Origin of the sequence: Amycolatopsis sp. NPDC051758 (assembly GCF_044453095.1) — a bacterium.
Lineage (GTDB): Bacteria > Actinomycetota > Actinomycetes > Mycobacteriales > Pseudonocardiaceae > Amycolatopsis.
Genome location: NZ_JBITCJ010000008.1, coordinates 55,814 through 171,156 on the forward strand (window position 1 = coordinate 55,814; position 115,343 = coordinate 171,156).

Annotated in this window: 91 protein-coding genes and 4 pseudogenes (2 of these 95 running past the window's edge); 47 read left to right on the forward strand and 48 right to left on the reverse strand. The window is 68.1% G+C overall.

Annotation, left to right across the window (positions count from 1 at the left end; translation table 11 throughout):
* The 4 genes from ACIA5G_RS33320 to ACIA5G_RS33335 all read left to right on the forward strand — a co-directional run.
* Positions 1-310, forward strand: partial view of a TetR/AcrR family transcriptional regulator gene (locus ACIA5G_RS33320; RefSeq protein WP_395930461.1) — the 3' portion only. 296 nt of this gene lie to the left of the window's left edge; only the last 310 of its 606 coding nucleotides appear in the window; its start codon lies off the left edge, out of view; it ends in the stop codon at positions 308-310.
* Between the two features lie 123 nt (positions 311-433).
* Positions 434-826, forward strand: coding sequence for an ester cyclase (locus ACIA5G_RS33325; RefSeq protein WP_395930463.1), 393 nt, complete (start codon positions 434-436; stop codon positions 824-826).
* Complete coding sequence (locus tag ACIA5G_RS33330) at positions 819-1,937, forward strand: Gfo/Idh/MocA family protein (protein WP_395930465.1); 1,119 nt, start codon at positions 819-821, stop codon at positions 1,935-1,937. The genes ACIA5G_RS33325 and ACIA5G_RS33330 overlap by 8 nt, the downstream gene beginning before the upstream one ends.
* A 116-nt stretch (positions 1,938-2,053) precedes the next feature.
* Positions 2,054-2,209, forward strand: a complete 156-nt coding sequence (locus tag ACIA5G_RS33335) for a hypothetical protein (RefSeq protein ID WP_395930467.1) — start codon at positions 2,054-2,056, stop codon at positions 2,207-2,209.
* Positions 2,210-2,661: 452 nt separating this feature from the next.
* Here the strand turns inward: ACIA5G_RS33335 and ACIA5G_RS33340 are convergent, their stop codons facing one another.
* The gene (locus ACIA5G_RS33340) at positions 2,662-2,994 is read right to left on the reverse strand and encodes a MerR family transcriptional regulator (RefSeq protein ID WP_395930469.1); all 333 of its coding nucleotides are present in this window, start codon (positions 2,992-2,994) and stop codon (positions 2,662-2,664) included.
* A 1,075-nt stretch (positions 2,995-4,069) separates the two neighbouring features.
* Between ACIA5G_RS33340 and ACIA5G_RS33345 the strand changes: the two genes are divergently transcribed.
* Positions 4,070-4,345: a hypothetical protein gene (locus ACIA5G_RS33345; protein WP_395931366.1), complete on the forward strand. Its 276-nt coding sequence runs from the start codon at positions 4,070-4,072 to the stop codon at positions 4,343-4,345.
* A gap of 417 nt (positions 4,346-4,762) precedes the next feature.
* Here the strand turns inward: ACIA5G_RS33345 and ACIA5G_RS33350 are convergent, their stop codons facing one another.
* From ACIA5G_RS33350 to ACIA5G_RS33375, 6 genes are all read right to left on the reverse strand, one after another.
* Positions 4,763-5,080, reverse strand: coding sequence for a transcriptional regulator (locus ACIA5G_RS33350; protein ID WP_328617018.1), 318 nt, complete (start codon positions 5,078-5,080; stop codon positions 4,763-4,765).
* Positions 5,077-5,568 (reverse strand): hypothetical protein, encoded by a 492-nt coding sequence (locus ACIA5G_RS33355; RefSeq protein ID WP_395930471.1) that lies wholly within the window; start codon positions 5,566-5,568, stop codon positions 5,077-5,079. The genes ACIA5G_RS33350 and ACIA5G_RS33355 overlap by 4 nt, the downstream gene beginning before the upstream one ends.
* 15 nt (positions 5,569-5,583) lie before the next feature.
* Positions 5,584-6,015: a hypothetical protein gene (locus tag ACIA5G_RS33360; RefSeq protein ID WP_395930473.1), complete on the reverse strand. Its 432-nt coding sequence runs from the start codon at positions 6,013-6,015 to the stop codon at positions 5,584-5,586.
* Positions 6,015-6,572, reverse strand: a complete 558-nt coding sequence (locus tag ACIA5G_RS33365) for an SDR family oxidoreductase (RefSeq protein WP_395930475.1) — start codon at positions 6,570-6,572, stop codon at positions 6,015-6,017. The genes ACIA5G_RS33360 and ACIA5G_RS33365 overlap by 1 nt, the downstream gene beginning before the upstream one ends.
* A gap of 19 nt (positions 6,573-6,591) precedes the next feature.
* On the reverse strand, positions 6,592-7,050 hold the full coding sequence (locus ACIA5G_RS33370; protein WP_395930477.1) for a hypothetical protein: 459 nt from the start codon (positions 7,048-7,050) through the stop codon (positions 6,592-6,594).
* A gap of 237 nt (positions 7,051-7,287) precedes the next feature.
* A complete protein-coding gene (locus ACIA5G_RS33375) occupies positions 7,288-10,029 on the reverse strand; it encodes an AAA family ATPase (protein ID WP_395930479.1) in 2,742 nt (913 codons plus the stop codon).
* Between the two features lie 138 nt (positions 10,030-10,167).
* Between ACIA5G_RS33375 and ACIA5G_RS33380 the strand changes: the two genes are divergently transcribed.
* The 5 genes and pseudogenes from ACIA5G_RS33380 (at position 10,168) to ACIA5G_RS33400 (ending at position 13,737) form a co-directional block, all read left to right on the forward strand.
* Entirely contained in the window at positions 10,168-10,734 is a 567-nt protein-coding gene (locus tag ACIA5G_RS33380) for a VOC family protein (protein ID WP_395930481.1), read from the forward strand.
* Positions 10,735-10,805: 71 nt separating this feature from the next.
* Positions 10,806-11,207: pseudogene (locus ACIA5G_RS33385) on the forward strand (FAD-dependent oxidoreductase); the annotation flags it as partial.
* On the forward strand, positions 11,182-12,174 hold the full coding sequence (locus ACIA5G_RS33390) for an FAD-dependent oxidoreductase (RefSeq protein ID WP_395930483.1): 993 nt from the start codon (positions 11,182-11,184) through the stop codon (positions 12,172-12,174). The pseudogene ACIA5G_RS33385 and the gene ACIA5G_RS33390, both read left to right, overlap by 26 nt.
* The gene (locus ACIA5G_RS33395; RefSeq protein WP_395931336.1) at positions 12,174-13,190 is read left to right on the forward strand and encodes an alcohol dehydrogenase catalytic domain-containing protein; all 1,017 of its coding nucleotides are present in this window, start codon (positions 12,174-12,176) and stop codon (positions 13,188-13,190) included. Before ACIA5G_RS33390 ends, ACIA5G_RS33395 begins: the two co-directional genes overlap by 1 nt.
* 355 nt (positions 13,191-13,545) lie before the next feature.
* On the forward strand, positions 13,546-13,737 hold the full coding sequence (locus tag ACIA5G_RS33400; RefSeq protein WP_395930485.1) for a hypothetical protein: 192 nt from the start codon (positions 13,546-13,548) through the stop codon (positions 13,735-13,737).
* 208 nt (positions 13,738-13,945) lie between these two features.
* Here ACIA5G_RS33400 and amaP read toward each other — a convergent pair whose 3' ends face one another.
* The 12 genes from amaP to ACIA5G_RS33460 all read right to left on the reverse strand — a co-directional run bounded on the left by amaP (position 13,946) and on the right by ACIA5G_RS33460 (position 30,760).
* A complete protein-coding gene (gene amaP, locus ACIA5G_RS33405) occupies positions 13,946-14,518 on the reverse strand; it encodes an alkaline shock response membrane anchor protein AmaP (RefSeq protein WP_395930487.1) in 573 nt (190 codons plus the stop codon).
* Positions 14,515-15,045, reverse strand: coding sequence for a DUF6286 domain-containing protein (locus tag ACIA5G_RS33410; RefSeq protein WP_395930489.1), 531 nt, complete (start codon positions 15,043-15,045; stop codon positions 14,515-14,517). Before ACIA5G_RS33410 ends, amaP begins: the two co-directional genes overlap by 4 nt.
* Positions 15,042-15,422 carry an Asp23/Gls24 family envelope stress response protein gene (locus ACIA5G_RS33415; protein ID WP_395930491.1) on the reverse strand — a complete coding sequence of 127 codons (381 nt, stop codon included), beginning with the start codon at positions 15,420-15,422 and terminating at the stop codon, positions 15,042-15,044. The genes ACIA5G_RS33410 and ACIA5G_RS33415 overlap by 4 nt, the downstream gene beginning before the upstream one ends.
* 2 nt (positions 15,423-15,424) lie before the next feature.
* Positions 15,425-15,601, reverse strand: a complete 177-nt coding sequence (locus ACIA5G_RS33420) for a hypothetical protein (protein ID WP_247051229.1) — start codon at positions 15,599-15,601, stop codon at positions 15,425-15,427.
* Positions 15,598-15,918: a hypothetical protein gene (locus ACIA5G_RS33425; RefSeq protein WP_395930493.1), complete on the reverse strand. Its 321-nt coding sequence runs from the start codon at positions 15,916-15,918 to the stop codon at positions 15,598-15,600. The genes ACIA5G_RS33420 and ACIA5G_RS33425 overlap by 4 nt, the downstream gene beginning before the upstream one ends.
* A complete protein-coding gene (locus tag ACIA5G_RS33430; RefSeq protein ID WP_395930495.1) occupies positions 15,915-16,388 on the reverse strand; it encodes an Asp23/Gls24 family envelope stress response protein in 474 nt (157 codons plus the stop codon). The genes ACIA5G_RS33425 and ACIA5G_RS33430 overlap by 4 nt, the downstream gene beginning before the upstream one ends.
* Before the next feature lie 1,543 nt (positions 16,389-17,931).
* On the reverse strand, positions 17,932-18,591 hold the full coding sequence (locus ACIA5G_RS33435; protein ID WP_395930497.1) for a hypothetical protein: 660 nt from the start codon (positions 18,589-18,591) through the stop codon (positions 17,932-17,934).
* Between the two features lie 521 nt (positions 18,592-19,112).
* Complete coding sequence (locus ACIA5G_RS33440) at positions 19,113-19,409, reverse strand: Imm53 family immunity protein (protein WP_395930499.1); 297 nt, start codon at positions 19,407-19,409, stop codon at positions 19,113-19,115.
* 79 nt (positions 19,410-19,488) lie between these two features.
* A complete protein-coding gene (locus ACIA5G_RS33445; protein ID WP_395930501.1) occupies positions 19,489-19,776 on the reverse strand; it encodes a hypothetical protein in 288 nt (95 codons plus the stop codon).
* Between the two features lie 100 nt (positions 19,777-19,876).
* Complete coding sequence (locus ACIA5G_RS33450) at positions 19,877-20,623, reverse strand: barstar family protein (protein ID WP_395930503.1); 747 nt, start codon at positions 20,621-20,623, stop codon at positions 19,877-19,879.
* A gap of 57 nt (positions 20,624-20,680) precedes the next feature.
* Entirely contained in the window at positions 20,681-27,424 is a 6,744-nt protein-coding gene (locus ACIA5G_RS33455; protein WP_395930506.1) for a polymorphic toxin-type HINT domain-containing protein, read from the reverse strand.
* Between the two features lie 45 nt (positions 27,425-27,469).
* A complete protein-coding gene (locus tag ACIA5G_RS33460) occupies positions 27,470-30,760 on the reverse strand; it encodes a LamG-like jellyroll fold domain-containing protein (RefSeq protein WP_395930508.1) in 3,291 nt (1,096 codons plus the stop codon).
* Positions 30,761-31,287: 527 nt separating this feature from the next.
* Between ACIA5G_RS33460 and ACIA5G_RS33465 the strand changes: the two genes are divergently transcribed.
* The 4 genes and pseudogenes from ACIA5G_RS33465 (at position 31,288) to ACIA5G_RS33480 (ending at position 32,580) form a co-directional block, all read left to right on the forward strand.
* Positions 31,288-31,449 carry a hypothetical protein gene (locus tag ACIA5G_RS33465; RefSeq protein ID WP_395930510.1) on the forward strand — a complete coding sequence of 54 codons (162 nt, stop codon included), beginning with the start codon at positions 31,288-31,290 and terminating at the stop codon, positions 31,447-31,449.
* Between the two features lie 41 nt (positions 31,450-31,490).
* Positions 31,491-31,631 (forward strand): hypothetical protein, encoded by a 141-nt coding sequence (locus ACIA5G_RS33470; protein WP_395930512.1) that lies wholly within the window; start codon positions 31,491-31,493, stop codon positions 31,629-31,631.
* Between the two features lie 262 nt (positions 31,632-31,893).
* A pseudogene (locus tag ACIA5G_RS33475) lies at positions 31,894-32,142 on the forward strand (recombinase family protein); the annotation flags it as partial.
* Between the two features lie 15 nt (positions 32,143-32,157).
* The gene (locus tag ACIA5G_RS33480; RefSeq protein ID WP_395931368.1) at positions 32,158-32,580 is read left to right on the forward strand and encodes a hypothetical protein; all 423 of its coding nucleotides are present in this window, start codon (positions 32,158-32,160) and stop codon (positions 32,578-32,580) included.
* Between the two features lie 254 nt (positions 32,581-32,834).
* Here the strand turns inward: ACIA5G_RS33480 and ACIA5G_RS33485 are convergent, their stop codons facing one another.
* Positions 32,835-35,993 (reverse strand): CHAT domain-containing protein, encoded by a 3,159-nt coding sequence (locus ACIA5G_RS33485; RefSeq protein ID WP_395930514.1) that lies wholly within the window; start codon positions 35,991-35,993, stop codon positions 32,835-32,837.
* A gap of 69 nt (positions 35,994-36,062) precedes the next feature.
* Between ACIA5G_RS33485 and ACIA5G_RS33490 the strand changes: the two genes are divergently transcribed.
* Positions 36,063-36,638 carry a hypothetical protein gene (locus tag ACIA5G_RS33490; protein ID WP_395930516.1) on the forward strand — a complete coding sequence of 192 codons (576 nt, stop codon included), beginning with the start codon at positions 36,063-36,065 and terminating at the stop codon, positions 36,636-36,638.
* Between the two features lie 157 nt (positions 36,639-36,795).
* The gene (locus tag ACIA5G_RS33495) at positions 36,796-37,431 is read left to right on the forward strand and encodes a hypothetical protein (protein ID WP_395930518.1); all 636 of its coding nucleotides are present in this window, start codon (positions 36,796-36,798) and stop codon (positions 37,429-37,431) included.
* Positions 37,432-37,748: 317 nt separating this feature from the next.
* Here the strand turns inward: ACIA5G_RS33495 and ACIA5G_RS33500 are convergent, their stop codons facing one another.
* The 4 genes from ACIA5G_RS33500 to ACIA5G_RS33515 all read right to left on the reverse strand — a co-directional run bounded on the left by ACIA5G_RS33500 (position 37,749) and on the right by ACIA5G_RS33515 (position 42,632).
* Positions 37,749-38,033: an FxLYD domain-containing protein gene (locus ACIA5G_RS33500; protein WP_395930520.1), complete on the reverse strand. Its 285-nt coding sequence runs from the start codon at positions 38,031-38,033 to the stop codon at positions 37,749-37,751.
* The gene (locus tag ACIA5G_RS33505; protein ID WP_395930522.1) at positions 38,030-40,357 is read right to left on the reverse strand and encodes an ATP-binding protein; all 2,328 of its coding nucleotides are present in this window, start codon (positions 40,355-40,357) and stop codon (positions 38,030-38,032) included. The genes ACIA5G_RS33500 and ACIA5G_RS33505 overlap by 4 nt, the downstream gene beginning before the upstream one ends.
* 177 nt (positions 40,358-40,534) lie before the next feature.
* The gene (locus ACIA5G_RS33510; RefSeq protein ID WP_395930524.1) at positions 40,535-42,253 is read right to left on the reverse strand and encodes a CATRA conflict system CASPASE/TPR repeat-associated protein; all 1,719 of its coding nucleotides are present in this window, start codon (positions 42,251-42,253) and stop codon (positions 40,535-40,537) included.
* On the reverse strand, positions 42,237-42,632 hold the full coding sequence (locus tag ACIA5G_RS33515; RefSeq protein ID WP_395930526.1) for a CATRA system-associated protein: 396 nt from the start codon (positions 42,630-42,632) through the stop codon (positions 42,237-42,239). Before ACIA5G_RS33515 ends, ACIA5G_RS33510 begins: the two co-directional genes overlap by 17 nt.
* A gap of 213 nt (positions 42,633-42,845) precedes the next feature.
* Between ACIA5G_RS33515 and ACIA5G_RS33520 the strand changes: the two genes are divergently transcribed.
* From ACIA5G_RS33520 to ACIA5G_RS33530, 3 genes are read left to right on the forward strand one after another with little or no spacing between them, the layout of a single operon-like run.
* Positions 42,846-44,144 carry a hypothetical protein gene (locus ACIA5G_RS33520; RefSeq protein ID WP_395930528.1) on the forward strand — a complete coding sequence of 433 codons (1,299 nt, stop codon included), beginning with the start codon at positions 42,846-42,848 and terminating at the stop codon, positions 44,142-44,144.
* A complete protein-coding gene (locus tag ACIA5G_RS33525; protein ID WP_395930530.1) occupies positions 44,141-44,980 on the forward strand; it encodes a hypothetical protein in 840 nt (279 codons plus the stop codon). Before ACIA5G_RS33520 ends, ACIA5G_RS33525 begins: the two co-directional genes overlap by 4 nt.
* Positions 44,913-48,155 carry a CHAT domain-containing protein gene (locus tag ACIA5G_RS33530; RefSeq protein ID WP_395930532.1) on the forward strand — a complete coding sequence of 1,081 codons (3,243 nt, stop codon included), beginning with the start codon at positions 44,913-44,915 and terminating at the stop codon, positions 48,153-48,155. Before ACIA5G_RS33525 ends, ACIA5G_RS33530 begins: the two co-directional genes overlap by 68 nt.
* Positions 48,156-48,197: 42 nt before the next feature.
* On the opposite strand, the gene ACIA5G_RS33535 is transcribed toward ACIA5G_RS33530, so the two are convergent.
* Positions 48,198-50,480, reverse strand: coding sequence for a CHAT domain-containing protein (locus ACIA5G_RS33535; protein WP_395930534.1), 2,283 nt, complete (start codon positions 50,478-50,480; stop codon positions 48,198-48,200).
* Between the two features lie 158 nt (positions 50,481-50,638).
* On the reverse strand, positions 50,639-51,148 hold the full coding sequence (locus ACIA5G_RS33540) for a hypothetical protein (RefSeq protein WP_395930536.1): 510 nt from the start codon (positions 51,146-51,148) through the stop codon (positions 50,639-50,641).
* Positions 51,149-51,327: 179 nt separating this feature from the next.
* Here ACIA5G_RS33540 and ACIA5G_RS33545 point away from each other — a divergent pair, with 179 nt between their 5' ends.
* Positions 51,328-54,372, forward strand: coding sequence for a CHAT domain-containing protein (locus ACIA5G_RS33545; RefSeq protein ID WP_395930538.1), 3,045 nt, complete (start codon positions 51,328-51,330; stop codon positions 54,370-54,372).
* Positions 54,362-56,638 (forward strand): CHAT domain-containing protein, encoded by a 2,277-nt coding sequence (locus ACIA5G_RS33550; protein ID WP_395930540.1) that lies wholly within the window; start codon positions 54,362-54,364, stop codon positions 56,636-56,638. Before ACIA5G_RS33545 ends, ACIA5G_RS33550 begins: the two co-directional genes overlap by 11 nt.
* Before the next feature lie 30 nt (positions 56,639-56,668).
* On the opposite strand, the gene ACIA5G_RS33555 is transcribed toward ACIA5G_RS33550, so the two are convergent.
* Together ACIA5G_RS33555 and ACIA5G_RS33560 are read right to left on the reverse strand one after the other, a co-directional pair.
* Positions 56,669-57,307 carry a CHAT domain-containing protein gene (locus ACIA5G_RS33555; RefSeq protein ID WP_395930542.1) on the reverse strand — a complete coding sequence of 213 codons (639 nt, stop codon included), beginning with the start codon at positions 57,305-57,307 and terminating at the stop codon, positions 56,669-56,671.
* Positions 57,308-57,315: 8 nt separating this feature from the next.
* Positions 57,316-60,567, reverse strand: coding sequence for a hypothetical protein (locus ACIA5G_RS33560; RefSeq protein ID WP_395930544.1), 3,252 nt, complete (start codon positions 60,565-60,567; stop codon positions 57,316-57,318).
* 706 nt (positions 60,568-61,273) lie between these two features.
* Here ACIA5G_RS33560 and ACIA5G_RS33565 point away from each other — a divergent pair.
* Positions 61,274-61,759, forward strand: coding sequence for a transposase (locus ACIA5G_RS33565; protein ID WP_395930546.1), 486 nt, complete (start codon positions 61,274-61,276; stop codon positions 61,757-61,759).
* Positions 61,760-61,915: 156 nt separating this feature from the next.
* Complete coding sequence (locus ACIA5G_RS33570; protein WP_395930549.1) at positions 61,916-65,038, forward strand: CHAT domain-containing protein; 3,123 nt, start codon at positions 61,916-61,918, stop codon at positions 65,036-65,038.
* 20 nt (positions 65,039-65,058) lie between these two features.
* Here the strand turns inward: ACIA5G_RS33570 and ACIA5G_RS33575 are convergent, their stop codons facing one another.
* The gene (locus ACIA5G_RS33575) at positions 65,059-65,190 is read right to left on the reverse strand and encodes a hypothetical protein (protein WP_395930551.1); all 132 of its coding nucleotides are present in this window, start codon (positions 65,188-65,190) and stop codon (positions 65,059-65,061) included.
* 318 nt (positions 65,191-65,508) lie between these two features.
* Here ACIA5G_RS33575 and ACIA5G_RS33580 point away from each other — a divergent pair.
* From ACIA5G_RS33580 to ACIA5G_RS33590, 3 genes and pseudogenes are all read left to right on the forward strand, one after another.
* A pseudogene (locus tag ACIA5G_RS33580) lies at positions 65,509-66,712 on the forward strand (IS110 family transposase).
* 214 nt (positions 66,713-66,926) lie between these two features.
* A complete protein-coding gene (locus ACIA5G_RS33585; protein WP_395930553.1) occupies positions 66,927-67,187 on the forward strand; it encodes a hypothetical protein in 261 nt (86 codons plus the stop codon).
* Positions 67,188-67,370: 183 nt separating this feature from the next.
* A complete protein-coding gene (locus ACIA5G_RS33590) occupies positions 67,371-67,511 on the forward strand; it encodes a hypothetical protein (protein ID WP_395930555.1) in 141 nt (46 codons plus the stop codon).
* 52 nt (positions 67,512-67,563) lie between these two features.
* Here the strand turns inward: ACIA5G_RS33590 and ACIA5G_RS33595 are convergent, their stop codons facing one another.
* Positions 67,564-67,746, reverse strand: coding sequence for a hypothetical protein (locus tag ACIA5G_RS33595; protein WP_395930557.1), 183 nt, complete (start codon positions 67,744-67,746; stop codon positions 67,564-67,566).
* 249 nt (positions 67,747-67,995) lie between these two features.
* Here ACIA5G_RS33595 and ACIA5G_RS33600 point away from each other — a divergent pair, with 249 nt between their 5' ends.
* Positions 67,996-68,796: a hypothetical protein gene (locus tag ACIA5G_RS33600; RefSeq protein ID WP_395930559.1), complete on the forward strand. Its 801-nt coding sequence runs from the start codon at positions 67,996-67,998 to the stop codon at positions 68,794-68,796.
* Between the two features lie 111 nt (positions 68,797-68,907).
* A pseudogene (locus ACIA5G_RS33605) lies at positions 68,908-69,147 on the forward strand (IS701 family transposase); the annotation flags it as partial.
* Positions 69,148-69,431: 284 nt separating this feature from the next.
* On the opposite strand, the gene ACIA5G_RS33610 reads toward ACIA5G_RS33605, so the two are convergent.
* From ACIA5G_RS33610 to ACIA5G_RS33625, 4 genes are all read right to left on the reverse strand, one after another.
* Entirely contained in the window at positions 69,432-69,731 is a 300-nt protein-coding gene (locus ACIA5G_RS33610; protein WP_395930561.1) for a transposase, read from the reverse strand.
* On the reverse strand, positions 69,715-70,914 hold the full coding sequence (locus ACIA5G_RS33615; protein WP_395931338.1) for an IS30 family transposase: 1,200 nt from the start codon (positions 70,912-70,914) through the stop codon (positions 69,715-69,717). The genes ACIA5G_RS33610 and ACIA5G_RS33615 overlap by 17 nt, the downstream gene beginning before the upstream one ends.
* A gap of 89 nt (positions 70,915-71,003) precedes the next feature.
* Positions 71,004-71,798: an IS3 family transposase gene (locus ACIA5G_RS33620; RefSeq protein ID WP_395930563.1), complete on the reverse strand. Its 795-nt coding sequence runs from the start codon at positions 71,796-71,798 to the stop codon at positions 71,004-71,006.
* Positions 71,795-72,085, reverse strand: coding sequence for a transposase (locus ACIA5G_RS33625; RefSeq protein ID WP_395930565.1), 291 nt, complete (start codon positions 72,083-72,085; stop codon positions 71,795-71,797). The genes ACIA5G_RS33620 and ACIA5G_RS33625 overlap by 4 nt, the downstream gene beginning before the upstream one ends.
* 129 nt (positions 72,086-72,214) lie before the next feature.
* Between ACIA5G_RS33625 and ACIA5G_RS33630 the strand changes: the two genes are divergently transcribed.
* A complete protein-coding gene (locus ACIA5G_RS33630) occupies positions 72,215-73,363 on the forward strand; it encodes a hypothetical protein (protein WP_395930567.1) in 1,149 nt (382 codons plus the stop codon).
* Positions 73,364-73,503: 140 nt separating this feature from the next.
* Here ACIA5G_RS33630 and ACIA5G_RS33635 read toward each other — a convergent pair whose 3' ends face one another.
* Complete coding sequence (locus ACIA5G_RS33635) at positions 73,504-73,989, reverse strand: hypothetical protein (protein WP_395930569.1); 486 nt, start codon at positions 73,987-73,989, stop codon at positions 73,504-73,506.
* Positions 73,990-74,487: 498 nt separating this feature from the next.
* On the opposite strand from ACIA5G_RS33635, the gene ACIA5G_RS33640 reads away from it, so the two are divergent.
* On the forward strand, positions 74,488-75,996 hold the full coding sequence (locus ACIA5G_RS33640) for a molybdopterin-dependent oxidoreductase (RefSeq protein WP_395930571.1): 1,509 nt from the start codon (positions 74,488-74,490) through the stop codon (positions 75,994-75,996).
* 27 nt (positions 75,997-76,023) lie between these two features.
* The gene (locus ACIA5G_RS33645) at positions 76,024-76,962 is read left to right on the forward strand and encodes a hypothetical protein (RefSeq protein WP_395930573.1); all 939 of its coding nucleotides are present in this window, start codon (positions 76,024-76,026) and stop codon (positions 76,960-76,962) included.
* Positions 76,963-77,029: 67 nt separating this feature from the next.
* Here ACIA5G_RS33645 and ACIA5G_RS33650 read toward each other — a convergent pair whose 3' ends face one another.
* Entirely contained in the window at positions 77,030-80,071 is a 3,042-nt protein-coding gene (locus ACIA5G_RS33650) for a hypothetical protein (RefSeq protein ID WP_395930575.1), read from the reverse strand.
* Between the two features lie 117 nt (positions 80,072-80,188).
* Between ACIA5G_RS33650 and ACIA5G_RS33655 the strand changes: the two genes are divergently transcribed.
* On the forward strand, positions 80,189-81,250 hold the full coding sequence (locus ACIA5G_RS33655) for a hypothetical protein (RefSeq protein ID WP_395930578.1): 1,062 nt from the start codon (positions 80,189-80,191) through the stop codon (positions 81,248-81,250).
* A gap of 145 nt (positions 81,251-81,395) precedes the next feature.
* Here the strand turns inward: ACIA5G_RS33655 and ACIA5G_RS33660 are convergent, their stop codons facing one another.
* Complete coding sequence (locus tag ACIA5G_RS33660) at positions 81,396-82,637, reverse strand: nucleotidyl transferase AbiEii/AbiGii toxin family protein (RefSeq protein ID WP_395930580.1); 1,242 nt, start codon at positions 82,635-82,637, stop codon at positions 81,396-81,398.
* Between the two features lie 440 nt (positions 82,638-83,077).
* Between ACIA5G_RS33660 and ACIA5G_RS33665 the strand changes: the two genes are divergently transcribed.
* Entirely contained in the window at positions 83,078-85,108 is a 2,031-nt protein-coding gene (locus ACIA5G_RS33665) for a recombinase family protein (RefSeq protein WP_395930582.1), read from the forward strand.
* A gap of 152 nt (positions 85,109-85,260) precedes the next feature.
* Here ACIA5G_RS33665 and ACIA5G_RS33670 read toward each other — a convergent pair whose 3' ends face one another.
* Entirely contained in the window at positions 85,261-88,731 is a 3,471-nt protein-coding gene (locus tag ACIA5G_RS33670) for a hypothetical protein (RefSeq protein ID WP_395930584.1), read from the reverse strand.
* 627 nt (positions 88,732-89,358) lie between these two features.
* On the opposite strand from ACIA5G_RS33670, the gene ACIA5G_RS33675 reads away from it, so the two are divergent.
* On the forward strand, positions 89,359-89,937 hold the full coding sequence (locus ACIA5G_RS33675; protein WP_395930586.1) for a TetR family transcriptional regulator: 579 nt from the start codon (positions 89,359-89,361) through the stop codon (positions 89,935-89,937).
* Positions 89,938-89,945: 8 nt separating this feature from the next.
* Here the strand turns inward: ACIA5G_RS33675 and ACIA5G_RS33680 are convergent, their stop codons facing one another.
* Together ACIA5G_RS33680 and ACIA5G_RS33685 are read right to left on the reverse strand one after the other, a co-directional pair.
* Positions 89,946-90,278 carry a hypothetical protein gene (locus tag ACIA5G_RS33680; protein ID WP_395930588.1) on the reverse strand — a complete coding sequence of 111 codons (333 nt, stop codon included), beginning with the start codon at positions 90,276-90,278 and terminating at the stop codon, positions 89,946-89,948.
* A 218-nt stretch (positions 90,279-90,496) separates the two neighbouring features.
* Positions 90,497-91,954 (reverse strand): hypothetical protein, encoded by a 1,458-nt coding sequence (locus ACIA5G_RS33685; RefSeq protein WP_395930590.1) that lies wholly within the window; start codon positions 91,952-91,954, stop codon positions 90,497-90,499.
* 899 nt (positions 91,955-92,853) lie between these two features.
* On the opposite strand from ACIA5G_RS33685, the gene ACIA5G_RS33690 reads away from it, so the two are divergent.
* Both ACIA5G_RS33690 and ACIA5G_RS33695 read left to right on the forward strand, forming a co-directional pair.
* Positions 92,854-93,510: a toll/interleukin-1 receptor domain-containing protein gene (locus ACIA5G_RS33690; RefSeq protein ID WP_395930592.1), complete on the forward strand. Its 657-nt coding sequence runs from the start codon at positions 92,854-92,856 to the stop codon at positions 93,508-93,510.
* 77 nt (positions 93,511-93,587) lie between these two features.
* Positions 93,588-95,786, forward strand: a complete 2,199-nt coding sequence (locus ACIA5G_RS33695; protein WP_395930594.1) for an ATP-binding protein — start codon at positions 93,588-93,590, stop codon at positions 95,784-95,786.
* 708 nt (positions 95,787-96,494) lie between these two features.
* On the opposite strand, the gene ACIA5G_RS33700 is transcribed toward ACIA5G_RS33695, so the two are convergent.
* A complete protein-coding gene (locus tag ACIA5G_RS33700; RefSeq protein WP_395930596.1) occupies positions 96,495-99,047 on the reverse strand; it encodes a tetratricopeptide repeat protein in 2,553 nt (850 codons plus the stop codon).
* Positions 99,048-99,950: 903 nt separating this feature from the next.
* Here ACIA5G_RS33700 and ACIA5G_RS33705 point away from each other — a divergent pair.
* The 4 genes from ACIA5G_RS33705 (at position 99,951) to ACIA5G_RS33720 (ending at position 102,415) form a co-directional block, all read left to right on the forward strand.
* Complete coding sequence (locus ACIA5G_RS33705) at positions 99,951-100,190, forward strand: hypothetical protein (protein WP_395930598.1); 240 nt, start codon at positions 99,951-99,953, stop codon at positions 100,188-100,190.
* Positions 100,191-100,455: 265 nt separating this feature from the next.
* Positions 100,456-100,800 (forward strand): hypothetical protein, encoded by a 345-nt coding sequence (locus tag ACIA5G_RS33710; protein WP_395930600.1) that lies wholly within the window; start codon positions 100,456-100,458, stop codon positions 100,798-100,800.
* A gap of 81 nt (positions 100,801-100,881) precedes the next feature.
* Positions 100,882-101,562 carry a phosphatase PAP2 family protein gene (locus ACIA5G_RS33715; protein WP_395931340.1) on the forward strand — a complete coding sequence of 227 codons (681 nt, stop codon included), beginning with the start codon at positions 100,882-100,884 and terminating at the stop codon, positions 101,560-101,562.
* Positions 101,563-101,668: 106 nt separating this feature from the next.
* Complete coding sequence (locus ACIA5G_RS33720; RefSeq protein WP_395930602.1) at positions 101,669-102,415, forward strand: ABC transporter permease; 747 nt, start codon at positions 101,669-101,671, stop codon at positions 102,413-102,415.
* 32 nt (positions 102,416-102,447) lie between these two features.
* Here the strand turns inward: ACIA5G_RS33720 and ACIA5G_RS33725 are convergent, their stop codons facing one another.
* Positions 102,448-102,903, reverse strand: coding sequence for a DUF1707 domain-containing protein (locus tag ACIA5G_RS33725; protein WP_395930604.1), 456 nt, complete (start codon positions 102,901-102,903; stop codon positions 102,448-102,450).
* Between the two features lie 151 nt (positions 102,904-103,054).
* On the opposite strand from ACIA5G_RS33725, the gene ACIA5G_RS33730 reads away from it, so the two are divergent.
* The 5 genes from ACIA5G_RS33730 to ACIA5G_RS33750 all read left to right on the forward strand — a co-directional run bounded on the left by ACIA5G_RS33730 (position 103,055) and on the right by ACIA5G_RS33750 (position 108,456).
* Complete coding sequence (locus ACIA5G_RS33730) at positions 103,055-103,750, forward strand: response regulator transcription factor (RefSeq protein ID WP_395930606.1); 696 nt, start codon at positions 103,055-103,057, stop codon at positions 103,748-103,750.
* Complete coding sequence (locus ACIA5G_RS33735) at positions 103,747-105,132, forward strand: ATP-binding protein (protein WP_395930608.1); 1,386 nt, start codon at positions 103,747-103,749, stop codon at positions 105,130-105,132. The genes ACIA5G_RS33730 and ACIA5G_RS33735 overlap by 4 nt, the downstream gene beginning before the upstream one ends.
* Positions 105,133-105,188: 56 nt before the next feature.
* Positions 105,189-105,857, forward strand: coding sequence for a DUF998 domain-containing protein (locus ACIA5G_RS33740; RefSeq protein WP_395930610.1), 669 nt, complete (start codon positions 105,189-105,191; stop codon positions 105,855-105,857).
* The gene (locus ACIA5G_RS33745; RefSeq protein WP_395930612.1) at positions 105,854-107,845 is read left to right on the forward strand and encodes a glycosyltransferase family 4 protein; all 1,992 of its coding nucleotides are present in this window, start codon (positions 105,854-105,856) and stop codon (positions 107,843-107,845) included. The genes ACIA5G_RS33740 and ACIA5G_RS33745 overlap by 4 nt, the downstream gene beginning before the upstream one ends.
* A gap of 65 nt (positions 107,846-107,910) precedes the next feature.
* Positions 107,911-108,456 carry a hypothetical protein gene (locus tag ACIA5G_RS33750; RefSeq protein WP_395930614.1) on the forward strand — a complete coding sequence of 182 codons (546 nt, stop codon included), beginning with the start codon at positions 107,911-107,913 and terminating at the stop codon, positions 108,454-108,456.
* Between the two features lie 30 nt (positions 108,457-108,486).
* On the opposite strand, the gene ACIA5G_RS33755 is transcribed toward ACIA5G_RS33750, so the two are convergent.
* The 3 genes from ACIA5G_RS33755 to ACIA5G_RS33765 all read right to left on the reverse strand — a co-directional run bounded on the left by ACIA5G_RS33755 (position 108,487) and on the right by ACIA5G_RS33765 (position 110,641).
* On the reverse strand, positions 108,487-109,317 hold the full coding sequence (locus tag ACIA5G_RS33755) for an undecaprenyl-diphosphate phosphatase (RefSeq protein WP_395931342.1): 831 nt from the start codon (positions 109,315-109,317) through the stop codon (positions 108,487-108,489).
* A gap of 105 nt (positions 109,318-109,422) precedes the next feature.
* On the reverse strand, positions 109,423-109,845 hold the full coding sequence (locus tag ACIA5G_RS33760) for a DUF1707 domain-containing protein (RefSeq protein ID WP_395930616.1): 423 nt from the start codon (positions 109,843-109,845) through the stop codon (positions 109,423-109,425).
* Between the two features lie 103 nt (positions 109,846-109,948).
* On the reverse strand, positions 109,949-110,641 hold the full coding sequence (locus tag ACIA5G_RS33765; protein ID WP_395930618.1) for a response regulator transcription factor: 693 nt from the start codon (positions 110,639-110,641) through the stop codon (positions 109,949-109,951).
* Positions 110,642-110,777: 136 nt separating this feature from the next.
* On the opposite strand from ACIA5G_RS33765, the gene ACIA5G_RS33770 reads away from it, so the two are divergent.
* Positions 110,778-112,073 (forward strand): sensor histidine kinase, encoded by a 1,296-nt coding sequence (locus tag ACIA5G_RS33770; protein ID WP_395930620.1) that lies wholly within the window; start codon positions 110,778-110,780, stop codon positions 112,071-112,073.
* Here the strand turns inward: ACIA5G_RS33770 and ACIA5G_RS33775 are convergent.
* From ACIA5G_RS33775 to ACIA5G_RS33785, 3 genes are all read right to left on the reverse strand, one after another.
* Positions 112,024-113,115: a phosphodiester glycosidase family protein gene (locus ACIA5G_RS33775; RefSeq protein ID WP_395930622.1), complete on the reverse strand. Its 1,092-nt coding sequence runs from the start codon at positions 113,113-113,115 to the stop codon at positions 112,024-112,026. The genes ACIA5G_RS33770 and ACIA5G_RS33775 overlap by 50 nt on opposite strands.
* Positions 113,116-113,261: 146 nt before the next feature.
* On the reverse strand, positions 113,262-113,888 hold the full coding sequence (locus tag ACIA5G_RS33780; RefSeq protein ID WP_395930624.1) for a DedA family protein: 627 nt from the start codon (positions 113,886-113,888) through the stop codon (positions 113,262-113,264).
* Positions 113,889-113,975: 87 nt separating this feature from the next.
* Positions 113,976-114,566: a hypothetical protein gene (locus ACIA5G_RS33785; protein WP_395930626.1), complete on the reverse strand. Its 591-nt coding sequence runs from the start codon at positions 114,564-114,566 to the stop codon at positions 113,976-113,978.
* A gap of 232 nt (positions 114,567-114,798) precedes the next feature.
* Here ACIA5G_RS33785 and efeU point away from each other — a divergent pair, with 232 nt between their 5' ends.
* A protein-coding gene (efeU, locus tag ACIA5G_RS33790; protein WP_395930628.1) for an iron uptake transporter permease EfeU crosses the window boundary here: on the forward strand, positions 114,799-115,343 show its 5' portion. 301 nt of this gene lie beyond the right edge of the window; 545 of the gene's 846 nt are visible here — the first part of the coding sequence; the start codon lies at positions 114,799-114,801; its stop codon lies off the right edge, out of view.

The following is a 115,343-nucleotide window of genomic DNA, read 5'->3' on the forward strand; positions in this document are numbered from 1 at the left end:
CCGCACCACGACCCCTCCCGACGGCCCCTCCGGATGCCTGACCGTGCAGGGTGCGCTGGCGTCGAGCGACGAGAGTCGGGCCGTCCACGACCTGCTTGTCGACTGGCGCAACGACGCGGGGGTCCACCTCGAGGAGCGCTTCCGGCGCGCCGTCGACGAGGGTGATCTTCCGCGCGACGCCGACCCTCGGCGTCTTGCTCAGTTCATCATGACGATGGGTTTCGGCATCGCCGTGCAGGCCGCCAACGGCCTCGGTCCTGCCGAGCTCGACGAGATCGTCGATACGGCATTGCTCGGCTGGCCAGCGTAGCGGCTACGCCCTTCGCTAGCCCCGGTGAGACCTCCTCCTGCATGAGGGCCGTGACGATGCAGCCAGACTTCGGTACCGTTCGGAACAGAAGTTCCGAACAGCTCTGTGCCGAAGAAGGGGATCATGTCCGACACCGACCTGCGCGAGTTCTACCTGCGCTACATCGGGGCGCTCAACGCCCACGAGATCCACCGCATGGATGAGTTCATCAACAACGAGACCACCCTGAACGGCGAGCCGGGCACCCGGGACCAGGTCATCGCCGTGCTGAACGGTGACATCGACGCGGTCCCCGACTTCCATTGGGAGCCCCGGGAGATCGCGGTCGATGGTGATCGCATGGCCGCCCGGCTGACCAACACGGGCACGCCCGCCAAGGAGTGGCTCGGCGTGGCTCCCACCGGCGCCTCGTTCGAGATCGTCGAGTACGCCATCTATCAGGTTCGTGCAGGGCGGTTCGTGCACATGACCGCCCTGCACGACGCCGAGACCCTGAAGCGGCAGCTCGGTGCCTGACCTCCGTAAGCCGATCGGCGTCGGCATCGTCGGCTTGAGCGCCACGGGAGGCTGGGCGGCCGGGGCTCATCTGCCCGCGCTGAGCGCCGTCGACGGGATCGAGCTTCGCGCGCTGGCGGCGAGCTCCGAAGCCTCGGCCCAGGCCGCGGGAGCGGCGTATGGCGTACCCGCGTACACCTCGGTCGAGCAGCTCGCCGGCGACGAGAACGTCGACCTCGTTGTTGTCGCCGTCAAAGTGCCTCAGCATCGCGAACTCGTGTTGCCCGTGCTGAAGGCCGGAGTGCCGGTGCTCTCCGAGTGGCCGCTCGCCGTCGACTTGCACGAGGCCGGGGAGATGGAGCGTGCCGCCGGGACGACGCGCACCTTCGTCGGTCTTCAGGGACGCTCCTCGCCCATCTTCCGCTGGCTGGCCGGCCTCGTGTCCGAAGGATTCGTGGGGGAAGTGCTCTCCGCCACCGTCGTGGCGTCTTCGACCGAATGGGGCACGCCGGTGTCTCAGAACATGGTCTACACACTCGACCGCAAGCTCGGGGCCACGATGCTGACCATCCCGTTCGGACACGCGATCGACCTGGTGTCGATGGTCGTCGGCGAGCTTCGGGAAGTGGTTGCCACGACCGCGACCCGGCGCCGCCAGGTTCCCCTCGGGCGCACCGGGCAGGTCGTTCCGATGACCGCCGAGGACCAGATCGCGATCTCGGGCACCGTGGCGGGCGGGGCGATCCTGTCCGCCCACCACCGGGGAGGCGCGGCATCGGGTGCAGGGTTCTCCCTGACCATCGACGGCACGGAGGGGAGACTCGAGATCACCGCCGCCGAGTTCCCGCACCTCGGTCCGGTCACCGTGCGTGGCACCCGAAGCGGCGGCCGGCCTGCGAAGCTCACGCTGCCCAGCGGCTACGACGACTATCCCGGCCTGGCCGGAACAGTGATCCACACGCTGGCGCACGCCTACGCCGCGATCCGGGACGACCTCATCCACGGAACGGCTGTCGCCCCGGACTTCACCCACGCCGTCAAGCGCCACCGACTCCTTGACGCGATCGTACGGTCCGCCGCCACAGGCCAACGACAAACCCTCCGCCCCGACGACCTTGTGCGCAGTAGTTGAGGGTGCATGACCTGGGAGTTACCCGGTGAGTCCGGGACTCGTCGGACACGAGGCCGACGATGGCGTTCACGTCCGCGCTCGCCACCCGCTTCGCCGCCGATCACCAGGGGGCCTGAATGGGGTACTCGCTCGCCAACGCGGTCCTGGCCATGACCACGCTGATGGTCGCCATCGCCCAGTACGACGCCGACACCCAGACCGGCAGCCAACACGGCCTCGGCAGTGGATCAGCATCACCATCGGGTTCAGCGACCCGTATGAACTACACGTAGAGGCAACAGGAAACGAGACACGTGACTGTCCAATACGGACCAGACGTCCTTCGTCGCTACGCCGTCCACTTGTCGCGACGCCGTGCCCAGGGACGCGCCAGGGGGTCAAACTATCTGGCCCTTCCAGCGATCTTCGGCACAAAGCGGATCGATCGGTGTCCGTCGCGGAAGCTTCCAATGGCGACGCTGAGTACCCCGCCGTCACGCATCATCGCCGAAGTGGATTCACGACCCTTCCCCCAGCTGAAGCGGCCGCGTGGACACCATCGCCAACAGATCTCGTCATCGTTGTCCGAGCCGGCTTGTCGGCAGGAACGGTGAAGTGCGGAGTCATCAGGTGTGATGGCAACCAGCAGGGCGCCCGTCGTCGGGCATCAGCATCATGGCCGCGAAGGGGCGTGGCGTTGGCTGCAAATCGGCACGCGGCGCCGGGGCCGCGTGCCGAGTCAGGTTCAGTCGCCGGCGGGGAGCACGGTGTTGCGGCGCTGTGCTTCGTGCAGCTGGTCTTCGAGAGAGATGATGCGGCAGGCGGCGTCGATGGCAGTACCCTGATCGACCAGTTCCCGCACCCGGGCGGCCAGGCGCAGCTGGTGCCGCGAGTACCGGCGATGCCCACCGGCGGACCGTTGCGGGGTGATCAGGCCGGCCTCGTCGAGGCTGCGCAGGAAACCTTGCGTGGTGCCGAGCATGTCGGCGGCCCGGCCCATCGTGTAGGCGGGGTACTGCTCATCGTCGAACTTGTCGGCCGCGCTGGGCGTGGCCGGGCCTTGTTGGTCAGGGATCATTCCACCTCCACGTCACAGAGGACCCCGGGTGCCACTGCGGCACCCGGGGTCCTCAAGGGTAGGGATTTTCACCATTGTCAACCGGCGCGACCGCCGGCGTCCTGCACCCGCGTCCAGCCGAAAGCCGGATTCCGCGGGGATCGCTTACTCGTGACCGAGCACCACCTCCGAACTCGATGGGACTGCGGCACCCGCGCGGCGCTACCTGGCCGCTGCGGGCGATCCAATGATGTTCCCGTTCCCTTCTTTCCTGTGTTTTCCACTTACCGGTTACTGCACCTGCTACTTCACTTGCTGCGCACGTCACTGCCGGAACCCTTCCACTGATCGGTCCCAGCATGCTGACGCCGCTGGTCACTGCCCGGAGCCCCGTTCACTGATCGGCCCCGGCCACCTGACATGTCCTGCACTGCACTTGCACAAACAACTACTGATAGTGCTGATCTTCACCTAGCGATACTGCAACTGCTGTGGATACTGCCGATCATCACGGGCACACATCCTCTGCCCGCGTCCTGCACTTCCACTCCGAGACCGGTACTGCTCGGTCGAACCTTCTTCACGACCCGGCCCTGGAGTACTGCTCCCGGTCACCAGCCGAAACCTTGTTCCGTGATCGGCTCCGTGCTGCCTGACCGGCTTGTCTCACCTCGCGGGTAGTTACGTCATCTCCCGCGCCTGCTTGACGTTGTCTCTCTCGGTACGAAGAGAACACTACACACGCCCGCCGTTGAATGTCTACTCCAGTCGGCATAGATTTTCTGACGGCAGTCGATCGGGTGACGAGGAGGGCGCACGGCCATGAGTGACGACATCAGGTCCTGGCGGCCGCCGCCGTCGCGGTCCGCCGGGAAGGAACCGCGGTCCCGATGGCCACCATCGCGGCGGACGCCGGGGTCGGCGTCGGAACCGTGTACCGCCACTACCCCTCGCGGGACGCGCTGCTCGGCGCGTTGACGCACCGGTCCTTCCAGCTGGTGCTCGAGACCGCCCGCCGGCCGCGGCCCTCGACGAACCACCGATCGAGAGGATCCGCTTCTTCCTCGAACGAACCATCGAGCACGGACCGGACCTCGTGCTCCCGATGCACGGTGGCCCGGCACCCGGCGACCAGGCCACCGTCGCCCTCCGGGACGAAGCCCACCGGACCCTGGCCTCGATCCTCGAACAAGGACGAGACGACGGCACGATCCGGGCCGACGTGACCAGAGCCGACATCGTCACGTTCGGCGCGCTGCTGGCACAAGGCCTCCCCCACGTCCCGGACTGGAAGTCCACCGCTCGCCGCCACGCCGACATCTACCTCACCGGCCTCCTCAATCGCACCGGCCAGCCAGATCCGGACAGCTGAACCATCGACGGTGGGCGCACTGACCGTCACGGCCGAGGTGGCACGATCGCATCGGTGGAACAAGCTGGTCCTCGGCCGGGGCGCTCAACGACCCCGCAGTGACATCCCGGCCAAGCAGCAACGGGAATCCACGCGTGGCCAAGGATGCTTGGCGGGCTCGAACGCAGTCCCCCGGTGCCGCTTTGGGCCGATCGCCCGCTGGAACGGCCCCACGGCCGCGGGGCAAGCCACGAGTGCAGTGACGATCCATCGCGCGCCGGCGGTCTGCCCGCGACGGTCACCCGGGGCGGATCACCGCCGAAGGTTCCGACGTTGTCGGCCACCCAGCGCAGGCCGGCGAGCTTCGAGCACAAAACATGCACATTTTCCTGAAGGCTGACAAAATCGGACATACGCGGTCAGCGGCGCCGGCAACCACTATCCGGACTGCGGACTGCGGGTCCGCTCCACGATCATCCGCAGTGCTTCGACGTGCCCGAGAAACCGCTGCCGGCCCTCGCCCGTAGCCTGCACCGAAGTCTTCGGCACCCGTCCGGCGTACGTCCGCTGCTGCTCGACGTATCCGTCCTTCTTCAGCGTGGCCAGCTGTTTGGACAGCGCGGAGTCCGACAGGGACACCGCGTCTCGCAGAAAAGCGAAATCGCACCACTGTGCCGCACACAGCACCGACATGATCGCCAGCCGCGTCGGATCCGACAGCAGGCGGTCCAGCCCGGACGGTGGTGGAGCTGTCATGGGTTCTGCCGCCGCTGGGCCACCGCGAGCAGCAGCTGTGACAGCGCGAACAGCCCGGTGAACGCGGCGCCGTAGAGCACCCCGCCGACAGTGTTGGGATACCCGGGCAGGCCGACGGCGTTGGCGAGGTCGTGGGTGACATCGCTGCCGTAGCGGGAGATCAGCCACGCGCCGATACCCGCGAGGAACGCCACGACGCCGAAGACCCACGGGACGAACGACTGACGGCGCTGCACCCCGCGCACCCTACCCAGCGGCGCCGGACCGTTCACGCGACTGGTCACGAACACCACGGCCAGCACCACCAGAACCAGAACGGCGACGAGTTTCGCGCCGCTGAGACTGATGACGTCGTTGAGTGCCATACCTCCGGCGGCCAGCACGAAGACCGCGGCGTAGACCCACCACGGCAGGCGTGCCGCCCGTCGGGTCCGGTCCTGGTGCACCCGAACCGCGGCCAGGGCCTCCGCTGCTTGCTGCTCGTCCATGACTACCTCCGTCGACTACTTGCCTACTTGGAAAGTACTCACTTCTTTCCGGATAGGCAAGTAGTCGACGGAGATCAGCTCAGCACCCAGCCGCGCTAGACGGCGCGGTTCGTTGGGCCGCCAGCACAAGGCGCCCGTGGACCTTGCGGTCGGCCAAGGCCTGGTAGGCGTCGCGCACGGCAGCGAGTGGATACGTTGCGGCGACGGCGGCCAGCGCCGCGGGACCGCCGGCATCGGTTGCTCCGGGCCTTGCGGGATGTTGATGTGTTCCTCACCGGTTCGCAGCGCGCACAAGATCACGCGGGCGACGTAGCCGGGATCGTGGGCCGACCGGACATCGGCCCTGTCGCGGAACATGCGCTCGCCGAACTCGGTCGCGGTGATGGAGGGCAGGACCAGCGAGACGGTGACGACGTTGACGATCCGCCCGGCGTGCTGACGGCGCATCACCGGTAGCACGGCCTGCGTCGCCGCGAGGACGCTGACAACGTTGAGCTGCAGCAGCCGACCGTCTCGACGAGGTCGACGTCTTCGAGTGGGCCGCTGAGGCTCGCGCCCGCGTTGTTGACCAAGCCGTCCACGCGGCCGTGCCGCGCCACGGTGGCGTCCACCAGCGCCCGCACCTGGGCGCCGTCGATGACGTCGTCGACGAGCAGCACCCGCCGGCCTTTCACCGCCGCGCCGCGGACGCGTGGTTCGTGAGCTTCGTGCCCCACGTAACCGGGCTTGCGCACGAACGCGAACGGCAGTCCGCCGGCCAGCGAAACCGCGCCGGCCAGCGGAATGCCACCAGTCTCGGCGCCGACGACGACGTCCGCTCCCAGCCGGTGGGCGAACCTCGCGCCCGGTTTCGCGAGGGAGTGCAGCAGCCGGGGATCTGCGTAGGCGTTCTCCACCGACAGCGGGTGCAGGGGCAGCCGCGTGGTCATGTCCCAGGACGAGATCCCGGGGCGGACCAGGCCCGGCACGGTGGCGAGCCGGGCGGCGAGGTCGTGAGTGCGCATCGGACGTCTCCCGGATGAGTCAGTGCACGTGCTTCGGGTAGCTGCGGGCTTCGACGGCCTTCACGGTCTTGCTCAGCGCACCACCCAGGACGCGCTTGCCGGCGACCGAGAGCAGCGCGCCGAGCACGTGCCCCTTGAAGTTCTTGCCGTCGCGGACGATGACGGCGTCGATCTCGGTGGTGCCGTCGGGGCGCAGCGTGAAGGTGTAGGTGTGGCCGGAGGCGCCACCCCAGAGGTTCGAGTCGGTGGTCTTCATCTCGACGCGGCGGGGATCGGACCAGTCGTAGTGGAGGCGTTCCCAGACCCCGCCCGAGCCTTCGGTGACGTCGGCGTAGGTGTCGCCGCGGTCGTGGACCTGCAGGTACTCGTCGGCGCTGTTGCCGAAGAGCTCCGCGCGGCCCGGGCCGAAGTCGGTCAGCGCGGCGAGGAACTGCTCGGGAGTCGCGGTGGTGGTGACGGTGAAGTGGATGGTGGACATGGTGTCCTCCGTTGAGGGGTTCTGTAGTGGCCGCTTCACCGTCGCTCCGCAGGGCACCTGTTCGCCCCCGGGGAAGTCCCTGGTGACTCCCCTGGCGTGGGCCCGGGCCTGCCCTTGAGCGCCGTGTCGGCTACCTCGACGGCCATTGCGGCGAGTGCGAGTCCTGCCGTCGCGGCGACTTCGTCAACTGGCCGCCGGTGCCGAACCGACGGTTGCCGCGCTGCGAACCGTGAGCAGTCAGTGCGCTTCCACCGTGTCGAAAGCAGTGTCGCGCAGCTGACGCCGCGAGCTGATCCCGAGCTTGCCGAAGACCTTGCGCAGGTGCCATTCGACGGTGCGCGGGCTGAGGAAGAGCCTCGTGCTGATTTCGGGGTTGGACAGGCCTTCGCGGGCCAGGCGCGCGATCTGGAACTCCTGGGCCGTCAGCTGCTCGGTGGTCCCGGCGGTGCGTTTGCGAGCCGTCTCCCCGGTGGCCAGCAGCTCGCGGCGCGCCCGATCCGCGAAGGCCTCGAGGCCCATCGCGGACGTCATGGCGTGAGCGGTGCGCAGGTGCTCACGGGCGTCGACACGACGTCCCTCGCGCCGGAGCCATTCGCCGAACAGCAGGTGACCGCGGGCCAGCTCCACCCGCAACGGCGTCCCGGTGAGCAGCGCGATCGACTCGGCGTAGCACTCGTCGGGAGTATCGCCGGCCAACGCACGGATGCGGGCTTCGAGCGCCCGTGTCCACGCCGTCGGGGTCGCCCGGGCGCGTTCGGACATCCGGTCCCGCGCGGCGGCGACGAGGTCGCCGTCCCCCGTTCGCGACGCCGCTTCCGCCAGTTCGGCGGTCGCCAGGGCCTGGTGGCCGACGGTGTCGTGCTCGAACACCCGGTAAGCCGCGTCACGGGCGACGTCGTGACGGCCGAGGCCGTTGCCGAGCACGGCGTTCGCGTAGTCGGCGAATCGCGCGACCCGGCCCTGCCCCCGCTCGGCCGCCTCCGCCGCCGCGGCCGCGATGACCGCGGTGGCGTCGGCTTCCCGGCCGCGCAGGGCGGCGAGGAGGATCGCGCTGTAGCCGACCGGCCGGCCGCTGGTGACGTCGGCGAGCAGGCGGTCTTCTTCGACGAGCGCCCGGCCCGCGGTCAGGTCGCCGGCCAGCAGCTCGTGGTTGGCGAGGAAATTGAGGGCGAACTGCAGCTGGACGAGCGCGCCGGTGTCGCGGGCCAGCCGGACCTGACGCTCGGCGAACGCGCGGCCGGCGGCGTAGTCCAGCACCTCGGTCGCCAGGGTTCCGCCGGCCCGGTTGCCCAGTAGCCACAGCACGCGCCCGGTGTGCTCACCTGCGGTGTCCAGCGTTCGGACGGCGTCGATCGCCTCGGTCATCAGCGGGGCCGCGGCTGCGTAACCGTCGGCGAGCCGGGTGGCGAGCGCGTCGAGGACGAGGTCGACGGCGGTCGGTGGCACCTGGGCCGCGGGCGCGGCACGCGCGCGCTTCGCGGCTTCGACGACACCGGATTCCGCCCACACGGCGGCGCCGAGCGCCTCTAGGTACGTCTCGCGGGCCTGGTCACCGTCGAGGCGCCCGGCCGCGCGCAAGAGCAGTTCCGCCGCCTCGCCGCCCCGCCGCTGGTCGAACGCGATCTGCCCGCGCAGCCGTCCGACCTCGGCGTCCCGCGCGGAATCCGGTGGCCCGGCCTCGGCCGCGCCCAGCAGGCCCAGCGCCGCCTCGAGCGCGCCCGCGCCACGTTTCGCCCGGGCCGCCGCGAGCTCGCGCCGGGCGCGCAACACCGGATCGGGGGTGAGCGTGGCCGCCTGTTCGAGCAATGCCGCGGCGGCGACGAGACCCCCACGCGCCTGGGCCCGGCCCGCCGAGCGCTCCAGCTCGGCCGCGACGTCCTCATCCGGGGCGATCGTCGCCTGCGCGCGGTGCCAGGCCCGCCGATCCGGGTCGACGCCGGCGTCGGTCACCTCCGCCAGCACCCGGTGCACCTCCTGCCGCTCCCGGGCGGACGCCGACCGATAGACCGCCGACCGCACCAGCGGGTGCCGGAAGCGGATCCGGGGCCCGAACTCGATCAGCCCGGTCGCCTCGGCGGCGGCGGCCGGGTCGGCGCCCAGGCCGAGCTCACCGGCCGCACGCCAGAGCAGCGTCGCGTCACCCAGCGGCTCCGCGGCCACGATCAGCAGCAACTGCCGGGTGTCTGCCGGCAGCGGGGCCAGCTGCTGCAGGAAGCACCGCTCGAGGCGGCCGGCCAGCGCGTCACCGTCCGGCCGGAGGAGTCCGTCGGCCTGCTCGGCGGCGGTCCACAACCGGGGCAGCTCGACCAGCGCGAGCGGGTTGCCATGGGTTTCGGCGATGATCCGGTCGCGGACCCGGACGTCCAGCGGACCCTTGAGCACCGAGTCCAGCAAAGCGCCGGCGGCCGCTTCGCCGAGGCCGCGGACGGTCAGCTCCGGCAGCCCGGCCAGGTCGAGCTGTTCCGCGGGTTCCCGCACCGCGACGACCAGGGCGATCGGCTCGGCCAGCAACCGCCGGGCGACGAACGCGAGGGTCTGCGCGGACACCCGGTCGAGCCACTGCGCGTCGTCGACCAGGCACACCAGGGGCCGGTCCTCGGCGACTTCGGCGAGCAGGGTCAGTACCGCCAGCCCGACCAGGAACCGGTCCGGCGGCTCCCCCGCGGTCACGCCGAACGCCGTGCCGAGCGCGGTCCGCTGAGGGGCCGGCAGGTGCTCGAGCCGGCCGAGGAAGGGCGCGCAAAGCTGGTGCAGACCGGCGTAAGGCAGTTCACGCTCGGCCTCGACGCCCGCCGTCCGCGCGACCCTGCAACCGGCCGCCCGCGCCGCGACGTGCTCCAGGAGCACGGACTTGCCGATTCCTGCCTCGCCCCGCAGCACCAGTACCCGGCTGTGCCCCGCCCGCGCCCCGGCGAGCGCGCCGTCGAGCGCGGCGAGCTCGTCGCCGCGGCCCACCAGCTCCGGATCCCGACGCGACATGACCCGGACCCTAGCGCGCTCCCCGGAGTCCCGGGCCCGCGACGGACCAGGGTGTCCGACGGGGGCGAACGGGCCGTCGGAAGACGACTGTGGTGACGAGCGGCGAACCCGCCGCCACGCAGGAGAGGAATTCCGATCATGGACATGAAGCTCGAGGTCGTGGTCCTGCCCGTCACCGACGTCGACCGGACCAAGCACTTCTACAAGACCCTCGGCTGGCGCGAAGACGCCGACATCGCCTTCGGCGCCTCGCGCGTCGTGCAGCTGACCCCGCCGGGGTCACCCACATCGGTCCACTTCGGCACCGGCATCACCGACGCCACCCCCGGCTCGGTCCGCGGCACCTACCTCGTCGTCGACGACATCGAGGCGGCCCGCGCGGAACTCGCCGGGCTCGGCGTCGACGTCAGCGAAGTCTTCCACCGCGACGACACCGGCGCGTTCGCCCCGGGCGCGCACCCCGACCGCGGCACGTACTCCTCGTTCGCGTCGTTCAGCGACCCGGACGGCAACACCTGGCTGCTGCAGGAGATCACCACCCGCTTCCCCGGACGCGTGACCGGCGTGGCGTACGACTCGACGCAGCAGCTCGAAACGGCGCTGCGCGAGGCCGCGGCCGCGCACGGCGAGCACGAGAAGGAAACCGGAAAATACGACGAAGAATGGCCGGTCTGGTATGCCCGGTACATGGCCGACCACGCCTGACCGACCCCCGACGGAGCGCGCGCGGGCCGGACACAGCCCGCGCTCCCCCGGCGTCTTCCCTGGAGGAAATGATGACCGAACGCGATTTCGACGCCATCGTCCTCGGCGGTGGCGCGCCCGGCGAACACACCGCGGCCGCGGTCGCCGCCGGCGGGCTCCGCGTCGCCGTTGTCGAGCGGGAATTGCTCGGCGGCGAATGCTCCTACTGGGCGTGCATCCCGTCCAAAACCCTGCTGCGGCCCGGCGAAGCGGTCGCCGCCGCCCGCGACGTCCCCGGCGCCCGCGAGGCGGTCACCGGCCGGACCGACGCCGCTGCGGCCCTCGCGTACCGCGACTTCATGGTCTCGTCCTACGACGACAAGGGCCAGCAGGCGTGGGCCGACGGCGCGGGCATCACGGTCCTGCGTGGCGAAGGCCGGCTCGCCGGGCCGCACACCGTCGCCGTCGGTGGGAAGGAGTACACCGCCGACCACGTCGTCGTCGCCACCGGCTCCGACCCCGTCATCCCGCCCGTGCCCGGCCTGCGCGAGCTGCCCGGGCTGTGGACCAACCAACCGCGAAGCCACCGGCGCCAACGAAATCCCGCGCCGGCTTCTCGTCCTCGGCGCCGGACCCACCGGCGTCGAGCTGTCCCAGGCGTTCACCCGGCTCGGCGCCGACGTCGCGCTCGTCGACGGCGCCGACCACGTGCTCCCCCGCGAACCCCGCGCACTCGGCGATGCCGTCGGAGAAGCCCTCCGCGCCGACGGCATCACACTGCACCTCGGGCAGCACGCGAACGCCGCGCGCCTGGACAACGACGAGTACGTCCTCGACCTCCCCGACGGCACCCAGCTGCGCGCCGACCGGCTCCTCGTCGCCACCGGACGGCGACCGCGGGTCGACGGCATCGGCCTGGAGACCGTCGGCGTCGAAGCGAGCCCGCACGGGATCCCGACCGACGAACGCATGGCCGCGGGCGACGGGCTATGGGCCGTCGGCGACGTCACCGGGCAGTGGAACCTGACGCACGTCGGCGAGTACCAGGGCCGCGTGGTGGCCGCCAACATCCTCGGCCGGCCCACGACCGTCAACTACGACGCCATCCCCCGGGTAATCTTCACCGACCCGCAGGCCGCGGCCGTCGGCGCCGCCGAAGACACCTTCACCGCAACCGTCCAGCTCTCCGGAGTGGCCCGCACGGCGACCTACACCCGCGCCTACGCCACCCGGCCCGGCTTCCTCACCGTCGTCTCCGACGGCGAACGGCTAACCGGCGCCTACGCCGTCGGCCCCGAAGCCGGCGAATGGCTCCAGCAGGCCACTCTCGCCATCCGCGCCCGCGTTCCGCTGGCCGTGCTGCTCGACGTCGTCCAGCCGTTCCCGACCTTTTCCGAAGCCTTCCTCCATGTCCTGCGCGAACTCGATCGCCAGGTCCACCACCCGTCAGGGGATCGATGATGTCCGCCTACCGTGCGTTCGAAGTGACCGGCACCCGCCAGTTCGCCCTGGTCGAACGCGAAATCCGCGACCCGCTGCCCGGCGAAGTGCGCCTGCGCGTCGAGGCCTGCGGCGTCTGCCACAGCGACACCCTCGCGGTCGAAGGCCTGCGCGCCGGCCCGTCGGTGCCCGTTGTGCCCGGCCACGAGATCGTCGGCGTGATCGACGCCGTCGGCCCCGGTGTGACCGCCTGGGCGGCCGGTGACCACGTCGGCGTCGGCTACCTCAACGGCCACTGCGGCCAGTGCGAGAACTGCCGCCGCGGCGACTTCGTCAACTGCACCGACCAGCCCTGGACCGGCACCACGACCGATGGCGGTTACGCCGAAGTCGCCTACGCCCGCGCCACCGGGCTGGTCCGCATCCCCGACGGCGCGCAGCCTCTCGAGGTCGCACCGCTGCTGTGCGCCGGGCTCACCGTCTACCGCGCCCTGCTCACCGCCGACGCCCGGCCCGGTTCGCTCGTCGCCGTCCAAGGCATCGGCGGCCTCGGCCACCTCGGCATCCAGTACGCCAAAACGCTCGGCTACCGCGTCGCGGCCATCGCCCGCGGCACCGGCAAAGCCGAACTGGCCGCCGAGCTCGGCGCCGACGAATACATCGACAGCACAGCGGCCGACCCCGGCCAGGCGCTCGCGCGGCTCGGCGGGGCAGCGGCGATCCTCGCAACCGCGTCGAGCGGCACGTCGATGTCCCCGCTGGTGGCCGGGCTCGGCACCCGCGGACAGCTCTTCGTCGTCGGGGCCGCACCCGACCCGATCGAGGTCCGGACACCGGAGCTGATCTTCGGCACACGCTCGGTCGTCGGCGCCCTCACCGGCAGTGCCATCGAGAACGAGGACAGCCTCCGGCTGGCCCACGACCGCGGAATCCGCAGCCACAACGAAATCATGCCGCTGCGGGAAGCACCCAAGGCATACGAACGGATGATGTCCGGCGACGCACGTTTCCGCGTCGTCCTCGACACCCGCGAATGACTCCATTCGATGTCCGCGATCCGGGCACCCACCTCGTGCCGCGCGGCGACGGAAACCTCTACCTCGGCGCCACCAACCGCCTCACCCGCTCCCCCGACCCATCGCGGCCGCGACGCTGGACGAAATCGGCGTGCTCATCGCCGACAGCGTCCGCGGGCTCGACCACCGGCTCACCGCCGCGGCAACCTCTCCCTGCACATCGAACCGAGCGCAACAATCGACCGCACCGCCCTCATCGGCGCCGGCACCCGCATCTGGCACGAAGCTCACGTCGCCGCGAACGCCACCATCGGGTCCCGGCCGCGTACTCGGCAAAGGCGCCTACGTCGGCCCAGGTGCCCAGATCGGAGCGAACGTGAAGATCGGCAACTACGCCTGTCTGTTCGGCGCGGTCGTCGTCGAAGACGGCGTGCTCATCAGCCCGCACGTCGTGCTCACCGACGACTCCACGCCACGGGCCACTCGGCCCGACGGCATCCGCCAGCAGCACAGCGACTGGATCTCAGACCCGAAGGGGGTGAGATGGATGGATACTTCCCACGGATGACGCGTGGGTGTCGCACCCTCTGGTGCATCGGGTGCCGGTTGTCGCCGGCGCGTTGTTCGGGTTCACCCTGCCGGCCTTGGCCGTGCCGGGGTCCGCGGACGCTTCCGAAGGTGCGCCGCCCGATCGGGCAGGTCTGCTCGACGGAGCCGGGCAAACCGTGCACCAGGTGCTCGAGCTGATACGGCGCTGTCCGTCGTGGGAAACAGCGTCAGCGGATGCGCGGGCCGGCGGACGTGGTGAAGCGGAACTCGATGGCGACCGGCACCTCATCAAGGTCCAGCGCCTGGCGGAGCCGGGGCAGGCCCTCGGTCTCCAGGCGTTCGCGGATTTCCGTGGGGTCGCCGTCCTGCTCCACCGAGACGACCAGCGCCAGCGTCGGGTCCTCGCGGGTCCCGGCCAGCGTGGCGCGGGCCTGGTGCACGCCCGGGTAGGTCCGGAGCTCCTCGGTGAACGGCGCCACCGCGGCGTCGGCGGCCAGTTCGGTCCGGCCGTGGTCCGGGTCGGTCTCGAAGCGCCACGTCTGGGTCCGTGGGCGACGCGCCAGCTGGGCGAGCAGCCAGCGCAGCACCAGCAGCCCGAGCACCACGGCCACCGCGGCGGCGACGTAGAGCACCCACGTAGGCGGCGTCGCCGTGCCCGGGACCAGCGGCGACCCCGGATCGACGACGGTCAGCCGGCGGAAGTGGGTAGCGACCGCGAACCCGCCCGCGGCCAGCAGCACCAGCCCGACCAGGCCCACCAGGACGCGGTTGAGCCGGGCGGGACGGTTCAGGTTCGTCATGACGCCTTCTTCCGGGATGCGCGGACCCGCACCGACACGGCCGGCCGGGTGGCCGGGCCGACCTGGTCGAGCCGGTGGCCGACCGCCTCGCGGACGGCGTCGGCGAGGCCGTCAGGCCGGGTCCGGGCGGTCTCGACCCGGACCTTCACCCGCCGGGTGCCGACCTTGACCGCGGCGCCGGACACGCCGTCGACGCCCGCCGCGGCGGCACGCAGCGTCGAGCGGTAACCGCCGCGGGCGGCACCCGCGTCGAAGGACCCGCTCAGCGGCAGCACGGTCAGGGCCCCCGGCAGGATCGCGCCGAGCACCAGGACCAGGCCGAGCAGCGCGACGACGCCTCCGGCCACGGCCGGCAGCACGTCCGTCCACCGCAGGTCGTGCAGCCGGGCCGCGACCGAGCCGGGGCTCACCCACGGACGCTCGCCGAGGATCAGCTGGACCGCCACGACGGCGACGAGCACGCACGCGGCCAACACCACCACCGCGGTCAGGACAGCCGGGACGCTCCGGCGGGAACGGCGTTTCATTCGACCCTCCGTTCGTGGCCCGCGGTGGTGTGCAGGGCGGTGACCGTGAGGTCGACCCGCGTCACCGTGAGCCCGGTCAGCGCCTCTACGCGCGCCACCAGGTGCTCGCGCGCTCGCTCGGTGGTGCGCGCAACCGAGGCGGGGTACACGATCGAGATCCGCACGTCGAGCGTCACGGTCTCGGCGCCGACCTGGGCGCTCACCTTCGCGGAATGGTCGAGGTCCTCGCCGCTCAGGCTGACGCCGAGGACCCGGCCGGCCGCGCCGCCGACGTCGTCGACCTCGAGCACGGCGCAGGCGGCCAGCCGTTCGACCGCCTGCGCCGAGATGGTCAGCACGCCGCGCTCGGCGACCGGCGCGGTCAGGGTGGTGGTCATGCTCAGCCCCGATCGCGGCCGGAGAGCTGCGACAGGTCGAGCTTGCCGTCGAGGTAACGACCGACCAGGAAGCCGATCGCCCCCAGCACGGCGACCGCGGCGAACGCCCCGAAGCCGCCGAACGCGACGGCCAGCCCCAGGACGAGGCCGGTGAGCAGGCCCAGCTGTGTGGACTTCACGACACCCTCTCCTTCTGTTGTTCGGCAACCTCTTGGCCGGCGGTAGCCGGTTCGGCCAGGTCCGCGATCACGACATGCACCGGCCGCCCGGCGACCGCGGCGGCGGCGCGCACGGCCGCGGCGACGTCCGCGGCCACCAGCGGGTAGCCCGTGGTGACCGCGATCGTGACGTCTTCGTCGCGGACGCGCACGCCCGCGATCCGCCGCGGCGGGTCGAGCGTGGCGATCTCGCCGAACCGCCCGCCGTGCAGCCCGGTCACGCCGGGCGCGATCCGCACCGCGGCCGCGATCCGGGCGGCGTCGGGTTCGGGGTTCACTGCACCCGGCCGGTTTCGGTGGTCTCGCCCTCGTCCTCGGACGGCAGGTGCAGGTCGCCGACGTTGATGTTGACCTCGACCACCTCGAGCCCGGTCATCTGCTCGACGGCGGTGATCACGTTGCGGCGCACCGAGCGCGACAGGTCCGCGATGGACACGCCGTACTCGACGACGATCTGCAGGTCGACGGCCGCCTGCTTCTCGCCGACCTCGACCGACACGCCCTGCCCGGCCGAAGCGGTCGCGCCCGGGATGCGTTCGCGGATCGCGGAGAACGCCCGCGCGGCGCCGCCGCCGAGGGCGTGCACGCCGGGAATCTCCCGCGTGGCCAGGCCGGCGATCTTCTGGACGACGACGTCGGCGATCGACGTGGCACCCTCGGTCGTCACCAGCGCGCCGTCGCCGCCCTTCTTGGCGGAGTCGGCCGGCGCCTGCTGGGCCGGCACCTTGGTGGCGGTGGCGTTCGTCATGACGTCTCCTTCGCACATCGGAATGCGTTGTTTGTCGGTGGAAGCCCCTTGATTGTTCTTCCACACAGGACAGACAACGCGGTGGGAAGATCGTCACGACCCGATCGTGTGACCCCCATCTCCCGTGTACGAGTGACGGCCGGAATCTGGGAGCGCTGCGAGAAGGCAGACTCACGTGAATGCGACGTCGTCAGCAAGCCGTCGACCGACAGCGGCCAGATCGAGGCGGTCATGCCGTCCGCGCACACGCCGCGCCAAGTGCGTCCAAACCGGTGCAGATGCACTGGATGGACAGGGCAAGGTCTTGAGCAAGCCACTCCCTGAGCCGCCTCACGCCCGCACCGCCACGTCGACCTGTTCGAGGTAGTCGCCTCGTCGGCGAGCCGGTCGCGGTCGGCGGCCTGGACCAGGCGACACGGCCCGGCATTTGCAAGCCCGAGGGGCCGCGACGACAGACAACGACACCCGCCGACACCACCGCCACCCGGCGACCGAGGAAGACAGCCTTGTCCGCCATCACTCGACACCATCCGGCATGGGCAGGTCGGGACTCTTAACCAGCGGGTTGCGCGGACAGTGCCGCTACGCAGATCAGCCGCCCGCCCCTTCCCGCCTGGCTTCTGTTGCCACCCGTTCGGCCTGATGCAGCGAATTGCAGGTTGTGCGGTTGCTGCGTTCCCGCCACGTGATTTTCGTCCAGGCGGCCGGCCGCTTTCCAGTGGCGGAGAACTCTGCGGCCGTAGTTGTGGGTATTGGCCACTCGGTCGAGTTCGGCACCGGTCGGGGTTCGGCCGTGTGCTCGTTCCCTCAGGTACGTTTGCGAGTCGCAGTCGCGGCGAACTCTCGGCCGTCGGCTGCTCGGTCTCGCTGCAGGCGTCCCGGCGATGGCGGAGCGCTAGGTTAAGAAGTTCTACCGCGAGGAGCAGCGCCAGGGGTGGGCTGGCGGCGACGATGACGCCGAGAATGGTCTGGTTGTCGGTCGAGCCGATGTTCGCGCACAGCGAGAGCGAGATCCCGAACCCGAACACCGTCCACGCGATACGGCGGCCCGAGTCTCGCCCGGCCGTCCACAAGGTGGTGTGGCGGAGCCAGTGGGTGGAAATGTTCTGCGTGTGCACCGACGGGACGTGCTGGCCGCCCCGTTCCCACAGGTAGTCGTAGCGACGCTTGGTTATCGGATCGCCCGTGCGATACCGCAACAACGGCCCGTCCGGGGTGGGTCGCTCCGCGCTCGTCGGCGTGCGAGACCAGCAGTCTCATCAACGTCGGTGACACCGGCTGGAACCGGCTCGTGCCGTCCTTCTCCCGCAGGTAGACGAGACACTGGGTCTCCTCCAAGTCTCGCCGCCGCAACCCCAACGCCCCCCACGCCGACACGCAGTCTCGGTATGCAGTCTCAACAGGGGCGTGTCGAGATACGGGTCGTCTCCCGTCTCGGCCGCCGCGGCGTTGACCTCGACCAGCTCGTGGTCAGCGAGCGCCCGCCGCGGTGAGGGAAGACGGCGAGGCTTCTCCACCTTCAGTGCCGGGTTCTCCGCCTCGGTCAGGATCCGATCGGCGACCGCGTGCCGGTAGAGGCAGCGGACCGCGACGATGAAGTTCTCCGCGGCGTTTCGCCCCCGCGTGAGTTTCGCCGCACCACCTCCTGCGCCCGGGACTCCTCGGCCAGTTGCTTGATCTCCGACGGCGACGGCTCATCCAGCCGCCTACTCCCCCACGCCGCCTCCAGACGACGCCAGTACGACGAATACGAGCGTGCCTTCGCCGCCGACACGGCCCGGGCAACCACCGGGATATAGTCGGCGAAGGTTGGTACCTGGGGTCGCTCCACCGGTTCGGTGAGCAAGTCGGCGGGAGCGATGCCCATCTTCGACAACAGCAGCCGCGCCGCGTCCAGTTCCATCTGGCTTCTGGTCATCGGAACCTCCGGACAGGGAGGCGTGATAGCCGAAATCATTTGATCCAGCGCGGTAAGCGGGTGCACGACGAGGACACCGTGCTCCGGGTCGGCAACTAGCAGGACGTCGTCGCCAGTGGAGACACCACACAGGCGGCGCAGCGCGATAGACAGCACCACCGTCCGGCGCGTGCCCAACCGGAACACTCCACCGGGATCGGGCTTCATCACCACCGACGTCGACACACCCGTCGCCGCCAGCCGCACCGACGCCGGCCAGCCCAACAACCTCAGCAGAGGCTGCACACAGACCCTGCCGGAGGCGTCGATACGAGCGATCGCGTATTCCAGACCGCACCGGGATCGATCAGGCGGCGGTGTCGGCAGCGGGAGAGAACCGCGATCGGAGCCAGCGGTGCGAGCAGGCCGTCCACGCTCGCTCGAGGGATTGCCGGAGCTACGGCAGCGCTCACGCTGACTACCCGGACGGGTGACACGAGGCTGGAACGCAAGATGCCGACCACCAAAACCGGCGATCGGCGTGCCGTGAGAGGATCGGTGAAAGTTCACCACTTTTGGTGTCCGAGGACTGAGCTGCCCCGTAACCCCACGCTCAGGTTCGCCACTGACCTCCAACTCTCGTAACGGCACCCGTCGCGAGCGCGCCATGAGCTCAATCGTCGGAGTGCGGCGAGGCGCCCGATGGCCGCGTCGAGCTCAGTCGCCCGCAACAGCGTGACCAGCGCCTCGTACGCCGGAGCGTTGACTTCGGTTCACCGGAACGCGGCGCATCGCATACCACTCGCCTGCTCGGTCCTGACCGTTCCTCACCCAAGAGACGACACGAACCCCCGGAACGCAGCGACCAACTCACGCAGCGACCGCACGTCACAGGACCCTTCGTAACTTTTCCCGTCAGCCGACGTCCAGAGCCAACGACCCGCTCCAAGGTCCACCTTCGACCTCGGCAGCACTCGGCCCTCCACACCGGTGCCCACGATGTCGACGAGCAGCCTCCAACCCGGATTGTCCAGCGTCTCGAGCCGGACGCCGAACTCGTGCTCCCAGTCGCCGTCGCATTGACTCGAGAACCACTCACTCAACCACAGGATCTCTTCTGTCATGCCTCGCTCGGCGGTTTCCCGTAGTACGCGCGAACCACTTTCCCCAACTTCCGCTGGATTCCACGCAAAGTCCGGAGCGTCACCACATCGTCAAGCCCGGTCGTCGTCGCCACTCGCACCCCGTACCCGCCAGATCACTGACGAAGACGATCTCCGCCGCGACCAGCACCCGAGCCCAGTCGACCGGGGCCAACGGACTCCCCGCCCTCAACGCGGCTCGCAGCCGTTCACACTGGTCGATCAGGTCATCGAGACCCGCGAACCCCATGCCGACCGCGAGCTCGTCACTACACCGGGCAGGACCACCCCACTCCAGCAGCGCGATCTCCTCCGAGGCGAGCAAGTCGCCCGGCCTCACGTCGACCATCTCACCGGAGACGTGGGCGGCGGTTCGGGACTCGAAGAACTCGACCGGGACAGTGCGGCGGGCAAACCGCCCCTGCTGTCCTCACCCATGTCGTCCGGAGTCATCGAACCTCGACGACCACGCCGAACTCACCCAAAACAGCCGTGATCGCGCTCACGAACTGCTTCCCCAGCGCCTCTTCGGAGGAGGAGAAGTCTTTCCACAAGAGCCTGGCCGGTCGCGTCCCTACCGGGCTCGAGCGGAGGCAGTCGGCGAGTGCGTCGAGATTCGAACCGAAGTAGCCCCCCGGGCCGTTGGCAGCTTCGCCCAAAGCACAGTAAAAGCCGGCCTTCGTCACAGTCGATGCACCGTCGAGGGTCATCACCTCCGCGTTCCCGTACCTGACAGCACCGTGACCGGTGGCGAACCACGAGTTCCGCACGACGTGCAGCCAAGCCTGGTGGTGGCCGGCCGGGCGTTGAAGCCACTCGCCCGTCCGCAGTGGCCGTCCCGACGCCCACCGCAGCCAAATCCCGGCTGCCTCCGGATACTCACACCGGTCGCCGAAGTGCCGGAACGAAACGCGGGGAACTTCGCCCCGCGCGTCCGCCGTACCGGAGTCACCGAAAGTCACCCCTCCGACGAGGTACTCACCTATCCTTTCGCGCTGTGTGTTCACTACCTCGAGGACCACGTCCTCCACCCGCCGCGGAGGTCTCTCACCGAGGCGCGCCCGTAAGAACGCGACTTCCGACGAGTCGTCGCCCGGAGAGACGAAGAAACCGTCCAGCTCTTCGGCCTCGACGAGCAGGTTGCCCCCGCTCCCGTCGACCAGGCGGTACAGCGCACCACTCTCAACGGACTCCACCTGGCTCCACCTTCCCCTTCCCGTCACCGCTGGACGCGCACGACCGCTGCCGACTCCTCAGTTCCAGCCCGAATCAGGGAAGTGTGGCGCGCTGAACCGTTGGATCTTGTCATAGTGGGTCGACGTCCAGCCGTACACCTTCGAGCCGTCGGAGAGCTCCTTCTCCAGGATCCGGTCGGTCTCGGGACGGCCGGGAACCCGGTATTCCTTGGCTCCGCCCCACCACGGGTACTCGCGTCCCGAGTAGGTGTCATGCGACGTCAGCTTTCCGGCTTTCACATCGTCGTAGGCAGAGGCGATCTTGTTGTTCATGCCCTTGGGCAGGGGGTCGGACAACTTGCCCTTCGGGCAATTGTCGTTGTGGACGAGCACCGGACGCTCTCCGGCCTCGACATAGAAGGTGTGGTCTGCGTCCACCGACAGGTTGTGGACCCGCGCCGGCCGAGTCAGCTCGCGGACCGCCGAAACCGTCACCGCGGTCCCGCCCGCCACCAGCAGGTCGTCGCCGGCCCGCAGGTCTTCCGCGTCCACCCAGCCACGCTGCGAAGGCACCCAGAACGGGTGACCATCGGTCGCCACGATCGGGGCCTGGCCCGCCACCGTGATGCGGACAAGGTGCTTCCACCCCTGCCCGATGATCGTCGCGACCACCTCGCGGGACGTAGTACGGCCCGTCGAAACGTCTGTGGCCAGCACCCGGTCGCCAAGCCGGATCTCTTCGATCGGACGACGGCTCCCGTCGGCCATCAGCACCAGCGTGCCCGGCGCGAAGCTGTTGCACCCCGTCACCTTCGACAGGCGCTCCTCGGCCTGCTCGACCCGCCGCAGATCCGCTGCCGCCTTGTCGCGGCGACGCATCCACGTCAGCGTGTCCTTGAACGCCGACACGATCTTGTCGACGATCTTGCCGCCCTTGAGCACCTTGCCCCATGGCAGCGACGTCAGGATTTCCCAGGCGCAGCCGGCCAGGTTGAAGTCCTTGATGCAGTTGTCGACGACGCCCTTCACGCCGATGATCTCCTGCAGGATGTCACCACCGACCTGGATCGCCACGTCGATCCAGCTGCGCTTGTCCGCCGCCGCCTTCTTGGCTTCCTCGTACTCGGCTTGACTGAGGCCCGCCTCCTTCAGTGCCTGCTGTTTGGCGTCACCCGCGCCCGCACCACCGCCGCCCGCCCAAGGCGGGTCGATCCATATCCGGTAGTAGAAGACCTGCACAACCCAATAAGTCACTGCCACCAGCATCACGACCGGCATGAACAGCCCGACGATGTAGAGCGCCCAGACGAACGTCGTCACCGAAGTTCGCTTGGCCACCGAGACGGTCTTCCAGTACAGCCCGTTCGGGTCCGAGTTCGTCACCGGCGAGTTGTTGCCGTAGGCGTACCCGTTGAGCTGCTGCGGGTCGGCGAAATCCAGCACCGGGTCGGCCGAAGCGAACCGGCCGGTGACCGGGTCGTACTCGCGGGCACCCAGGTGGGTCAGGCCGCTGTCGTCCTTCGTGCCGCCGACGAAACCCTTGTCGTCGGACCAGGACGCCGGCTGCTTCCCCCTCGGGTTGCCGAAGGGATCGGCCTGCCGCGTCTTCGCCTCCAAAGTGGACGCGTTGATCGTCATCGACGCCGTGCCCTGGTGATCACCCAGCAGCCACGACAAACCACCACCCGGGCCGGAAGTCCGCACCGCGACGTCGGAGCCACCGTGGTCGTAATACCGCCGTGCGGTCAACTCCCGGGTCGCGTTGCGCACGACCAGTTCCATGCCGTCGAGGTACAGCGTCGTGGTGCCGGATTCGCGCTTGATGAGCCGGCCGCCGTCGGCGTCGTAGACGAACGAGGTCTTGCGCCCGTCGTGCTCCTCGAGCTTCGCAAGACGCCCGCTCGCGTCCCACTCGAGGGTTTGCGACGAACCCGACACCTTCCGGCTCGTCGTGTTGCCCGTGGGGTCGTAGGCGAACTCGTCCTTCGCCGTGCCCGCCGGCCCGGTCTGGGTGACGGTCCGGAGCGTGTGCGGCTGGGCGCCGTCCGGGCCGCCGTAGGCGTAGGTCCGCGTGCTGTCCCCCGCCGCCGTGTGCTCGACGTCGGAGATGCGGTTGCCGCCCTTGTCGTAGGCGTACTCGCGCCAGTACGGTGCCGTCCCGCCCAGTCCGGCGACCGACGGCTGCTCGCCGCAGTTCCCGCTCTTCGGGGTGAACGCACCGGTCATCCGCTTGAGGTAGTCGTAGCCGAAGCACTGCACGTCCCCGACCGCGCCTGGCGGGGTGTCCGCCAGCCTCGTGATGTTGCCCGCCGGGTCGTAGCCGTAGCTGCGCTTGGCCAGGTACGCCCCGCTCTCGAGGTTGCGCTGGACGTCGACACCGGCCAGGCGCCGCGTGCCCTCCTCGTAGAACATCGAGGTGTAGACCTTCTTGCTGCCCGAGCCCAGCGTCAGCCGCAGCGTCTCCCCATACTTCGAGTACAGGTGCTCCGGAACGTAGGTATCGGCGCCCTGGGTTTCGGTGGGCAGCCCGAGGTCGTTGTAGTAGTAGCTGATCAGCTCGGGGTCGAGCCCGCCCGCGCCCGGCTGGGTGCGGGAGATCACCTGGCCGGTGTTCGCGTCGTAGGACGTGCTGAACGCGTAGCTGCCGGTCAGCTTGCCCTCGCCGTCGGGGATGACGACCTCGGTCTCGGTGGGCCGATTCGCCGCGTCGTAGGCGGTGACCTTCTTCGTATAGTCCTTGCCGCCGGCGTGCCGCGTAGCCGCGTCCACCGTCCCGCGCTTGACCTTGTCGTAGGACCAGGTGGCCACCTTGGCCTCGGGCGCCTCCGCGCCCGGCCGCTCGTACTGCGCCACCTGACGGCCGAGCTTGTCGTACTCGGTCCGGAGGCGGACCCCACGGGCGTCCGTCGACGTCTCGAGCTGGTCGAGTGCCGTGTAGGTGTAGTGCCGCTCGCCGGCATCCGGATCGTGGTCGACGGACTTGCGGCCGAGCAGGTCGTACTCGTAGGTCCACTTCGCGCCATCCGGCCCGACGACGTCGGTCATCAGGCCTCGCACGTCGAACCGGTACTTCGTCGAGTCGTAGTCCCCAGCTGCCTCACGGCTGTGGTATTGCCGCTTCTCGACAGCGTTGCCGTGGACGTCGCGGATGACCGTCGTGGTGGTCCCGCCCGCCGGCGGCACCGTCGTCACGCGGTCGGCCGCGTAGCCGAAGCTCGTCCGCCACTGCTCGACGTCGAGCTTGCGGAAGATCACCGCGGTCTCGCGCTGTTGCGCGTCGAACTCCGTGACCGTCTGGTTCGGCACGGCGTTGTCCAGCACGCCGAGCAGTGCCTCGCCCGCGGGCTGGTCGTTGTAGTACGAGCCGTTGACCTTGGCCTGCAGGCCGCGGGAGTCGTAGAACCAGTCGTTGACGATCCGGCCGCCGGCGACGGCGGGCAGCTGCGTCTGGCGTTCGCGGAGCATGCCGTCGTACAGCGTGTACGACGTCGTGTAGCCGCCGTTCTCGCGCAGCGAGCTCGTGGTGACGACGGTCGGCGCGTCGGTCCGGTAGCGGTAGCCGAACTTGCTGGTCGGGTCCTTCTTGTCCGCTTTGGACTGCCCGGGCGCCCAGGCACGGGCGAGCCGGCCGAGCGCGTCGTACTCCATGTCGGCGCGGCGGCCGCTGATGTCCACATCGGACGTCGTGAGCCCGTGCGCCGGGTCCATCGTGGTCACCGACTGGTAGCCCAGCGGGTCGGTCTTGGTGACCTTGCGGACGCCGAACTCCGGACCCGGCTCGTAGGCCGACGTGACTTCGTCGCCGGCGGAGTTGACCACCTTGACCGGCCGGCCGAGGTCGTCGTAGGTCGTCCCCTGCGTCAGCTGCCAGTCCGTGCCGGTCCAGCGCTCGGTCGCGGTCAGGTTGCCCTTGGTGGGCGCGGTACCCGCGGCGAGTCCGTCGTAGCTCTGACGCACCTTGCCGATCAGCTTGCCCGGGGTGTTCTCGTCGGCCGAGCACGGGAGCGCGACGGTACGCACGCCCGACGGGCGGTCCTGGATCCACGCGGTGTCGTTCGCCGCGAACTCGGTGCGCGCGCAGGTTTCGTCACCGGTGACCGCGAGGTCGCCGGAGTCGTCGACCTGGACGACGTTGCCGTGGCCGTCGAAGGAGTTCTTGACCTCGGTGCGCCGCCAGGTCCCGTCACCGAGCAGCGTGCGCCCGCGCGTGGTCTCGACGTTCGTCATGTACGACTTGTCGTCGCCCGCGGTCGCCGTCGGGCCGTGCAGCCACGGCACCTTGACCGACGATGAGACGAGCTTGCCGCCCTCGTAGGACTGGGACTCCAAGGTGAACCCGGCCAGTGCCTCGGCGTCGGTGACCTTGGCGCCTTCGGAGGGGGCAACCTGGACCGAGCGGGTTCCGCTCGGCAGCCGGTCGCCGTCCATGCCGCGCAGGAACCGTTCGACCGTCACCGTCTGCGTGGTGCCGGGTTCGCCAGTGGTCGTGCGGACCTCGCCGAACCCGCGCCACTGGGACCAGGTCCGGTGCTTCGGCTCGCTGAACTCGGCGTCGTCGAAGTGCCATGCGGCGTCGCCGAGGTAGTCGTAGGCGGTTTTCTTCAGCGCCGAGCCGCCGGTCCGGTCGTCCTCGGTGATCGCCTTGACGACGTACTTGTGGAACCAGCCCAGGACCGCGTCGTAGCCGTGCTCCGGCAGCCACCAGCTCGGGAAGCACAGTTTGCCGTTGCTCTCGGGGCTGGCCGGCATCGCCGAGCCCCAGACGCATTCGCGGTCGGAGTACTTGACCTCGGTGATGCCGCCGGCCTCGTTCTGGACCCGCTCGATGCGGTAGCGCGTGATCGGCGGCAGGCCGTCGCCGGTCGAGACGCGGTTCGGCATCGACAGACCGTGGAACACCATTTCGGGCAGGGCTTCGGTGCCGCCGGCCAGGCCGGTGTGGGTGATGCCCGCGAGCCACAGGGCCGGTGACAGCGCGTCGCCGGTGTCCGGGAACTGGTGCCGCAATGTCCACGCGTCGACGTCACGCCACTGCGCGTCACCGGTGACGTCGTCGCGGCGGATCTGGGTGAGCACCTTGACCAGGCGCTTGCGGCTGAAGAACGCGGGCGAGGTCCGGTTGTCGCACTTCTCGCCGGCCTTGCAGATCCGGTCGAACGGCACATCCGGCCAGTTCTTCGCCGTGTCCTTGGTCAGCTGGTCGGCGTTGCAGGCGAAGGTGCTCGTCGGCAGGCACCGCTCGGCGGTGTCGAACCACACGCGCGAGGGCGCGGGCGCGAACAACGCGGTCGAGCGCAGGCCGTACTCGACACGGCGGAGCTGGCCCGCGGCGACGTAGGAAGTCTGCTTGTCCGCGGCCATGTCCCGGCCGTAGAAGTTCGTCTCGGGCTCGTAGTAGTACGTCGTCGCGTTGCCGTTCGGGTCGACGACGTAGTCGAGGTTCCAGCGGTAGCCCTGCTGGCACCACGAGTCGGCGAACGCGGCCTTGGCGCACGGCTCGCCGGAGTTGTTGCCGAACACCGGCACGGTGTAGGTCGAGCGCGTCTCCGGCTTGCCGTCGCTCCAGCCGGGCAGCCGGTTGAGGCCGAGGAAGTACTGGGTGCCGTTGCTGCTGGTGATCTTCCAGTGCTCACCGTTGTCGTCGCCGTTGGTGGCGCCGGTGAGGTGCTCGATCCGGGATCCGTCGTCGTGCTTGGGTACCCACAGGCCTGCCTTGGCGTCCTTGAGGACGAGTTCCGCCGAGACGCCGTTGAGGCTCAGCACTGCGTTGTCGGTGGCCCAGCACAGGTCGCCGGTCTTGCGCTGGCCCTGGCTGCCGCCGAGGTCGTCCGCGCAGGCTTTGTAGCGACGTTCGATGAAGCCGCCCGCGGACAGCTCCCAGCCGTCGCCGGGGGCCGCGGCCTGGTTGTTGGTCGCGCTGGTGCGGCCGTCCACCGTGCCGGAGGAGTAGCCGAGCCCCAGTTTTGGGGCCACGCCGGCGTTGGGCGGCGGCACTCGCAGCGGCACGGAGTAGGTGAAGTCACCACTCGAGCCGCCGGCCGACCAGGAGCCCGCCGGGGACAGCCCGGTGGCCTCGAACGAGCCTCCCGCGCCGGACGGCGCCGCCGCGGCGGCCAGCATGACCCGGGACTCCGAGGCCTGCTGCTCGGCGGGCAGCGTGACCTTGGCGGTGACGGTCCGCGCGGCCGCGTCGTTGACCGTCTCCACCGGCGTCGCCGTGCGGCACTCGGGACGTTCGGGCGTCCGCGCCGCGCATTCCGGCAGCTGCACCAGCTTGAGCCGCGAACCGTAGTCCCCGCCGAAGGCCGATTCGAAGCCGCGGTAGTCGACCCGGACCGACATCGAGCGCCCGGCCGCGCCCCCGGCGTCCTCGACCGCCAGCACCAGGCCGGTGACGCCCGCCTTCTCCGCACGGCTCTGGTCGAGTGTCTCGACCCGGACCTTTACCTCGGCGGCAGGCGCGGCAGAGCGCGCCAAGGCCCCCGGGGCGTCGACGGCCACCGCGACCGGCAGCGTGCCGGCTTTCCGGAATTCCGATACCGCGGTCGAGCGAGCCGCCGCGGCGGGCGCCGTCGTCTCCCCCTTCGCCGCGCCGGGCCACTTCACTTCCGCCCGCGGGCGGGCGGCCGCTTGATCGACGGCGTTCACCGGCAGCGGACGAACCGGCACCGGCCCGCCGGGGACGGACTTCTCCTGCTGCAGGTCCGGCAGGTGGACGAAGCTGGGCTCGTCGGCCGCGGCGGGGACGGCCTGCACCGTCGTCGTGGCCATGACCGCGGCCAGGACGAGGGCGAGGTTGGGCACGAAACGTCTTCCGGACATGCCGAACTCCAGATTCGGGTCGCGAAGGGGGAATGAAGGGGGCGGTCAGTCCTGCACGGGCAGTTGCCGGATCTGGTTGTCGGTCAAGGTGCCGGAGTAGACCCGCACCGCGCGGACCGCGCCGTTGAACGGATCGACGTCCCGGCCGACCCAGCGGCTGCCGCCGAACATCAGCCCGCCGGTTCCGTTCCAGCCCGCGACACCGCCGAGACGGCCGGCGAACCGGCCGTTGACGTAGATCCGGGCTTCCTTCGCGGCCAGATCGTAGACGCCGGTCAGGTGCACCCACCGCTGCGTGACGACGTCGGCCTCGGCGGGCACCCACCAGCCACCCTCCTGGTTCGCGCCGAGCGACATCAGGAAGCACCACTTCCCGACCTCGGGCCGGTACTGCAGCATGAACGGCGAGAACCGGGTGTCGCGGAGGCTGACGGCGGTGCGCGGCGCCTCGTCGGCGGTGTCCATCCGCACGAAGGCCGACACCGTGTACGACCGGTCGGTGCGCAGGTCCGGCCGTGGCGCTTCGACCGAGCCGTACCCCGTGTCGGGCATCCCGGTGAACTTCGCCGCGGGCTTGCCGTCCGCCTGGGTCCAGGCGGCCGAGCCCTGGAAGGTCGCGTCGCGCCCGCTGACCGTGTCCTTGGTCGTCGTCCCGGTGCCTTCGGCGAGCTTGTAGTGCGCCCTGAGCACCGATTCGTTCGCCAGCGCCGCGGCTTCGCTGCCGACGAGCACCCGCTGGTAGAGCCGGACGTCGTCGACCGCGCCCGGGAAGTAGTCGACCCGGCTGCCGTTCCACAGCGCCGCGCCGACCTGCACGTCCCCGCTCGCCGTCCAGGAGCTGGTGTGTGCGATCTCGGCGGCCGGCGCGCCGTTGACGTAGAGGCGCAGCTTGCCCACGGCCTGGTCGTAGACGCCGGTCAGGTGCGTCCAGACGCCCGGCTGCACGGACTCCGCCGAGATGGCGCGGGAGTGCGGTGCTCCTCCACCATCCACATCGGACCCGAACATCGCCAGGGACCACTTGCCCTCGGGTGAGGCCTGCAGCTGGAACCCGCTGGTGCGCTTGCCGTCCAGCGATACCGCCGACGGCCAGGCCCCGACCTGGTCCAGCCGCACCCAAGCGGACACCGAGAAGCTCTTGGCCGTGTCGACGGCCGGGCCCGTCGCGGAGAGGCGTTTGCCCGTTCCGAGCGCGGCGGCGTTGCCGAGGTAGCCGGGCGCCGTGGCGTCCGCGCCGCCGGAAGAGGTGAGCGACCGGTTTTCGCCGGACGTGTCGGTGAGGTCGCCGTCGAGCTTCCAGTGCCCCTTCAGGTTGCCGGTCAGCGGATCACCACCACGGACCAGGATCGAGTACTTGGCGATCGGCGACAGGTTGCCGGCGCGGTCGACGGCACGCACGAAGACCGTCTGCGGGCCATCGGTGGCCGGAGTCCAGCGGAACACCCCGCTGCCGCCGAGACGATCGGCGTTCACCGGCTCCTTCGGATCGTCGTTCTGCTGGTCGGTCACCGACCACAGGAACTGCCGCACGTCCGGATTGTTCGCCGTCACCGTGAAAGCGCCGGTCTGGCCGATGCCCCCGGAAGCGACGTCACCGCCGACGGGGTAGTCCGTGGACGTCACCGTCGGTGTGCCGGGCGGGGTCTTGTCCACTTCGAACTCGCAGTTGCCCACCCACACCGAGTTGCTGCCGCCGTCGCTGGCGTACATCGACCAGTTGTAGACACCTTCGCCAGTCACCACCCCGGACGGCACGGTCACCTCCGCGAACGAACCGGACGGGATGTTCGACGTCGTCGTCCACCACACTTCGCTGCTGGCGCCGAGCTTCCCCTTGTGGAGCGAGAACCGGGCAGTGAGCATGCCGCCGTCCGGATCGGACACCCGGCCGCGCAGCCGCGGCGTCGGGGTGAAGACGAACGGCCGGGCGTCGCCGGACGCGCACGGGATCTGGCCGCCTTCCATGCCCAGGTTCGCGGGCAACCCCGGCACGGAGTTGTAGACGTAGTCGATCACCGGGTCCAGCGCGAACCGCCGCCAGTCGTTCTGCTGCCCCTCGTTGGCGGCCTTGAGCATGAAGGTCAGGGTGGTCCAACCGCCGTTCGCGGCCTGGCGCGCGGTGTCATCGATGCGCACCTCGGCCGCACCGTCGGTCGGGCAGTACTTGGCGTTGTTGGACTTGCCGATCCCGCCGAGGTTGACCTCCCAGCCGGGCTGGGCGTTCCAGGTCGTGCCCCAGCCGATGCCGCCGGTGCGCCACAGCTCGGTCGGTCCGCCGTTGCAGGAGTAGGAGTGCACGACCCGCGTCCGCATGGTCGCGCGGTGGACGACCTTCCCACGCATCGCCGAGACATCGACGCTGAAGTAGGACCGCGACCGGTACCCGCTCTGGTAGCCCGCCTTCAAGTCGCCCAGGTCTCCGTCGGTCTTGTTGAAGTTGTGTTCTTCCGGCCACGGTTCCTGGACCACGACGTGGTTCTGCTTGGCGCCTGGCCAGAAGTACTCCGGGTCGATCACCACGGGGAAGACCCGGGCGGGGTCGGTGAGAAAGGCGGTGTCGGGCTTGACCACGGTCGTCTCCGGCGTGACGACGACATCCATCGTCGCTTTCTTCGGCGGCTGCACCGGTTCGGGCCCCGCCGCAGAGCGCGCCGAGACACTCGGCGTCGTTCCGCCGGACGAGTCCCACATCTTCGAAGCGTCACCACGGAAAACGACCTCACCGTCCGCGTCGACCGCTTCGAGGGTCCCCGTGCCGCTCTTGCGTGGCGTCAGCCCGCGAGTGTGGTTGCCGAACTTGATCTCACGCAGCTGCGGATCACGCGCCGCTTCCGGAGTCTTCACCACGAGGTGCTCGCTGAAGCCCTTGGTGGTCACGGTGACCTTGAGGTCGACGCCGGGAATGACCTCGGCGTAGGTCGCGACCGGACCGTCCAGCTTCGGCGCGGGCAGCGTCCCCGACCACCCGAGACCGATTTCGTGCTCGCCCTTCGTGGCGGCTGCGAGGATCTCATTGGCACCGCCGTCGGAAAGCCGGACTTCGACGGGCGCGGCATTCGGACGCACCGTGCCGTCGGGCCGCGCCGTGAGCGTGAGGTCGATCGGAACCCACGAGCCGGCACGCTTGATCCGCTGGGGCTCGAGGCTCTCCCGCCGGGTCACGGTACCGTCCGGATTGGCGAAGACCTCGGCGTATTCAGTGGTTTCCGCGGGAACACCAACTGCCGCACCGGACCGCTTCGCGGCAGCGAGAGCAGCGGTCACCGCCGGCGACTCACCGGACGGTTCGGCCGCCGCGGCGACCGGCGAAACCGAAGCCGCCAAGATGCTGCCCACGAAAACAGGCAGCACGGCACGACGAAGTAAGCGCACGAAGACTCCCCCACCTCCGGCCGACTGCGTCGACCGAACCCGATCTTGATCCCCGAGAACTTCTAGCAGCAGATCAACGATTCACCAAGACAGGTTTACGCGATGGCCGGTTACTTACCAACAATAAGGACACCCTAATCGTCGCAGACCGGGTCCGACCTGGGGAAATAACGCCGCTCATCGTGAGCGAGCCAACGGCGTTAGCAAGCCGGACTATGATCAATCCTACTCACTCGGTGACACAGCGCCCGAACTCTTCTCACGCAGGACACCTGATACGCCGCATCCAGACGGGCAGTCCACGGTCTGCAGCGACGGTACGGCCATTCGGGTCCTCGACCCGGACCCGCCTCAAGCACCCGAGGTGCACGATGATCAGTACCGCTCGCAGAGCCACCACGACACGCGCAGTCTCCCCGCGCCGGGCAGGTGCCCGTCGTCGCCGGCAGGCCGTCAAAAGATCCGGGCTGAGGTTCGCGTTCTACGGGCGAATGTCCACCGTCGAGTTCCAGGACCGGGCGACATCCTCGGGGTGGCAGCGCGAGGTCGCCGAGGAGACGATCCGAGGGCGCGGCGTGATCGTGGCCGAGTACTTCGACGAAGGATGTTCACGTCGGCTGCCCTGGCGCGAACGGCCGCTGCCGCACGACTGATGGCAGCTGCGGAGCACCCGAACCGTCCGTTCGATGCTGTCGTGATCGGAGAGTACGAGCGGGCGTTCTACGGAGACCAGTTCGGCGCCGTGCTGACCGCGCTCCGAGCGCAAGGTATCCAGCTGTGGCTGCCCGAAGCGGACGGTCCGGTGAACCTCAAGAACCCGTGCGCCAAGCATTGATGCTGCAGCAGCTCGGCTCCCAGTCACGTCGCGAGGTGCTGAGGGCCCGGCACCGGGTGCTGGCTGCGATGCACGTTCAGGCCCGTGTTCAAGGCAGGTTCCTCGGCGGCCGGCCGCCCTACGGTTACCGTCTCGCCGTGCCGGCCCCCACCCGAATCGAGCCCACGCGAGCTGGGGCCGCCGCTTGCACCGCCTCGTACCCGACCCGACCACCGCACCATGGGTCCGGTGGATCTTCCAGCAACGCGTTACCGGGCGCAGCGTGGCCGGCTTCGCGCGGGAGTTGAACGACCGCGGCGTCCCATGCCCCTCGGTCGCCGACCGGGACCGCAACCGGCACCGGACGCGGCACGAGTGGATCGTCCGCACGGTGGTCGGGATCCTCGAGAATCCGCGATACACCGGGCGGCAGGTGTGGAACCGGCACGGCGCCAAAACAACCAGCCCGGCCCACCACGGGGATCCAGTCCGACCGTCGGCGGCACGAGGTCGGGCCAGGTCGGACAAGGTGACACATCCAGCGCTCGTGGACGAGGCGACGTTCCTGGCCATCCAGGGCATACGCGCAGCCCGACCCACGCAGCACGGCGACATCCGGACGTACGTGCTTGCGGGGCTCGTGCAATGTCAGCTATGCGGCCGCCGACTGGACTCGCGGGTCAACGGCCGCCCCGGCTACCGCCGCCGCCACGGCCACACCAGCGCCCGCAACCGCCCACCACAGCTCGCCAAGAACGTCTACGTTCGTGAAGACCACATGCTCGACGATCTCCGCGCCCGGTTACCCCAGACGGCCGACGACGACGGTCCCGCGATTGCAAGCTATCTGAGAATGAACTGCCTGACGATCAGCTGCGGCGGTCCCACACGAGAAGTCAAACCTCACCGTCCGGAACCCATACGAACCGCTTCAGCCGAAGCCACCGCGGGGCAGCTGCTGTTACTCTGACCCGGCCGCGACGCGCGGCTCCATGGGGTAATTGAGTGTCCGAGGACCGAGTTGATCTATAACACCACCCTGAAATTTGCCACCGACCTGCAGCTTGACTGACGGCACCGGTTAGCGACTTACACTGCTCTGGCAGAAGACCCATCGCCGATCGCGGTGGTGGGCTCCCAACAACCAAGGGCCCTCGCTACGGGCGGGATACTCGATCGATGGTCGTCCCCAGCCACCGGTCGCCCGCGCGTGAACGGCGTTGTTCACGGGCCGACGTGGATGTGCGCGGCCCATAGGGTTGGCATCTGCGGGTACAGGTCCCGCACCATGCGGATGGCTTTGTGCAGGCTGCCTGCCGCGTTGCGGATGTCGAACTGGCAGGTGGCCAGCTCCGTGTAGATCCGTGTGGCGATCTTCGTGGCGATGGAGTCGGAGATCTCCCACAACGTGCCAATGACGTGTGGATAGCCGGCCAATTGAAAGGCCGACGCGATGTGAATCGACTCGTCGACCAGGTTGAGCGACGTGGTCGCCGTGCTACAGGCCGACAGGAACGCGAATTCCGGCTCGCTCAAGTCGAGCCGGGAGATCTCCGCTACGCACAACGGTTTACTCGCATGGTCGTGAACGACCAGGCGGCTCTCGCCGGGGTCGGCCGGGTCGCCGGCGGCGTGACAGGCGAAGTGTGCCCATTCCCTTGTCGCCAATCGCGACAGGATTGCGTCGTGGGTGGCGTCCTCGTTGACGAGTGGGGTCACGTCCGGCAGCAGCCGGCCGAGCAACCCCATCTCCTTGTGCGCGCCCGGTAGGTCGGATTCCCCGGGGGTCTTCGACATGCCGACTGCCAGCAGCCGGGGCACCCGCGGTCCCGTCCGGGAGATCTGACGGGCCCGGGCGTGCGCCAGTGCCCGGATCGTCGGGGTGTACGAGGACATCACGCGGTCGAGCACAGTGGCGTGAAGCGGGAAATAGGCCAGCAGACCACACGGCACCCACCAAAGCCGGCGGACGTCCGGGGCCAATCGGCGGAGCACCGGGTTGGTGACCGTGTCCGATAGCCAAGCCAAAATGTCCTGCATGACTTGCTGGGCAGCCGGGTCTGGCCCAGCGGCGACTGCTGCGCGCAACGCGCCCAGCCGCTCGCGCACCGCGGACAGTTCCAGCTCCGGCAGCGGCCGCACCGTCACGCCGGCTTCGGTCAGAACGAGGGCGTCGCAGCGATACTGGCTGACGTTGACCAGGACTATGGGACCGCCACTCGCCTCGGCGGCCAGCTGCGCCACGGTCCGAGGCAGCATGAACGCGTCGAACCCGGGCACCGCACGAATACGTGTCAACAATTCGGCGAACCGGCTTGCCAGCACCTGCCGATCCTCGTGGGGGTTCTCGGAGTCGAGTTGCCGACACAGGTATCCGAACTCATCCGCCAGCGCCGGGTCCGCGTCTCGCAGGTCCGAGAGGTCCGTCCTGGACTCCAGTGCCTGTGCCATGAGCACGCCTCGGCCCGACTCGAGCAGTTCAGCGGCACGATCCGTCCGACCAAGTTCGAGCTCGCATGCGGCGGCATCACACACCAGCTGTGCGTGCTGAGCCATCCAGTGTGTCGCATCAGCACGCGTGAGTCCCCGTGCCGCCAGCACCGGTAATAATTCGACGGCCACTTCGAACCCGCGCACAGCGCGATCGGGTCGCCCGGCGGTCATCGCGACCTGGCCCCACGTCCTGGCGGCCTCCACCCGGACCGCCGGTCGAGCACCATCGCGCATCGCGGCCGCTTCCAGCAGATCGAGCATCTCGTCGCGGTGCGAGGAGTCCCGAAAGCTCAGCGAAGCCACGAGATTCATCTCGAGCGCCGAACGGTCGGGATGGTCGGCGCCGGCGGCCGCCAAGGCCGCACGGCCGACGTCGATCGCCTGGTCGAGGGCCGCGTCCTCGCCGGTCAAGTCATATCGCCCGGCGAGCAGGTTGCCCAGGGTGCTGAGCATTCCGGCGCGGCGGAAACCGGAGTCGACCGTGGTCTGCACGGCCAAGCGCTGGATCGCGATTGCCTTGTCAATCAGGACGTCGTCGGCGGCGTGTTCGGCCTTGGCCTTCATCGCGATGGCGAGATTGTTCAAGTACATCGGCCGATTGGGGTGGTCCTCCGCGGTCGCCCCGACCGCCGTCGCGCCGAGTTCGATGGCCTCGTCCAGAGCGCCGACCTCGCCGGTACGGCCGAATCGGGCGTGCAGATGGCCGACGTAGGCGGCTTGGTACGAAGCCGCGTCCGGGTGCCCCGGCGGTGTCACCTGAAGGACCTCGCGGACCATGTCGATCGCCTCGCCAAGCGCAACCAGATCACCTGTGCGGTCGAACTGATTCCGCAGGAGCACCGAAAGGTTGTAACGGCAGGCGATCCACAGTGGGGTGCGCGGCTGCGCGGCCTGCACTGCTCGCCGGGCGGCGTGGATTGCCTCGTCGAGGATCGGCTGGTCACCGGTACGGTCGAACTGTGCCTGCAGGAGCAGGGCGTGGTTCCCCAGCGTGGCGGCGACGAGCGAACCCGCCGCCGTTCCCTGCGACATCACGAGCTCCACAGCGGCCGCTCCTGCTTTGCCTGCCTCGTCCAGGAGTTCCGGGTCATGCGTGAACTGGTGCAGGAGACGGGCCGAAGTGCTGTAGCTCAGCAGGTGAACGTAGCGCTGGTCAGAGCCGTCCGGCCGGGCGTCCAGCACGCGCCGCCCGAGGTCGAGTGATTCCCGGAGTGCGGCGAGCTCGCCCGTGCGCTCGAATAGCATCCTCAAACTTTCGGCCAGGCTGTGGTCGTACTGGAACCGATCCGGATCGTCGGAGGGTAGCCGCGCTGCCTCCGCACGCACCGCGGCGATGGCGTCTTCGAGTACCGCCAGGTCCCCGCCGTGTTCGAAGAGACACCGCTGCGCCGCGCTGAAAAATGCCATACGCTGCGCGCGCACCGCTTGGTTCGAATTCTCCGGCTTCACCGCGTTGCGTGCGAAAGCGACCGCTAGCCGGAGCGCGTGCGGATCGGCACCGATCTCCAGCCAGGCTTCCATGAGCAAGGCCAGTCGGTCCCAATCGGTCTCGCGCTGGTCAAGTATCGCGATCAACTCGGGTGGGACGTCTTTCGGCACAATGCGGTCTAGCGCGTCCGGCAGGCGGCTGACCGAGCGGACGGCATATGCGAACGAGAGTAACGGTCTCGCCGTCGTGATCTCGGCTTCGGACCGCCTGTCGCCGAGCGCCACCGCACGCCGCAAATGCAGCAACCCGACGAAGTAGCGGGTCTCCCACAGATCCTGGACCCGCTCGGTACTGACGAACAGCTCGACAGCCTCGGTCAGCGCCTTTTCCTCGAGCAGGACGTACGGTCCGTTGTCACCGTCGAGCCTGGATCGGACAGCCGACAGCCACTGCTCCCTCATACGACCTCGATTCGTTCCCAATGCGGCGGGCCCCGATCCTCTCATCCTGGACTCGGTCATACTCCCCCTATGCCTGAAATCGTCGAGAAGCTACCCGCAATCCTGCTCGAAGCCGCCGCTGCCGAACTTCGGCAGACCGGCTTCTTTCCGCGACCGCAGGTGCACATGTTCGCCGAGGACATGGCGAGTCCGTACATCGGTTACATCGTCTGCCGGCCGTTCTACCGTGGCGAAGACGCCGCCACCGCCATCGCCGGCCTCGGCTTGCTGCCGTCGGTCATGGCGTTGACCCGCTTGCTGGTGCTGTGGGAGGACCGGGACCTGCGAACCGCACTCGAAATGCCGGCAAGCGCCGACGCTGCCATGGGCCTTTCGCTCCTCGATGCTCGGCCCGACAGCCACACCTTGCGTTGGCATCCGTTCGAAGCCGAATTGACAGGTGTCGCGCACCACGGCAATTACCAGGTCCGGACGATCAACCCGCGGTGGCGCGAACCCAGCCGGTTCGAGGACGTTCCGCTCCCTCAGCCGATCTCCGATCTGCTGGGACTCTGGCGTGAGCTGCGCCGGGACGATATTCGGCAGACCGCGATCGGTCTCCAGAAGGCCGGCTACGAAATGCACTGGGTCAGTCACGACGGCTGACCGGCCCAGCTGACGCACATCGCACCTGACGACGCATCGTGCGCCGTCCGGAGCCGGACGAGTTCACCCGCGGGCCCCCGAAGCGGCGAGGCGTCCGGGGTCGTCCGGCGTCGGACAACGGTCGCCGGACAGGTGTCCGCCCCGGCACGCTTGCCGCATGCCCAACACAGCGAAGACGTCAACGCCTCCCCCACGCGACGCGCCGACACCACCGTTGAATTGTTCGATATTCATCACCGACATCGTCGGGTACAGCGATCCCCGCCGGGACGACTACGACCGCGCGGTTCTACGTACGACGCTGTGGCGTGTCTTGACTGACGCATTCACGGAATCCGGGCTGAACTGGCGCAGGTGCCACCACCATGACCGCGGTGACGGCCTGCTCACGGTCGTGCCGCCGACGCTGTCCACGTCGCTGCTCATCGAGCCGCTGCTCTCCCTGCTCGGCGAAAGCATCAGCCGGCACAATCGCGGCGCCACGGATCGACTGCAGCTGCGCTCGGCCGTGCACGTCGGGCCGGTTGCCCTCGGCGACACCGGCTACCCGAACGCCTCCGTGATCCACGCTGCACGCATGGTTGATTCCGATGAGCTTCGGTACCGGCTGGACGGCTCCGGCCAGGAGTTTGCAACGATGGTGTCCAGCTACGTGTACGAAAACGTAGTCCGGCACGTGCGTGGCGCGGTGCGCGCCGACTCTTTCCAGCGGTCGTGCTATCAGCTCGGCAACGTCCCCATCACCAGCTGGGTCTACGTCAGCCAGCAGGCGGACAACGGAGGCCGACCATGAGCGCTGACCGTTCGAGGCGGCTGCTGCGGGTCGTCTTCACCATGTCCCTCGCGGTGGTGGCCAGCGGCGCAACAGCGTTCCTCGCACATTGGGGTGGGCTAAACGGTCCGCAGGCGTTGATCACCGCCCTGTCCTCGTTCGGCGGCGTCACAAGCTTCGGCCTCAACCTGGTCGATTACCTCGCCGGGCATCGAGTACCCGCCCTCGAACCACAAGGCCATGGCCATGGCTGTGCGCGGAGCTGTCGTGCCGGCCGACCGTTCGCCCCGGGCGGAACGTCGACGCGCGAGCGCAGATCCAAGCCGGCCTCGGGCAGGTCACCGGACCGTTTCGATCCGTACCCGGTAGTCGTCGTGGTGGCTGACATCGTCAGTCGTGGTCAGGCTGAAGGTCTTCACCTTCCCCGGATCCAAGTCCCGCACCGAGCCGGTGGCAGTGCCGATTTGCGAACGCCATCCCGCCTCGACGACGGCGTTCGGACGCGCCCGACGATGACGAACACAGGCTTGGCGGACCCGTCCGGCTGGACGGGACTCTGTGTGACGGGTATCGACGCCCGCCGGACCGGCCGGATCTTTGCCAGGGACGCCTGACCAGGTCATGGCCGGCAATCACCGGCACGGAACGCACGGAGATCCGCCCTCAGCTCGCTCGCCAGCGGCGATCCGATCTCGTCCAAGAGGTTCACGGCTTCCTGGAAGAACGCGTCTGCGGCCGCGTGATCGCCGGTGGCCCGGGCGACCTTGCCCAAGCCGTCCAGGGCCAACGCCCCTTCGAACCGGCTGCCGCAGCTGCTGCTCGCCTCCATGGCGGATCTGTGCGACTGCTCGGCGTCGCCGTACCTGCCCTGGCGTAGCAGGACCTGGCCGAGGGCGTTGTGCGCGCGAGCGATGTCCATGACCATCCCCCGGCCCAGCTGTCGGCAGAGCGTGAGCGACTCCGTGAGGTGCCGTTCCGCGTCGGCGAGGTGCCCTAGCTCCAGTTCGATCCACCCGAGCGAACGGATCGTGATGGCGACATTGCGGGCCGACCCCACCTTCCGGTAGAAGGCGAGTGCCTTCGTGGTCAGCCGAAGCGCCTGGTCGAACTCACCACGACGGCGGTGGGCCACTGCCTGCTGGGCGAGCGTGTTGCTGGCCCCGTGCTCGTCGCCCACCTCGTGGAACAGCCGGTTGGCGATCTCGTACTGGGCCAGTGCGGCTTCGTCGTCACCACGTTCGTGCAGGGCGACTCCCAAATAGCTTCGGGTGATGGCTTCGCCCTTCCGGTCACCGGAGCGGATCGTTCCTGCCAGCGCGAGCCGATGGGTCTCGATCCACTCGTGGGTCCGCTTGGTGAGGAAGAAGAACCCGCGGAAGAAGCACGCCAGCAGCCATCTCGCGGTGTCCAGCCGCGGATCGTCCAGCCTGCACAACGCGACGACGTTGGCTGCCTCGGCATGGAACCACGCGAAGGCACCCTCGTAGTCGTCGAACGGCGGCGGTACCGGCGCAGCTCCGGCCAGCGGAACCCGGTACCGTTGCGGCTCCAGAAGTTCGTCCGCGAACCTGGCGGTGTGCACGAAGTAGTCAAGCACCCGCTGATGGGCGTCGTGAGTGTCACCGTCGTCGTTCGCCAGCTCCGCTGCGTAGAGCCGGATGAGATCGTGCATTTCGAACCGTCCCGCGACCTGCCGGGCGAGGTGCACGCGGGCGAGGGTCTGCAGGTGCCTGGCGGCGGTCCGGGGTGTCAGGGCGGACAGCGCCGCGATCGTGTTCGCGTCAAAAGTCCGTCCGGGGAACAGGCCGACTGCCCGGAAGACCGCGGCAACATCGGCGGGGAGCCGACGGTACGACCACGAGAACACGCCGCGCGGCGCCGACCGCGGGTCGGGTCCGTCGAGTTCCTCCAGGCGGTCGTGTTCATCGACCAGTTCTTCCACAAGTGAGGCGAGGGACGCCTCCGTGCGTACTCGTGCGTTCGCCGCGACCACTCGCAATGCGAGCGGGAGCCGCCCGCACAGGTCCACGAGCCGCTCTGCCGCCGTCGCTGCTTCGTCCACCCGGGGCCCGGCAAGCTCGCGCAGGAGGTGTACGGACTCCGCAGTCGTCAACAGGTCCAGTCCGACCACCGTCGCGTCGTAGTGAATGGCCAGGCCGGACAACGTTTCCCGGCTGGTGATCACGACCGGGCACAACGGCGTCCCCGGCAGCAGGGGCCGGACTTGCTCCTCGTCCTTGGCGTTGTCCAGCAGGACCAGCACCCGCCTGCCCGCGAGTGTCGACCGCAACGCCGACGAGCGGCTGGCCACGTCGTCCGGCATGGCGGAGATGTCCAGCCCCAGCTGATTGAGCCAGTTGGTGAGCACCTCCTCGGCGGACGCCGGTTCGTCCGGCCCCCAGCCCCGCAGGTCCTGGTACAGAACGCCGCCGTCGAACTCGCCGACATGCCGCCAGGCCCAGGTGACCGCGAGCGCCGTCTTGCCGATGCCCGGCTCACCCGTCACCACCACCATCCGCACCGAGCTGCTGCCCTCGCCCAGCAACAACTCGTCCAGACGGGTGAGCTCGCCACTCCGGGCGGTGAACGCACCCACGCCAGGCGGAAGAAGCTGTGGCACCTGGCCACCGCGAGCGGGCGAGGCGCCGGGCGGGCCCGTCGGCGCGGTCCGACGGGCCCGTACGCCGGCCTCGGCGCACGCAGCCTCGTAGAGCTCGTCCCAATCCCGGACTCCGGTGGCGGTGACCGGGATCTTCATCAGTACCACGCGCATGACCGGCCATGTGGTGGCCGGGTTCGGCAGTGCTCGCCCCTTCTGCGCGTCATCCCACGTCGACTTCCCGATACCGCTCGCCGCCTCGGCCGCGCGAACCCCGCCGAGCACACCTACCGCTTTGGCCAGCCCCTCACTTAACCGAACCTGGTTCCGCCCTGGCCTTTTCGGCACTTCGGCCTGCCTCTCTCACGTCGTCGGGCGCAGGTACTCCAGAGTAGGCCGATTTCGCCCACAGTCCCGAGTGTGCGGATCGGAACGGCGCCGAGGTGCACTTTCCGGCAACGTCGGCATCGTGGCGCGGCCTTCGCGGCATAGTCTGCGCAGCCAGCCCGTGGCAAGCTTCGCCGATCAGCCGAGTTCGTGGGGTCTCCTTTTCAAGGCGGCGAGATGAGCGAACCGGGCGGGATCCGTCCAGCTCCTGTCGCTGTCGTCGACCGGGCACCCCGCCGCCCGCAGCCGGGACTTCACCTTGGCGATGGCAGGAGCGGATCCGTCGAACCGAACGACGTGCAGGCCGCCCAGGTCGCTGACGGCCCGCAGGGAGCCCATTTCGATGATGATCGTACGTTGCGGGTAGGCCATCAACGCCATCCCGAGCTCCACGAGCACGTTCGGTCTCGCCTGGCTCCCCACCCCGGTCTCAGAGTCCGGATCCTGCTCATCCGCCAGATCGGGGTGCAGCATGACAGTGTCGTCCGGGGTCATCAGCACGACGATCGCCTGTGTGATCTCGGGCGCAAGTCGAACCACGTCGAAGAGGGCGGGAGACGTACTGCCGGTGGCGTTGACGAGCAGTTCGAAGTCCTGCGGCTGCAGACCGAGAGCCTGGAAGAACGAGAAGAAGGTTTTCCGTACCTCCTTGTCGCGGCCGTGTATGACGAACACCTTGCACGAAGCGTCGTCCGGTGCCCGCGTCGTCTCGGCGCCGTTCGCCGCGCGCGGCGCTCGATCGAGTTCGTCCGCGACCACTTGCCGTGTGTGCGTCACACGGGTCAGCCGGTTGCGTTGGCGTGCCAGCTCGGCCGTCGCCTCGTCTTTGAGCCAGGCGACGAGCGAACGGTCGTTCGGGAACACCGAGTCGAGATCACCCCAGGTTTCCGCCATTCGGCGCATGCCCGCGTCGGTCTGGTCGACGACCGCCTGCAGACGGTCGATGAGGGTGCCGAGCTGCAGTTCGCTCTCCTGCAGTCGATTCAGGTACGCCCGCAGGAGCGCCGACCGTTCGCCGGACGGCTGTGCCGAGCCGAACGTGGCGCCAATCTCGGCGACAAGGCTGTCCAGGTCCGCCAGCCGCGGTGCCGCCTGCCAGCTTTCGAACACCTGTACGTGGTGCCGGACGACTGCAGCCTCGAGGAGGTACTCGGCCAGCGGCGGCAACAGCGCATCCGGCTTCAGCCATACCCATTCGCTGAGCTCCCGGTCCCCGGCGGGGGGAGCCACGACCACCAGTTCCCGCGCACCGGTCGGAGTTCTGCGACGAACGTCCCACACGCCCAGGCCACCGGCCGTCGTGCCGCCCGCACGCCACCATTCCCGATCTCGGGTTTCGTCGTAGGGCATCAAGTCCGCCAGCGACCTCCCGAGCTGCGCGGTGGCTTTCGCCGACGGATTCCGCTTCGTCTGGGTCCTGGCCACCAGCAAGACAGTCTCACCGAGCAGCGCGTCCGTTCCACCGGCAGTCACTCGTGACCACAGCAGGACGAAGTCGATCCACCCGAGCCGGGTGCCGCTCCCCCGGCGCCACCGGGCACCGGTCCGCTCTGGCTGCGGCTGAACCATCATCACGGACAGGGCGAGCACACCACCGGCCACGCGACGCAGAACGCACTGCCGATCCGGTTTGCCGGCGCGCTGCCGGGCGGCGATGTACTCCCCGGGGCGCAGATCTTCTTTGTTCTCGGGCAGGCGATCCGGAACTCCGAGACCGTCGATCGGGACCGACATGCCGAGTTGGTCGCCGCAGGCCGTCCACAGGGCACGCAACTGCTCATAGGCACGGTCGGCTCGGGGTCCGTCTTCGAACGCGAACAGGTGTGCGACGAATTCCTGGTCAACGACTGGTGGCATCGCTCGCGTCATCCTCGTCGCGCTGGTTGTCGCCTGGTCCGCGGGAATCCGAGCCGATTCCCTGGCCGAGGTCGTGCACGACGCCGGCGGCGATGTTGCGCAACTTCGACGTCGCCGGCGTCGTCTGCTCACCACCGATCGGCGTGATGCGCAGGGGCGCGGCGAGCTCCAGATCGCCCAGGATCTCCTCCAGCTTCGCCGAGTCTCCCTGCTTGATGGCGTAGTGGAGCGCCTGCACCAGCTTCTCGACGCCTTCCCACCGGGCCGCCGGAAGTCGCCACTGCACAGCGTCGGACAAGATGTCCAGAACGTCGGATCGAAGATCATCCGGCATCGTCGGCACGCCACCCGGCGGTCGCCCCGGCATGTCACTGCTCATGAGTCCCACCTTAAACACCGCGCACGCTGATCAAAACCGCGGGTGCCGACTACTCCACGGACTTGCGGAAAGATAATTGCGCATTCCGGACTAAGGCTGGACGTGTCCAGTTTTTGTCAATGGAGCGGCTCTTCGCATCGGGTAATATCCGCTGATCCATCCGCCGCACCATGCAGGTGACGAAGTGGCACGAAGCACCGACTGGCAGGCGCATTGAGCTGGGCATGGAAGACGACCCCGCTCGGCGAAACCGCGACCGACGCCTGCCGGCTGGCGGCGGAGGAGTTGCGTCCGCACGAAATACTCTCGACCGGTCGTGTTCTTTTCACGCTTTCCCGCATGGACATCCACGGAAACTGGGACCGCATATGGGGCCGGACCGGAACAACGGCACCGGCACTATCGGCCGTGGAGGACCAGGACCAGGACCAGGACCAGGTCCACCAGGCGACCACCTGGCACGGCGTCCGCGTCTCCGGCGATCTCGCGCGGTCGTTGTCCCTCGCCGCCGAGATCGCCACCGGACAAGGCATGTCTCCGATACCCGCCGGGCTGCTCGCGTTCGCCCTGCTGGCCGATGAGAACGCGGGCGCGGCGCGGACTTTGCTGGCCGGCGGAGAGATCGGGCATGACGAACTGCTGGCGCTCGTCGAGCATGATCTGCTGCGTCCACACGAGAGCTTGCTGCCTCTCGAAGAGCCCGAGCGGGACGAGGGCTGGGTCGAGCGAACCGAGCGGCTGTCCCGCCCCCGCAGGCCGGATGACCTGGACCTGCTCGCGGTACTCATCGACAGCGGCGCGATAGGCCGTGCCGGCAACAACCGGCTTCTCACGCAGGCCCGTGCGGAACTCGCGGACAAGGCGCGGCTGTTCGGGACCCGGCCGGCGACGTCGATCGTCGAGTCCGCGCAGGAGGAGTTCGGGGTGATGGCTCCGGACGCGCATCAGGTGGTGTTCGCTCTCGCCGACCGCCCCTCACCTGCGCTCACGGCCGTTCTGAGCGTGGCCGGTGTGACCCCACGGCAGTTGGCGGCGTGGGCCATGACCGAGCTCGACGAGACCACTCGTCGACGCGTGAATGGTGACGTCCGTGTCTGGTCGATCGCCAACCTGGCTCTGCTGGTGGCTACGGCGGTGTTGATAGTGCGGCACGCGATGTCGGGCGGCGACTGGTGGGAGCTCGGCTTCTTGCTCATCGTCTTCCTGGGCCCACCGGCCGTCACGGCGTGGTTCCCCGCTGCCTGCGCGGTAGGGCTCGCCGTTTTCAACCCCGTCGCCGCCGTCGTGCTGTCCGCCGAGGCGCTCGTGAGTTGGCTTCGCGAGCGGACCGAACGCGGCGCGTTGACCGCCCGGACGGGTGTACGGCTGACGCTCGCGGAATACCGCGCCTTCGTCGCACGCGGCAAAGACAATGTGACCCCCCGCGACCGCTTCGACGTCACCCTGGCACCACTGCGTGCCGCGCGGCTGCAAAGCAGGGTCGCCAAGACGGCCGCGAGGGCTCAGCCATGACGGCGCCGTTCGTGCCGGGCAAGCGGCTTTGGGCGTGGCCGGCGTTGTCGGCCACGGTGATCGCTGTCGGCGCCACCGTCCACGCGGCAGTGGTCGGCAACTGGCCCTGGCTGGTGGTTTCCGTCGTCGTGCTGGCCGGAACGCAGAGCTCGACGATGCTTACGGGCGCCGGCGCGATCGGCGCGTTGGTGATCGGCGCTTGGCCGGCCGTAGTCGCCGCCGGGCTGGAGCTGGCGGTACGGCTGGCTTTCCACATCCGGCTGCGGTTCCCGCGGATCGCTCCGCTGACCGAACGGGCCCTGGCCGCGGCCGTCGTCGACGTGCCGCCCGCGCTCGCGCGATATTTGACGGTGCTGGGCGACGGTCGGGTGGATACCGTGACGTTGGTGACGGCCGCCCTCCGGGTCGAACCATCCCGTTGGCCCGCCGATTCCGACCCATTGTCACCCGTGGACGGCAGTGAAGGTGGCTTGATCGAAGGCACGGTGTGGACGGTGATCGCGGCAGAGGCCGCACTCGTGGCCGCGCAGCGACCGGACCAGGCGACACCGCCGGACGTTCATCTGCTCGCCGTGGTCGGTGCGTTGCTGCCCTACTCCCATGCCCGGATCGCACTGGGGAAGGAGCGAGCCGGTGGGAACGCCCTGTTGACGCTGGCCGGACTGACGGCCGAGCAGATGACGCGAATGCTGCTGGAAGCCGGAAAACAGCCCGGCGGGGAACTGCTGATCGCACGAACGGAACTGGCCGTCCGGACCGGCTCACGGAATGGTGAGCCGCTCCCGGACCAGGAGTGGCGCCGCATCGGCGCACCGATGCGAGAAGCCCGGCGCTGACATGACCGAAGCACGAACCAAACCCCGGACGATGCGCGATGCGCTCCGCAGGCAACGGCAGGTGTGGCCGACGCCGGCCAAAGCGTGCTGGCTGTATCTCAAGCCGTTCACGACGGTCGTCGCGCTCGTCGGCTGTGTGCTGGGCGGGGTGACCGGCGCGGGGTTCCTGCCTGCGTCGGGCGCCTTCCTCCTCGTGGTCTTGGTGAGACCGGTCCGGTGGCAGTGGCTCGGAATCATCGTGGCCGTGCCGGTATATCTGGTGTCGCCGCTGGCCGGGATCGCCGTACTGGCCCGCGCCGCTGTCGGCTCCGCCGCCATCCGGCTCGCCGGACGGACCTGGCCGCGCGGGCTGTTGGCGGTGCGCCGAGGCCGTCGTGCGCTCTTCGGTGATCTCCGGCTGTATCAAGCCGAGCGGGCCCTTCAGCGCGAATTGGTTACTCCTGATCTTTCTCTGGAGCTGCTGGACCGGGTGTTCGAGACATGGCTCGCCGCGTGGGCGACGGCAGACGTGCACAAACTGCTCGCAACCACGCGGATTCTGGCGCGCGGGCTGTTTCTGTGGGAGTGGCCGTACTCGACCACCGGGCCGAACGTCGAGGTCCGGATGCTGCGGATGGTGTTCGCCGAGAGCGTCCTCGGAGTTCTGGTCAGGCTGGGTGCCGCCGGCGTCACCCTGGCGGCCGTTGAACTGCTCGGGCTCGTGAACCCGGGTGAGCTGTTCGGGTGGACGGTGCCGGCCTGGGTCGCGTTGCTGCCGCCCGCGTTGCTCACTTGGTCGGTTTCGCGACGAGGCAGCACACCGGCTGTCGCCGGGCCGGTTCTGTCGACCGTGGTGTCCTTTCTGCTGTACGGCTGGGCGGCACTACCGCTACTAGCCATCGCGGTCCTGTTCGGCCTGATGGCACCACGCGTGGCGAACCCGGTGGAGAACCGGCTGCTCGGCGCGCCCGTGTCGGCGCCCAAGCTGCCCTGGGGCATCGGTGCGCCCCGGACTCGAGAGATCTGGAAAGCAGCACGCCGGGCCATGAACGAGGATCGGCACCACGTCGCCAGACGGCTGTGGTCGAACCTCGCGACCGACGAGAACGTGAGTACGTCCTCCTGTGCGGCGGCGTACGCCGCCAGCGCCTACGTCAACATGAGAGCCGGTTCGCTCCAAGCCGCGGTCGACCAGGCGCGCAAGGCTCGGAGCATGGTGACCGAAACGGATCCGGTCGCCGGGATGGTCTACGGCACCGCAGGCCGGGTGTTGCTCGCCGCGGGTGACACAGCGAAGGCCAAAGAGCTGCTCAACCTCCCTGCTGTGCTCCGATACCGCGACCCGCTGGTGGCGACGGCGCGTGCGCAGGCACTGGCGCTGGAACCCGGCAAAGCGGACGCCGCGCTGATCGAGCTGACCAGAGCGGCCGGCGGGCTGCTGCGGGGCGGCAACATGCAGCAGTTGCTCGACTCCGAAGTGGCGGTCGTGTCCGTGCTGGACGGCCGCGCAGACTTCGCGACCCTGGAGCAGCGCCTGCTCGAGCTACTGCAGTTCGACCTCGACGGTTACGATCAAGTCGACCGGGAACGCAAGCTCCAGATCGCGATCGCGATGGCGCGGATCCGCCTGCTGCTCGGACGCATGGAACTGCGGCACGGCAAACCGTCGACGGCCTCGTCGTACCTGAGACAGGCCATGAACACACTCGTCCGGCCCGAGGACCAGTTCGACCAGGCGATCGCCCGGATCCTGCTCGGCGCGGCACTCAACGTCGGCCGGGCCGACCGAGGCCTTGCCGATCTCACCGAGGGGGTGCGGCAGCTGGAAGCGATGCGCGGCCAATTCGCCGCGGGCGTGCACCGCAACCAGCTGATCAATCGTCACGGGGACATCTACAGTGCGGCGCTGGACGCGATGACGAGGCTGCACACCCACGACCCGGACGCCGGCTTCCTGGCCGTCGAGCTGGCCGAATCGTTGCGGCGCGGCTCGCTCGCGAAGATGCTGCGTGAACGCAACCCCGGCCTGTCGGATCAGCTGCGTGCCGCGGTCGAGGCGATCACCGTTCTGGAGGAGCGCGTACCGGCCGAACCGACGACGGCCCGGCTCGGCCACTATCACGATCAACTGACCCAGGCGGTGTCCGCCCAGTTCGCGGAGGCGTACCTGCCCGAACCGGTCGACCTCGATCGGCTTCGCGCCGCCACCGGCAGCGCCCACTGCCTCATCTACCAGTTGCAGGAATTCGGTGGCACACGCATCCGCGGGCACGTCATCTGGTCGAAACCGGACGGGGCGCCGTCGATTCACCCGATCGACCTGTCCGACCCGTCGTTGCTGGCGGCGCTGTGGGCCACCGGCACCGGTGAGCGCCGGACGGTGATGGGGAGCCGCCTGACGAGCGCGGAGATCGACCGGTGGCGCACACTGTGCGCCGGACTCCTGCCGCCGGCCCTGCGGACGTTGCTGGCCGGCCTCGCCCGGCCGGTCAGCCTCGTGGTCGTTCCGCAGGGCCGACTCGCGGCGTTCCCGTGGGCGGCGCTCCGCCTCGATGACGGCCGAGCCTTGGTGGAGGCGGCGGTGATCCAGTTGACACCGTCTCTCGCGCTGATGGCCCCCGAATTGACGTGGCCGCCAGTCAGCTCCGGAGCCGCACTCGTCAGCTATCTCGATCCCGAGCTGGCCACCGAGGAAGAACACGCGTCACTCACCGCGCTCGGGCATCTGGCCGTTGCCGGGGAATCCGAGATGGCACGAGCCATGCGGTCCGGCTCGGTCGGCGGTGTCTACATCGCCGCGCACGGCGACGACGTCGGTATGGCGCAGCACGTCGTCTTCGACGGCAAACCCGCCATCTCCGCGGGTTCAGCGCTCACGTTGCCTTGGCCACCTTGGGTGATCTTTGCCTCCTGCCTCGTGGCACAGGTGCCCGTCGAGCTCGGCATGGACCCACTCGGGCTGCCCGTCAGCTGTCTGCTCGGCGGAGCCCAGGCGGTGGTCGGCGGGATCATCGAGGTGCACAGCGTGAGCGGCGGACGGCACTGCGCGGAGCTCGTCCAGCAGATGACGAACGGCGTGCATCCCGCCGTGGCCCTACGAGCCGCACAGCTGGCCGAGCTGCACCGCTGGGGAAAACCGAGCCCGGCTCGGTGGGCCGGATTCGCGTGCCTCAGCCGGGTCGGCGTACCGGGGTGAATGCTCGTTCACGCGCCGACCGGCGTCAGCGCAGGTCGGAGTTCACGGGCCGAAGTGGACGAATGGCGCCCAGATCGCCGGCCGGTCGGGATACGCCGCCCGCTCGTCCCGCAGGACCTGCCACACGGCCACTGCCGCGTGGGCGGCGTCCGAGGTCTTCGCGTCGCCGGTGACGTGACGGTAGAAAGTCCGGACCGCCACGCGCGCCCGCCGGTCGTTGACCGGCCATTGAGTGGCGACGACGTGCCGGAATCCGGCGATTTGGAACGCCCCGGACAGGTGGGCGGCCTCGTCTCGGAGCTCGACGTCGCCGAACGCCGTATCGCAGGCCGAAAGCACCGCGATTTCCGCGCGGTCCAGGGCGACCATGGCGATGTCGGTGGCCGCCAGCGGCCCGTCCCAGCAGTGCAGGACGGGACCGCCGTCCTGCCAGCTGCGCTGTTCGGCGTGCCCGGCGAAATGGAACCAAGACGCCGCCGGCAACCCGTCCAGCACGGCGGCGCATGTCGCGGCTTCTTCCCGCAGAACCGCGGCGCCTTCGAGGCTGGGCGCCACGATCGCGATTTCGGCCCCCGCACTGGGCAACAGCGTGCTCCCTTCCGCGGACGACGCCACGCCGACCACCAGCGGCCGGGCAGCCTCGGTCGTGGCCGGCTCACGGCCATTCAAGAGCGTCCGCAGGGTGGCGGTGTAGGACGGGATGCAACGCTCGAACACCACCTCACCGCCAGGAAGCAGCGCAGCGTGCAGCGGCATGCTCGAGAGCACGCCGGTCGGGCACCACCATGCCCGCGTAAGCGGCTCGCCCTGGCGCCGCCGCGGCGCCACCTTGCCGAGCAGCGGTGCCACGACGTGGGTGCCCAGCCAGGTGAGTACCAATGTCAACTGCGTCTGCGGGGCCAGCGGGTCGTGCGCCGCCGAGTCGAGCGCGCTGTCGAGTCGCCCGGCCTGCTCGTTGACGGCCTCCGGTGTCACGTCCGGCAGCGGCACCACGCTCACACCGGCCTTCGTCAGCACCATCGCGTCACAACGCAGTTCGCTGATGTTGACCACCACGACGGGACCGCAGCCGGCGGCCGCCCGGAGACGTTCGAACGGCGTAGGCATGAGGAAGTCGTCGAAACCCGCCAGACTCCTAGCTTCGGCAACCAGCGCATCCCACCGCTGCGCGAGCACGCGTCGATCGATCAGGCCGTCCGCCGCTCCCCGGCCGGTCGCCGCGTCGAGCCTCCGGCGGACCGTTTCCAGTTCGGCCGCGAGCTCGGGGTGCCGCTCGCGCAGCTGTGCGGGCCCTCGGCGGTAGTCGAAGGCCTGGCGGAGCAGCACGCCCCGGCCTTCCTCGAGCAGTTCCAGCGCCAGCTCCGGCTCGTCCAGCGCGATCGCCGCGGCTGCCGCGTCGGACGCCATTCCGGCTGACAGCGACAGCAGGTACTCGCGGTCGCCTCGTTCCAGGCCGTGCCATGCGGTCAGCGGCAGGAGCCGGATCGCGGCCTGGTAGGCAACCACGGCCGCGTCGTAGCGGCCGCCCCGGGCCTCCCCTTCGGCCCAGCCGACGGTCGCACGCAGGCGATCCGCGACGGGAGCGGTGGCGATCGCCGCGGCCGCCCGGTGCAATGCGGTGGCGCGGTCCGCGAGGGTGTCATCCGCTGTGGCCTCGAAGAGCCGCATCAGCATGTCGGCGGAGCTGAGCAGGTAGGACGCCCGGGTCGGATCGTCGTCCGCACAGGCGCTCGCTCCGGCTTCGTAGGCTTCCGCCGCGCGCCGCAGATCGTCCACGTCGGCGCTCAGTTCGTGCCGTAACTGGTGCGTGAGGGCGACTAAACCGTGCCGACGGGCGATGTCGCCGCGCTCCTCGGCACGGATCTGCATGCCGGCTTCGGCGGCCTGGATCGCGGCGTCGAAGTCGCCGCGGTCTCGTGTTCCCCGGAATCGCGCGAACATCGTGCAGGCCAGTTCATAACTGATTTCGGTGTGCAATTCGCTTCCCGGCGTCGCCGCGGCCAAAGCCTGACGCTGGACGTCGACGGCATCGCGGCCGACCGCATCGTCTTCTGTCCGCAGGTACAGCGAGGTCAATGAATCGGCCAGCGTGGACAGCAGCGCGGCCTCGGAGCCGGGGATGGCGTCGGCCAGCGCGGCCGCGCGACGCTCCAGGCTGATCGCCTGGCGGAGGTCGGGGAGCGCGTCGGTGTCGAGGTAACGGTTGTGCAGGGCGGTCGCCGTGGCTGTGAGGATCGCGATCTGGTGCACGGGACCCGCCGCACCGACCGCGTTCAGACCGGTCATCACGGCCTCGTCGATCCGGGCGAGCTCGCCGTTCGCCATGTAGCTGCTCGTAAGAACGTCGACCAGCTGCGCAACGTACACCGGGCGGTCGGCATCCCCCGGTGGTCTCGCGTCCACCGCACGCCGGGCCAGCTCGAGGACTTCGCCGGCGATGCCGGGGTCGGCCGCCCATTCCCGTTGCCGGCGCAGCGTCAGGATCAGGGTCGCCAGGTACACGCGATACGCGGGGTCTGCCGGATCCACGGCCTCGACGATGAACCGCAGCAGCAGGGCCGCGCAGTGCAGCGAGGCGTCGTCGCCTTGCTCGTCGAACGACGTGAGTGCCTGTTCCGCGAGCGCGCTCCAGACGGCACCCCGTCGCGTTTGCCGGCGTGCCGGGCGGCCATGCCGGCGACTTCGGCCAGCGCCGAGTCGGGAATCGCGCCGCGGTGCCGGCGCAGCAACAGCAGGAAGTACGCCGACGCTCGACCGCGTTCGACAGCCGCGGCGGCCGTGTCGACATGGTCCGCCCGCAGCCAGTGCAACAGCCCGGCCGCGTGGGCGTCGCGGTAGTTCGGCGGACGGTCCCGGAACCGGGACGTGACCGTACGCGCGACCTCGACGGTGTCCTGCACCGTCTGTGCGTCGGCGAGCATCGCCGGATCGGAGGACTTCAAGTAGGCGGCCACCTTGGAGTGCAGCCGCTCACCGGCCGGGCTCAGGGGCACTGCCGGGGGCTCGTGTCGCCGCCACCGCCGCCGCATCCGTCCCCCGTTTCCGCCGCCCCGGACCCGTCGTCCATCCTCACCCGCCGCCACCGAGACCGCCAGCCGGAGCCGGGTCTCCTCCGGCTGCTCGGGTATCGTCGGCCACTGGTGACCGGACGACAGCGAAGCCGAGGCTGTGGATGACCACTTCCCAGCCGGACCCGATGGACCACGACGACCGGGTGGCGCAGCCACAGGCCGCCGTCCGGCGCGCGGCTGCGGGCAGCACGGAATGGGCGCTGGCCGTCGACCAGCTGGCGGAGGCGTGGCTCGCCGCGAACGATCTCGACCGGGCGATCGCCACCCGCCGGATGGGCTTGACCGGCTTGGCCTCCGAAGCTGCGCACTGTCGAGCCGACCTGCAGCACGACCTCGGCGTCGACCTCATGACCCGCTACCGGCGCCACGGCAGGTCCGCCGACCTGCGCACCGCCTGTCGCTTGGCCGAGGCTGTGTTCGCCGCCGCACCGCCCGCGGATCGGCTGCGGGCCGCGAGTGATCTCGCGGCCCGGTGGTCGGCTCACCCCGAGGACACCGACACCCTCGAGCGGGCGCGCCGATTCCTCGCCGACGAGCTGGCGGCCGCCCCTCAGGATGACGCGGCACGCACGGCCGCCGCCAACGCGCTGGCCGGCATCCATCTCGCTCTCTGGCACCGCCGCAACGAATTCGACGGGCTTACCGCGGCTCTGGAAAAGGTCCTCGCGGAACCGGTGATTCCGGGCGCGGGTGCCGCCAACGTCATCGGCCTCCTGTCCGAGGTGGCGGAGGAGTCGTCGGACCTCGCGCTGCTGGCCGAGGCGGAGAAACTCGCTCGCCGCTCGCTCGCCGTCGTCGAAGGCGAGCCGCGCGTCAGCGTCGCCCGGCTGCTGGCCGCGATTCTGCTCACGCGTCACGAGTGGACGGGCGAGGCCGAAGTTCTGGCCGAGGCGGCGGAAGCCGGCGACGACGCCGTGCGCACTGCCGAAGCAGCCGGCAATGCCGATCTGCTCGCCCAGGCGCTTTCCGTGCGCTCCACGGTCCACGGTGAAGCAGGCCGTGTCTTCGACGACCGCACCCGGACCGACGCGGCGATCGCGGACGCGAAAAGAGCACTTGCCCTCGCCCGGAGCACCACGCCGGAGACCGGCGAATACACCAATCAGGTCGCGCTGCTCCTGGCCGAGCGGTTCGACCTGTTCGGCACGAGCGAGCACCTCGATCAAGCCATCGTCCTCGTGGACGAGGAACTGGCACGGGGGCCGGCCGCGGACGAGTTCGCCGCGATCGCCACCAACCAGGCCACGGCCCTGCTCTCTCGCGCCGAGCTGCGAACCCGCCCCGATCCCGCCGGAGCTGCCGGGGATCTCCTGCGGGGTATCGAACTGGTGGAGCAGGCCATCAAGGCCACCCCGCCCGGCAGCGCCGGCTTGGCCGCCCGGCACTCCACCGCGAGCCGGCTATGGGCCCACCGGGACACCCGCGAAGCTCTCGCCATCGCCGGGCAACACGCTGAGGCCGCAGTGGATCACTGTCCGCCCGGCTCGGCCGACCGGCCGTTGTACCTGAACAACTGGGCGATGCTGCTGAAGCGCGTCCGCGAGCTCACGGCCCCGGACAGCGAGCCGGCCCGTGAGATCGCGCTGCTGGAGCGAGCGTTCGAGGCCGCGAGAGGCCGATTCGGAGAGACGAGCGTGCTCGTCGCCAGCATCCGGTACAACCTCGGTGCGCGGCTGCTGGAGGTGTTCGACCTGCGGCTCGCCGCCGGTACCGAGGACCTCGCTCTCCTGCAGCGAGCCATCGACGAGCTGGACGAGGCGCTCGGGGCGGACCACCCCCACCTGTCCGTACCGACGGGCCGGTTGCTCGGCGACATCGCCTGGCGGCTTTCGTTGTGGGACAAAGGTGAGCACGCCTTCCGGCTGGCGCTCACCGCGGCGGGCCGGCTGACCGGCCTGCGGCGGCACCGGCAGGACAAGGAACGCGCCCGCTCCGGCGTGCAGGGCATCGGCGCCCTGGCGGCGCTGTGCGCGGCGCGCGACGGAAACGTCGCCGCCGCGGCCGTGCACCTCGAACAAGCCTCCGCAACGCTGATCGCGGAGGCGGTCGGCGTCGCCGCGGACGGCGTGACCTTCGACGGCGTCGTCGCGGGGGCACGGTTGATGGACCGGCACGTGCTGCTGCTCGGCACCACGGCCGCCGGCGGCATCGCGGTGCTGGTCGGGCCCGACGGGCGAGCCACGCACGCGGAACTGCCCGGGCTGACGGAGGGCGCCGTGGCCGGCCGGGTGGCGGCGTTCCGGGAGACGATCTCGGCGACTCCGGACAGCGCCGCCGCCGGACGGCGGGACGCAGCCGACGTCCTGTGTCGATGGACGGCGAAGACGGTGCTCGACCCGCTGTGGCCGCTGCTCGCCGACGTCCGCCGGGTGGCTGTGCTTCCGCTGGGACGGCTCGCATGGCTACCGCTCACGGCGGCCGCCGCCCCGGGCACGGACGCCGACCTCTCCCGCCTCGAGCCGCTCCTCCTGATTCGCGCCACGCCCGCCGGGCGGCACGGCGAGGTCCCAGCAGGTCCGCGCCGCGTGGTGGTCTGGGCCGACACCGGACCAGCGGACGCGCGCATTCCCGGCGCGGCCCGCGAGGCACGTCGGGTGGCCGGCAGTCATCCGGGCGCCGAACTGGTCGTCCACGACCGGCCGGCCGGCGACACCGAACCGGAGCCGACCGATGACCCCGCGGCGCTGACCGCTCTGTTCGACGCCGATCTGCTGCACCTCGCCTGCCACTGCGAAGTCGATGCGGAGCGGCCACAGGAGACCGTGCTGCACCTGTCGCCGCCGCTCAGGGTGGGGACCGCACCGCCCGGACGGCGAGCACGCCACGCGCACATCGTGCTGAGCGCGTGCGACGCGGCACTGACGAGCGCCACGCTGCCCGATGAAGCGCTGAGCGCGGCGACCGCCTTTCTCCTGTCCGGCGCCGGTGCCGTCACCGCACCGTTGTGGCCGGCGGGCGACGCCGCGACGCCCCGGTTCATGGCCGCCTACCACGCCGAACTGGCCGCAGGAACGGCTCCTCCGCGCGCATTGGCGAAGGTGCAGCGAGCCTGGGCAGGCCGTCCCAAGTTCTTCGCTGCGTCCTGGGTGGTCACCTGCTGGCCGGACGCGGCCGGCGTAGCGGCGGAGAAAACCGGTGCACGCTGAACGGGAACACGGCGAACGGCTACTCCGCGAAGCGGTCGCGGCGTACGAGTCCGGAGACTACGACGGCTGCCTGAACCGATCGCTGGAAGCGGAGGATCTGTTCACACAGCTCGGAGACCGGCCCCGGGCACTGGCCGCGCGGCAGCGCCAGGCGATGGTCCGGGCGACGAGCGGGGATCTGGGCACCGCGATCGAGATCAACCGGCAGCTCGTGAGGCACTACCTCGAACTCGGCGACGAGATCAGCGCGGCCAAGGTGGGCACCAACCTGGGGTACAACTACCGCCTGCTGGGCCGGCTCGACCAGGGGCTGGCTGCCTACAACGCGGCACGCCGTGTGTTCTCCAGGTACCCCGAGCGTGTGTTCGAGACCGCCATGACACACATGAATCTCGGCGCCGTGCACCGGAGTCTCGGCAATCTGGCGAGGGCCCACGCACATGCCCGGCGCGGCGCGCGCCTGTTCGGCACCCTGACCGGGACCGAGATGCGTGTCATCGACTGCCTGCTCAACGCCGCGATCGCGGTGGACCTGCTGGGCCGGACCGACGACGCCGAAGCGCTCCGGCAGCAGAGCGACGAACTGGCCCGGCGCATCGGCAGCCGCCACAAACTCGGCCGGATCTCTCACAGTCGGGCCGCTTCGCTGGCCAGGCGCGGAGACTACCGCGGGGCATTGCCCGAACAGCACGTGGCGCTGCTGCACACCCTCACGGCCCCGACCTTGACCATCAGCTACGTGCAGGAAGTGCTCCGCAACACGGCACGGCTGCACCTGCGCACCGGATCACCCGACGAAGCCTGGCCGTTCGCACTCCTCGCTTCTCGCCTGGCGTCCCGGACGCTGCACGGCCTGCACCGGCCACGAACCCGCGGTGAGTGGCGCGCCCGGCAAGCGGAGGTGTTCGACCTGGTTTGCGAGCTCCTGGTGCGGCGCAAGGACTGGGCCGGTCTGGCCGTGGCGATCGAAACCACCCGGGCTCAGCAGCCCATCGCCGACGGCGCACCTGTGCACCTGCTCCTTCCCTCCGCTGAGGCCACCGAAGCCGAACATCGGATGGCCCTCGGCCCGCTGCCCCGGTTCACCGTCGGCGATGCCCGGCTCGACTACGCCGCAGCAGTCGCGTCCATCGCCGACGGCCTGACCGCGGATCCGAACGAGCAGCTGGCCTGCCGCGCCACCCTGCGTCAGGTAGCCGGTCTCGAAAATACCCAGGAGACCGGGGAAGCGGATCTCCGGCTGCTGGCCGAAAGGCCGGGAGAAGTACTGTGGGGCACCATCCAGCTTCGCTCGAGTCTCTACTGGTACGTGATCGAGACGGGGCTGACCATCGGCGGTGCCGTCGAGGCGGGACCGGATTCAGCCCTCGGCGATGCCCTGGCCGAACTGACCGGGGCCCTGCCCGACACGGATCACTACGCCGAGCGCGTGCGTAACGGCCGGGCGGTGGTGTCCGGTGCTCCCGGAGCGAGGCTCGCCGCGCTGCTGGTCCCGGAACGGATCCGGCGAAACTGGATGGAGGCAGCGGCCGAAGACAGCCCTCGCCGCCTGCAAGTGGTACCGGCCGCCGAAGTCGCACGACTGCCGCTGGCCGCCCTGCCGCTCGACGACAACGGCACACCTCTGCTGCGGTGGCTTCACCCGGTGTACGTTCCTTCCCCGGCAGCGGCCGTCCAAGCCCCACCCCCGGATTCTGGTCCGCGGCCGGTGGCGCTGACCGTTGCGGATACCCAGGGCGACCTGCCCGGTGCCCGCCGCCTCGCCAGGTCGTTCCCACCTTCGCTGATCGGCGCGGACGCCACCGCGGAGAAGTTCGGCAAATTACTTGAAGACCTGCGAACCCGCGCCGACGGTCCCGTCACCTTCGTATACGCAGGTCACACGACGTCAGCGCGTGATGCGGATCGCGCGGTGCTCCGGCTCGCCGACGCCGAACTGTCCGCCGCCCAATGGCTGAGTGTCCGCGGTCGCGAGGACTTCCCGTTACCGACCACGGTTGTGCTCGTGTCGTGTTCCTCGGGCGGCCTCGGCACTACTGACTGGTACGGCCTGGCCGCCGCCGCAATCGCGGCGGGGGCGCGGACCGTGGTGTCGACGCTCTGGCCGCATCCCGACGCGGTGTCCGCGCTGGACCGCAAGGTGATCGAGGCGGTCGCTGCGGGTGAAGACGTGTTCGCCGTCCTCGAATCAGCTTCGGCGTCTCGGTCGCCGTTCGTGTGGGCGAACTACGCGGTGATCAGCGGTACTCGAGGAGTTCCCTGGTAGCGCCGAGAGCCCGGTGAGAAGCTGCACAGGTCAGGCACCGGTATGAAGGTACCCGGCCCATAGCGACGGCGCCCAAGGCCGTCGACGGCTGACGTTCCTGACCGCGTGATGCAATGCAGAGGCCGCACGTTCGAATTCGAGTGAGCCATCAGCTCGCCTGAGACCAGCGTAGAAGGCTTCGGCGATGGCCACAGCGCGGCGATCGCTGATTTCCCACAGAGTCCCGATGACGTGGGGATAACCGGCGAGGTTGAACGCGCTGGCGAGGTGAATGGCCTCATCGACGAGCTGGGGTGTGTGAATCGCGGCTGTCTGACAAGCCGACAGGTAAGCCAGCTGGACCTGATCGAGAGCCAGCGGCGCCAGACTGGCGACACTGAGCGGGTTCTCGATGTGGTCGTGCAGAATCAGCCGGCTGAGTGACGGGTCAGTCAAGTCGGTGACGCCATGGCAAGCGAAATGGACGACCGGGTGAGTGGGTAGGTGCGCCAGAACGGCCGCCCGGGTCGGAACCCGGCACTCCGCGTTCAGGTCTTCCGCGTCGGCGTCTTCGCTGGTCCTGCCTGATTCGCACAGTTCGATGTGATCCGGGAAGTACCGGCGCACAACGGCGATCTCGGAGGAAACGAGCGGAAGCCGGGCGTCGGGCAGACCAGGTGTGGTGGGCATCCCGACGATCAGTGCCCGGACGGCTGCCCCAAGTGTGACGCCTTGCGACGAGCGTAGCTCAACGCACGCACCGTCGGTGTGTAGGAACTAACTACCCGGTCGAGGACGGTGCGCCGATGTGGATCGTCAAGCGCGTCGGAATGGTGTCCCGAGGCATGGATCGGAAGCATGCCGAGCAGGCCACCAGGCGCCCACCAGACCCTGGGCCAGTCGCCGGTTCCAGAATGGCTCGCAACCGGCGTACTGTTCAAACCCAGGGCGTCGAGAACGGGTTCGGCGGCGTTGTCCCATAGCCAGGCCAGGATCTTGTTCAGAGTGCCCTGCGCCGCGAGTCGCGTTTCACGGTCGGCGTCCGTGTCATGCGCCGCAGCGAGGGCCTGATAGAACATATTGATCTGCTCGACCAACGCCGGCCGGGTAAGTCCTGGCAGCGCGACCGGTCTGACGCCGTCCGACGTGAGCACGAGCGCGTCACAGCGCAGGTCACTGACGTTGAACATCACAATCGGACCTTGGCGAGCCTCGGCGAGAAGCCCGTCGAGTTCAGGAGGCAATCCGAACCCCGCGAAGCCCTTCTGCTCACGAATCTGTCGAACGACAGCGCCGAACTCTGCGGCGATCGATCTGCGATCCCATGTTCCGGAATCGACAGCATGGACGGAAAACCCCGCCGTTTTCGGCCTCCCGGCCGTACCGGGCGCCGACGCATGCCGATCAAGCAGCTGACGTATTTCTCCGTAACGAGCCGCCAGTCCCGGATGCTGCGCACGGAGTTCGGTAAGGTCGTCGCGGGTGTCCAAAGCTTGGCTGAGCATCACGGCCCGCCCCATCTCGAGCAGCCGCACAGCCCGCACCGCGGGGCGGTACTCCACGCCCTCGGGAAGCGAGAGTGCTGTTGCCGCCGCGTCGGCCGCAAGTCCGGAGATACCTCCGAGAGCGTGTTGCTGGTCAGCGCGGACGAGGTCTCTCGGCGCCATGTCGGGAAGCAGCCGCACCGCGGACTCCAGGACTTGCGCCGCCCGGCCGACATCGACCTCCGCGAGCAGCAGGCCGGCAGCCCTCGCCGCCCGCACCCGCATCGAAGGTGCGGCGGTCTCGACTTCGGACGCCTCGATCAGAGACGCGCCGGCCGCCGCGAGGTCGGTGTGCCTGCGGACCTGTCGGAATCTGGTGCGCAGCGTCTGGCCCAAGTTGGACAGATGAACAGCTCGCTGCGTGTGGCCGGAGGGGGTAGCTGCCACCGCCGCGCGGCCGAGCAGAACGGCCTCGTCCAAATCCGCCACCACCCCGGTGTGCTCAGCACGGGCAGTGAGCGCGATCCCGAGGTTGGAGAGGCGAGCGGCGCGGTCGGGGTGGTCGGATGGGGTGGCCACCACCGCAGCACGGCCCGCCTCGACAGCCTCATCAAGATCGGACACCATCCCAGCGTGTTGGAAGCGCAGACGTAGTGCGGCACCGAGGTTGGACTCCATAATCGTCCGGTCGGAGTGGTCGCGTGCGGTGGCTGCCACCGCAGCGCGGCCCGTTGCCACGGCCTCGTCCAGATCGGCCAGCACGCCGGTGCGCTCGAAACGCCGCAGCAAAGTGGCCCCGAGGTTGGACAACCATCCTGCCCGATCACGGTGATCCGCCGGGATCGTGGTGACTGCCGCACGGCCTACCTCAACGGCTTCGTCCAGGTCAGCCAGCGCGCCGGTCCGTTCGAACCGAGTTTGCAGCACGATGCCGATACTCGACAGAAACGCCGGACGATCGAGACTATCCGGCGTACAAGTGGCCACGGCCTCGCGACCGACCTCGATCGCCTCGTCGAGGTCGGCAATCATTCCCGTGCGCTCGAACCGGAGCTGCAACGCGAGGAGCAGGTTGATCATGATCCCGGGCACTTCGACCATGCAGTCTTTCACGGCCGCGCGCAAGATGCCGATCGCTTCGTCGAGGTCGGCAAGAGTTCCCGATCGCCCGAACCGGCACAGCACAGCGGTCGCGTGGTTGGACATGCGTTTCACACGGTCTGGGTGTTCGGAGGGGGTGGCCGCCACTGCCTTGCGGCTCAGGTCGATCGCCTCGGCCAGGTCGGCCAGCGACCCGGACATGCCGAACCGATTTCGAAGCGCGTTGCTGAGGCTGGACAAACGCCCCGCGTGGCTGTCGTCGTCCGCCGAAATGGCTGTCGCCGCACGACCGGCTTCGATCGCCTCATCGAGGTCGGCCGGCATCCCGGTACGTTCGAATCGCGTCTGCAGCGCGCTGCAGAGGTTGGATAGGTGCAAGGCACGCGACAGCGGATCGGATGTCGTTCGGATGGCCGCCCGGCCCATCTCGATCGCCTCGTCCAGATCCGCCAGACGGTGTGTGTGCTCGAACCGGGCCTGCAACGCCGTTCCGAGATTCGATCGGTGAACAGCACCATCGGCCTCGTGAGCCGGCACAGCGGCAACAAGGAGGCGATAGGCGTCGATGAGGTGATTCAGGTCCGCGAACGCGCCGGTGCTGTCGAACTTGCTCTGCAACGCAGCGCAACGAATGGTGAGCGAAATCAAGTACTGCTTCCCGGACGGGACGACAGCGACCGCGTCAGTGGCCGCTCGGATCGCGTTGTCCAGGTCCGCCATCGAACCGGAGTCTCCGTACCGGAGGCACAAGGCGATCGCAAGATTACACAGCAATACCGCACGATACGATTCCGCGGCCGCGGCCGCGGCCGCCGCCTGAGCCGTATCGACCGCCTCGTCGAGGTCAACCGTAGCGCCGACCCGCCTGAACCGCGCCTGCAGTTCGGTGCTGAGGGAGACAAGCACCGATGCGAGATGAGGATGACCGGCGGGAGTTGCCGCCACTGCCGCCCGGCCTGCCTCGATAGCCTCGTCCGGATCGGTCAATGCCAGGGAACTGGCGAACCACGACCGGAGTGCGAACCCCAGTTCGGAAAGACGTCCAGGGCGGCTGGGATGGTCGCGGGGAGTCGCGTCGACAATGAACCGCCATACGGCGACAGCAGCACTCATCGGATCCGGATCTAGGGAGCGACGCGCTCGATCGAGAAGATCGGCGGCCAGTTCGACGGCCGCATCGGCGAGCAAGCGAGCGTCGCGAGTCTGACCACGAGTATCGAACACCTCGATCAGCCGGTCAACAACCCCAAGCGTGTCCGGATCCTCGGCAAGATCAGGATCTCCCGCCTCGGCGATACGCCCCAACCGGGCTCGCAGGTCCGCGACTAACGCCTCGAATTGGGGTTTTCGCGACCGATCGTTCATGATTGAAGTGTGATCTGGTACAACGCACCTTCCTCGAGTCAGCCAACAGCATAGACGAGGATACGGAGCGGCGGGAACTTTGACGAACTCACCGAGCGTGTTCTTCTAAAGAGCCACATGCCGACGGGCACCGATCTACACCATCGTGGACACCCTCTCCGCCCACCGGGCAGCCGGTCGCCTGAACCTGACCGAAGTCGCCCCGGCAACACCGCCACCTTGCCGGAGACTTGTATTGCCGACCTCGTCACTTGACGCGTAGGTGACCCCCTTGTGGAAGACGGTGCTCAGCCTGCGGCTCTCCAAGGGCGTAGCCGAACGGAGCGATCTTGAACCACGGTGTTCGGCCGACCTGGGTGGCCCACAAGGCGCCGTGGTCGAGGCGGAGTTGATCTTTGGGCGGTCGTCTCCGACGATCGTCTGTTGAGGGAACGTTGCTGTCAGATCTCCGGTCTGTCTGCGACTGTCGCGGGCAGGTCAAGATCGATGACGTGGGTCCAGGTGTATGTCCCAAACCGACAGATGACAGACAGCTGCAAGGGGCTCGTTCGGTACCGCTGACGCCACGACCTGAGGTCGGTCCAGAGATGGCTCAAGTATCCGGACGATTGGAGTCCCTCTGACGGCCGGCACGCCCGGAGTTGCTCGCCCGCGGGAGTCGGCGTCGTCTATGTGCGGGCGGAATCGCAGCGGTCCCAGATCACCGATGCCAACTCTTCCTCAGTGGGACCGCCTGCGATGCCTGCCGCGTGCCGAGCCGCCCGGCGGGACCACCGCCGAACCTGATGATCACGCGTTGGGCCGGTCCCGGGGCGGATGGACCACGAAGCTGCATCTGGGCTGCGAGCAGGGACAGAAGCCATTGTCGATCGTGCTGACCGCGGGACAGCGGGGCGACAGCCCGCATTTCATCCCGGTCCTGGCCGGTATCCGGGTGCCCCGTCCGGGTGTCGGCCGGCCGCGCACCCGTCCGGATCGGGTGCTGGCGGATAAGGCGCACACGTCGAAGGCCAATCGGGCTCATCTGCGTCGTCGTGGGATCAAGGCGACTATTCCGAGCAAGGCTGATCAGGACGCGCATCGCAAGGCCAAGGGGTCGAAGGGCGGTCGGCCACCGGCCTTCAACCCCGAGATCTACAAACTTACGTGCTGCTGCCGTACTAGACGTGGTGTGGATGGCCGAGGTCGTTGACCGCGGCTGTCTCCACGAGATGCAGTGGTGGGCGCAGCGTTGATCGCCTACCGAGCAGGCCTGATCAGGTGACCGCGAGCGCCGCGGTTTTCCGCTAACGTCCTTTGGACAACGCGGACCGTGGGAGCGGCAGTGGGGACTGGTGGAAGTGCAAGCGTGCCTTCGGGACTGAGGAAGAAGGCGCCGGTTCGACTGGAACAGGTGTCCGAACTGCGTGGTTTGGCCCTGACACTCGGCTTCGATCTGAGTCGGACACCTCGAGAAGAATTACCTTCGGCGCTTGTCCGCATCAGCATCGCTTTGCGGCAGCAGTTCGAGCAGGCGAAGGAAGTGCCGTACCTCAGCGCGGCAGTGCGGTTCGCGGAGGGCGCCGTTTCCGCGATCTCGCACGATCACCCGGACCGGGGCATGGCGTTGGCCAATCTCCGGGTCGTTCTGCAAAGCCGGTTCGACCAGGCCCGCGTTCTGGACGATCTGGATTTGGCGGTGTGGGCAGGCGTCGAGGCTATCGCCGCCACCTCGGCCGACCACCCCTTTCGGGCCCGACGCCTGAGCGGCCTCGGCGAGACGCTCACGTCGAGGTACGAGTGGACACACGTGCCAGCGGACCTGGACGCGGCGATCGAGATCACCCGGGAAGCGGTGTCGTGCGCTTCGACCGATGGACCGGACCGCGCCTTGACCTTGTCCGACGTGGGCGCGGCACTGCTGCTCAGGTTCGAGCGGACACAACTGCCCGCAGACCTCGACGGTGCCGTGCAGGCCCTCGAAAGCGCGGTGTCGGCCACGACCACCGACCTCAACCGAGCCAGGCGGCTGGCCAGGCTGGGCATCGCATTGCGCATGAGGTTCGCCCGAACCGGAGCGCTGGCGGAACTGGACGCGGCAGTCGACGCCTGCCTGCGGGCGACTGCGGCGGATCCGGACGACGACATCGCCCAGTCCGCCCTCGGCACCGCCCTCCACAGCAGGTTCGAGCGGAGAGGGGCGCTGGCGGATCTCGACCTGGCGGTTCACGCGCACCGGAAGGCGGTGGCTATCACCTCGCCCGGTGACCTGGATCGGCCCGCGTGGCTGTCCAACCTCGGCATCGCCCTTCGGACGCGGTTCAATCGGCTCGGTGCAGTGGAGGACCTGGACGAGGCAGTGGACGCCAACGGGGAAGCGGTGGCGACTACCCAGCCCCACGACCCGCTCCGGGCGGCGTGGCTGTCCAACCACGCCGACACTCTGCGCACCCGGTTCGAACGCACGGGAACGGCCGAGGACACGACGGACCTGGACGCCGCCGTGGAGGTCGGCCACGAGGCGGTCGCAGCCCACCCCGCCGGTGCCCCCGACCGTGCCCCGGCCTGCTCCAACCTCGGCAACGCCCTGCTGATCCGCTACCAGTTGCGGGAGCTGGAGGCCGATCTGAAGTCGGCCGTCGAGAACCTGCGGAAGTCGGTGGCGGCCACCGCCGATGGCCACCCCGCCCGCGCCACCCGGCTGTCGAACCTGGGCAAGGCGCTGTGGATCCAACACCAGCGGACCGGAACGCGGGCAGATCTGGAACTCGCGGTCGCCACGTACGCCGAAGCCGCCACCTTGGAAACCGCGGCACCGTCGGTGCGCATCCGGGCAACTCGGGTCGCGAGCACGCTGGCGGCGGCCGCACAGCCCGCTCTGGCGGCGGACCTCCTGCGACGAGCGGTGCTCCTGCTACCCGAGGTGACGCCGCGGCAGATAGTCCCCCCGGATCAGCGGTACGCGCTGACCTCGGCGCTGTCAGGACTGTCCGGGCTGGCAGCCGACGCGGCCGCGCTGACCCTGTCTGATCCCTCGCTCGCGCCGGAGAGCCGGGCAAGCCTCGCCCTGCGCTTCGCGGAGGCGGGCCGTGCGGTGTTGCTGAGCCAGGCGTTGGAGGTTCGCAGCGATCTCTCCGACCTGGCCGATCGCCATCCGCTGTTGGCCGAGCGCTTGACCCGGATTCGCGTGCTCCTCGACCAAGACCCCGGTGTGGGCCCCGGATCGCCGGTGGACGCCGCCCGAACCGCGGGCGACCGACTGCGGTTGGCCGATGAATTGGCCGAGGTGCTGGACGAGATCCGTGCGCAGCAAGGCTTCGACTCCTTCGGTCGGCCGCTGTCGGAAGGCGATCTGCTCGGGCAGGCCGAAGACGGACCACTTGTCGTATTCAACATCAGCTTCCACCGCAGCGACGCGCTGCTGGTGACACCGACAGGCGTCACCAGCCTGCCGCTGCCCGACCTGGGCCACCACACCCTGGTCGAGCAGATTCGAACGTTCTACGAAGCGCTGGGCACCGCAGGGGACGGGATGGCCACAGAGGCGGACCGGAAGTCCGCACAACACACCCTCAACGGGATCCTGCAATGGCTTTGGGACTGCGCCGCTGGTCCCGTCCTACACGCGCTCGGTCACCACGCCGGCCACGAAGATGGCGAGTGGCCGAGGGTGTGGTGGATCCCCGGCGGGCTGCTGGCGTTGCTCCCGATCCATGCGGCCGGTCACCACAGCGACCCACCGGGGCCGGGCGCACGCTCCGTCATCGACCGCGTCATCTCCTCCTACACGCCGACGATCGCCGCACTGCGCCATGCACGCCGCACCACAGCCCTGCCACGTGTCCCCGACTCGGCGCTGATCGTCGCGATGCCCGTCACGCCAGGACTTCCTGGTAACGGACGCCTTCGTCACGTAGGCGGCGAGGCCGCCAACCTGGCCAAGCTGGTCGCCCGCTCGATCATGCTCGTGGAACCCGATCCGCTGGACCTGGTCGCCGCGGCCGACGACAGCCTGCCTCTCCTGGCCACGGTGCTGTCCCATCTGGAGAAATGCCCGATCGCGCACTTCGCGTGCCACGGAACGCACGACCCGCACAACCCCTCCAACAGCCGCCTCCTGCTGCACGACCACGCCACCGCACCGCTCACCGTCGCGGCGCTGTCGCCACTGCACCTCGACCAGGCTCAACTCGCCTACCTGTCAGCGTGCGAAACCGCCATCAGCACCAACAGTCAACTGGTCGACGAGGCCATTCACCTGGCATCAGCCTTCCAACTCGCCGGCTACCGGCATGTGATCGGCACCCTCTGGACGATCAACGACAGCAGTGCCGCACGCGTCGCCAACGCCTTCTACGCGCACCTCACCCGCGCCGGGGCGCCGGACACCAACCGCAGTGCGCACGCGCTGCACCACGCGGTGCGTTCTGCCCGCAACGCCCGCCCTACCGCACCGGTGCTCTGGGCGGCGCACATCCACAGCGGCGCCTGACGGCAGCCGAGGTCGGTCGCTCAGCGGGCAGTCCACAGCCAAGCCCGAGCCTGGAAGGTCTTCACCACGATGTCCGTCGATGCGAAGTCGGCGGGGTCGAGACCCGGCGCGCCTTCACCGACGACATAGCCGTGCAGGCGGTCCGACACCATCGCCGCGACGGCGATGTCCGGACGCTCAGCAAGCGCCCGCCGCAGGGGTTGGCTGTCCAGGAGCCGTCCGATGGTGAGCGCGACCTCCCCCGTTACCTTTTTCGTAGTTCCTGATCAAGGAGCTGTGGTCACCAGGCCCGGCATGACTAACGCCCCCAGTCGCAGGCATGATCCGGGGGGTGGTGTCACCGGGCCTGGTGGCATCGAGGGACCGCTGATAGGGACATGGCCACCACTGGGTAGGTCTCGTCGTAACGTGGGTGCCGGCGCTCGATGCCTGACCGGTGACCACGTCGCGGCGAACGAACGGCAGGGTGGATGAGCAGCAGCTTCAGCGTGTTTCTCGGCCTGGACGTCGGCAAGGACGCCCATCACGCGGTCGGTCTGGACCCGGAAGGGAAGCGGCTGCATGACGCGCCGCTGCCCAACAGCGAACCGAAGCTGCGGGCCTTGTTCGAGAAACTCGCCCGGCACGGCACGCTGCTGGTCGTGGTCGACCAACCGGCCACCATCGGGGCGTTGCCGGTCGCGGTTGCCCGCGCCGCGGGCCATCAGGTGGCCTATCTGCCCGGTCTGGCGATGCGCCGCATCGCCGACCTCTACCCCGGCCGCGCGAAGACTGATGCCCGGGACGCGTTCGTCATCGCCGACGCCGCCCGCTCCCTGCCGCACACGCTGCGGCCGGTCGATGTCGGCGACGAGGCCTTGGCCGCGCTGGAGGTGCTGGTCGGGTTCGACGACGACCTGGCCGGCGAGGCCGCCCGGATCAGCAACCGCATCCGGGGTCTGCTCACCGGCATCCATCCCGCCCTCGAACACGCCATCGGACCGCGGGTCGGCCATCCCGCGGTGCTGGAGATCCTCTCCCGCTGCGGTGGGCCGACGGGGATCGCCAAGGCCGGCCGCCGCAAGCTCACCGCGATCGCGAAGGTCCACGCGCCGCGCATGGGTCAGCGGCTGGTCGAGGCGATCACGACCGCCTTGGGAGAGCAGACTGTCACCGTCCCGGGCACTGCCGCCGCGGACACCGTGCTGCCGCGGCTGGCCGATAGCTTGAAAACGGTTCTCCAGCAATGGAAAACCGTCGCGGAGCAGGTCGAGGGGATACTCGATGCGCACCCTCTTGCCGGAGTCCTGACTTCGATGCCCGGCATCGGGGTCAGGACCGCCGCCCGCATCTTGCTCGAGGTCGGTGACGCCTCGAACTTCAAATCCTCCGCGCATCTGGCGGCCTACGCCGGCATCGCCCCGGTCACCCGCAGCTCCGGCACCAGCATCAAGGGCGAACATCCGGCCCGGACCGGCAACCGTCAGCTCAAACGCGCGTTCTTCCTTGCCGCGTTCGCTGCGTTGTCCGACCCGACCAGCCGCACCTACTACGACCGCAAGAGGGCCGAGGGCAAGAAACACAACGCCGCCCATCTGCCTGGCCCGCCGCCGCTGCGACGTTCTCTACGCCATGCTGCGCAACGGCACCCACTACCGCCATCCCGAACCGGCTCCCGCCCCCGTCGCGGCTTGACAACCACATAGGGACACCCCCCGAACCCGAGGGCGGCTAGGCGGATGCCGGCACCACCTGACCTCAGAACCGCGTCGACAGCCTCAGAGACCGCAGAATCCATCGACAACGCAGCTACCGCCGCGGCGCCCGGTCCTCGCGGACCAGCCGGCTACCAGCACCCTCGCCGACGGTGGTACCACGGCGCTCGGTGCCGACCGTCGTTCTTGACTCCGTGGGTGACGTGATCTGGTGTAGTGAGCGCGGCGAGCTGAGCTATCCGCCGGCCTCCGTCGGCGTAGACGGTGGCCCGCAGCGGCGAGTACTGGCGTCAGCGGGGCCGTGGATCATGCACACGTCACTGCCCGGGCGAGGCGGCCGGGCGCTAGCCCGCATTCAGGTGATGATGGAAGGCGACGACGGCGACGACGCGCTGCTGCTGAGAGCAGCTGTCGGCGCCGATCCGCAGTGGACGATCGAAGGCGACTACGACTAAAAGAACTCCGGGACCCTTCGGCCGATCCGAAGATACATCTCGAAAGGCCGCGGCGACAGCTCGGCGGCGCAGCCCGAGCCCGCCGAGCGCAAACCCTTCCAGTGGAGCGAGTACTCCTGCCGCTACGAAGGTGGCGAACGCATACGCAGCACCAAGAACCTCGGCGGCGCGATCTTCAAGCGCGTGTACGCCGGTACTGAAGGCCACGTCGTGTCCCGCGAGCTCAACTTCCTCATCGAAGAGCGGCTCACCGTCGCCTTCCGCAACGGCTACGTCGAGAAGGACGTCCGGCCCAACGCGGTCGAGCGCAATCCCTGGTTTTGACCAGTGAGGACCCCGCGCGTTCTGAGGCTGATTGTCTCGATCGGTCCGGCTGTCATTCCAACTTCGTCCAGTCCCGCAGCGCACGTAGGATCGCTACCCGCTCGACCGGGGTGGCATCTTTCAGCGCGGCTTCGAGTGTCCGGCGACGACTCGCGGCACGGATCTTGGCCAGCACGCATCGTGTCGTTGCGGTGGTCACCGCCGTGACCGACGTGCCGATCCACAGCCAGTTCATCCCTGCCGTCCTCCGACCTACTTGGCATCTTCGCTCACGCCGCACTCGCCGTGATTCTCGATGCAACGTTTACGCAGGTCAGCTAGTTATGTGACACCTATTTACATGCAAAGGCGCCCGAATAGGCGACTTTTGTCCGATTATTGCCGTCTCAGCGCGCGAGCTCGCAAACAAGCTCACAGCTTGATCATTTACGTCTGTTTATACTGAGTGCCAATGGCTGCCAGTTGAGAAGACGCGAGGAACGCAATGCCGAAGTGGCGAAAGCCTGAGCTGCCCGACGGACCGCTGCGGGAGCTGAACGACGAGTTGCACCGGCTGCACGCTTACTCCGGTTACCGCAGCACCTATCAGATCGCCGAGTGGTTGAAAGCCCGCGCCGCGACAGAGCCAAACTCCCTCGAGGATTGGACCACGCCCTCCCACACTTACATTCACCGCACGCTGTGCAGTCCCGCACTACCCAACCGTCCGACCATGATCAGCGTTGTTGAAGCGTTCATCGAACTTGGCCAAATCCGAGGCGGGCGGCAGGTCCGCGACAAGGTCGAAATGCTGTGGACCGCAGCCTTCGAGCACCGCCCCCCTGCGTTGCCTGAGCACACCGAGGCCCCGCTTCTGACGGCTGAAACGTCCGTCGCCACTCCCGAAGAGTTAGTCGCTTCCGGCAGCCTGATCGAGGTAGCCGAGGCAGTACCGCCGACCGCCGAGGCCACCTTGACCGGCAGCGAGCTGTTCAGGCCGTCCCTTCCCGCCACCGAAATCCTGGGGGAACGCGTCTCCTCCACTGCCGAGCCGACCTCAGGCCGGCATGCGCTTCGAGAGCAGTTACCGCATCCGGAGTCGGTTCCACCGGGCCCATGCGGGCCTCGTTCTGCGATGCCTAGACCGGGCGGCGGGCGCCCCAGTGAGGAGTTCTGCGTGAAGGCCAGCATCACCGCTCTGCGCTACTGCGCTGATGACAATCCGAAGTTCAGCCGTATGGTGGCCGAGTTGTGGTTTATTAATGTGGAAGATGCGGAAAGAGTCGGATTCCGTCCCCTTCCTTGAGAACTTCGGCCGCACTGCCACGAGATCCGCATCGTCGACAAACCGCTCGCCGTGGCGACGCGCAGACCAATACTGCAACGGCAGTTAGCAGCGTTGTGGTAGATCATCGCTGTGGTGGTCGATGTGGTGATGGATCAGCTGGATCGGGTGCCTGAGCGGATTGCGGGCCGGTTCGCGCGGTCGGAGCCGCGGGCTCGGGCGCGGGAGTATGTGTCCGGGCTGGTCGCAGGGCTGGAGCGGAAGAACGGGTGGATGCTGGCCGAGCAGGCCGGCGAGGTGTCACCGGACGGGATGCAGCGGCTGCTGCCCTGGGCGGACTGGGACGTCGACGGCGTCCGTTCGGATTCACGCTACCGGAGATCCGGCGCCTGCTCACCAAACTCGTCCTGCGTGTCGCCGACGCCGCCGACCATGTCTGGGCCTGGTCCTGCTTCCGTCGGCGGCGACAGCACCAAGCTCGCCTCAGCCACGACAAACGACGCAGCTACCCACTCACTTAACTGCCGTTGCAGTACTAAGCCACGACGTAAGCGTCACTCAGTGGGCTATAGCCGTGCGTGTGCTTACCATGTCGGTGACGTGGCCCTTGGTCAGGTGAGGTTCACCCCGAATGGTGGACAGGGGCTTAAGAGGGTTCAGGCGGCCGTGCGGAGTGACAGCTCGAAGGTGTCGGGACTGAGCATCCCGAGCGAGGAGTGCCGCCGCACACTGTTGTAGAGCTTCATCCAATTGTCAATTGCAGCAACGAGTTCCGACTTCGTCGCGTACACGTGCCGGTAGTACTCCTCGTGCTTGAACGTCGACCAGAACGACTCCGCCGGGCTGTTGTCCCAACAGATCCCAGTCGCGCCCATCGACCGGCGCAGCCCGTGACCGAAACACGCTCGCGCCGTCAGGTGCGCCGTGAACTCCTTGAGTTCAAACGGTCGTTGCAACACCGGCCCGTTCGGTCAAGCGTAGCTGTTTCTCAAACACCTCGGCCGGGGTGCGCCACCCGAGTATTTTGCGGGGCCGATTGTTGAGTGCCAGGGCGACGGCTTCGAGGTCGTCGGCGGTCCATCTCGACAGGTCGGTGCCCTTCGGGAAGTACTGACGCAGCAGCCCGTTCGTGTTCTCGTTGGTGGGTCGCTGCCATGGGGAGTGCGGGTCGGCGAAGAACACCTTCGTGCCGGTCTCGAGCGCGAATTGCGCATGGGCTGACAGCTCCTTGCCTCGGTCCCAGGTAAGGGTTTTGCGCAGCTGCTCGGGTAGCTGGGTCATAGACGCCGTCAAGGCGGCGCTCATCGCGATCGCGCCGTAGCCGCCGAGTGCGGGGCCGTTCTTCACCCGGGGCGTCTCGCCCCACCCGTCCAGTCGTGGCAGGTGCACCAGCAGCGTGCAACGGCTGGCGCGTTCCACGACCGTGCCGATCGCCGACCGGCCAGTGCCGATGATTGGGTCTCCCTCCCAGTGCCCAGCAACGGCACGGTCGTCGGCTTCGGCCGGCCGTTGGCTGATGACCACGTCCGCGGTGACGTGGCCCTGCGGCTTGCTCCGGGACCTCGCGCGTGGCTCACGCAACGCACGTCCGGTTCGCAGGCAGGCGACCAGCTCCCGCTTGAGCGCGCCGCGGCCTTCGATGAACAGGGCCTGGTAGATCGCTTCGTGGCTGATGCGCATGGAGTCATCCTCGGGGAACTCGATCCTGAGACGATGGGCGATCTGCTCCGGGCTCCAGGCCGTCGCCCACCGCCGGTCCTGCCGGTGCGGCTTGTTCAATCCCTTCCACGCAGGCGGTTTGGGCCCGGCGACGGCCGTGCCATCGGGTCGGCGGACGCTGTCGCTCAAGCGCTTCTGGACGTATTCGCGCAGCCGCGGATTCGACACCAGCTTGGCTGTCTTCGGGCGCTTGGCCGCCTGCTGCGCCTTCCACTGCGCCACCGTGGCCCGATATTCCTGTTTGCCGCTGCGTGTTGCGGCGTTACGCCGCAACACGCGCGAGATCGTCCCCGCATCGCGTCCGATGCTGCGGCCGATTTCCCGCACGCCCTTGCCTTGCGCCCGCAACAGCGCGATCTCCTCGCGTTCGGCAAATGACAGATAGCGGCCGGAGGGTTCGTCCAGGCTGATCGGCGGCATGCCGCCAGCATGGCGAAACCACCGCGCCCCGACCGGCCACGACACGCCGACGTGAAGCGCGGCCTCGACCGTCGTGACCCCCGTCGCGATCAGGCGCCAGAACTCCCGCTGCACACCGCGCGAGGGCTCAGGCCGGCCCGGCGACCGCATCGGCGACCGCAACGCCCGGTCCGCCGCCCACTGCCTCCGCGCCCCTTCGGGCACCCGCTCCAGCTTCGTGTTGCCGCCCATCGCACACCTCCGCGATCAAGGTGTTGCGACGACCGGTTGAATTCGCCTTGGACGCCGCGGTCGGAATGAAACACCGCATCGTCGTCGATGAGGCCGCGGGCGGTCGCGAGGTCGATGGCGTCGCAGACGAGGTCGGTGCGCATGTGGCTGGCCATGGCGTGGCCGATGATTTCGCGGGTGTGCAGGTCGATGACGGTGGCCAGGTAGAGCCAGCCTTGGAAGGTGGGCAGGCAGGTGATGTCCCCGACCAGCCGTGTCCCCGGTTTTTCGGCGGTGAAGTTCCGGCGGATCAGATCACCGACCGGGGTGACCGGCCCGGCGGCGGGGCGGGTCAGGGTGCGGCGTTTGCGGCGGGTGATCCCGGCCAGGCCGTGTTCGCGCATCAGCCGCTCGACCCGCTTGTGATTGACGATGTGCCCGCGGCGGTGCAGTTCGGCGGTGATCCGCGGAACACTGTAAGCGCCCCGGTGCTCGGCATGAATCGAGGCGATCAGGGTGACCAGTTCGGCCTCGGCCTCCGCCCGCCGGGCCCGGTCGGCTTCGGCGGCGATCCACTCGTGGAAACCTTGCCGTCGCAGGCCCAGGACCTGGCACAACCGCTTGACACCGAACTCGGTACGGTGTTCGGAGATGAACCGGTAGCGGTAGATCATCGATCCATCTCGCGCGCAAAATAGGCGGCCGCTTTCCGCAGGATCTCCTTCTCTTTCTGCAGCTCAGCGACCTGCCGCCGCAACCGCTCGACTTCACCGGTCACCGCCGGGTCCTCTGCCGGCGGCCCGGCTTCGGCGGCCTGCTTGGCGACGTTGACCCACGAGCGCAGGGTCTCGTGGTTGACCCCGAGTTCGCGGGCGATCTGCCGCAACGGCCGGTCACTCGAGTTCACCAGCTCGACCGCGTCACGACGGAACTGCTCCGGATACTTCGACCTGCGAGACACCAAGACATCCTCCCTCCAGACCACTGTCTGGAATCAAGGTGTCCGGCCCCACGGGGCAACTCCAGATAAACTATGGAGCGTCAATCCGCGGCGGGCGTAACCTTGAGTGAGACCTCTAGAGGAGAAGCGTTGACCGGTGAGTTGATGGTGCCCATGGCGCGGGAGCTGGTATGGGCGCGAGTGATGCGCCCGAAGATCCCGCTAGTCTATCTCGATCTGAACCACATCATCGGGATGGCTAGGGTCCAAACTCAACATCCAGGGGCCGAGGCGATCTACGGCCGCCTGTTCGATTCAGCGCAGCGTGCAGCGTCAGAACAACGCGCAGTATTCCCACTGAGCGAGTCCCACGTCTGGGAAATTGCCAAGATCACTGATCCAAAACAACGAGAAGTCCTCGTCGATGTAGTCGAACCGATCTCTAGGTATCAGTACATGCTCGGCCGAACCACCCTGGCCAACCTTGAGTTCACAGCAGGAATCGCCGCGATTACCGGTGAGTGTGCTGATGTCGTTGGCTACCCGCTCATAAGGCCGACGATTGGCCATGCGTTTGGTTTTGCCGGAGGACTGAAAATTGTCGACAAAGCTGGCGTCGATGCGACTGACGACACTCGGCGAGCCATGGGCGCCGCCGAGTTTGATCGCGAGATGGCAGCCCTGAATCTGGAGTTCGAGCGACACGCCCTCCGCGGGCCAGCCGATGACGAGATCGACGACCTCCGCGAACGCTATGGTTATCGACCGGAAGTCGCTCTAGCGAGCCACGAGAGCCGGGTCGCATTTGAGCGTGAGACCGCCAGACTCCTAGACGAGAATCCGCAGTGGCGCCGCGGACGCCTGCGGGATGTCGTTGGAGCACGGGAGTTCGCGCACGAGTGGCTCGATATGCTCACGCGCATCAAAATGGCACGTATCGAGTCAGGTCAAGCAGCATTCGAACCAACCAGCGAACAGATGCGAAATCTTATGAGTGCAATGCCTCACACTCAGGTAGCAATCAGCATTAAGACGCGGTTTCACCAGAACTCGAGACACGTCTGGAAAGCTAATCATGTGACTGACATCGACGCCATCTCAGCAGCCTACGCATATTGTGATGTTGTTTTTACAGACAAAGAGGTGAGGAATGCACTGCTCGCATCTCGCGAGCTACGGTCATTATCCACGTTCGTGCCACGCCGCGTTGCCGACCTAGCGGACTGGTTGGACAAGCTACCGACCCGCGTCGCACCGGAAATTCTTGTGCCACATCCACCGTCGCCATCGATCTCCTGAAGCAAGGAGCTATCGGTCCACAACCTCAAAGAGACCAGCCACTCACAGGACAATTCAACGGCGGCTTTGATGCCCTCAGGCGACGCTTTGCTCATGACCATCTCCGCAGCTTCCTTCGAAGCCATAAGTAGAGGCCAACGCTAGGTTGAATGCGCCAACCTGCGCAGCTTGATCACCGAGATCACGGTCAACCAAGCACCGCAGATCGTCACCACGACTGCGCCAGCGAACTCAAATCCGCCGAGGACGCGGTTGCCGGAGCTAAGCAGACTCGGAAACCGCACCCACCAGTAGAAGGCGAGGAGCGCAAGAACCACAATACTTCGAAGGATCAAGGTGGGTTTCGACGCCCCATTGGCGTCGCTCGACGCGATGTCCGAGCGGGCGGCTTGCTGGAACTTCTTTGCGCTCGCCTCGAAGGCGGCGTTAGCGCCTCCCTGGATCTTCCACGCCTCGTACGACTCGACGACCGTGCCGTACAGGTCACTGGTCGTCTTGACCCCGACGATTTCGATGTGGGCCAGGGCTTCCAACATCTTGTCGCGTAGCTTCCGGTGATCGTCCGGCGTGTCGCAGCGGGGAATCCGGGCCAAGCAGGCAAAGCCGCGTGCGTAGGCGTCGCGCATGAGTTCTTGGCTTTTCGCGCGCCTAGCTTGGTAAGAGGTAACGATGGGCGCCACCAGGGTGCCCGCGAGGCCGATGCTCGCGCCGAGGAGCGCTCGCTGCGTCCACCGTAACTCCTCCCTGTCACTGAAAGTAGTGACGGTTAGTCGCAGATCAAGTTGCCGACGTTTCACGGAGCTACCGAGATCCACTCGAAAGTGCCGCATCCGCACATCCGTGGGCGCCCTGTAGCCGCGTTCGCGGCGAACCACCGGCGAACACCGATTGGCACCGATCGATTACGACATTCGTTGCTATGCATGGGTTCCGGCAGTCTCTAGCGTGGATCGACGCGTGTCGATGGAGTCGCGCGCTGTGTCCGTTTCGTCTTCTGGGGGTAGGTCCTTATCGACGATCTGACCGGTCTGTCACGCAGAGGTTTCGTCCAAGGTGCCGTCATCAGCGGCGCCTCCCTGTTCGTCAACCCGGCCGTCACTGCCGCGGATCCTGCGGTTGCCGCGATGCCCGACGCCCGGAACAGCGGCGGCGGAGAGCTCAGCTTCACCACCGACTCGGCCGCCCTCCACCCGGACACTGTCGTCTCGACGGCCTGTCAGTTCTGCAACTCGAACTGCCGCCTCAAGGTCGGCATCCGGGCCGGGCGGGTCATCAGCGTCTCCGGCGACCCGGACGATCCGGTCCAGGCCGGCAACTTCTGCGTGAAAGCGTCGATGATGCCGGAGCTGGCCTACAGTTCGCTGCGGCTGAGAACTCCCCTGCGCCGCGTGTCCGGCACCAAGGGTTCGAAGGACTCGAAGTTCGAACCGATCTCCTGGGACACCGCCCTCGACCTCATCGCCGACCGGCTCCTGCAGCTGCGCGACAGCGGGCAGGTGAAGTCGATCGCCAACCGCACCACCGGCAGGCTCCCCCGTGGAACTGGCTCGCTGGTCGCGCGGCTCTTCGCGCTGCTGGGGAGCCCGAACAACACCGACGTCGGACCAGTCTGCAACGACGCCGGCGGCAACGCCCTCGCCGCCACCTTCGGGCTCGGGAACTTCACCAACGGCTACGGCGTCGACGGCGCCACCGGCCGGGAAGACCTCGGCGCTGCGAAGTACTTCCTGTTCCTCGGGACGAACCAGGCCGAGACCCACCCGGTCACCTTCGACTACCTGCTCAGGTCCAGGAAGAAGACCCACGCGAAGGTCGTCGTCGACCCCCGCCGGACACCGACCGGAGCCGCCGCCGACACCTGGATTGCGCCGAAGCCGCACACCGACTTCGCGCTCGTGCTCGGCATGCTCCAGCACATCATCGCCCGCAACCTCCACGACAAGGCGTTCGTGCAACGCTGGGTCCTCGGGTTCGCCGAACTACGCGACCACCTCAACCGCTCCGACTACACCCCGGACTGGGCCGCCGGCGTCACCGGCGTGCCGGCCGCGACGATCCGGCAGATCGCCGAGGACTACGCCACGGCCAAGCCCGCCGCGATCTTCTGCAACGCCGGCATCTCCCACCAGCTCGGCGCCTTCGACACCTACCGCGTCCTGACCTTCCTCGCCGCGGTCACCGGCAACATCGGCGTCCCGGGCGGCGGCTGCAACTTCATGCACAACACCTGGCCCGGCGACCTGCGCCTGCCCGAGCTGACGGTCACCACGCCGCCGCTGGAGCAGGCGCTGCCGGTGGCCGACGTGGCCCGACTCACCGTACGAGGGCATCATCATCGGCATCGTCACGACGGCCGGAGCCACCAGGTTCTTTCACTGGTTGATCAAGTGACCACGAGAGCCACGGAGAGGAGCCCAGCTGGGCTCCTCTCCGTGGCCCAGACGTCGTTGCGCATCCGGCGCTCAAGACCGGCGAAGACCACCCGCGCCGGAGTGAGTTCTAGCGCAGGAAGGTCCTCCGGGCGGGGTCGCCCCCGAGCTGCTCGACTCCTCATGCCTCTGTCGTCGGACGACGTGAGCCGTCGAGATCTCCTCGGAGAAAACTCGGTGGCTCACGAGGCCCCCTCAGCGTAGGCTTGCCGCCCTTAGAAAGAGGAGGCGATGACCGATTTTCGGATGTTCATCAACGATCACGCCTTCGCGGAGATGACGCCTGCTCAGCTGTCACTGAGCCAGCAAGCTGCGGCGTACGTTTCGACCCTGCTCGGGCCGGCACCCGCCGGTGGCCACGCAGTCGGCAAGGGCGGACGTGGTCCTTGCCGAATCTGTGGCGTGACCACGCAGCTGACATTCGAGCATGTGCCTCCTCGGTCGGCCGGTAATAGACAGCCTCGACGCGGCGTCGACCTCGCCACTGATTTGCAGTCGGCTCCCGGGGTGATGCCTCGCTCTGGCTGGATCCAGCAGCAACGAGGCGCGGGGGCTTACGCGACGTGCACGTCATGCAACTCGCTCGGCGGTAAACTCTATGTCCCGGCCTATAGCGATGCCGCCTCTGCCGCATGCCTCGCCCTACGGGAATTCATCGGAACATTGCCCGAGGACGACGATTCAGGCCCGCCCGAGTCCATCAGATTTTCGACGCACGGAGAGTTCTTTCCAGGAGCAGTCGTCAGGCAGGCCCTCTTTATGATTATGGCAATGAGTGGCAGCGCCGGAGTCGGCGAAGCGTTTCCAATTTTGCGTCACATCGTCCTTGAGGACGTCGCACACGAGCTACCCGAAGAGATTCGGCTCCGTCTTTCACTGGTGATAACTAGCCGAATCCGTATTCACCCAGTCGTCGCTCAAGTAGACGTCGCGACCATGCAGTATCGAGCGTTGCTCGAGACAGCCCATTTGCCTTTCGCGTGGCTCGCGGAGATCGGGCCGGAGAGTAGTTACCCGTCACCGCAGGTGTCGTCGTGGACTATGTTCACTTCCACCGACGAAGCTGACATAGAACTCAGACTACCGGTCGGCTCCATTGCGACCGCCATTCCGGCGGATTACCGGCATTCCTGGCAGGTGCCGGCCGAAGATCTAGCTGCCGATACGTGAGCACACAACAACAGCAGCGCATGCCCGACTGTTGGTATTTTGAGCGGTACTTCCTGCCGTCCGCGATTCAAAAATGACACGTTTCCTCGTCGATACCCGTAAGACACCACTGCGTGGGCTCCGTCTGCTGCTGATTGATCAGATCCGTCCGAGCGGGTGACCACGCTCTGAAACGCTGTCCTTCGGGCGGTGACGCCGAGAACCGCCGAGCAGTCGACCCCGCCTCCGGCGCCGGCCCTTGGTCAAGCCAAGTCGCGCCCGGATGCCCGATCACGATCTCCGGCGTAGGAACCCGGACACCACCGATAGGAACGAAATCTGCTTCAACGCGAATTCCGTCCGGCGCTGTACCGTTCGGCGAGACTGGGTCATCGGGTAGAGCTCGATCCCACTGCACGGCTTTCCCTTCCCACAGCAGTCGCATCTGCCGGAGTCGGACTCGTTGGAACAACGTGATCGTCCCGGTGATTGGTTCGACGCTGCGACCGCTGAGCTCCTCGACCGTGACGACGTCGTCCAGTACCTCGATCACTTGCTGTAGCTGATCGGTTGCTTCCGCTCGGCCTGGCGCTGTCCGCCAGGACACCACCTCTTCGCCCTGCACGAGGAAGGTCATCGTCTGAGCCTGCTGTATCTTCTGCAGCAGGCGGTGTGCCGCCAGACTGACTCGGTTCGACTCGCCGACACGGGCCAGGTTGAACGCGATCGGTCGGGCACCCTCACCCTCGACGCGAAGCTGGACGTGGCAGACCACGCAGTCCGCCAGCAGCACTCGCCAGTGGAAGATGTCATCCTCCTGGTGACGGTCCAGCACGACGGCGTCGTACGACACGACGATGCCGCCGGCGGCGTCGAACAGGTCGACCTGGACCCGGCTAGCCGGGTCGCGACGCAGCTGGCTGGTGAGTGTGACCTGCTGCCACTGCTCACCGAAATTCGCCAGAGGTTGATCCCAGTCGGGCCCGGTGCCCACCGGCGCCACAAACGCCGTCGCTGACGCCAACACGACCTCTGTCGAAGCCACGACGACGGCCGTGTCCCACACGTCCTGTTCAAGCTCAACCAGCTTCGAGTCGTGCAACTGGCGAACTAACACGAGCGCGTGATCGACCAGCGACGCGAGCCGAGAAACCACGCCGACCGCGGCCGCGTACCGCTCCTCCAACGAGAAGGCCAGAGGGTCCTCCTTCCAGCCTTGCGCATCAGCATGGACCAAGTCGGCGTAGATCCATCCGGCGGCCAGCTGACCGTCGGTCGCCCGCCCCGCGGTCTCCGTGCCTTCGACGTTGCTCCGCAGCACCTCGTAAATCTGAACATCCCGGCCCAGCCGCATGGTCGCCCAGCTGGACGTCAGCTCGGTGAGCTGCTCAAGTTCACGGCTCCCGGCCGCTGGTGCCGCCTTGATCATTCGCTTCAAGGCGGCAAGGACTTTCGCAAAGAAGATCGACTCTGATTCAAGCGTCAACGGCCGAACCCGCGCCGCCAAAGACTCAAAGATCTCCTGATCAGCTGGCAGCGAGCGGCTGAAGGTGGCCGTGCCATCCAACTGCATCCGCAGCGTGAAGGTGTCCTGCATCAGCTTGGCGAAGGACTCGCGATCCTGCATCAAAGAGTGTGCAGCAATCCGTCGCGCCCGGACCACGAACCGCTCGATCGTCTCCTGGTCCGAGATACCCGCCCACTGCCCCTTCACACGAGGGTAGACAGCCCCTCGCAGGGTCAGGTGCGTCGCACGCCGCATGACCCGTTCGATGTCGCCGACGATCGCCTCGAGGCTGGTCGCCGGTGTCCCATCCAGAAGGTGCGCCGAGCGCTGTGAGAGGTCATCACCGTGGATTTCGTCGTTGCGGAGCTGATAGGCCAGCGACATGAACGCTTTGATCTTGTCCTGGCTGGTCGCGAGCGCGACGTCGTCAGCCAGCAGCGCCGCGGCACCCTCCGCGATCACGGCTCCCTTCACTCTGCCCTTCACCCCGTCGAGCTTGATGAACATTGCTTCCGCGCTGGTCATGAGGTCGACCAAGCGGTCCTCGGTCACGCTTCGTGAGCCGGATGCGACCAGGCGACGTAGCGCGGTCTGCAGCGCGCGGTTGCTCTGCACATCCGGGTCTCCGAGTAGCTGGAAAACCTCGCAGAGATCATCTATCTGGTGCGGGTCCAATCGAGTCGGCCGGTCGAGGTCGGCGAGTCCGACCGGCGAGAGCACTGCGCTCGCTCCGAGGTCGAGGGGGAAGTCTTCGTCGTGCTGGATGTGGATTGGGCGCGTCACACTTGCCGAGCCGCCGCACACGATCCGAAGAGCCCGGACGAGTTGCTCGGACGGTTCGGACAGGGAGGGGAACGGGCCGGCGGTCGGAGCGCAAGACGGATCACTTGCACCGGAGCGCACTGGGAAGGGTCGTTCCACGACCAGCGCCCACTGGTTGAGCCAGGAGACCTCGAACGATGTCGTGCCGCCGCCGAACTCACCGGGGACCGCTTGCACCCGGATGGCTGCGCTGAGCTGCGGATCTGTCATCTGCCGCAACACGAACCCGCCGGGCAGCGCGATCCCGTCGGAACCCGGAGTGATGAACGCGTTGAGCGGCACAAACTCCACCATCCGGACTTCCGCCGCGAGAAGACCGTCCTCCAGGCGCGCGTAAGACTCTTCGAAGGCGTCATTGTCCAGGTGGTAGGCGCGCGTAGCCAGGACGATCGGCTCCAGCAGATGCTCGACGAGCAGCCCGCTGAAGCGTTGGAACTGCTTGGCGAACTCGGTTCCGACCACGGTGTCGACGCGGGAACCGATGATCGGATCGGCGTTGGCGATCTCTCGGACCGCGGCCATCTCGGGGAATGTGTCAAGCCAGCCGACTTCGGAAGCTCGATGCGGCATGTGCCATGCGGCGGCTTTCAGGGCCACAAACGACGACTGTGAAAACCGCCGCCAGTCACGCATGTCGACGAGCGGACCCAGCACAGGAGCATCCTCGTGCCGCAGGAGGTCGTTGAGGGCGACTTCCATCAAGGCCTTGAGCGCGTCGTGAAACTCTGGTCGGCGGCAGGGCATGCGTGTCTCCCTCGTGCGGGATGTGACATCGGGCTGATGGCCGCCGGCGGCGAACACGACAGAATGCCACACCCTGCGCCGCGCCGCACCCACATTTGGTTCACTCGTTCGGATGTCTCCGCTGACCGACCAGGCCCGCCAGCATCGATCACCATGTCGCAGGCACAATGAGGCATGCGCGACCTCGTCGAGAGACCGGTGTCCTTCGAGCATGGCTACAACATGCGATGCGCTCATTGTCCGGCCACCACGCCACTCACGAGCGCGGAGTACTATCGCCAGGCTGATGGCGCCCACGTCGCTTGTGCTGGCTGCGCAGCGCAGATCCACTTCGGACTCGCGGCGATGACACTACGTGACCCCGAAGACCCCGTTCTCGACGACCGCTACCTTCTCGACGCTGCGTGGTACCACACCAGCACCTTTCCCGATTGGCCGCACGGCAGCCGCGCGATGCCGGACGCAACGGTCGAGTCACTGCGACGCTTGATGCCGGAAGTGTCCGCACATCGCGTCCGTGCCCTGCACGAGAACCAGGCACTACATCTCGGGAGCTACGAAGCCGCCATCGAGTCGATGTTGCGCCGGATGAGCAGTCAGGACGACGGCGGAACACCGTTCTACCTCTACCGCATTGCACTACGGCATGAGGGCCTGGCAATAGAACCGGGCTGGCGAGACGAGAACTCTGAGAAGGCCGCCCAAATCAGCCAAAAAGAGCTCGACGACGCCGATATTGTCCGATACCTCAACGTTCACGAATCCCCCGGCTCGATCTCACTTGCCGTCCGACCTGCAGCGATCGCCTCGCTCCAGCGGATTCCCCTGCCGGTTCCCACGGCGCGACCTGTCATCAACGCGGCCCTGTTGGCCAACATCGACCGCGTGCGACAGGAGGTTGCTCGCGCCGACGCTGCCGCCGACACGGAACCAAGTCCTCTCGAGCTGTTGCTTCGCAAAGCCGCCGCTCGATCGCCGGATTCATCTGGGATAGGTCCACACCGACAGCAACCCGCTCTTCCCTACGAGATTTGCCAACTGCTCGAAAACGAGTACCTGGCGGGCGTATCGCAGCCAGGTAGGGACCGTTTCACCGCCGCCCTTCGCGCTTGGCGCACCGCGCACGCGCCGGTGGATGACGCCGACTACGCCTTGTGCTTCGCGTCCATGGCTTCGACACTGACACAACCCGACCACGTAATCCGACTTATTTCAACCCAGCCGGTCCGGCAATAATCGCACGCAGCCCTGCAGTGCCGGCCCGTGCATCATCGCGCTGCCGCTCCTCGCCAAGTCCCGTTGCTGCTGGCAGTTCCAGTGGACGTCCCACTCGCCGAGGCCGATCCGAACAACGTCGCGCTCACAGCAGGCACAGGCGAACTCAGCGACGGGCTCGCCTGCGCGTGCTAGCCGTTGCCACGCGCCGACCGCGACGCCGTTGGGCGGCGAACGTAGTGCTTTGACCGTACTCTCCCGCCTTAGCGAGCTCGATCTCGAACCTCGGCTCGAACTTCACGTCGGTGTTCTCCAGCGCAGTGATCTTCCAGTTGAAGAGGCTCTTGATGCCAGGCCCGGACCGGCCGCCGGTCTGATCCCATACGTAGAGGTACTCCTGGCCGCTACCGTCCTTGCGCCATTTGAACTCGAGGGAGTACGGCTCAACGAGCCGGGATGCTCCGTCGTACGTTATGCGGAGCAGGGTCTGCTCCTGTCCGGCGCGCATAATCGGCGTGCGCAGTTCCGCAGGAAAGAACGCCAGCTGGTTGCGCTCGCCATGCCGGAATGCTGAGAACAGCGACCGCATTTCCTCCTTGAACGCCTCGACGGCGGCAGTGAAATCCATGCGACTGGCGGCAATACACACGATTTTGTTCCAGTAGCCACGCATGATCTCGAATGGCACCGCTAGCAACAGCCCGAGCGCAGCCTGCGGACTGGGCTCGAAGATCGTCTTGCGCAGGAAGGTGGTCACGACCTGCTTTTTATCCACAGCGACATCGTTGTTCACGAAGATCGAGTAGACCAGGTCGAACAAGTCATTGGACATGTGGCGCTGCAACAGGCACTTGAGCTTGTCGGCCAGGGCTTCCTCGAGACTGACGACCGCGAGTGTGGCGGCGCAGTCTGCCCGGTCGGAGTAGGGGTGGATGAGGTCACGTTGTTGAATCGGCAGGTACAGGCGCCCGAACTCGGTGACGTCCATGCGCAGTGCGATCGACATCTTCCCGGGTTTGCCGTAGAAGTCCTCGAAGTACAGCGCGAACTTATGCACGGTCTTGTTGGCGTCGATGGCGCGCTGGCCTGTTTGCGCGTTCCGGTCCAAGTCGAACTCGACGCCGGTACGCGCCTGGATCATCCGGCATACGTTGTTCAATGTCTCGAGGAACCGGTCGGGCCGCAACCCGGTCGGTGCCACGAAGTCGAGATCTCCCGAGAACCTGGTGTTGGCGAAGTAGCCCTTGCGGAACGCGTTGCCGCCCTTCAGCACGAGCCGGTCACACGTCAACGGTTCATTGCCGTAGAGGCCGGCCAGCAGCCATCCGTACAGATAGTCGCGCTGCACGTTGGCCGGATGGACCCCGAGCTGCTTCCCGGTGGCGTCGATTTCATCCCGGTCGATCACCTTGGAGATCCTCCTGCCTGCACGTCGTTCGCCGTCGATTCTCCACGCTCGGTACCGGCTCATCTCACGCGGGTGGCGCATCACGGATGCGGCGATCGACAGGTTTCGCTAGTGACCAATCAGCGATTCGTCACCTCGCGGTGATCGCGCCTGCAGACGACTCAGCTGGATCCCGAACATCATTCCTCGACGGGGAGAACACGTCGGCGACTGTGCGACGTTCCATCACCGCAAGCCACCGAGACGCCGCTCGACACGGTTCAGTGCATGCTGCGGAGCGACAAGCCAGGTTCAGCTGGCTTGTCGCTCGGCGACGGCAACTTAAGGCATCCGCGCTGAAGCTGCCCCTTCGGGAAGACTCAGCGTTAGACGGCGACCCTATCGCAGATGATCTTCACAACTTGGTGTCTTGTTGTCTCCATACCGCCTCTCGAGCGGAGTTGGTCGTCGACAGGCACGCCGTCGAAGTCGACCTGAGCGGGTACTTCCGCTCCGGCCGCTACGACGGTTTGGTGGACGATCCCTGCAACACGACCGCCCGGAGCGGACATGGCGATTTCTCCGAACACCTCTCCACGACCAAGCCCGGCGCCGCGCCGTTCGCGGCCGCCGACACGCCAGGCCGCCGCCGACAGGCGGCCTCGATCTGGTCGTCGGCGCGACGTCGCCGGGCCGACGGTGCTGCTGTCCACGTCTCCGCCGCAATTGTCGCACGGCGCTGCCAGCGTTCTGCTGCGGCTGCTTCTCGACGCGGACAAGGTGGACTGATCATGCGGTTCGCCTTCTACGGCCGAGTCTCCACCGAAGACCAGCAAGACCCGGAGGCATCTCGAAACTGGCAGCTGGCCCGGGCCAAAGCGCTGGTCGACAAGCACGGCGAGATCGTCGCCGAGTTCTTCGACGTTGGGCAGTCCCGCTCGATTCCTTGGAAGCGCCGCCCTGAGGCGACCCTGCTGCTGGCGGCGATGCGCGACGCTGACCGCGGGTTCGACGCCGTCGTCATCGGCGAACCGCAGCGCGCCTTCTACGGCAACCAGTACGGCCTGACCTTCCCCGTCCTCGTCCACTACAGCGTCGGCCTCTGGGTGCCCGAGGTCGGCGGCGCGATCGAGCCAGAGTCTGAAGCTCACGACCTGGTCATGTCCGTCTTCGGCGGGATGAGCAAGGGCGAACGCAACCGGATCAAGATCCGCGTCCGCGCCACCATGGCCGCCCAAGCCTCCGTCGAAGGCCGCTTCCTCGGCGGCCGGCCGCCCTACGGCTACCGACTCGCCGACGCCGGGCCGCACCCCAACCCGGCCAAAGCCGCTGAAGGCAAACGGTTGCACCGCCTCGAACCCGACCCGACCACCGCGCCGGTGGTGCAGCGCATCTACGGCGAGTACATCGCCGGCCGCGGGAAGTTCGCCATCGCTGAGGCACTCACCCGGGACGGCATCCTCTCCCCCTCGAGCAACGACCCCGCCCGTAACCGGCACCGCACCGGCGTCGCCTGGGCCAAAGGCGCGGTCGGGGTCATCCTGACCAACCCCCGCTACACCGGCCGCCAGGTCTGGAACAAGCAACGCAAAGACGAAGTCCTCATCGACGTCGAAGACGTCGGGCTCGGCCACGAAACCAAGATGCGCTGGAACGACCGCGACAAGTGGATCTTCTCCGAGGAAATCGTCCACGAACCGATCATCGACGTCGAGACCTTCCAGCGCGCCCAGGAGATCACTGCCGCCAAAGGCGCCGGCCGCACAAACCGGGAACGGACCCGCACACAGCACCGCTACGTCCTGCGCGGTCTGCTCCGCTGCGGGAATTGCGGCCGTCGCATGCAGGGCCAGAAGAGCCGCGACCAGCTCTTCTACCGCTGCCGCTACCCCAACGAGTACGGGCTGGCCAACAAGACCGAGCACCCCCGCAACGTCTACCTCGCCGAACGTGACCTCATCGGGCCACTCGACAGCTGGCTCAGCACCTGCTTCGCACCGCACCGGATCAACGACACCATCGATGCCCTCTACGAAGCCCAGCCTGAACTGGACGTCGATCCGGGGGCAGTAGCCGCCGCCAAGGCGGTCGAGGAGTGCGACCGAGCACTCGGACGCCACCGCGCAGCCCTCGAAGCCGGAGCCGACGCCAAGCTGGTCACCGCATGGATCACCGAAACGCAGGCCCGCCGCGCCGAGGCCAAGGCACGCCTCGTCGCGCGCCCCCTGCCGCAACGGCTGACCAAGGAGCAGATCACCGAACTGATCGAGCGACTGGGCGACATCCGGAACGTGCTGGCCACCGCCGACACCGACCGCAAGGCAGAGGTCTACCGGCAGCTCCAGCTGCACGCGACCTACGACCCCGGAAAACGACTAGTGCGCATCGAGACTAAGCTCGATGCGCACAGTTGGGGTTATGGTAAGTGTCCGAGGACCGAGTTGATCTATAACCCCACACTGAAGTTCGCCACTGACCTGCAGCTTGAGTGACCCACTTCCATGCGGGAAATCTCCCACGTTTACGTGTTCAAAGGGGGACTTGAACCCCCACGCGTGGGATATCTCCCGTGTTTGGAGAGATCATGTCGTCTCTGTAGCGTAGAGTCACCGGATCCGCAGGAGCGGTCCGCGACCTGACCCTCCTACATCGCCTTTGGATTTTTGAACTGTTTCAGATCCCGGTCGATACCGTTCGTGTGAGATAGCCCAAGACGGGCCAAACCGCTTGCACGTCCATCGCGCCGCGGGGGAAGTATGCAGGCTCGCGACGTCGACGTAGGCGCCGCGGTCGCGATCATCCAGGACGCGCAAAACCCACGCAGGAGCTCCCGTGCCCCCGAGGAATTCGCCCCGAGGTAACGGCGGACCCGGGCGAGGTTCTCGAAGGCGCCGAGCCCTCTTTCCAGCCCAGCGGCCATCCGGTCTTTGACAAGCCGCTCGTCGAAGACGTCGAGGAGGACGGCGAGATACTCCACCATCGCGACGACGTCGAGCCGGACGCCGGCGAGCCCCCTGGGCTCCGCCTTCACATAGCCCGTGCCGGCCACCTTCGCGGCGTACTCGCGCAGTAACCCGCTGGTCAGCTTCCCGGCCGGGCGCTCGTCGAGCACGGGGATGAGGGCCGCGCCGGCGCGGCGGGCAGCCGACCGGCTGACGCGGTCCATCGCGGCACGGGTGGTGCGGTCGAGCTGGCGCTGCACGAGGTGTGCGGCGACAACAGCCAGCTGCTCTTCGGACTTGTCGGACGCTATCGTCTCCGCGGTCCGGGCGAGCTCCCGCGCGAGGCCACCGGAGAATACGTAGGCGAGCGCGGCGAACTGCTCAGGTAGGTCGCGGATTCGCCGATTGAGCAGTGACCTGGCCTGTTCGAAGGTAAAATAGTCGACCCGCACGATCGTGTCGAAGGCACTGTCGAACACTGTTCGCATCCCCATCGCGGCGAGCTCGAACTCCGCCAGTGCGTCCTCCGAGACCGACACAAGAAAATAGCAGTTGGGTACGTTGAATACTGCCTTCAGCTCGTTCAGAAAGCGTTGTGCACCCTCGCCGTCGCTGATCCGGTCGAGCTCGTCGATGCCGATGAGTACTTTCGAGTCGTACTCCGCGACAAGTTGCGCGGTCAGCCCGAGGAAGTTGCGGAACCGGTCGACCAGCTCGGGGTGGTTGAGTGGCACGTCGTCCCGCCGCACGCTGGCCTTGCTCTTGTACCCGACGTTCGTCGCCTTCAGTGGCGTGAACCCCAGCGAAAACTCGCCTTCCTTGGTGTGGCTCTGCAGGAAGCGGATCTTCTCCCGCTCCTCTCTGGCCAGTACGGCCAAGTCGGCGGGCCGGACACTCGCGTCCGGCTGGGCCGGGCTTGTCAGCCTGAGCAAGCCTCTCGGCGCCGACTCACCCGGGTGGTTCGCCAGGCCTGACAAGGTGCGCGCGTATTCCTCGACGGCATCACACAGCTTGCCGAACAAATGGGTGAGGAACTCCTTCGACTGGTAGCCGACGGGGGCGTCCACCTTGACGGTCAGGTCACGACGCACCCGGCGCTCCGACCCTGCGTCGCGCAGGAACTGTCCGGCACACCACCGGTCGAGCAGCGTCGACTTGCCCACTCCTCGAGGACCGGCCAGCGCGAAACTCCCCTTGCTGCGCTGTCTGAGCAGCCGCCGCAACTCGTGCGAGGCGGGGGTGTCGATCTCCACCGGCGCGTCCGAATACGTCCCGTCCAGGACCGGCAGGCAGGTGCCGTAGACCGGCTTGAGGCTCGCCCGTGCGCCGATCGCCAGGTGCAGCAACCCGTTGCCGTAAATACTGTTCAGCCACCGGTCGAACGCTCGTTGCGGAACACCTGCGCTCGGCTTCGCGAACCGGAGACGAAGCAGGTTGCCGCCCAGAACCGTACCGATGAGCACGACCGCCACGACGATGCCGGCGACGCCGCCGGGCACGGCGCCGAACCTCCGGCCCCCCAGCCAAACCGACGCGGCGAGCACCGAAGCGCTGCCCAGCGTCGCGAGGACGAGGCCGAGATCGACCGAGAGACGGACAAACCGGTTCAGCGCGGCGACCGTGAGGAACACCACCGGAAGACCGGCTGTCAGCGCCAGCCGCCAGCCTGAAAACGGGTCGCCGTGCCCGGTCGCCAGCCACACCAGCAGCGCGATCGCGCCGGCCGCGAACGCGAAAGCCGACTCGAACAGCGCCCGGCCGAGAAGACGCCATACGACGCCACTCCGCGCGCGATCCGCCCTCGCCTGGAACTGGGCTCGGGCATGCAGGTAGTTCTGCTCCTCTTCGAACGCCCGCTGGAGCAGCGCTCGGCGGTCCTCCACCACGCGCTCACGCAACCGGCTCACGACCGGCCGTGCCAGTCCGAGCTTCACGCACGCCTCGTTCGTGAGTAGTTCCAGCACCTGCTCCGGGTCGTCCTTGCCGTTCTCCCACGGCCGATCGATCTTCATCTCGATCGTGGGCGCCTCGAGCATGCGCCACGGTTCCCGGAGCCACCGCGCGGCCGCGTCCACCTTGCGGTTGCCGGGCAGCTCCGTGCAGAGGACGGCGACGACCTGCTCCGCCTCGGCGATCCGCTCCAGGCTGATCAGGGCGCCCACCTTCGCGATCCGGGCATTGAGATCGCGCGGATCCCGATCCAGCACGGGTTGGTAGGACTCGAGCCGCGCTCGCGGTTGTTCCCCCGCGGCCACCATGATCTCCGCACGGCAGAGGTGCAGCTGCGGACTGGTCGGTTCGCGGGCGATCGCGGCGTCGACCTCCTGGAGAGCTGATTCGAACAGGTCGTTGCTCAGGTGTATCAGGATCTTTCCGTTGGTCGCCCCGGGCAAGGGCGGGCCGACCCGTTCGGAACGGTCGAACTGCTCCATCGCCCGCTCGCTCAGGGTTCGATCACCGGTCACCTCCGCGCGGTGGAGCAGCGCCCAGCCGTAGAGCTCGAGAACCACGGCAGGCGGGTCCGGTTGCCGGTTCACCAGCCCCTCCGCCTGGGTGACCAGTTCTTCGTCGCCACTTTCGGGGCGCCGCTGCAGCTCCAGCCGGAGCAATTCCGCCTGCAGGAATTGGGGGTCGTCCTTGATGGCCCGGAGGACGGCGTCTTCGGCCGCCGGCAGATTGTCCCGCTCCAGCCAGCACATCGCCCGTTCCACCAGCGCCGGTGCCGTCGAGCTCAGCCGGGGACGCATGTTCTCCAAAATCTCTTCGGACTGCTGAAGACGGCCTGACATCCGGTATGCCGTCGCGAGGCCGGTGACCGCTTCGACCAAAGATTCGTCCAGCTGGACCGCCTTTTCGAAAGCGGCGATGGCCGCTTCGTCGTCCCGCTCGGCGGATCCACAGTCGACGGCGAGGTACGACGGGTCGTCCGGCTGACCGAGCGCGACGAGGCCGCGCGCGAGTGCCACGTGGACAGAGTCGTCCCGTTCACCCAGCTCTGCAAGCTGGTCGCGTGCATCGCTCCACCGTCGGAGCATCCACAACGCGCGCACACGTCCCGTCAATGCACGGAGATCATCGCCATCTTCGCCGATGACTTCGTTAAAAATGGACAAAGCTGCGATGCCGTCGAATCGACACAACGCGGCATCACCTTCGTCAAGTTGGGTGCTCATCACGCACCTCCCCACTCACAGATTGAGTAGGCCTTCGCCCTCGCTCTGTTACGCGGCCGCGGGCTGCGGTGACCCGGTCGTGACCCAACTGTGTCGCCACCGGCACTCGCGTGAGCAGAAATGTCGAACCGGTTTCTAACTCTCAGAACTACTTGCAATCGGATTCCCACGTGGACGCACGGTCTGCTTGTTGTCGTTCTAGCGGGTGCGACGCACGTTGCGATTCGACCTGCCGGACGAAAGATTCCAACACACCGAAAGTCAAGGACGTAGTCGCGGACCGGAAGAACCTCAACAACGTGCTCAAAGCCGCTCCTCGGAGCGGCGCGGCGCGGGTTAGGTAAAGCACGTGAAGCTGAAGTGCGAATCGAGCGAGCCTGATACGTCCTGATGTTCTTCGACAAGCCACCCCGCACCGAATCTCGACGCGGAGCAGGATCACCGGCTTTCGCGGCTCGCCCCACGGGACCAGGCGAACGCGCTCGGCCGGGCCGCGGCCGCCGTCCAGCAGCGGGGTGACGACGGCGTCGGACCCGAGGGAGCCCCTGGATGCGCACCAGGCGCGGCTGGCACGCCCGGCCGGGTTGTTCACACCCGAATGAAGAGAACGTTCCGTACACTCACGGTGTGGCGAAGCTCGTGACCAGCCCTGGACGCCAGTCGGAGGCGCGTGAGCGGCTGTTGAGCACGGCGAGCCGGCTCTTCTATGCCGAGGGCATCCGCGCGGTCGGGGTCGACCGTGTCATCGCCGAGGCCGAATCGCCCGCGGTACCTTCTGCCGGCATCTCGAAGGCAAGGACGATCTCGTGCGGGCCTACCTGGAAACGGCGGATCTCCAGGTCCGCGACCTGCTGGCGGCCGCCAGCAGGTCGATCCCCGACTCCGCCGCCTTTCTCGAGGCCGTGGCGCGGGGAATCGGAAGACCTGTGCAGCGCGGGATTCCGGGGCTGCGCGTTCATCAACGCGGCCGCCGAATACCCGGAGCGGGACAGCGTCGTCCGTCAGGCGGCACTGACGCACCGGGCGTGGTTTCACCAGAAGCTCCAGGACGCCTTCGAGCAAGCGGGCGCGGCCGACCCGCCCCACTCGGCGGACGCCATGGTGGCCATGCGTGACGGAGCGATGGTCGCTGGCTACCTGGGCGATCCACGGAAAGCAAGCGAGACCCTCGCGCACGGCGTTGCCGCTCTCCTGACCGCACGCTGACCGCGCCCTCAGACGTGGCTGAGCTCGAGGCCGGCCGCCCAGCCGAGCGCGTAGTCGGCGACTTCTTCCCAGCCGTCCTCGCCGACGGTGAAGTGCGAGCGGCCGGCAAATTTGTGGTACCCGGTGACGGCGGATGACTTGCGGTACAGGCGCCAGTTTGCCTTGTTCACCTTCGCCGGCACGATGTGGTCGGCGCCGCCCGCGATGAACAGCAGCGGGGCTCGCTCCCCGTTCCGGAAGTCGATCTTCGTCGCGGCACCGGGGTTGAAGTTGGCGAACGCACCCCGGAAGAGCACGCGAGCCGACAGCACGCCGGACGCCGCCACACCACCCTCACCCACCCCTCCACCCCAGCTGAGCGTGGCCGACCACGGCCCCTGGTCACTACGATCGGCCCGAACAGCGCAGGTCGTGAACTCGGCGCGGGAAGACGCACTTCAACGTCAGTGCCTACTGTGCTTGATCTTTGACCGCGAGCGCCTGTCTTCGGGTGACGACCAACGCAGTGTTGGCTGGGTTCGCAGGCTGCGAAGCAGCCCTCAACCCTCCGCCTTAGAAGTCAGCGCTGATTGTGAAACGCATATTCAGTCGTGAGCTCCGACGTATCCAGGTCATAGGCCCCACCTTGGCGGAGTCTGACCCCGGGCCAAATCACTCCCATAGACCACAGAACGAAACACATTGCCCGATATTTCTCTAGAAACGGGAGCATCTCCAGAGTTATATCAGGTGAAATTGCCTTGAATCCGACAGAGACGGCAACGTCATTGATATTTTCTAGAAACTGCACTGGAGTTTTAGCGCCCTTGTTCATCATGCTCGCCAAGAACTGTTGCACTTCCGAAAATATCACTATTCCAAGTTTGTCATTGTCGGCCATTCCGATCGATCTTTTGATTGCCCGATTGACATGCCTCATCACGCGGGCCAGTGAATAATTTCGTGCCCGAATGATCGCTTCGGTCAAGTAATCGAGGTCCTCGGCGGCCCCGCAGGTGAACGGCTGGTCGGTAAACGAGTATATGATCATTTCGTTTGCGTTGACCTTGGTTGGGTCAACCACGTTCATTCCATAGCGGTAGGTCGTTCGATTGGCATGGGCCATGAAATCGAGTGGACGACATCGCGGATTCCAAGCAAGAAAGCTAAGCGTTTCCAGGGCGCACCATGCACTTGAGAAGTACTGGTAGATCTCTAAAGACATGCTGACGTATAAGGAGCACAGCTGTACGATTCCCGGAATCTGCTCGAGTTCCCTGGCCTTCAGTTCCCTGGCGTCAGGATTCTGCGTCACACTCAAATAGTCAACCCAGAACCATTCGATTCCGGTGTCGAGATATATGGCGAGCACCATCAATAATAGCGACCTGTAGAACTTGCCATCCTCGGTATCCGGCATGCCCTTGTCAACCCACGAGTGCGACACAAAGCAGTATGGCGGAGCTGGATCATTCGACAGACTCTCTTTGTCGAGGCGGAATCGTCTCACTGGAATTTTGAGATTAAATTTGTGATTCGCCATCAGATCCGATATGTGCACGAGAGCCACTTCGGAAGCATATTGTGATTCGAAGTCGTAATCCAGGAACCCTGTCTCCTCGGTCTGAAAATTTATTGGTTCCCACTGCCCCAGGCTGTAGCTCCGGCCCTCGACAACCGCCTGCAACGCAAGAATCAGGTAATCAGAGAGACTGTCTACGCAGCGCAACCTGGACAGAAAGGCAAGCGTGGTTGTCTCATCGTCCACCACGAGACGACGTCCGCCTAGGTGAATGCTAGTCACTTTTCGGATGGCTTCGAGGATCTCGTCATCTAGTCTCTTAGAGTAATAGTCTGCCATTCGGTATTTGCCATCGACAGCGGGATCGCTCGCGATGGGATCTATACCACTCAATCTATCGGCAAATTCGTCGTACAGCTCGGTTGATACCAACTGACTCCAATCAGGACTGACTTGCCAGACTCCGCTGCAGCGGTTGAACCGTCGAGCTGTGACGTGCATCACCGACCGGATCACTGCCGTGGGCGCCTATTATAGCCCGCAAGCCGTATTAGAAATGGATCAGTGATAGATCCAGTCATCCCGCTTGGCCGAGCCCAAACACCGGTGTTACCGGAGTCGGGGACCTCTGCCTCATACAGGCAGAGCAGACATCCGCCGAACCAGTTCGCAGGACCGCTGCCTGACGTTGGCCTAACCAGATCGGCGAACACCCTCGTCGCGGCAAGCGCGGTCGTTGCGCAAACCTGGAGGTCCGTCGTTGTGAGGGCACCTCGGCAACCGAACTGGATCGATCGCTCGCGTACCTGCTGCGCACATGCTGCCCTTCGATCACTGGCTGCGCAGTCTCAAGCCGAGCATCCCGTGACCTGCAGCGTTGGATCGGCATGTTGCTGCTTAGTCCGGTCAACGGTGTGGCAGCGCAACCGCCTGGTCGCTCGCGCCAGCTCGGAGCTGCTCATCCGCGGGCAGGTCCAGGCCGCCGAAGTGTCGTCACGCTGGTCGCCGATCGGATCGAAGCGCTTGACCTGTCGATGGTGACCGCGCCGTCCCGCGACTTCCGGTGACCGCCGGCCAGCCCGCCGTCGGCGTCGGCGGTCCGCGCTCCGGCGCCCGCGGCGAATACGGCTCGGACGCTCCGCGGCCTCGTAGACCGTCGCCCCCTGTCGACCGACAGTAAGGCTGGCCTGCCGCGGCACGGCGAGCTGCGACAGGCCACCTTTTTCATCGAGGTCCTCGCTGGGGCCGGGCTGTCCTCGACGCCTCATAGCCGCATGTAGATAGCCGTCAGCTGTTGGTCAAATAGTGGACAGTTACTACCCGCCGAGGTTGCTAAGCGGGCGTTTACGTGTGTGGTAGGGCATCCTGATCATCGGCAGCTGGCCGACACAGGACAGGTACGGATGGGAGCCGCCGTGGGCGGGGTGTTCATCAACTACCGTGGCGACGACAGCCGCGCCATGGGCGAGCTGCTCGACCGCGATCTCGCCGCGACGTTCGGCCGGGAGCAGGTGTTCCTGGACTGTTACTCCATCCAGCCAGGTGCCGACTTCGTCCAAGAACTGATGACACGAGTCCGCTGCTGCCGGGTGCTGCTGGTCGTGATCGACCGCGACTGGCTAACCCTCACCACACCTGCCGGCGGTCGACGAATCGACGACCCCGCTGACTGGATCCGCCGCGAGATCGTCGAGGCATTCGCCGCCGGAGTCCGAGTGGTACCGGTTCTGGTCGACGACACGGACACGCCCACCGAGGGGCAGCTGCCCGCCGACCTGCAGGCACTCGCGCGCTGCCAGGCCGTGACCGTGCGCCGGCGGCATACCCGCTCCGACGTCAGCGCCTTGATCCACCAGCTGTGTGAAGTCGAGCCCACACTCGCCCTGGCGGCCTCAAGCCCGCCGAGCGCCCAGGACACGACGATCACCGACGCTCCCGGGCCGCGCGGCGTGAACGTCACCGGCGGCGTGCACGGCACTGGAGCAGGAATCACGATCGGTGCGGCCACCGGCGACCACTTCACCATCAGCACACCACCGTCTTCTGCGCAGCAGCCGCACAACCCCCGCTAGCCGACGCGGACCACGGGCACACCGCGTCGGCGGCCGACCCGCCCGACCCCGGCACCACCTCGGACGCCGGCACCGGGGTGACCACGAGCATCCACGGTGATCTCGTCGCTACCGATCACGGTGCCGCCGTCGGTGTGGTGCACGGCAACCTGAACCTGCACCCGCCACCCCCGCGACCCGCGCCGGTCATCCCGCGGCAGCTGCCCGCCGCACCGGGACTGTTCACCGGCCGGACCACGGAACTAGCCCGCCTGGACCGCGCCCTCACCCACGCCGCCGCACCGCGGGGACCAGGCACCGACACGCAGGAACCGACCACCGCAGCCCCAGCCACCCGCCCGGCGGGTGCGGGGCAGGGCGCGACGGTGCTGGTCTCGGCGATCGGCGGTGCCGGGGGCATCGGCAAGACCTGGCTCGCCCTGGCCTGGGCACATCGGCATCTGGAGCGGTTTCCCGACGGGCAGCTGTTCGTCGACCTGCACGGCTTCAGCCCCACCGGCGAACCAGTGCAGCCGGCGACGGCAGTGCGCGGGTTCCTCGACGCCCTCGAAGTCGACCCGAACCGCATCCCCACCGACCTCGACGCCCAGGCCGCGCTTTACCGCAGCCTGGTGGCCGGGCGGCGGATGCTCATCGTGCTGGACAACGCCGCCACCAGCGACCAGGTCGCCCCGCTGCTGCCCGGCTCGCCAAGCTGCACAGTGCTGGTCACCAGCCGGCACCGGCTGGACTCGCTGATCGACCGGCACGGCGCCCGCCACCTTCCCCTGGACGTCCTGTCCCCCGAGGAGGCCCGCGGCCTGCTGGCCGCCCGCCTGGGCGCCGACCGCGTCGCCGCCGAACCCGAGGCGGTGGACGAGCTGATCAGGCTGTGCGGGGGCCACCCGCTGGCGTTGTCGATCACCGCACGCACCGCCGGCACCCGCCAAGACATCGCGCTGGCCGAGGCCGCCGCCGAACTGCGCGACCTCGGCCTGGAGGCGCTCGACCACGACACCGACCCGGCCGCCAGCCTGCCCACCGTGCTGTCCTGGTCCCTGCGCTACCTCACCGACACCCAGCGCACCGTGTTCGCGTTGCTGGGCATCGCCCCCGGTCCCGACACCACCCCACCCGCCACCGCCGCCCTCGCCGGCCTACCCGACCGCCTCGCCCGCAGGACGCTGAGCGGGTTGGAGAACGCCTCCATGTTGGAACGGCGGCCGGGCGGCCGCTACGCGATGCACGACCTGGTCCGCCGCTACGCCACGGACACCGCCGACACCACCCTGCCCGAGGAGGTGCGGGAAGCGGCCCTGACCCGGGTCGGGGACTTCCACCTGCACACCGCCCACACCGCCGACCGCCTCCTGTGGCCTCACCGCGTGCTCGTGCGGCCCGAGCCGCCCGCGCCCGGCGTGCACCCGCACCCGCTGCCCGACACCGCCGCGGCGCTGGCCTGGCTGGACGCCGAGCACTCCACCCTGCTGGCCACCCAGCTCACCGCCGCCACCCTCCGCCACCACCACACCGTCTGGCACCTGGCCTGGAACCTGACCACCTTCCACCACCGGCGAGGACACCGGCACGACGAGGTCACCACGTGGCAGGCCGCACTGCACGCCGCCGACCACCTCCTCGACCCCGCCACCCGCAGCCGCACCCACCGGCACCTCGGCGGCGCCTTCTCCCGGCTGGGCCTGCACGAACAGGCCACCACCCACCTGGAGCAGGCCCTGGACCTGGCCCTGCGCCACCACGACCCCACCGAACAGGCCCACACCCACCGGATACTCGCGTTCGCCTGGGGACAGCGGGGGGACGACCGGCAGGCCCTGGAGCACGCCCACCACTCCCTCGCCCGCTTCCGCGCCCTCGACCTGCCGGTGTGGGAAGCCGACGCGCTCAACCAGGTGGGCTGGTACGCCGCGCGCCTGGGCCAGTTCGACACCGCCCGCGAGCACTGCCAGGCCGCCCTCACCCTGCACCGCCACCACCACGACCCCGACGGCGAGGCGACCACCCTGGACAGCCTGGGCTACGTCGCCCACCACACCGGCGACCACCACCAGGCCCTCGACCACTACCACCACTCCCTCACCCTGTACCGCGGCCTCGGCGACGCCTACCAGGTCGCGGACACCCTCGACAGCCTGGGCCATTCCCACGTCGCCCTCGGCCGGCACGAGCAGGCCCGCACGGTGTGGCGGGAGGCGCTGGAGCTGTACCGGGACCAAGGCCGCGACGCCGACGCCGAGCGCGTCCAACACCAACTCGACGAACTCGGCCGCACCTGAACCACGACGCTGCCTACCAGGCAGTTATCGGATAGCGGAGCAGTATCGGCAGGGTGATCCACAGCGGCGGCACCACCGGCATCTTCAAGCGTGGCGAAGGTTCCGTCAGCTCGTCGATAGCGGACGGTGCCGTCGGGCAGGACGTACCAGCGGTCACCTCTCGTGCTGCCCTTCACCGCGTAGGCGGTGGCCCTGGTGAGGTCCGGCGCGTCGTCGCCGTCCCACGTCGTTGTCGAGGGACTGAAGTTTGAGCTGGTCCAGCCCGCTGAGCAGAGCCGGGACAGATCCTCCTTCGCAGCTGACCGACTTCTACATCGAGCTACCTGGCCTTTTCAGTGACTTCCGGCGGAGGTGAAGGTTGATGTCCTCCCGTGCACGAGCGAGCTCCACCGCCTGCGCTGCGACCAGCGCGGCCAGCTCGTCATACGACGGACGAACACCTTCCCCCACAAAAAGATCATCCCACACGCCCGCTCACAGCCAGAAAATGACCTGAACAGATACGTTACATCCAATCTATCGCCGTGAGCGCCGCCAGGCCGACCGAGTGATAGAGAGGCGTCGCGGCAACGTCGACCGTGCGACCATGGATCACTATCTGTAGCGCGCCGTCGACTCGTGCTCTCGCTCTCCGGGACAGCCTCACCCGCCGGCCACGACGGTGTGCGACGATCACAGCCCGCGTCGACAGCGCCTCGATCTGATACGTCATTCCCGCGCGCTGCGACGGCAGCGCATGTCCTCGAGATTGCCCCGAACGGTTTCCGTAAGGGGGTAAGCAGAGCCCAGCACCTGCTCGCATGCGGCGAGGGTTCTCTCGCACAGGGCAATCGCGTCAGTCATCCGCCCCGCCGACCGCAATGCGTTGGCGAGGTTATTACTCGAGTTCAAGGCGTCCGGGTGCTCGAATCCCAGAATCCGCTGCTGGTCGAAGAGAGTCTGCTGATGCAGGTCTATTGCCTCATGCACCCGCCCCATCCCACAGTAGGCGATGGCAAGGTTATTGCGTGAGCGCAGGGTGTCCAGATGGTCGACTCCCAACACTCGCTCTCTTGCCACCAGGGTCTCTTCGTGCAAGGCCATTGCCTTACCCGGCCGTCCAGCCAAGGAATAGGCGATGGCGAGGTTATTGCGCAGATTCAGGGTATCCGGATGGTCAGCTCCAGACACCCGCTCCCTTGCTGCCAAAGTCTCCACAAACAGCATGTGCGCCTCAGTCACCCGCCCCGCCGAGCAGTAGGCGATGGCCAGGCCATTGTGTGCATTCAAGGTGTCCGGGTGATCCTCTCCCAATACCCGCTTCAGGAGGGCAATATTCTTCAGATACAAGGGGATTGCGACGCTTAGCCGCCCTGAACACCTATATATGAAGGCGAGGTTGACCCGCGACCGCAAGGTCTGCGAGTGCTCGGAACCCAGCGCCGACTCACATGCGCCGATAGTCTCCTCACTAAGGGCGATCGCCTCGTCAAATCGCCCGATCGAACAGTACGCGGATGCGAGGTCGTTGCACGAGTTTAGGGTGTCCCGGTGCACTGGCCCAAACAGTCGCTGCTGGTCGGCGAGAGTCCTGTCGCCAATGGCAACCGCCTCATTCAACCGCCCCGCTAACCGATAGGCACTGGCAAGGTTACTTTGAAAAATCAGCCTGTCCAGCTCTTTGAATCCCACCAGCCGGCGAGATTCAGCGAGAGCCTGCTCGAGCATGGGGATCGCCTGATCCGGCCGCCCTGCCTCCCGCAAAGTGGAGGCGAAATTGACGCGGCATCCCAAGGTATCCGGGTGCTCGGCGCCCAGCACCCGCTCGCACGCCGTGAGATTTTGCCTGAACAGAACTAGGGCACGGGTTAGGTCGCCCGCGTCTCGCAGAAGCAGAGCGATTCGATTGATCTGCTCCAGCAGCAGATGCGATGGATCGTCGGTGTTGCTGAGAACGGCATCGAGGTGGGCGGCGATCTCGTCCAGCTCGTCGCGACGCAGCGCAACTTGGTCGCGAGGGAATCGGTTGGTGAGTGCCTCCAGGACTCGGGCTGACGTGTTCACAACGGCGGGTCCATTGCCTCCCGAGGCGGCGCCAAACTCATGTCTGACGACCGACGCCGTGAGTCGATGCACCGCGATGACCCGACGGTCCACGCCGCCGGCGTATTTCCGGCTATCGCCGCCGATCGTGGCCAGCGACGCATCGACCAAAGCTCCCACTGCCGCCCACATCCCGCCGTGCAAGCCAAGCTGCGGTTCGGCCGACACCAGTAGCCCCAGGCTCATCCCATCCGGCGACAACAACGACAAGACGTTCAGCAACCGGACCGCGTCATGGCCACCGTCGACCTTGGCCAGCCTGCTCAGGGCTAGCCGGGTCGCCTTCAGCACCCCCGGGTGGTCAGCCCCGGCCCGTTGACGCAGCAACTCATCCAGGTTTTGGCCCTGCAGCAGCGTGGCGTACTCGGTGTAAGTGGCTCCCGTCCTGGCGATGAACGCCGCCGCCTGAGCCAGTCCCAGCGGCAGCCATCCCAGCAGTTCACCCAGGCGCATTCCGTCATCACTTGGAGAGAGCCCGGTCGCGCGGGTCAGAAACGCCATCCCCTCGGCCGAGGTGAACGTCCGGACTGCCACGACGCCGGTCCCGCCCATCGCAGTGACTTCCTGCCGGTTGGTGGTAATCAGCACCTTCGCCGACCCCACCGCCGGGAGGTAAAGACGCAGCGCCTCCGGATCGTCGGCGTTGTCGAACACCAGCAACCGTCGAGCCCGGCTGTCCTGTTCGAGCCACCGGCGGACTGCTGCCGCCGCCCCCTTCGGGGTCATCTCCGCCGCCCCCGGCAATTCCAGATGAGTAGCCAGAGCAAATAGTTCTGGCAACAAACCGGACTCGGCGTTGATCCATGCGACCAAGTCGTAGCCCCGATCAAGGCACAACCGGACGTACCCGGCGGCGAGCTGCGACTTCCCCACACCCCGCGCACCAGGCAGCGCGACCAGCGCCGCCTGGCCATGCCGCCCCAGCGCCCTCCGCACCGCCCTCTCTTCTCGTGGCCGTGGCTGCCACCGCCACGCTCGGTGTGGAATCGAACCGAACACACGCGACCGCACTGCCCCAGGCTGCGGCAGCGCCCGCACCTGCTGCTGTGCCGCCTCCGTCACCGGCCCGGTGAACGTCGAACCGGTGATCGAAATTGTCGGGGGCTCAGTTTGCTGAATTCGCAGCACGCCGTACGCCGAGAGACCAAGTCCCAGCACCCCACACACTGCGCCGACCACGCTGCCGACCTTGTCCGCAGTCTCCAGCCCAAACCAGAAGGTCCCACCACCGGCCAGGACCGCAGCGAGGCCCGCAACGACCCATAGGAACCATCGACGACGAGGCACACAGACATCATCGCTTGTCGTTTGCGGATCGTGACAGGGCAGCACGATGTTCCGTTGGGCGTAGCAGCATGACGATCACGATGGCTGACGGATTCCTGAGATTGTCCATCTGCAAACTCGCCCCGACAAGGCCTCACCAATCTATCGGCCCGCTCCAGCTGTATGGCCATCAGAATTCAGGCTTCCAGCGCGGACCTTCGGCCAGTTTGTTCTCGCCTGAACCACCTGTTGCTACAGGAGCAATGTCGCCCACTCTCGGTTTGACAGCGCCGGTCACTTCCCTCAGGATCAGGCCACGTAGTCGTACCTGTGTTCGATCTGTTGTCGCTGACTTCCCACAGCGATCTTGGTTTGATGTGGGAGCTTGTCGTGGCGTTCAACTTGTGTGCAGGCGGTCACTGACCGCACCATCGGCCCATCGTATGCGATATCCGGTTTGAGCAGCCAACCCGACTCTGAATCCTCTTCCGGCAGTAACCAGGGGCGTAGCGCCTCCACGCCGGGCAGCCAGGTCGAGTTGCTCGGCGCGGCCGCAGCGCGCAAGTGCCGAGCTCAGCATCCGATCCAATCCCGGACCCGGGTAGCGGCGGCACAATTTCTGCGCCGGACGCGACTGTCACCGTTCTTCAAGGCCACCGGCACCGACATCGACTACGTGTCGCCGCATAGGACGTTATACAGGCGACGGCGGATTGCGACTGCACTGATCGGATGAACGGCTCGAAGCCCGCCGTCATGACTCGGCGGGCGCGACATCCGTCCAGGGTGACCCCACCCCACACATCCTCGCCTCAAGTGGCCGACTCCACCGGCGGGACGGCCGACCTGATCGCACGGTGGATAACCACCGGCAAATCCACCCGTACTTCTCCTCCAGTGCAGGTCAACGACGGGTTGCGGTTCGCCTTCTACGGACGCACCTCCACCTTCCGTCACCAAGACCGCGTGTCGTCACAGGGCTGGCAGCGTGACATGGCCGACAACCTCATTTCCGGTCATGGCCAGAAGCCCCGCGAGCACGGGCGTCACCGGTAGGGACCCAGGAGGAGCCGAGGCAGCGTCCAGGTTCGGCTCGCCGAGCTGGGCGGCCGTGCGGGCGCCAGGGATCGCCGCCAGCCCGGCCACCGCCTCCGGCACCGCCACCACGCACCTCCAGCACCACGAATACGCACCGGAGACACCCGCGTGGGGAAGTCACGAGCGAACCCGGAACACTCCTCGAACACTTGTTCGGATACTGCGAGAAGCGGCGGCCTCTGTCAAGCCAAGCCGGTCAAGCTCACCCACGCGCGGCATCCGGGTGAAGGGTGTAACCGCACGCCAGGACGCGACGTCCTCAGGTACGCAGTGCACCGGACACGGCGTCGGCGGCATGATCGGCTTCGCGCTGGTCGGCGGCGTCGCGTTCGGCATCTACTGTGCCGTCGACACCGCACTCATGAGCGAAGTCCTGCCCAGTTCCGGCTCCCGGGCGCACGATCTGGGCATCCTCAACATCGCCAACACCGGCGGCCAAGTCCTCGCCCCCGTCGCCAGTTCCCTGCTCGTCGGCCTGGGCGCCGGATTCTTGCCCGCCTTCCTCGGCGCCATGCTCGCCTGCGCCCTCGGCGCGGCCCTCATCGCGCCGATCACGAGCGTCCGCTGAGCCACCGCCAGGTTAACGCGCATTAGCCTGCCGAAAACCGGTTCCTGGCCCCCGCCGCCATAGTTTGAGCTGGTGGCGTCGATGTCGTTGCCGGAGCACACCGCCGGCTTGAGTGTCCGAAAGCCTGTCTGGGGCGCCGTCGCCGCACTGGGCGTCTTCGTGGTTTTCCTCTTGTCGGCGACCGATATCTTCCCCTGGGCCGCCGGTTTGGACCACGACGTCCATGCCTGGATCCTCGCGAATCGCACACCCGGCTGGATTTCCGCGGCAGCCGTGGTCACCTCGACGGCCTCCTCGACGTTCACCGCTCCGTTGGTCTTCCTGGTCGCCGCAGCCTTGACTCCGGGGGTGATCTCGGCTCGGCTGACCCGCGCCGTGCTCGTTCTCCTGACGATGCTGCTCGCCGTCCTGCTCCGCTTCGGCATCTCCGAACTACTCGCGCGATCGCGGCCCGCGATGGTGGACTGGGCCGTTTACGCCGGCGGTTTCTCTTTCCCTTCGGGCCACACTTCCGATGCCGCCTTGGCCGCCGGGCTGATCGCCTGGCTCGTCGTGCGGCGGTTCGATCGTGCTCCGCGGTGGCTCGTCTGGCCGCTCGCGGCCAGCTACGCCCTGCTGATCGCCTGGACGCGGGTCTACCTCGGTGTGCACTGGCCGACCGACGTGCTCGGCAGCCTGGCGTTCGTGACGGCGTGGCTGTCCGGGGCGCTCGTGTTCCAGCGGCTCGACGAGCGGGTGGCGACCTCGTCGTACCTCGCGTGACTTCGCCTTGCTCGAACCGGCCGCGAGCGTTCCGCTTCCACCGTCTACTGAGGACGACTTGAGCGATCAGCCTGCACGCACTGGGAAGTGGGGCAGAATCGGCAGCGTGAACAACGCCGCGATCACCTTCGGGCCCGCTCTCATCGCGGTGCTGGCCCTGCTCGCTGTGGCCGGTGCCGCCGTGGTCCGCTGGGGCGAGCTCGGCCAGGGCCGGGCCGTGCTGATCGCCGTCGTCCGGGCCGTCGCGCAGCTCGCCCTGGTGTCCCTGGTGATCACCGCCGTCCTGCGCTCGGCCCCGCTCACCGGCCTGTTCGTGCTGCTGATGTTCAGCATCGCCGCGATGACCTCTGCACGCCGCGTCGGCACCTGGGCGAACCTGCCGTGGACCGCGGCGGCCATCGCGGCCGGGGTGGCCCCGGTGCTGGCGCTCGTCCTCGTGGCGGGCGTGGTCCCCCTTCGCCCGATCGCTGTCGTGCCGATCGCCGGCATCGTCATCGGTGGCGCGATGACCGCGACCTCGCAGGCCGCCCGCCGCGCCCTCGACGAGCTGAAGTCCCGCTACGGCGAGTACGAGGCCGCGCTCGCGCTCGGGTTCACGCCGAGGCCGGCGGCGCTGGAGATCTGCCGCCCGTCAGCCGGTCACGCGTTGATCCCGGCACTCGACCAGACCCGCACGGTCGGCCTGGTGACCCTGCCGGGCGCCTACGTCGGTGTCCTCCTGGGCGGCGCCGGGCCCCTCCAAGCGGGCATGACCCAGGTGCTGGTGCTGATCGGGCTGCTCGCCGCCGAAGCCGTTTCGATCCTGGTGACCGTGCAGCTGGTGGCGGCCGGGAAACTCAGCCGAACAGGTTGACCACTCGCTACCGCACGAACGAAGCAGCGGGGTCAGCCGCCGTGGCCATGTTCGAGGGCGTCCGGTCCGTGACCTTCGAAGCCGTCCGCGCCGAAGCCGTGCACGGCACCCACCACGATCGCCGCGGTGATGAGCAGTCCGATGAGGACGGTAAGGACGATCAGCAGCCGGCGACGGCCGGGCGTGGGTTCGGGTGCCCGGCCACGCAGCACCGCGACCTCCGCCGCGAGGGCCGCTCCCGCTGCAGCGAGGATCTGCCGCCACCCTCTGGGGGCAGTCTGCTCCGGCGCCGGCAGATCGGCGGTCACCGCGGCCAGTTCGTGCCGGTAGCGGATCTGCTCGAGGCGGCCGAGCCGTTCTTCGACCTCGTCCATGGTCAGCCGGCCTTCCCCGGCCGCCGCGTAGAGAGCGGCCCGGACCTGCTCACGTTCCGCGTCCGAGCAGCGGATCCCTTCGGGCACAGTGGTGCCTGTCGCGTTCTCGCTCATCGTTTCCTCTTCCCCGTCCGAAAATGACCTCTCCCGAGGCTAACCGCGAAAATCGGGGCGAACGTTAATCTTCGATGAGAGTTCGGCGCCCCGCCGAGAACCTCAACTACAGTTACCGTGTGTCATCGATAACGGGACGAAAGGACGCCGAGTGCACTTGGTGATCGTCGACGACGAGACCGCCGTGCAGGACTCGCTTTCGCGGACGTTGCGGTTCGAGGGCTACACCGTCTCCATCGCGGGCGACGGCGCCGCCGGGCTCGCCTTGATCCGCGACGAGAGCCCCGACGGCGTGCTGCTCGACGTCACCATGCCGGTGCTCGGCGGCCTCGAGGTGTGCCGGGTGCTGCGAGCCGAAGGCAACACCGTGCCCGTTCTCATGCTGACCGCGCGGACCGCCGTCACCGACCGGGTGGCGGGCCTCGACGCGGGAGCCGACGACTACCTCGTCAAGCCGTTCGCGCTACAGGAACTGCTGGCTCGCGTCCGCGCGCTGCTGCGCCGCACCGAATACAACGCGCCGCCCGCAGCCGCCGCTCCCCCGGCACTGCAGTTCGCCGACGTCACCCTCGACCCGGCGACCCGGGAAGTGTTCCGCGGCGACCGGGCCCTGCACCTGACCCGCACCGAGTTCGCGATGCTCGAGACCTTCCTGCGCCACCCCCGGATCGTGCTGACCCGCTCCGCGATGTTCGAGCACGTCTGGGGCTACGACTTCGGGGCCGCGTCCAACGGGCTCGACGTCTACGTCAGCTACCTGCGGCGCAAGCTGGAAGCCGATGGCCAATCCCGATTGCTGCACACCGTGCGGGGCGTCGGATACGTCTTGCGCGAGGAACCGCTGTGAAACGGCCTCGCTGGAAGCAGCTGTCCCTGCGCGCCCGGCTCGGCGCTCTGGTGGCCGCCGCGGTCGCGCTCGCCGTCGTGACGGTCTCGGCGATCTCCTGGGGTATCACCCGGGCCGACCTCTACGATCAGTTCGACGCCCGGCTGCAGTCCTACGCCCAGCTCGCCGCGAAAGCCGCCTCGCCGGAGGAGGCGCTCTCGACCCTGCGCTCCACCAGCAGCAAGCCCGGGCCCGACCGGAACAACGGCCTCACCGTCCAGTTCCGCTCGGCCGCCGGCGTCGTCACCGGAACCGCGGGCGCGATCCCGGAGCTCCCGCCTCCGCCGCCGGAAGCGCCGTTCTCGGTCAGCCGGGCGTCCAACGTCCACCGCGGCGACGGCGACCGGTTCCGCATGTGGACGGTCTCGGGCTCCGACGGCGGGACGGTCCAGGTCGCCCAGGACTCCGAAGACGTCGAGGACAGTTTGGCCCGGCTGGGCTTCTGGCTGCTGGTCGTGTCCGCCGCCGGGGTGCTCGGCGCCACGGTGGTCGGCCGGGCGATCGCCCGCTCGGCGCTGCAGCCGGTCGACAACCTCACCGCGGCTGCCGAAAACGTCGCCCGCACCCAGGAGCTGTCGGCGGCGATCGACGTCACCGCGAGCGGCGAGATCGGGCGGCTGGCGACGTCGTTCAACTCGATGCTCGGCGCGCTGAGCCGTTCCCGCGACGAGCAGCGGAGACTGGTCGAAGACGCCGGCCACGAGCTGCGCACCCCGCTGACGAGCCTGCGCAACAACATCGAGCTGCTGATCCACGCCGACGCGAACCCTGAGCGGCAACTGTCGGCCGAAGACCGGTCCAGGCTGCTGACCGACCTCGACACCCAAGCCGTCGAGCTGACGGCCCTGATCGGCGAGCTGGTCGAGCTGTCCACCGGGGAACGACCGACCGAAGCCGAGGAGCGCATCGCGCTGGCCGACATCGTCAGCACGGCCGTCGAACGCACCCGGTCTCGCTGGCCGAACGTGGCGTTCGAAGCCGAGCTGGCCGACGCCGACGTGCTCGCGCGTCCCGCCGCCCTCGAGCGGGCGGTGCTCAACGTGCTCGACAACGCCGCGAAGTGGTCGCCGCCGGGTGGCAGCGTGCAGGTGACCATGTCGGTCGAGGGTGACACGGTCCGCGTGCGCGTCGACGACGAAGGCCCGGGCATCCCCGAGGCGGATCTGCCGCACGTGTTCGAGCGGTTCTACCGGGCCGACACCGCCCGCGCGCTCCCCGGCTCCGGGCTCGGGCTGGCCATCGTCGAACAGGTCATCACCCAGCACGGCGGGCGGGCCTCGGCCGACCACGCCGACCGCGGGGGCGCCCGGTTCGATCTCGTCTTCCCGCTGGTCGCTTCTTAAGGAAACTCAGCGCGATCTTCATCGAACTCTCATGCAGGGCCAGCACTGTCTGAGGAGTGACTCCACGGACCGCGCTCCGGCCGACCCCACTGGCGACACTGACGCTGGTCATGGCCGCGATCGCGCAGGCGATCATGACCGGGCTGACCCTCGGGTTGGCCGGCCATGTCAGCCCCTGGCGCGACCCGGTCAGCGACTACGCCTGGCACCGCGGCGGCCGGCTGCCGTTCACGGTCGCCATCCTGCTGCTGCTCGCCTGTGCGGCCGCGCTCGCGGTCGCCGCGCAGCTGGCGGCCCTGCCCAGCGGCCCGCTGGTGAGCACGCTGTTCCTGCTCTGGACGGCCGGGCTCCTGGTGGTCCTGGTCTTCCGGAGCAATCTCAGCGCGGCGGACCCCACCGTGTCGGGCGAGATCCACCGCGCGGGCGGGGCGGTCCTGTTCGCCAGCCTGCCGCTGGCGGCCTGGACGTTGAGCGCCCGGTTGCGAGCTGAGCCCCGCTGGGCCGCCGCGGCCCCGGCGCTGCGGCGCGGCGCGATCGCCGGGGTCGTCACCGCGGCCGCGTTCGGCGCCGCCCAGGTGGTCGGCTGGCTCCCGGCCGGCCTGCTCGAACGCGCGGCGCTGCTGGCCGAATTCCTGATCGTGGTCACGATGGCGCTCGCCCTGCGACGCGCCGCGCGCAGTCCACTGCGCTCCCCGGCCACCGTCGCTTCGGAGGCCATCCGATGACTGCTTTCGCCATCGTGTGCGCCTTGGCCGCCGCCGTGTTGTTCGCGGTGGCCGCGACCCGGCAGCACGCCGAGGTCGCCGAGCTGGCTGTCGAGGGCACGCCCGGGTTGCGCACCCTCACCCGGCTCCTGCGCTCTCCCGGCTGGTGGACGGGGACCGGGCTGGCGACCGGCGGCAGCCTGCTGCACGTCGTCGCCCTGTCGCTGGCCCCGCTTTCGGTGGTCCAGCCGCTCGGCGTGTTCAGCCTGGTCCTGACCGTCCTGTTCGGACGGCGCGCCCGCAACCGCCGGGTCGTGACCGGTGTCGTGCTCGTGGTGGCGGGCGTGGCCGGGTTCGTGTCGCTGGCGGCCTCGGCCGCCCCGGCCGGGGCGATCAGCGCGGGAACGGCCGAAGGGGTGGCCGTCATCGGGTTCGTGATCGCGGCGCTCGTGTGGTTCGCCCGGGCCGGTTGCGCCGCGCTGGCCGCCGCGTCGGCCGTCCTCTTCGGACTCGGCTCGTCGGTCGTGCACGCCGCCGCGTCGCAACCGCTGACCACGGCAGCCTTCCTGGGCGGCCAGGCCCTGCTGCTGCTCGGCGCGGGCGGCGTGATCCTGCACCGCGCCTACGCCGCCGGGCCCACCGCCGTCGTCGTCGGCACAACCACCGTGCTCGACCCCCTGACCGCCGTCGCCGTCGCCGCCCTGGCCTACGGCGAAGTCCCCCAGCCCGCGGCCGCGCTCGCCGCGGTCGTCGCTCTCGCCGGTGTGCGTGTGCTCGCCGGTGCCGTTCCGCAAGCCCATCCGACGATCGAGGAGAAATCCGTGCCCGAGCACCCGACCGGCCTTCGCGTCCTGATCGGCGCCGACACGTTCCCGCCCAACATCAACGGCGCGGCCTTCTTCGCCGAGCGCCTGGCCCGCGGCCTCGCCGGCCGCGGCCACGACGTCCACGTCGTCTGTCCGTCCGACGACGGCCCGGCCCGCACCGAACAGCGTGACGGCTACACGATCCACCGGCTCCGCTCGCGCGCCATCCCGTTCCACGGCGACTACCGGTTCTGCACCCCCGGCGGCGCCCGCCCGGCCGTCGGCGAGATCCTCGACGAGGTCCGCCCAGACGTAGTCCACGTCCAGGCCCACTTTGGCGTCGGCCGCGCCTTGCTCGAGACCGCCGCCGAACGCGCTGTCCCGGGCATGGCCACCAACCACTTCATGCCCGACAACCTCCTCGGCTACACGCCCTTCCCCCGCCGGGTGAAGGAGGCGATCGCCCGCTGGGCGTGGAAGGACCTCGTGCGCGTCTACCGAGACGCCCGTCTGGTCACCACGCCGACGCCGCGAGCGGCCGAGGTCCTCGCGGGAATCGGTCTCGGCCGGCCGGCGCAGGTCGTGTCCTGCGGCATCGACCTCGCCCACTACGCCGTGCCGGCCGCCCGCCCGACCGGCCGGCCGATGTCGGTGCTGTTCGTGGGCCGGCTCGACGCGGAGAAGAACATCGACCAACTGCTGCGCGCCCTGGCCCCGCTGCCGCACGTCCGCGCGGACCTCGTCGGGGACGGCACCCGCCGCCAGGAGCTCGAAGAGCTCGCCGCCGAGCTGGGCGTCGCCGACCGCGTGACGTACCACGGGTTCGTCTCCGACGCCGAGCTCGTCCGCCGCTACGCCGAGGCCGACGTGTTCTGCATGCCCGGCACGGCCGAGCTGCAGAGCCTCGCCACCATGGAGGCGATGGCCGCGGGCCTCCCGGTCGTCGCCGCCGACGCGCTGGCCCTGCCCCACCTCGTCCACCACGGCGAGAACGGCTACCTGTTCGAACCCGGTGCGATCACGACGATCTCACGGTGGATCGCCGACCTGGCCGCGGATCCGGACGCGCGCGCTCGCATGGGCGAGGTGTCCCGCGCCATCGTCGCACGGCACGACATCGACGACGCGCTGGCCACTTTCGAGGCGCAGTACCGGATCCTGCTGGGGGCGTCGACGCCGGCCGTGCTCGGCCAGGCCGCTTGACCCGGGTAAGCGCTCGGCCAACGCTGGTTGGTCGGGCGCTTACCCGTTCCCTGTGAAAGTGCGGCATGCCCGAACGCAGCTTGATCGACGCGGCGAAGCTGGCTGATCTCGCCGACCGGCTGGCAGCGTGTCTCGGCCCGTCGATGCGGGCGGAGGACGCACCGAGACCCGATTCCCTGACGTTGGCCGCGTGGCACGCGATGAACGCGCTCCACCGCGTCGTCGAACTGCTCCAGCTCCCCGACGAGCCCGACGCGCGGTTCGCGAGCCTGACCGATCTCGCCGCACGCGGGGAGGGCATCGTCCAGGCCACGCTGGACACCCTGATCGCGGAGGGCCATGGCGACCCGATCGTCGAGCGGGCCGCCGGTCACGGACATCCCGAAGCCGCTTCGAAGGTCGACGCCACCGCGCTACAGCTTTCCTTCCCGGGCGGGCAGACTGTCTCCCTCCGGATGGCCAGGCACGCCGGCGCGGACAACATCCTCCAGCTCGCCGGCCCCAGCCACGCGGTGGTGGAGAACCTCGATCCCGCCACTCGCGAAGCCGCGACGGCGACGGTGGCCGAGATCGCGCACGTGCTGGTGTCCAAGCTGCCCGAAAGCGAGTAGCCCCGATCCCTGCCAGCCTGTTGAAACGGCTCAGGCGCTCAGCACTCCGGTGGTCAGCAAGCCCAGCAGCGCGACCCCGGCAATGACCCGATACACGACGAACGCCGTGAACGTGTGCCCGACCACGAACTTCAGCAGCCACGCGATCGCCCCGTACGCCACGGCGAACGAGACCACCGTGCCGACCACCAACGGCACCACGTCGAGACTGCCGCCCAAGGCATCCTTCAGCTCGTACAGCCCCGCTCCGGTCAACGCCGGGATCGACAGGAAGAACGACAGCCGCGTCGCCGCGACCCGGTCCAGGCCGCGCAGCAGGCCGGTGGAGATCGTCGCGCCGGAGCGAGAGAAGCCCGGGAACAGCAACGCCAAGATCTGGGAGGACCCCACCAGCATCGCGTCGGTCAACGTCGTGTCGGCCTCGGTGCGCTTGCCCGTGCCGAAGCGGTCGGCCGCCCACATGATCGCGCTGCCGACGATCAACGACGCCGCAACCACCCACAGCGACGCCAACGGCCCCTTCACGAGGGACTGGAACAGCAGGCCGGCGGCCACGATGGGCACCGTCGCGAGAATCACCCACCACGCGAACTTGTAGTCGAACTCCTCCCTCGCCTCGGCTTTCACGAGTCCCCGTCCCCAGGCCCCGACGATCCGCACGATGTCGCGGAAGAAGTAGACGAGCACCGCCGCGATGGCGCCGACCTGGATCACCGCGGTGAAGCCGACGACCGACTGGTCGTCGACGGGGATGCCGAGCAGCCCCTCGGTGATCTTCAGGTGCCCGGTGGACGACACCGGCAAGAATTCGGTCAGCCCCTCCACGATGCCGAGGATCACGGACTGGCCGAGGTCGATCACGCTCAAGGAACGGTCCTTCACTGGGGAATGGCAGGCACCCGGAAGGGGGTCGAGGGGGAACCCCGGGTGCCTGCCAAGACGGGATGGAAACCCTCTTGGCGTTGCTCAGCCTCGGTCGGCTCCGTGGTGCTCGAAGCCGTCGTCTCCGAAGCCGTGGAACGCGGCCACGACCAGTGCGGCGAACAGCACAGCCACCGCCAGCACCGCGACCAGCATCGCCAGCCGGCGCCGCTTGCTCATGACCTGTCCGCCCCGGCCGACCAGTGCGGCGAGGTCCGCGCCCAGCTGGTTCCTGGCCGACGCCAGCACCGGTAGCCAACCGGTGGACGAGCTCGCCGGGGCCGCCGGCGGGGGCAGGTCCGCGGTGGTCTCCGCGAGCTCGTCCCGATACCGGGCCGCGGCAACCCGGGTCAGGCGTTCCTCGACCTCATCGACCGTGAGCCTGCCTTCGCCTGCGGCTTCGGCCAGGTGCTGTCGTGCCTCTTCACGCTCGGCGTCCGAGCACCGGATCCCGCTCGGATCAGCCATCGCACGTCCCGGATCGATCATGTGTCCCTGCATTCCGTCGTCAAACTATCGAGGCCCGCGTTCGCCACCTGCTATGGCCGGGTTAACACCGGGCAAGAACGAATCACGGAGCCGGCACTTCGAGGCGGTACCCGTACCCGCGGACGGTCGTGATCGTCGGCGCGGTGACGCTGTTCGTGGCGGCTTCGGCGAGTTTCCGGCGCAGCGTCACGATGTGGACGTCCAGCGTCTTCGTCGAACCCCGCCAGTGGGTGTCCCACACATCGGCCATGAGCGTGTCCCGGCTGACCGCCGCACCGGGCTCCTGCGCCAGGCGTTGCAACAGATCGAACTCCTTCGGCCGCAACGCGACCTCGTCGCCGGCAAGGGTCACCCGGCGGGCAGCTACCTGCACGACCATGTCACCCAACCGCAACGGGACCACGTTCGAGGACGTCCCGCGCCGCAGGTGCGCATGTAACCTCGCCAGCAGTTCACGCAGCCGGAGCGGTTTCGTCAGGTAATCGTCTGCACCGACCTCCAGCCCGATGACGACGTCCATCTCCTGTGTCCGCGCCGTGATCATGATGATCAGGGCGGTGGGTGTGATCCCGCGGGCACGCCGGCACACCTCGATGCCGTCGAGGTCGGGCAACCCCAGGTCAAGGAGGACGATGTCGTACTCGTCGATGGTCATCCGGCGCAGCGCCTCGCCACCGGTGCGCGACCACATGACTTCGTAGTCGTGCATGCGGAGCGCGGATTCGAGCAGGCTTCCGATGGTTTCATCGTCTTCCACGAGGAGAACTGCCGCCATGGGGAAATGCTAGCGAATGTCCGTTAGAGAACCATGAGAATCGAAATTTTAACCCGTTTGAGCCACGCGCTAACCCGACGCTAACCTTGACGCGCAGCTTTGGCGGGAATCGCATCCGCGCGGGCAGACTATCGCCATGCGCAGACGCATCATCCTGCTCGCCGTCGCTGCTGCCCTGCTGGCGACCAGCCTCTTCGGAGTACCGCTGGCGATCGGGGTCGCCAGCTACTTCGCGCAGGACGAACGCACGGAACTCGAGCGCACCGCCGATGCCGCCGCACTGTCGGTCGCCGACGACGTGTTCAGCCACGCGACCCTGCCGCGGTTCCCGGTGTCCGAAGAGGACACGACCGGCCTCTACACGCCGGAAGGAACCCTGAAGACGGGCAACGGTCCCGCGACCGGCGACGCGGTGGTGGAACGCGCCCGCTCCGGGGAGATCGTGGCCGGTGACGTCGGCGCGGATCTCGTGGTCGCCGTGCCGATCCTGCGTGATTCGGAGCTGCAAGGCATCGTGCGTGTGTCGACGCCGCACACCGAGTGGTACCAGAAGGTCGCGGTCTCCTGGCTGGCGATGGCCGGGCTGGCGGTCGCCGCGCTCGCCTTGACCTGGTTGCTGGCCGCGCGGCTCGCCGTCCGGGTCGCCGGGCCCCTGGAGCAGCTGTCCGCGGCCGCGGCCCGGCTCGGCGGCGGCGACTTCACCGTGCACGCCCCGGTCAGCGGGATCGTCGAGATCGACCAGCTGGCCGAAGCTCTGGACCAGGCCGGGGTCCGGATCGGCGACGCTCTCGACCGCCAGCGGGCGCTCGCCGCGGACGCGTCACACCAGCTGCGCACGCCGCTGGCCGGATTGCGCTTGCAGCTCGAGTCCGCACTCGATCCCCCCGGTCAGGACCTCGAAGCCGCAGTGGAAGCCGCGCTCACGCGGATGGACCGGATGGAGACGACGATCAACGACCTGGTCACGCTGGCCAACCGGCCTCCGGAGGACCGGGGCGTGATCGAGCCGGAGAACTTGCTGCGCGACGTCGACGCCGGCTGGCGCAGCCTGCTCGCCGGCCAGGGCCGCCGGCTGCGGGTCGACCGTCAGGCGTCGGGACGGCCGAGGGCGGCCGAGGCCGCGGTCCGGCAGATCCTCGGGGTCCTGCTCGACAACGCCGTCGTCCACGGCCGCGGCACCGTGACGGTCACGACCCGGGACAGCGCCGACGCCTTCGCGATCGACGTCGCCGACGAGGGCCGGGGCGCCGTCGACGTGCCCGCCATGTTCACCCGCGGGCACAGCGGCGCCGGCGGGTCCGGCATCGGCTTGGCGCTGGCCCGGGATCTAGCCGAGGCCGAAGGGGGCCGGCTGCAGCTGAGCGGATCGGTGCCGACGACGTTCACCCTCCTGCTGCCGTCGGCGCGTGCAGGGCTCCCGCTCGAGCAGTGACCGCGAAGAAGTCGCGCTGGTCCGCGGAAAGGTAGCGGTCCGGCGCCGTGGGCATGTCCGGCGTCAGCGTCTTCGGCGACGAGCCGGCGATGTCGGGCCGGAACAGGTTGGCGCTCACCATCCCGCCGTGGATGTCCAGTTCCATACCTCGCACCGCGCCTGCGGTCGACAGGGCGCTCGCGAGCGCGGTCAGGGTCAGCTGGTCCCCGGCGACGTAGATCAGCCGGCCCTGGGCGTCGACGCCCACGCCCGACCGCCAGGTGAATTGGAACTGGTTCTTCGCGCTCCCCCACTGCCCGGCCGGGTTGCCCGACAGCCCCGGCACGGGGCGGCCGCCGTCGACGACCAGCTCGAGGTTCTGCCGCACGGCGGCGACATCCGGGGTCAGGCGGGCGTCCCGGCCCCAGAGTGCGACGTCGGCCACGCCGGACTTGTCGATGACCAACGACGCCATCCCGTTCTTGAGCGGGATCCCGGCCTGACCGTCGGCGTAGAACCCGCCCGGGGTGTCGCGGAACTTGAAGCCGGAGTTGAAGGTCGCCAGCAACGACGGACGCAGGGCGTCGGGGACCTGCGCGCCCTCGGGCCAGTGGCCGCCGGGTTCCTTGGTGCCGGCGATCAGGTGCAGGCCGGTCCACTTCTGGTCGAAAGCCACGACCGCCGCCACGACGCTGGTGTGGGCGGGATCGGGACGGAGGAAGGTCGTGTAGTCCGCCGGCTGCCCACCGGCCGTTCGCGCACCCGGCGCCCAGGCACCCTCACCGTGGAGTCCGCCGGGCAGGGTGAGCAGCGGAGCGGGTGCGTTCGCCAGGTCACCGGCCGGTGCCGTCGAGCCGACCGGCACGGGGACCGCGTTCGCGTTCGGCGCGCTGTTGGCTGGCGGATGCCTGGTGTAGTACCAGTTTTCCACCGCGTTCACGACCGGTCCGGCACCCATCTGGCGGGCCCAGTCCGCGGTGCGCGCGGCGAACGTCGCGGCGCCGGGGGCGGTGAGCGCTTGGACGTAGGTGACGCCCGGGTAGATGATCAGCAACGACAACACGACAAGCACTCGCCGCAAGCGCTTTCGGCGACGCTTGACCGGCGGTTTCGCGACGGGTGTTCTTCCGGTTTGGCTTGCGGCATCGAACATAAGTCACCGTAACGAGACCGTGGTTCGAGCCAGTCCATCGAATTGCAAGCGAACAGCTAAGCGCGGTCGCCGGTGCGCTGCTTGCGGCTGCGACGCAATTCCAGGGCGAGCGGGATCAGCGAAACCACGACGACGAGGGCCACGATCGGCAGCAGGTACTGGTCGATGCCGGGAATGCTGGAACCCAGGACGTAGCCCGCGATCGTGACACCGACCGACCACAGGACACCACCCAGGACCTGCCAGAGCGCGAACGTCCGCGCGGGCACCTCGAGGATTCCGGCCAGCGGGTTCAAGACGGTCCGCACGACCGGGACGAATCGCGCGAGCACGATGGCCTTCGCGTGGCCGTAGCGGCCGAAAAGCTCTTCGGCCCTCGCCATTCCGCGATGCAGGTGGGGGTTGCGTGACTTCGCGAGCAGCGCCCGTCCGCCGCGGCGGCCGAGGAAGAATCCCGTCTGCGCACCCAGAAGCGCGCCGGCGACGGATGCGACCAGCACCGCGGGCAGCGAAAGGTGGACCGTGGCCGTGGCGCTGGTGGTGCAGAACAGGCCTGCGGTGAACAGCAGCGAGTCCCCGGGCAGGAAGAACCCGATCAGCAGGCCGGTCTCGGCGAACAAGGCCAGGAAGACGCCGGCCGTGCCGAGGCTCGACAGCCAGGACGTCGCGCTCAAGGGGTTCATCGGACCTCCGCCTTCCGCGGGAAGCTTACTTCGACAGCTATGTAGTAGTTCTACACTGATGTCGTATTCGACTGCCACCCGCCCCGTTCACGGCGTGGTCGCGCCACCTCGCCGCCCCAGCCAGTCGCGCTCCCGCAGCCGGGCACGATGCCGGTCCAGCGCCCTTCGGGTGACTAGGTAGGCGCCGCCGAGGACGACGAGCACCACGGACTCCCAGACGAGACCGCCGAGGATGGCCGTGGTGAACGCCTCCGAACCGCTCAGCGGTGGCGCGACCTGGGCGCCCGTCCCGTCGACCCACAACCACACCTGCGGCGGCAGTGCGGAACCCGCGCCCAGGCGGACCACGCCACTGCGCACCCGGCCGCCGGGCGCGACCCAGGTGACGGTGACGGAGATCAGCCCACCTCCTGCCGGTGCCGCAGCGGACGGCACGGGGAGGTCCGGCCGAACGGTCGCGGCGACCTGGTGCCGCGACCGGCCGTCCGCAGCGGCCGTGGCGGTCAACTGGTCGTAGTCGGCCACGACACGTCCGCAGATGACCGCGACCGACGCGAGGACGAGCAGGCCAAGCAGCAGCGCGACGACGGCTTCGAGCCGGTCGGGGCCACGGGCCGACCGGAGGAAGAGGGGCTTGAACAGCCGCATTCGCCCCACCACGTCGTCCACTCGCCTCATGACGTGAGGATGCGCCACGGGATACGCCCGACACAGCACCGTTAACCGCGCCTTTGCCGTGCGCTGGAGGATCTTTGCCCACCGGCGCTCTCATCAGCGCCTCAGTCATCCATGCCCGTTTTGTCCATTACTAAAGTTTCACTAACTCTTGACCCGCACCTGGATTTGAAGGTGAGGCTTACCTAATGCTGGCGACGTTCACCTCACCCATGGATCGCCAGGGAGTCGCGCGTTGTTGTTTTCCAGCCTGCTGATCGGCCTACGGGAAGGGCTCGAGGCGGCGCTCGTCGTGAGCATCCTCGTGGCGTTCCTCGTCAAGACCGACCGGCGATCGGCGCTGCGCTGGGTGTGGCCCGGCGTGGCCGCGGCCGTGCTTCTCTCGGTCGCCGTGGGCGCGATCCTCACCTACACCACCGCACACCTGACCTTCGCCCACCAAGAGCTGGTCGGCGGCACGCTGTCCATCGTGGCCGTGGCGTTCGTCACCGCGATGATCTTCTGGATGCGCACCGCCGCCCGGCACATCTCCGCCGAGCTGCGCGGGAAAATGGAGAACGCGCTGAGGCTCGGGCCGCTCGCCATCGTGCTGGTGTCCTTCCTGTCCGTCGGCCGCGAGGGACTGGAGACCTCGGTCTTCTTCTACGCCTCGGTGCAAACCGCCCGGGGTGAGACCGCCGTGCCGCTGCTCGGTTTCACCATCGGGATCCTCATCTCGGTCGCCCTGACCTGGCTGCTCTACCGCGGCGCGCTGCGGTTCGACCTGGGCAAGTTCTTCAA

Bases quoted from the DNA above. Each gene is read 5' to 3' on its own strand.
- ACIA5G_RS33325 (WP_395930463.1), top strand. From the start codon at position 434: ATGTCCGACACCGACCTGCGCGAGTTCTACCTGCGCTACATCGGGGCG.
- ACIA5G_RS33335 (WP_395930467.1), top strand. From the start codon at position 2,054: ATGGGGTACTCGCTCGCCAACGCGGTCCTGGCCATGACCACGCTGATG.
- ACIA5G_RS33340 (WP_395930469.1), bottom strand. From the start codon at position 2,994: ATGATCCCTGACCAACAAGGCCCGGCCACGCCCAGCGCGGCCGACAAG.
- ACIA5G_RS33350 (WP_328617018.1), bottom strand. From the start codon at position 5,080: ATGACAGCTCCACCACCGTCCGGGCTGGACCGCCTGCTGTCGGATCCG.
- ACIA5G_RS33355 (WP_395930471.1), bottom strand. From the start codon at position 5,568: ATGGACGAGCAGCAAGCAGCGGAGGCCCTGGCCGCGGTTCGGGTGCAC.
- ACIA5G_RS33360 (WP_395930473.1), bottom strand. From the start codon at position 6,015: ATGCGCCGTCAGCACGCCGGGCGGATCGTCAACGTCGTCACCGTCTCG.
- ACIA5G_RS33365 (WP_395930475.1), bottom strand. From the start codon at position 6,572: ATGCGCACTCACGACCTCGCCGCCCGGCTCGCCACCGTGCCGGGCCTG.
- ACIA5G_RS33370 (WP_395930477.1), bottom strand. From the start codon at position 7,050: ATGTCCACCATCCACTTCACCGTCACCACCACCGCGACTCCCGAGCAG.
- ACIA5G_RS33375 (WP_395930479.1), bottom strand. From the start codon at position 10,029: ATGTCGCGTCGGGATCCGGAGCTGGTGGGCCGCGGCGACGAGCTCGCC.
- ACIA5G_RS33380 (WP_395930481.1), top strand. From the start codon at position 10,168: ATGGACATGAAGCTCGAGGTCGTGGTCCTGCCCGTCACCGACGTCGAC.
- ACIA5G_RS33395 (WP_395931336.1), top strand. From the start codon at position 12,174: ATGTCCGCCTACCGTGCGTTCGAAGTGACCGGCACCCGCCAGTTCGCC.
- amaP (WP_395930487.1), bottom strand. From the start codon at position 14,518: ATGACGAACCTGAACCGTCCCGCCCGGCTCAACCGCGTCCTGGTGGGC.
- ACIA5G_RS33410 (WP_395930489.1), bottom strand. From the start codon at position 15,045: ATGAAACGCCGTTCCCGCCGGAGCGTCCCGGCTGTCCTGACCGCGGTG.
- ACIA5G_RS33415 (WP_395930491.1), bottom strand. From the start codon at position 15,422: ATGACCACCACCCTGACCGCGCCGGTCGCCGAGCGCGGCGTGCTGACC.
- ACIA5G_RS33430 (WP_395930495.1), bottom strand. From the start codon at position 16,388: ATGACGAACGCCACCGCCACCAAGGTGCCGGCCCAGCAGGCGCCGGCC.
- ACIA5G_RS33440 (WP_395930499.1), bottom strand. From the start codon at position 19,409: ATGACAGAAGAGATCCTGTGGTTGAGTGAGTGGTTCTCGAGTCAATGC.
- ACIA5G_RS33445 (WP_395930501.1), bottom strand. From the start codon at position 19,776: ATGGTCGACGTGAGGCCGGGCGACTTGCTCGCCTCGGAGGAGATCGCG.
- ACIA5G_RS33455 (WP_395930506.1), bottom strand. From the start codon at position 27,424: ATGTCCGGAAGACGTTTCGTGCCCAACCTCGCCCTCGTCCTGGCCGCG.
- ACIA5G_RS33465 (WP_395930510.1), top strand. From the start codon at position 31,288: ATGTCCACCGTCGAGTTCCAGGACCGGGCGACATCCTCGGGGTGGCAG.
- ACIA5G_RS33485 (WP_395930514.1), bottom strand. From the start codon at position 35,993: ATGAGGGAGCAGTGGCTGTCGGCTGTCCGATCCAGGCTCGACGGTGAC.
- ACIA5G_RS33490 (WP_395930516.1), top strand. From the start codon at position 36,063: ATGCCTGAAATCGTCGAGAAGCTACCCGCAATCCTGCTCGAAGCCGCC.
- ACIA5G_RS33495 (WP_395930518.1), top strand. From the start codon at position 36,796: ATGCCCAACACAGCGAAGACGTCAACGCCTCCCCCACGCGACGCGCCG.
- ACIA5G_RS33500 (WP_395930520.1), bottom strand. From the start codon at position 38,033: ATGACCTGGTCAGGCGTCCCTGGCAAAGATCCGGCCGGTCCGGCGGGC.
- ACIA5G_RS33510 (WP_395930524.1), bottom strand. From the start codon at position 42,253: ATGCCACCAGTCGTTGACCAGGAATTCGTCGCACACCTGTTCGCGTTC.
- ACIA5G_RS33515 (WP_395930526.1), bottom strand. From the start codon at position 42,632: ATGAGCAGTGACATGCCGGGGCGACCGCCGGGTGGCGTGCCGACGATG.
- ACIA5G_RS33525 (WP_395930530.1), top strand. From the start codon at position 44,141: ATGACGGCGCCGTTCGTGCCGGGCAAGCGGCTTTGGGCGTGGCCGGCG.
- ACIA5G_RS33530 (WP_395930532.1), top strand. From the start codon at position 44,913: ATGGTGAGCCGCTCCCGGACCAGGAGTGGCGCCGCATCGGCGCACCGA.
- ACIA5G_RS33535 (WP_395930534.1), bottom strand. From the start codon at position 50,480: ATGGCGAACGGCGAGCTCGCCCGGATCGACGAGGCCGTGATGACCGGT.
- ACIA5G_RS33545 (WP_395930538.1), top strand. From the start codon at position 51,328: ATGACCACTTCCCAGCCGGACCCGATGGACCACGACGACCGGGTGGCG.
- ACIA5G_RS33555 (WP_395930542.1), bottom strand. From the start codon at position 57,307: ATGCCCACCACACCTGGTCTGCCCGACGCCCGGCTTCCGCTCGTTTCC.
- ACIA5G_RS33560 (WP_395930544.1), bottom strand. From the start codon at position 60,567: ATGAACGATCGGTCGCGAAAACCCCAATTCGAGGCGTTAGTCGCGGAC.
- ACIA5G_RS33565 (WP_395930546.1), top strand. From the start codon at position 61,274: ATGCCAACTCTTCCTCAGTGGGACCGCCTGCGATGCCTGCCGCGTGCC.
- ACIA5G_RS33575 (WP_395930551.1), bottom strand. From the start codon at position 65,190: ATGGTGTCGGACCGCCTGCACGGCTATGTCGTCGGTGAAGGCGCGCCG.
- ACIA5G_RS33595 (WP_395930557.1), bottom strand. From the start codon at position 67,746: ATGAACTGGCTGTGGATCGGCACGTCGGTCACGGCGGTGACCACCGCA.
- ACIA5G_RS33600 (WP_395930559.1), top strand. From the start codon at position 67,996: ATGCCGAAGTGGCGAAAGCCTGAGCTGCCCGACGGACCGCTGCGGGAG.
- ACIA5G_RS33615 (WP_395931338.1), bottom strand. From the start codon at position 70,914: ATGCCGCCGATCAGCCTGGACGAACCCTCCGGCCGCTATCTGTCATTT.
- ACIA5G_RS33620 (WP_395930563.1), bottom strand. From the start codon at position 71,798: ATGATCTACCGCTACCGGTTCATCTCCGAACACCGTACCGAGTTCGGT.
- ACIA5G_RS33635 (WP_395930569.1), bottom strand. From the start codon at position 73,989: ATGCGCGACGCCTACGCACGCGGCTTTGCCTGCTTGGCCCGGATTCCC.
- ACIA5G_RS33640 (WP_395930571.1), top strand. From the start codon at position 74,488: ATGCCCGACGCCCGGAACAGCGGCGGCGGAGAGCTCAGCTTCACCACC.
- ACIA5G_RS33645 (WP_395930573.1), top strand. From the start codon at position 76,024: ATGACCGATTTTCGGATGTTCATCAACGATCACGCCTTCGCGGAGATG.
- ACIA5G_RS33655 (WP_395930578.1), top strand. From the start codon at position 80,189: ATGCGCGACCTCGTCGAGAGACCGGTGTCCTTCGAGCATGGCTACAAC.
- ACIA5G_RS33670 (WP_395930584.1), bottom strand. From the start codon at position 88,731: ATGAGCACCCAACTTGACGAAGGTGATGCCGCGTTGTGTCGATTCGAC.
- ACIA5G_RS33715 (WP_395931340.1), top strand. From the start codon at position 100,882: ATGTCGTTGCCGGAGCACACCGCCGGCTTGAGTGTCCGAAAGCCTGTC.
- ACIA5G_RS33725 (WP_395930604.1), bottom strand. From the start codon at position 102,903: ATGAGCGAGAACGCGACAGGCACCACTGTGCCCGAAGGGATCCGCTGC.
- ACIA5G_RS33745 (WP_395930612.1), top strand. From the start codon at position 105,854: ATGACTGCTTTCGCCATCGTGTGCGCCTTGGCCGCCGCCGTGTTGTTC.
- ACIA5G_RS33750 (WP_395930614.1), top strand. From the start codon at position 107,911: ATGCCCGAACGCAGCTTGATCGACGCGGCGAAGCTGGCTGATCTCGCC.
- ACIA5G_RS33760 (WP_395930616.1), bottom strand. From the start codon at position 109,845: ATGGCTGATCCGAGCGGGATCCGGTGCTCGGACGCCGAGCGTGAAGAG.
- ACIA5G_RS33765 (WP_395930618.1), bottom strand. From the start codon at position 110,641: ATGGCGGCAGTTCTCCTCGTGGAAGACGATGAAACCATCGGAAGCCTG.
- ACIA5G_RS33770 (WP_395930620.1), top strand. From the start codon at position 110,778: ATGCGCAGACGCATCATCCTGCTCGCCGTCGCTGCTGCCCTGCTGGCG.
- ACIA5G_RS33780 (WP_395930624.1), bottom strand. From the start codon at position 113,888: ATGAACCCCTTGAGCGCGACGTCCTGGCTGTCGAGCCTCGGCACGGCC.
- ACIA5G_RS33785 (WP_395930626.1), bottom strand. From the start codon at position 114,566: ATGAGGCGAGTGGACGACGTGGTGGGGCGAATGCGGCTGTTCAAGCCC.